The sequence below is a fragment of the Streptomyces sp. NPDC007205 genome, from assembly GCF_040634095.1.
Classification (GTDB): Bacteria; Actinomycetota; Actinomycetes; order Streptomycetales; family Streptomycetaceae; genus Streptomyces.
Genome location: NZ_JBEYEW010000001.1, coordinates 114,040 through 225,161, shown reverse-complemented (window position 1 = coordinate 225,161; position 111,122 = coordinate 114,040). Strand labels below are relative to the sequence as shown.

The 111,122-nt window shown below is 71.3% G+C and carries 108 protein-coding genes, 1 pseudogene and 1 riboswitch (2 of these 110 only partly in view); of the genes and pseudogenes, 57 read left to right on the top strand and 52 right to left on the bottom strand.

All coding sequences use genetic code 11. The features are described 5' to 3' along the window. On the top strand, window positions 1-139 hold the final stretch of the coding sequence (locus ABZ624_RS01025; protein ID WP_360081456.1) for a macro domain-containing protein. Its footprint begins 1,193 nt before the window's first position; the window shows 139 of its 1,332 coding nt (coding positions 1,194-1,332); the start codon falls outside the window, past its left edge; it ends in the stop codon at window positions 137-139. Window positions 140-326: 187 nt separating this feature from the next. Here the strand turns inward: ABZ624_RS01025 and ABZ624_RS01020 are convergent, their stop codons facing one another. Continuing rightward, a complete protein-coding gene (locus ABZ624_RS01020; protein ID WP_360081455.1) occupies window positions 327-1,373 on the bottom strand; it encodes an NAD(P)-dependent alcohol dehydrogenase in 1,047 nt (348 codons plus the stop codon). Between the two features lie 169 nt (window positions 1,374-1,542). Between ABZ624_RS01020 and ABZ624_RS01015 the strand changes: the two genes are divergently transcribed. Next, window positions 1,543-2,436, top strand: a complete 894-nt coding sequence (locus ABZ624_RS01015; RefSeq protein ID WP_360081454.1) for a helix-turn-helix transcriptional regulator — start codon at window positions 1,543-1,545, stop codon at window positions 2,434-2,436. A 20-nt stretch (window positions 2,437-2,456) separates the two neighbouring features. Here ABZ624_RS01015 and ABZ624_RS01010 read toward each other — a convergent pair whose 3' ends face one another. The 3 genes from ABZ624_RS01010 to ABZ624_RS01000 all read right to left on the bottom strand — a co-directional run bounded on the left by ABZ624_RS01010 (window position 2,457) and on the right by ABZ624_RS01000 (window position 7,770). After that, on the bottom strand, window positions 2,457-5,774 hold the full coding sequence (locus ABZ624_RS01010) for a S8 family serine peptidase (RefSeq protein WP_360081453.1): 3,318 nt from the start codon (window positions 5,772-5,774) through the stop codon (window positions 2,457-2,459). Between the two features lie 170 nt (window positions 5,775-5,944). Beyond that, window positions 5,945-7,192, bottom strand: a complete 1,248-nt coding sequence (locus tag ABZ624_RS01005) for an Ig-like domain-containing protein (RefSeq protein ID WP_360081452.1) — start codon at window positions 7,190-7,192, stop codon at window positions 5,945-5,947. Between the two features lie 230 nt (window positions 7,193-7,422). After that, a complete protein-coding gene (locus ABZ624_RS01000) occupies window positions 7,423-7,770 on the bottom strand; it encodes a hypothetical protein (RefSeq protein ID WP_360081451.1) in 348 nt (115 codons plus the stop codon). 110 nt (window positions 7,771-7,880) lie between these two features. Here ABZ624_RS01000 and ABZ624_RS00995 point away from each other — a divergent pair, with 110 nt between their 5' ends. Then, on the top strand, window positions 7,881-8,201 hold the full coding sequence (locus ABZ624_RS00995; protein WP_360081450.1) for a hypothetical protein: 321 nt from the start codon (window positions 7,881-7,883) through the stop codon (window positions 8,199-8,201). A 92-nt stretch (window positions 8,202-8,293) separates the two neighbouring features. Here the strand turns inward: ABZ624_RS00995 and hutH are convergent, their stop codons facing one another. The 3 genes from hutH to ABZ624_RS00980 all read right to left on the bottom strand — a co-directional run bounded on the left by hutH (window position 8,294) and on the right by ABZ624_RS00980 (window position 12,064). Continuing rightward, window positions 8,294-9,832, bottom strand: coding sequence for a histidine ammonia-lyase (gene hutH / locus ABZ624_RS00990; RefSeq protein ID WP_360082125.1), 1,539 nt, complete (start codon window positions 9,830-9,832; stop codon window positions 8,294-8,296). An 88-nt stretch (window positions 9,833-9,920) separates the two neighbouring features. Continuing rightward, window positions 9,921-11,063, bottom strand: a complete 1,143-nt coding sequence (locus ABZ624_RS00985) for a sensor domain-containing diguanylate cyclase (protein WP_360081449.1) — start codon at window positions 11,061-11,063, stop codon at window positions 9,921-9,923. Between the two features lie 206 nt (window positions 11,064-11,269). Continuing rightward, window positions 11,270-12,064: an enoyl-CoA hydratase-related protein gene (locus ABZ624_RS00980; protein WP_360081448.1), complete on the bottom strand. Its 795-nt coding sequence runs from the start codon at window positions 12,062-12,064 to the stop codon at window positions 11,270-11,272. 196 nt (window positions 12,065-12,260) lie between these two features. On the opposite strand from ABZ624_RS00980, the gene ABZ624_RS00975 reads away from it, so the two are divergent. Next, complete coding sequence (locus tag ABZ624_RS00975; RefSeq protein ID WP_360081447.1) at window positions 12,261-12,932, top strand: hypothetical protein; 672 nt, start codon at window positions 12,261-12,263, stop codon at window positions 12,930-12,932. Here the strand turns inward: ABZ624_RS00975 and ABZ624_RS00970 are convergent. Next, window positions 12,904-14,013, bottom strand: a complete 1,110-nt coding sequence (locus ABZ624_RS00970; protein WP_360081446.1) for an adenylate/guanylate cyclase domain-containing protein — start codon at window positions 14,011-14,013, stop codon at window positions 12,904-12,906. The genes ABZ624_RS00975 and ABZ624_RS00970 overlap by 29 nt on opposite strands. A gap of 391 nt (window positions 14,014-14,404) precedes the next feature. Further along, window positions 14,405-15,265: a biotin--[acetyl-CoA-carboxylase] ligase gene (locus tag ABZ624_RS00965; protein WP_360081445.1), complete on the bottom strand. Its 861-nt coding sequence runs from the start codon at window positions 15,263-15,265 to the stop codon at window positions 14,405-14,407. 111 nt (window positions 15,266-15,376) lie between these two features. Between ABZ624_RS00965 and ABZ624_RS00960 the strand changes: the two genes are divergently transcribed. From ABZ624_RS00960 to ABZ624_RS00945, 4 genes are all read left to right on the top strand, one after another. Further along, the gene (locus ABZ624_RS00960; protein WP_360081444.1) at window positions 15,377-16,969 is read left to right on the top strand and encodes an acyl-CoA carboxylase subunit beta; all 1,593 of its coding nucleotides are present in this window, start codon (window positions 15,377-15,379) and stop codon (window positions 16,967-16,969) included. A gap of 9 nt (window positions 16,970-16,978) precedes the next feature. Then, entirely contained in the window at window positions 16,979-17,188 is a 210-nt protein-coding gene (locus ABZ624_RS00955; RefSeq protein ID WP_360081443.1) for an acyl-CoA carboxylase epsilon subunit, read from the top strand. Between the two features lie 129 nt (window positions 17,189-17,317). After that, entirely contained in the window at window positions 17,318-17,446 is a 129-nt protein-coding gene (locus ABZ624_RS00950) for a hypothetical protein (protein WP_360081442.1), read from the top strand. 34 nt (window positions 17,447-17,480) lie between these two features. After that, window positions 17,481-18,098, top strand: coding sequence for a nucleoside triphosphate pyrophosphatase (locus ABZ624_RS00945; RefSeq protein ID WP_360081441.1), 618 nt, complete (start codon window positions 17,481-17,483; stop codon window positions 18,096-18,098). Here ABZ624_RS00945 and ABZ624_RS00940 read toward each other — a convergent pair. Continuing rightward, window positions 18,070-18,660: a hypothetical protein gene (locus ABZ624_RS00940; protein WP_360081440.1), complete on the bottom strand. Its 591-nt coding sequence runs from the start codon at window positions 18,658-18,660 to the stop codon at window positions 18,070-18,072. The two genes, ABZ624_RS00945 and ABZ624_RS00940, sit on opposite strands and share 29 nt — an antisense overlap. Before the next feature lie 364 nt (window positions 18,661-19,024). Between ABZ624_RS00940 and ABZ624_RS00935 the strand changes: the two genes are divergently transcribed. After that, window positions 19,025-20,797, top strand: coding sequence for a biotin carboxylase N-terminal domain-containing protein (locus ABZ624_RS00935; RefSeq protein ID WP_360081439.1), 1,773 nt, complete (start codon window positions 19,025-19,027; stop codon window positions 20,795-20,797). Between the two features lie 148 nt (window positions 20,798-20,945). Here ABZ624_RS00935 and ABZ624_RS00930 read toward each other — a convergent pair whose 3' ends face one another. Both ABZ624_RS00930 and ABZ624_RS00925 read right to left on the bottom strand, forming a co-directional pair. After that, window positions 20,946-21,881, bottom strand: a complete 936-nt coding sequence (locus tag ABZ624_RS00930; RefSeq protein WP_360081438.1) for a DeoR/GlpR family DNA-binding transcription regulator — start codon at window positions 21,879-21,881, stop codon at window positions 20,946-20,948. Between the two features lie 166 nt (window positions 21,882-22,047). After that, on the bottom strand, window positions 22,048-23,496 hold the full coding sequence (locus ABZ624_RS00925; protein WP_360081437.1) for an NAD(P)H-quinone dehydrogenase: 1,449 nt from the start codon (window positions 23,494-23,496) through the stop codon (window positions 22,048-22,050). Between the two features lie 96 nt (window positions 23,497-23,592). On the opposite strand from ABZ624_RS00925, the gene ABZ624_RS00920 reads away from it, so the two are divergent. The 3 genes from ABZ624_RS00920 to ABZ624_RS00910 all read left to right on the top strand — a co-directional run bounded on the left by ABZ624_RS00920 (window position 23,593) and on the right by ABZ624_RS00910 (window position 26,782). Then, a complete protein-coding gene (locus ABZ624_RS00920) occupies window positions 23,593-24,030 on the top strand; it encodes a gamma-glutamylcyclotransferase (RefSeq protein ID WP_360081436.1) in 438 nt (145 codons plus the stop codon). Window positions 24,031-24,206: 176 nt separating this feature from the next. Beyond that, window positions 24,207-25,031 carry a purine-nucleoside phosphorylase gene (locus ABZ624_RS00915; RefSeq protein WP_360081435.1) on the top strand — a complete coding sequence of 275 codons (825 nt, stop codon included), beginning with the start codon at window positions 24,207-24,209 and terminating at the stop codon, window positions 25,029-25,031. A gap of 119 nt (window positions 25,032-25,150) precedes the next feature. Beyond that, entirely contained in the window at window positions 25,151-26,782 is a 1,632-nt protein-coding gene (locus ABZ624_RS00910) for a phospho-sugar mutase (RefSeq protein WP_360081434.1), read from the top strand. A 92-nt stretch (window positions 26,783-26,874) separates the two neighbouring features. Here the strand turns inward: ABZ624_RS00910 and ABZ624_RS00905 are convergent, their stop codons facing one another. Beyond that, window positions 26,875-27,567 (bottom strand): PH domain-containing protein, encoded by a 693-nt coding sequence (locus ABZ624_RS00905; RefSeq protein ID WP_360081433.1) that lies wholly within the window; start codon window positions 27,565-27,567, stop codon window positions 26,875-26,877. A 147-nt stretch (window positions 27,568-27,714) separates the two neighbouring features. On the opposite strand from ABZ624_RS00905, the gene deoC reads away from it, so the two are divergent. From deoC to ABZ624_RS00890, 3 genes are read left to right on the top strand one after another with little or no spacing between them, the layout of a single operon-like run. Next, the gene (deoC, locus tag ABZ624_RS00900; protein ID WP_360082123.1) at window positions 27,715-28,674 is read left to right on the top strand and encodes a deoxyribose-phosphate aldolase; all 960 of its coding nucleotides are present in this window, start codon (window positions 27,715-27,717) and stop codon (window positions 28,672-28,674) included. A 5-nt stretch (window positions 28,675-28,679) separates the two neighbouring features. Then, window positions 28,680-30,116 (top strand): aldehyde dehydrogenase family protein, encoded by a 1,437-nt coding sequence (locus tag ABZ624_RS00895; RefSeq protein ID WP_360081432.1) that lies wholly within the window; start codon window positions 28,680-28,682, stop codon window positions 30,114-30,116. Then, window positions 30,109-30,993: an aldehyde dehydrogenase family protein gene (locus tag ABZ624_RS00890; protein ID WP_360081431.1), complete on the top strand. Its 885-nt coding sequence runs from the start codon at window positions 30,109-30,111 to the stop codon at window positions 30,991-30,993. The genes ABZ624_RS00895 and ABZ624_RS00890 overlap by 8 nt, the downstream gene beginning before the upstream one ends. 83 nt (window positions 30,994-31,076) lie before the next feature. Here ABZ624_RS00890 and ABZ624_RS00885 read toward each other — a convergent pair whose 3' ends face one another. Beyond that, the gene (locus ABZ624_RS00885; protein WP_360081430.1) at window positions 31,077-31,466 is read right to left on the bottom strand and encodes a hypothetical protein; all 390 of its coding nucleotides are present in this window, start codon (window positions 31,464-31,466) and stop codon (window positions 31,077-31,079) included. 126 nt (window positions 31,467-31,592) lie between these two features. Here ABZ624_RS00885 and ABZ624_RS00880 point away from each other — a divergent pair, with 126 nt between their 5' ends. Beyond that, window positions 31,593-32,228, top strand: coding sequence for a uridine kinase (locus ABZ624_RS00880; protein WP_360081429.1), 636 nt, complete (start codon window positions 31,593-31,595; stop codon window positions 32,226-32,228). A 184-nt stretch (window positions 32,229-32,412) separates the two neighbouring features. Here the strand turns inward: ABZ624_RS00880 and ABZ624_RS00875 are convergent, their stop codons facing one another. Further along, window positions 32,413-33,159 (bottom strand): SigE family RNA polymerase sigma factor, encoded by a 747-nt coding sequence (locus ABZ624_RS00875; protein WP_360081428.1) that lies wholly within the window; start codon window positions 33,157-33,159, stop codon window positions 32,413-32,415. A gap of 240 nt (window positions 33,160-33,399) precedes the next feature. Between ABZ624_RS00875 and afsQ1 the strand changes: the two genes are divergently transcribed. The 5 genes from afsQ1 (at window position 33,400) to ABZ624_RS00850 (ending at window position 37,326) form a co-directional block, all read left to right on the top strand. After that, on the top strand, window positions 33,400-34,077 hold the full coding sequence (gene afsQ1 / locus ABZ624_RS00870; RefSeq protein WP_360081427.1) for a two-component system response regulator AfsQ1: 678 nt from the start codon (window positions 33,400-33,402) through the stop codon (window positions 34,075-34,077). Continuing rightward, window positions 34,074-35,666, top strand: coding sequence for a HAMP domain-containing sensor histidine kinase (locus ABZ624_RS00865; RefSeq protein WP_360081426.1), 1,593 nt, complete (start codon window positions 34,074-34,076; stop codon window positions 35,664-35,666). The genes afsQ1 and ABZ624_RS00865 overlap by 4 nt, the downstream gene beginning before the upstream one ends. Before the next feature lie 104 nt (window positions 35,667-35,770). Further along, the gene (locus tag ABZ624_RS00860; protein WP_360082121.1) at window positions 35,771-36,331 is read left to right on the top strand and encodes a hypothetical protein; all 561 of its coding nucleotides are present in this window, start codon (window positions 35,771-35,773) and stop codon (window positions 36,329-36,331) included. A 145-nt stretch (window positions 36,332-36,476) separates the two neighbouring features. Beyond that, window positions 36,477-37,037, top strand: coding sequence for a VanZ family protein (locus ABZ624_RS00855; RefSeq protein WP_360081425.1), 561 nt, complete (start codon window positions 36,477-36,479; stop codon window positions 37,035-37,037). Window positions 37,038-37,125: 88 nt separating this feature from the next. After that, window positions 37,126-37,326, top strand: coding sequence for a PspC domain-containing protein (locus ABZ624_RS00850; protein ID WP_360081424.1), 201 nt, complete (start codon window positions 37,126-37,128; stop codon window positions 37,324-37,326). Between the two features lie 77 nt (window positions 37,327-37,403). Here ABZ624_RS00850 and ABZ624_RS00845 read toward each other — a convergent pair whose 3' ends face one another. Next, window positions 37,404-37,772, bottom strand: a complete 369-nt coding sequence (locus tag ABZ624_RS00845; protein WP_360081423.1) for an ATP-binding protein — start codon at window positions 37,770-37,772, stop codon at window positions 37,404-37,406. A gap of 146 nt (window positions 37,773-37,918) precedes the next feature. Continuing rightward, window positions 37,919-39,082, bottom strand: a complete 1,164-nt coding sequence (locus ABZ624_RS00840; protein ID WP_360081422.1) for an adenosine deaminase — start codon at window positions 39,080-39,082, stop codon at window positions 37,919-37,921. Window positions 39,083-39,227: 145 nt separating this feature from the next. Here ABZ624_RS00840 and ABZ624_RS00835 point away from each other — a divergent pair, with 145 nt between their 5' ends. Beyond that, entirely contained in the window at window positions 39,228-39,989 is a 762-nt protein-coding gene (locus tag ABZ624_RS00835) for a prolyl oligopeptidase family serine peptidase (protein WP_360081421.1), read from the top strand. 3 nt (window positions 39,990-39,992) lie between these two features. Here the strand turns inward: ABZ624_RS00835 and ABZ624_RS00830 are convergent, their stop codons facing one another. Continuing rightward, on the bottom strand, window positions 39,993-40,955 hold the full coding sequence (locus ABZ624_RS00830) for a LysR family transcriptional regulator (protein ID WP_360081420.1): 963 nt from the start codon (window positions 40,953-40,955) through the stop codon (window positions 39,993-39,995). Between the two features lie 62 nt (window positions 40,956-41,017). Between ABZ624_RS00830 and ABZ624_RS00825 the strand changes: the two genes are divergently transcribed. After that, window positions 41,018-42,313 (top strand): MFS transporter, encoded by a 1,296-nt coding sequence (locus tag ABZ624_RS00825; protein WP_360081419.1) that lies wholly within the window; start codon window positions 41,018-41,020, stop codon window positions 42,311-42,313. Window positions 42,314-42,426: 113 nt separating this feature from the next. Beyond that, a complete protein-coding gene (locus ABZ624_RS00820; RefSeq protein ID WP_360081418.1) occupies window positions 42,427-43,440 on the top strand; it encodes a sigma-70 family RNA polymerase sigma factor in 1,014 nt (337 codons plus the stop codon). Here the strand turns inward: ABZ624_RS00820 and ABZ624_RS00815 are convergent. Then, window positions 43,324-43,710 (bottom strand): STAS domain-containing protein, encoded by a 387-nt coding sequence (locus ABZ624_RS00815; protein ID WP_360081417.1) that lies wholly within the window; start codon window positions 43,708-43,710, stop codon window positions 43,324-43,326. The genes ABZ624_RS00820 and ABZ624_RS00815 overlap by 117 nt on opposite strands. Window positions 43,711-43,761: 51 nt before the next feature. On the opposite strand from ABZ624_RS00815, the gene ABZ624_RS00810 reads away from it, so the two are divergent. Further along, window positions 43,762-44,682, top strand: coding sequence for an AEC family transporter (locus tag ABZ624_RS00810; protein WP_360081416.1), 921 nt, complete (start codon window positions 43,762-43,764; stop codon window positions 44,680-44,682). A 7-nt stretch (window positions 44,683-44,689) separates the two neighbouring features. On the opposite strand, the gene ABZ624_RS00805 is transcribed toward ABZ624_RS00810, so the two are convergent. The 8 genes from ABZ624_RS00805 to ABZ624_RS00770 all read right to left on the bottom strand — a co-directional run bounded on the left by ABZ624_RS00805 (window position 44,690) and on the right by ABZ624_RS00770 (window position 53,875). Continuing rightward, window positions 44,690-45,274 carry a Uma2 family endonuclease gene (locus ABZ624_RS00805; RefSeq protein WP_360081415.1) on the bottom strand — a complete coding sequence of 195 codons (585 nt, stop codon included), beginning with the start codon at window positions 45,272-45,274 and terminating at the stop codon, window positions 44,690-44,692. A 95-nt stretch (window positions 45,275-45,369) separates the two neighbouring features. After that, a complete protein-coding gene (locus ABZ624_RS00800; protein WP_360082119.1) occupies window positions 45,370-46,647 on the bottom strand; it encodes a thymidine phosphorylase in 1,278 nt (425 codons plus the stop codon). Between the two features lie 82 nt (window positions 46,648-46,729). After that, window positions 46,730-47,134, bottom strand: coding sequence for a cytidine deaminase (locus ABZ624_RS00795; RefSeq protein ID WP_360081414.1), 405 nt, complete (start codon window positions 47,132-47,134; stop codon window positions 46,730-46,732). Then, complete coding sequence (locus ABZ624_RS00790) at window positions 47,131-48,417, bottom strand: ABC transporter permease (RefSeq protein WP_360081413.1); 1,287 nt, start codon at window positions 48,415-48,417, stop codon at window positions 47,131-47,133. The genes ABZ624_RS00795 and ABZ624_RS00790 overlap by 4 nt, the downstream gene beginning before the upstream one ends. After that, on the bottom strand, window positions 48,417-49,544 hold the full coding sequence (locus ABZ624_RS00785; RefSeq protein ID WP_360081412.1) for an ABC transporter permease: 1,128 nt from the start codon (window positions 49,542-49,544) through the stop codon (window positions 48,417-48,419). Before ABZ624_RS00785 ends, ABZ624_RS00790 begins: the two co-directional genes overlap by 1 nt. Continuing rightward, window positions 49,541-51,067, bottom strand: coding sequence for an ABC transporter ATP-binding protein (locus tag ABZ624_RS00780; RefSeq protein ID WP_360082117.1), 1,527 nt, complete (start codon window positions 51,065-51,067; stop codon window positions 49,541-49,543). The genes ABZ624_RS00785 and ABZ624_RS00780 overlap by 4 nt, the downstream gene beginning before the upstream one ends. 229 nt (window positions 51,068-51,296) lie before the next feature. Continuing rightward, window positions 51,297-52,361 carry a BMP family ABC transporter substrate-binding protein gene (locus tag ABZ624_RS00775; protein ID WP_360081411.1) on the bottom strand — a complete coding sequence of 355 codons (1,065 nt, stop codon included), beginning with the start codon at window positions 52,359-52,361 and terminating at the stop codon, window positions 51,297-51,299. 278 nt (window positions 52,362-52,639) lie between these two features. Continuing rightward, window positions 52,640-53,875, bottom strand: coding sequence for an amidohydrolase (locus ABZ624_RS00770; protein ID WP_360081410.1), 1,236 nt, complete (start codon window positions 53,873-53,875; stop codon window positions 52,640-52,642). 234 nt (window positions 53,876-54,109) lie between these two features. Here ABZ624_RS00770 and ABZ624_RS00765 point away from each other — a divergent pair, with 234 nt between their 5' ends. The 4 genes from ABZ624_RS00765 (at window position 54,110) to infA (ending at window position 56,693) form a co-directional block, all read left to right on the top strand. Further along, window positions 54,110-54,775: a class I SAM-dependent methyltransferase gene (locus ABZ624_RS00765; RefSeq protein ID WP_360081409.1), complete on the top strand. Its 666-nt coding sequence runs from the start codon at window positions 54,110-54,112 to the stop codon at window positions 54,773-54,775. Between the two features lie 128 nt (window positions 54,776-54,903). After that, window positions 54,904-55,398, top strand: a complete 495-nt coding sequence (locus ABZ624_RS00760; protein ID WP_360081408.1) for a DUF1801 domain-containing protein — start codon at window positions 54,904-54,906, stop codon at window positions 55,396-55,398. 224 nt (window positions 55,399-55,622) lie between these two features. Beyond that, entirely contained in the window at window positions 55,623-56,420 is a 798-nt protein-coding gene (locus ABZ624_RS00755; RefSeq protein WP_360081407.1) for a GNAT family N-acetyltransferase, read from the top strand. A gap of 48 nt (window positions 56,421-56,468) precedes the next feature. Next, a complete protein-coding gene (gene infA, locus ABZ624_RS00750; RefSeq protein ID WP_360081406.1) occupies window positions 56,469-56,693 on the top strand; it encodes a translation initiation factor IF-1 in 225 nt (74 codons plus the stop codon). Window positions 56,694-56,720: 27 nt separating this feature from the next. Here infA and ABZ624_RS00745 read toward each other — a convergent pair whose 3' ends face one another. The 4 genes from ABZ624_RS00745 to ABZ624_RS00730 are packed head-to-tail and all read right to left on the bottom strand — an operon-like array spanning window position 56,721 to window position 61,545. Beyond that, entirely contained in the window at window positions 56,721-57,872 is a 1,152-nt protein-coding gene (locus ABZ624_RS00745) for a hypothetical protein (RefSeq protein ID WP_360081405.1), read from the bottom strand. A 35-nt stretch (window positions 57,873-57,907) separates the two neighbouring features. Continuing rightward, window positions 57,908-58,846 carry an N-acetylneuraminate synthase family protein gene (locus tag ABZ624_RS00740; protein ID WP_360081404.1) on the bottom strand — a complete coding sequence of 313 codons (939 nt, stop codon included), beginning with the start codon at window positions 58,844-58,846 and terminating at the stop codon, window positions 57,908-57,910. Between the two features lie 13 nt (window positions 58,847-58,859). Further along, window positions 58,860-60,209: an N-acylneuraminate cytidylyltransferase gene (locus ABZ624_RS00735; protein WP_360081403.1), complete on the bottom strand. Its 1,350-nt coding sequence runs from the start codon at window positions 60,207-60,209 to the stop codon at window positions 58,860-58,862. 22 nt (window positions 60,210-60,231) lie between these two features. Next, window positions 60,232-61,545 (bottom strand): DUF6716 putative glycosyltransferase, encoded by a 1,314-nt coding sequence (locus ABZ624_RS00730; RefSeq protein WP_360081402.1) that lies wholly within the window; start codon window positions 61,543-61,545, stop codon window positions 60,232-60,234. 198 nt (window positions 61,546-61,743) lie between these two features. Here ABZ624_RS00730 and ABZ624_RS00725 point away from each other — a divergent pair, with 198 nt between their 5' ends. The 3 genes from ABZ624_RS00725 to ABZ624_RS00715 all read left to right on the top strand — a co-directional run bounded on the left by ABZ624_RS00725 (window position 61,744) and on the right by ABZ624_RS00715 (window position 65,283). Beyond that, window positions 61,744-62,721, top strand: coding sequence for a glycosyltransferase family 2 protein (locus ABZ624_RS00725; RefSeq protein ID WP_360081401.1), 978 nt, complete (start codon window positions 61,744-61,746; stop codon window positions 62,719-62,721). Then, on the top strand, window positions 62,718-64,052 hold the full coding sequence (locus ABZ624_RS00720) for an alpha-2,8-polysialyltransferase family protein (protein ID WP_360081400.1): 1,335 nt from the start codon (window positions 62,718-62,720) through the stop codon (window positions 64,050-64,052). Before ABZ624_RS00725 ends, ABZ624_RS00720 begins: the two co-directional genes overlap by 4 nt. An 82-nt stretch (window positions 64,053-64,134) precedes the next feature. Beyond that, window positions 64,135-65,283: an acyltransferase gene (locus tag ABZ624_RS00715; protein ID WP_360081399.1), complete on the top strand. Its 1,149-nt coding sequence runs from the start codon at window positions 64,135-64,137 to the stop codon at window positions 65,281-65,283. Between the two features lie 47 nt (window positions 65,284-65,330). Here ABZ624_RS00715 and ABZ624_RS00710 read toward each other — a convergent pair whose 3' ends face one another. After that, entirely contained in the window at window positions 65,331-65,981 is a 651-nt protein-coding gene (locus tag ABZ624_RS00710; RefSeq protein ID WP_360081398.1) for a TetR/AcrR family transcriptional regulator C-terminal domain-containing protein, read from the bottom strand. A gap of 65 nt (window positions 65,982-66,046) precedes the next feature. Between ABZ624_RS00710 and ABZ624_RS00705 the strand changes: the two genes are divergently transcribed. Further along, the gene (locus ABZ624_RS00705) at window positions 66,047-67,426 is read left to right on the top strand and encodes an FAD-dependent monooxygenase (protein WP_360082115.1); all 1,380 of its coding nucleotides are present in this window, start codon (window positions 66,047-66,049) and stop codon (window positions 67,424-67,426) included. An 18-nt stretch (window positions 67,427-67,444) separates the two neighbouring features. Here ABZ624_RS00705 and leuE read toward each other — a convergent pair whose 3' ends face one another. Both leuE and ABZ624_RS00695 read right to left on the bottom strand, forming a co-directional pair. After that, window positions 67,445-68,095 (bottom strand): leucine efflux protein LeuE, encoded by a 651-nt coding sequence (gene leuE / locus ABZ624_RS00700; protein WP_360081397.1) that lies wholly within the window; start codon window positions 68,093-68,095, stop codon window positions 67,445-67,447. Between the two features lie 125 nt (window positions 68,096-68,220). Continuing rightward, window positions 68,221-69,801: a methylmalonyl-CoA mutase family protein gene (locus tag ABZ624_RS00695; RefSeq protein ID WP_360081396.1), complete on the bottom strand. Its 1,581-nt coding sequence runs from the start codon at window positions 69,799-69,801 to the stop codon at window positions 68,221-68,223. Between the two features lie 80 nt (window positions 69,802-69,881). On the opposite strand from ABZ624_RS00695, the gene ABZ624_RS00690 reads away from it, so the two are divergent. After that, on the top strand, window positions 69,882-70,778 hold the full coding sequence (locus tag ABZ624_RS00690) for a L,D-transpeptidase family protein (RefSeq protein WP_360081395.1): 897 nt from the start codon (window positions 69,882-69,884) through the stop codon (window positions 70,776-70,778). 212 nt (window positions 70,779-70,990) lie between these two features. On the opposite strand, the gene ABZ624_RS00685 is transcribed toward ABZ624_RS00690, so the two are convergent. The 3 genes from ABZ624_RS00685 to ABZ624_RS00675 form a co-directional block, all read right to left on the bottom strand. Then, window positions 70,991-72,085, bottom strand: coding sequence for a hypothetical protein (locus tag ABZ624_RS00685; RefSeq protein ID WP_360081394.1), 1,095 nt, complete (start codon window positions 72,083-72,085; stop codon window positions 70,991-70,993). Next, entirely contained in the window at window positions 72,085-72,747 is a 663-nt protein-coding gene (locus ABZ624_RS00680) for an RNA polymerase sigma factor (protein WP_360081393.1), read from the bottom strand. Before ABZ624_RS00680 ends, ABZ624_RS00685 begins: the two co-directional genes overlap by 1 nt. A 303-nt stretch (window positions 72,748-73,050) precedes the next feature. Continuing rightward, window positions 73,051-74,274 (bottom strand): hypothetical protein, encoded by a 1,224-nt coding sequence (locus tag ABZ624_RS00675; protein WP_360081392.1) that lies wholly within the window; start codon window positions 74,272-74,274, stop codon window positions 73,051-73,053. Window positions 74,275-74,558: 284 nt separating this feature from the next. On the opposite strand from ABZ624_RS00675, the gene ABZ624_RS00670 reads away from it, so the two are divergent. From ABZ624_RS00670 to ABZ624_RS00645, 6 genes are all read left to right on the top strand, one after another. Continuing rightward, window positions 74,559-75,773: an MFS transporter gene (locus tag ABZ624_RS00670; RefSeq protein WP_360082113.1), complete on the top strand. Its 1,215-nt coding sequence runs from the start codon at window positions 74,559-74,561 to the stop codon at window positions 75,771-75,773. A 111-nt stretch (window positions 75,774-75,884) separates the two neighbouring features. Continuing rightward, the gene (locus tag ABZ624_RS00665) at window positions 75,885-76,208 is read left to right on the top strand and encodes a 2Fe-2S iron-sulfur cluster-binding protein (protein WP_360081391.1); all 324 of its coding nucleotides are present in this window, start codon (window positions 75,885-75,887) and stop codon (window positions 76,206-76,208) included. Between the two features lie 83 nt (window positions 76,209-76,291). Further along, the gene (locus ABZ624_RS00660; RefSeq protein WP_360081390.1) at window positions 76,292-77,068 is read left to right on the top strand and encodes a 2OG-Fe dioxygenase family protein; all 777 of its coding nucleotides are present in this window, start codon (window positions 76,292-76,294) and stop codon (window positions 77,066-77,068) included. A 10-nt stretch (window positions 77,069-77,078) separates the two neighbouring features. Then, complete coding sequence (locus tag ABZ624_RS00655; RefSeq protein WP_360081389.1) at window positions 77,079-77,951, top strand: sugar phosphate isomerase/epimerase family protein; 873 nt, start codon at window positions 77,079-77,081, stop codon at window positions 77,949-77,951. Further along, window positions 77,948-79,306: a hypothetical protein gene (locus tag ABZ624_RS00650; RefSeq protein WP_360081388.1), complete on the top strand. Its 1,359-nt coding sequence runs from the start codon at window positions 77,948-77,950 to the stop codon at window positions 79,304-79,306. The genes ABZ624_RS00655 and ABZ624_RS00650 overlap by 4 nt, the downstream gene beginning before the upstream one ends. Then, window positions 79,303-81,813 carry an ATP-grasp domain-containing protein gene (locus ABZ624_RS00645; RefSeq protein ID WP_360081387.1) on the top strand — a complete coding sequence of 837 codons (2,511 nt, stop codon included), beginning with the start codon at window positions 79,303-79,305 and terminating at the stop codon, window positions 81,811-81,813. The genes ABZ624_RS00650 and ABZ624_RS00645 overlap by 4 nt, the downstream gene beginning before the upstream one ends. 52 nt (window positions 81,814-81,865) lie before the next feature. Here ABZ624_RS00645 and ABZ624_RS00640 read toward each other — a convergent pair whose 3' ends face one another. The 4 genes from ABZ624_RS00640 to ABZ624_RS00625 all read right to left on the bottom strand — a co-directional run bounded on the left by ABZ624_RS00640 (window position 81,866) and on the right by ABZ624_RS00625 (window position 85,503). Then, the gene (locus ABZ624_RS00640) at window positions 81,866-82,489 is read right to left on the bottom strand and encodes an RNA polymerase sigma factor (RefSeq protein ID WP_360082111.1); all 624 of its coding nucleotides are present in this window, start codon (window positions 82,487-82,489) and stop codon (window positions 81,866-81,868) included. A gap of 167 nt (window positions 82,490-82,656) precedes the next feature. Next, window positions 82,657-83,043, bottom strand: coding sequence for a hypothetical protein (locus tag ABZ624_RS00635; RefSeq protein WP_360081386.1), 387 nt, complete (start codon window positions 83,041-83,043; stop codon window positions 82,657-82,659). 136 nt (window positions 83,044-83,179) lie between these two features. Then, window positions 83,180-83,743 carry a hypothetical protein gene (locus ABZ624_RS00630; RefSeq protein ID WP_360081385.1) on the bottom strand — a complete coding sequence of 188 codons (564 nt, stop codon included), beginning with the start codon at window positions 83,741-83,743 and terminating at the stop codon, window positions 83,180-83,182. Window positions 83,744-83,835: 92 nt separating this feature from the next. Further along, window positions 83,836-85,503 carry a glycoside hydrolase family 20 protein gene (locus ABZ624_RS00625; protein WP_360081384.1) on the bottom strand — a complete coding sequence of 556 codons (1,668 nt, stop codon included), beginning with the start codon at window positions 85,501-85,503 and terminating at the stop codon, window positions 83,836-83,838. Between the two features lie 154 nt (window positions 85,504-85,657). On the opposite strand from ABZ624_RS00625, the gene ABZ624_RS00620 reads away from it, so the two are divergent. From ABZ624_RS00620 to ABZ624_RS00575, 10 genes are all read left to right on the top strand, one after another. Next, the gene (locus ABZ624_RS00620) at window positions 85,658-86,206 is read left to right on the top strand and encodes a 2-oxo-4-hydroxy-4-carboxy-5-ureidoimidazoline decarboxylase (RefSeq protein WP_360081383.1); all 549 of its coding nucleotides are present in this window, start codon (window positions 85,658-85,660) and stop codon (window positions 86,204-86,206) included. Between the two features lie 192 nt (window positions 86,207-86,398). Continuing rightward, on the top strand, window positions 86,399-86,779 hold the full coding sequence (gene sdhC / locus ABZ624_RS00615; RefSeq protein ID WP_043195476.1) for a succinate dehydrogenase, cytochrome b556 subunit: 381 nt from the start codon (window positions 86,399-86,401) through the stop codon (window positions 86,777-86,779). Between the two features lie 5 nt (window positions 86,780-86,784). Next, window positions 86,785-87,264, top strand: a complete 480-nt coding sequence (locus ABZ624_RS00610; protein ID WP_360081382.1) for a succinate dehydrogenase hydrophobic membrane anchor subunit — start codon at window positions 86,785-86,787, stop codon at window positions 87,262-87,264. A gap of 19 nt (window positions 87,265-87,283) precedes the next feature. Beyond that, window positions 87,284-89,038 carry a succinate dehydrogenase flavoprotein subunit gene (gene sdhA / locus ABZ624_RS00605; protein WP_360081381.1) on the top strand — a complete coding sequence of 585 codons (1,755 nt, stop codon included), beginning with the start codon at window positions 87,284-87,286 and terminating at the stop codon, window positions 89,036-89,038. Continuing rightward, window positions 89,038-89,817 (top strand): succinate dehydrogenase iron-sulfur subunit, encoded by a 780-nt coding sequence (locus tag ABZ624_RS00600; protein WP_360081380.1) that lies wholly within the window; start codon window positions 89,038-89,040, stop codon window positions 89,815-89,817. Before sdhA ends, ABZ624_RS00600 begins: the two co-directional genes overlap by 1 nt. A gap of 111 nt (window positions 89,818-89,928) precedes the next feature. Beyond that, the gene (locus ABZ624_RS00595) at window positions 89,929-90,339 is read left to right on the top strand and encodes a VOC family protein (protein ID WP_360081379.1); all 411 of its coding nucleotides are present in this window, start codon (window positions 89,929-89,931) and stop codon (window positions 90,337-90,339) included. 96 nt (window positions 90,340-90,435) lie between these two features. Next, window positions 90,436-90,843, top strand: coding sequence for a hypothetical protein (locus ABZ624_RS00590; protein ID WP_360081378.1), 408 nt, complete (start codon window positions 90,436-90,438; stop codon window positions 90,841-90,843). A 14-nt stretch (window positions 90,844-90,857) separates the two neighbouring features. Further along, on the top strand, window positions 90,858-91,367 hold the full coding sequence (locus ABZ624_RS00585) for a DUF393 domain-containing protein (protein ID WP_360081377.1): 510 nt from the start codon (window positions 90,858-90,860) through the stop codon (window positions 91,365-91,367). A 33-nt stretch (window positions 91,368-91,400) separates the two neighbouring features. After that, window positions 91,401-92,141: a TetR family transcriptional regulator gene (locus tag ABZ624_RS00580; RefSeq protein WP_360081376.1), complete on the top strand. Its 741-nt coding sequence runs from the start codon at window positions 91,401-91,403 to the stop codon at window positions 92,139-92,141. Between the two features lie 90 nt (window positions 92,142-92,231). Further along, window positions 92,232-92,849 carry a Uma2 family endonuclease gene (locus tag ABZ624_RS00575; protein ID WP_360081375.1) on the top strand — a complete coding sequence of 206 codons (618 nt, stop codon included), beginning with the start codon at window positions 92,232-92,234 and terminating at the stop codon, window positions 92,847-92,849. Here ABZ624_RS00575 and ABZ624_RS00570 read toward each other — a convergent pair. Together ABZ624_RS00570 and ABZ624_RS00565 are read right to left on the bottom strand one after the other, a co-directional pair. Then, window positions 92,850-94,019: pseudogene (locus ABZ624_RS00570) on the bottom strand (ABC transporter substrate-binding protein); the annotation flags it as partial. It lies immediately after the preceding gene. Window positions 94,020-94,042: 23 nt separating this feature from the next. After that, a complete protein-coding gene (locus ABZ624_RS00565) occupies window positions 94,043-94,282 on the bottom strand; it encodes a hypothetical protein (protein WP_360081374.1) in 240 nt (79 codons plus the stop codon). A gap of 91 nt (window positions 94,283-94,373) precedes the next feature. Between ABZ624_RS00565 and ABZ624_RS00560 the strand changes: the two genes are divergently transcribed. Then, a complete protein-coding gene (locus tag ABZ624_RS00560; RefSeq protein ID WP_360081373.1) occupies window positions 94,374-95,621 on the top strand; it encodes a D-alanyl-D-alanine carboxypeptidase in 1,248 nt (415 codons plus the stop codon). Here the strand turns inward: ABZ624_RS00560 and ABZ624_RS00555 are convergent. Beyond that, window positions 95,569-96,489 (bottom strand): YihY/virulence factor BrkB family protein, encoded by a 921-nt coding sequence (locus ABZ624_RS00555; RefSeq protein WP_360081372.1) that lies wholly within the window; start codon window positions 96,487-96,489, stop codon window positions 95,569-95,571. The genes ABZ624_RS00560 and ABZ624_RS00555 overlap by 53 nt on opposite strands. Before the next feature lie 116 nt (window positions 96,490-96,605). On the opposite strand from ABZ624_RS00555, the gene ABZ624_RS00550 reads away from it, so the two are divergent. Beyond that, entirely contained in the window at window positions 96,606-98,021 is a 1,416-nt protein-coding gene (locus ABZ624_RS00550; protein ID WP_360081371.1) for an FAD-binding oxidoreductase, read from the top strand. 29 nt (window positions 98,022-98,050) lie between these two features. Here the strand turns inward: ABZ624_RS00550 and ABZ624_RS00545 are convergent, their stop codons facing one another. From ABZ624_RS00545 to ABZ624_RS00535, 3 genes are all read right to left on the bottom strand, one after another. Beyond that, window positions 98,051-98,632: a 2'-5' RNA ligase family protein gene (locus ABZ624_RS00545; protein WP_360081370.1), complete on the bottom strand. Its 582-nt coding sequence runs from the start codon at window positions 98,630-98,632 to the stop codon at window positions 98,051-98,053. Between the two features lie 136 nt (window positions 98,633-98,768). Next, a complete protein-coding gene (gene trpS / locus ABZ624_RS00540; protein WP_360081369.1) occupies window positions 98,769-99,782 on the bottom strand; it encodes a tryptophan--tRNA ligase in 1,014 nt (337 codons plus the stop codon). Window positions 99,783-99,877: 95 nt separating this feature from the next. Beyond that, a complete protein-coding gene (locus ABZ624_RS00535; protein WP_360081368.1) occupies window positions 99,878-101,329 on the bottom strand; it encodes a glycine hydroxymethyltransferase in 1,452 nt (483 codons plus the stop codon). A gap of 32 nt (window positions 101,330-101,361) precedes the next feature. After that, window positions 101,362-101,450, bottom strand: a riboswitch (ZMP/ZTP riboswitch). Window positions 101,451-101,541: 91 nt separating this feature from the next. Between ABZ624_RS00535 and rocD the strand changes: the two genes are divergently transcribed. Further along, window positions 101,542-102,747, top strand: coding sequence for an ornithine--oxo-acid transaminase (gene rocD, locus ABZ624_RS00530; protein WP_360081367.1), 1,206 nt, complete (start codon window positions 101,542-101,544; stop codon window positions 102,745-102,747). A 169-nt stretch (window positions 102,748-102,916) separates the two neighbouring features. Beyond that, window positions 102,917-103,744 carry a DMT family transporter gene (locus ABZ624_RS00525; RefSeq protein WP_360082109.1) on the top strand — a complete coding sequence of 276 codons (828 nt, stop codon included), beginning with the start codon at window positions 102,917-102,919 and terminating at the stop codon, window positions 103,742-103,744. 47 nt (window positions 103,745-103,791) lie between these two features. Here the strand turns inward: ABZ624_RS00525 and ABZ624_RS00520 are convergent, their stop codons facing one another. Further along, a complete protein-coding gene (locus ABZ624_RS00520) occupies window positions 103,792-105,186 on the bottom strand; it encodes a PLP-dependent aminotransferase family protein (RefSeq protein ID WP_360081366.1) in 1,395 nt (464 codons plus the stop codon). A gap of 47 nt (window positions 105,187-105,233) precedes the next feature. Here ABZ624_RS00520 and ABZ624_RS00515 point away from each other — a divergent pair, with 47 nt between their 5' ends. Genes ABZ624_RS00515 through ABZ624_RS00505 form a run of 3 tightly spaced genes read left to right on the top strand, consistent with a single transcriptional unit; the run spans window position 105,234 to window position 106,902 of the window. Continuing rightward, complete coding sequence (locus ABZ624_RS00515; RefSeq protein WP_360081365.1) at window positions 105,234-105,743, top strand: carboxymuconolactone decarboxylase family protein; 510 nt, start codon at window positions 105,234-105,236, stop codon at window positions 105,741-105,743. Further along, the gene (locus tag ABZ624_RS00510) at window positions 105,740-106,183 is read left to right on the top strand and encodes a carboxymuconolactone decarboxylase family protein (RefSeq protein ID WP_360081364.1); all 444 of its coding nucleotides are present in this window, start codon (window positions 105,740-105,742) and stop codon (window positions 106,181-106,183) included. Before ABZ624_RS00515 ends, ABZ624_RS00510 begins: the two co-directional genes overlap by 4 nt. Further along, window positions 106,180-106,902, top strand: coding sequence for an isocitrate lyase/phosphoenolpyruvate mutase family protein (locus ABZ624_RS00505; RefSeq protein WP_360081363.1), 723 nt, complete (start codon window positions 106,180-106,182; stop codon window positions 106,900-106,902). The genes ABZ624_RS00510 and ABZ624_RS00505 overlap by 4 nt, the downstream gene beginning before the upstream one ends. 5 nt (window positions 106,903-106,907) lie before the next feature. Here the strand turns inward: ABZ624_RS00505 and ABZ624_RS00500 are convergent, their stop codons facing one another. The 4 genes in view from ABZ624_RS00500 to ABZ624_RS00485 are tightly spaced (at most 1 nt apart) and all read right to left on the bottom strand, a layout consistent with a single transcriptional unit that may run on beyond the window. Continuing rightward, window positions 106,908-107,873 carry an ABC transporter substrate-binding protein gene (locus tag ABZ624_RS00500; protein ID WP_360081362.1) on the bottom strand — a complete coding sequence of 322 codons (966 nt, stop codon included), beginning with the start codon at window positions 107,871-107,873 and terminating at the stop codon, window positions 106,908-106,910. Between the two features lies 1 nt (window position 107,874). Then, window positions 107,875-109,833: an ABC transporter permease subunit gene (locus ABZ624_RS00495; protein ID WP_360081361.1), complete on the bottom strand. Its 1,959-nt coding sequence runs from the start codon at window positions 109,831-109,833 to the stop codon at window positions 107,875-107,877. Next, window positions 109,833-111,098, bottom strand: coding sequence for a glycine betaine/L-proline ABC transporter ATP-binding protein (locus ABZ624_RS00490; RefSeq protein ID WP_360081360.1), 1,266 nt, complete (start codon window positions 111,096-111,098; stop codon window positions 109,833-109,835). The genes ABZ624_RS00495 and ABZ624_RS00490 overlap by 1 nt, the downstream gene beginning before the upstream one ends. Then, window positions 111,098-111,122 carry the 3' end of a GMC oxidoreductase gene (locus ABZ624_RS00485; RefSeq protein ID WP_360081359.1) on the bottom strand. 1,505 nt of this gene lie beyond the right edge of the window, so only the last 25 of its 1,530 coding nucleotides appear in the window; its start codon lies beyond the right edge, outside the window; it ends in the stop codon at window positions 111,098-111,100. Before ABZ624_RS00485 ends, ABZ624_RS00490 begins: the two co-directional genes overlap by 1 nt.

The following is a 111,122-nucleotide window of genomic DNA, read 5'->3' as shown; positions in this document are numbered from 1 at the left end:
GGACCCGGCGGTCTCCCCGGAGTTGCGCATCATCATCCGCGCCGACGAGCTGGAGCGGACCGACCTGTCGGCGGTCGAGGCGTTCCTGCGCAGTGCGGACGGGCAGGGGCCGGCGCTCCCGCCGACCGCTGCCGGCTGACCTCTTCACCCCTCCAGCAAAGATCCGCCGCCGCTTCCGCCGACAGCCACCGCCCGCTTCCGGAACGCTTCGGGAGCGCTTCCGGGCAATTACGGCGACGGGAGCGGCCCCTGCGCTCCAGCCGGCCGCCGCCTCACCCGCCCCCGCACCCGCCCCCCTACCTGCCGCTGCCGCAGATACCGATGACTCAGATCGTGGCCGTGTCGATCACGAAGCGGTAGCGGACGTCGCTGTTCACGACCCGCTCGTAGGCCTCGTTGATCTGGTCGGCGCGGATCAGTTCGATCTCGGCGCCCAGCTGGTGCTCGGCGCAGAAGTCGAGCATCTCCTGGGTCTCCGGGATACCGCCGATGCCGGAGCTGCTGATGCTGCGGCGGTGGCCGAACACCGAGGAGAGCAGGATGTTCACCGGCTCCTCGGGGATGCCGACGTTGACCATCGCGCCGTCCGTGCGCAGCAGGGACAGATAGGCGGCGAAGTCGAGCGGCGCGGAGACCGTGTTGAGGATGATGTCGAAGGTGCCCTTGAGGTCCTCGAAGGTCTTCGGGTCGCTCGTGGCGTAGTAGTGGGTGGCGCCCAGCTTCAGACCGTCGTCCTTCTTGCGCAGGGACTGGGAGAGGACCGTGACCTCCGCGCCGAGGGCAGCGGCGATCTTCACTCCCATGTGCCCGAGGCCGCCCAGGCCGACGACCGCGACCCGCTTGCCGGGGCCGGCGTTCCAGTGCTTCAGGGGCGAGTAGGTGGTGATGCCGGCGCACAGCAGCGGGGCGGCCACGTCGAGGGAGAGGCCGTCGGGGATGCGGACGACGTAGTTCTCGTCGACGACGACCTTCTGCGCGTAGCCGCCGTAGGTGGGCTGCCCGTCCTTGCCGACGGAGTTGTACGTCCAGACGGGGCCGCCGCCGGTGCAGTACTGCTGCAGGCCGGCCTTGCAGTTGTCGCACTCCCGGCAGGAGTCGACCATGCAGCCGACGCCCACGCGGTCGCCGACGGCATACTTCGTGACACCCGGGCCGACCTCGGAGACGACGCCCGCGATCTCGTGACCGGGCACCATCGGGAAGATCGCGGTGCCCCAGCCCTCCCGGGCCTGGTGGATGTCGGAGTGGCAGATACCGGCGAACTCGATGTCGATCAGGACGTCGAACTCGCCGACCGCGCGCCGCTCGATCATGGTCCGCTCCAGCGGGGCCTTCGCGGCGGGCGCGGCGTAAGCAGCAACAGTGGTGGTCATGCCGGGGTTCTCCTAGCGATGTGATCGTGTCCGGTTGCCTTCCCACCGGGCACGCAACCAGCCTCTCTCACGCTACGACGACCGCCCAGACCACGCTTGTGCGTACGACTGCCGTGCGTACCACTGGCGGGGTCAGGTTCCTGTGCGTACGACCGTGAATACTGGACGTATGGACAACCAGCCCCTGCCCTCGTCCCCGCCCCTGGACCGGCGGGCCGAACTGAGCGAGTTCCTGCGCAGCCGGCGGGCCCGGCTGAAGCCGGAGGACGTGGGGCTGCCCGACTACGGCCGGCACCGGCGGGTGCCGGGGCTGCGCCGCGAGGAGCTGGCGCAGCTGGCCGGGGTGTCGGTGGCGTACTACACGCGCCTGGAACAGGGCAACGGGCGGAACGTCTCGGCGGAGGTCCTGGACGCGATCGCCCGCGCGCTGCGGCTGACGGACGCCGAGCACGCGCACCTGACGCATCTGGCCAAGCCGAAGTCGCACAAGAAGAAGCCGGCGGCGCGCCAGCAGCAGGTCCGCTCCTCGCTGCGGCAGCTGCTGGACACGATGGACGGCGTACCGGCGTACGTCGTCGGGCGCCGCTCGGAGATCCTCGCCTGGAACCGGATGGCGGCGGCGCTCTTCGGCGACTGGGCGGAACTGCCGCCTGCCGAGCGCAACTGGGCCCGCCTGGTGTTCCTGCGCCCCGACTACCGCGACCTGTTCGTCGACTGGGAGCAGAAGGCGATCGACATCGTGTGCGCCCTGCGCATGGACGCGGGCTGCTATCCGGACGACCCGCGGCTGTCGGCGCTCGTCGGTGAACTCTCCGTCAAGAGCGAGGAGTTCCGCAGGCTGTGGGCGACGCACGACGTCAAGGAGAAGAGCCACGGCGTCAAGCACCTGCACCATCCGCTGGTGGGCGACCTGTCCCTGAACTTCGAGTCCTTCCGCCTGACGGACGACTCGGACCAGTCGCTGCTGACCTACCACGCCGAGCCGGGCTCCCCGTCCGCCGACTCCCTCCGCCTCCTGGCCAGCTGGGGCACGGACGCGGCCCGCGCGGTGCGGTCGGCCTGAGCCATCCTGCTGCCGACCGACTACTTGCCGAAGTAGGCGTCGTAGATCGTGATCTCCGACGTGTTGCCCTTCTTGTCGGTGATCTCGGAGCGCAGGGAGAGGGACTTGCCCTTCGCCGGGTTCTTGAGGGTGACCCTGCCGCCTCGGACGTCGGCCTTCGTGAAGGTCTTGCCGTCGTAGGAGACGTACACGGCGAGGGACTTCAGGCTGCCGCCCGCCGCCGAGCCCTCCACGGTGACCGGGAAGGTGACCGTCCTGCCGGCCGCGACCCGGCTGTCCAGGCCGGTCGTGATCCCGTAGCGGAGGACGGAGGCGGGGAGCTGGACGGCGGTGCCGGAGATCTTCCTGGAGCGGAAGGTCCAGGTCGCGTCGATCCGGGAGGAGGCCCGGGCGACCTTCGCCGAGCGCTTGACCGAGGTGGTCAGCCGGTAGGCGGCGGCACCGGCCGGAACCTTGAAGGTCGTCTCCCCGAACAGCGGGTCGTCGGAAGAGCCGATCTTGGTGCCGTCGCGGTACAGGGTCGTGGTCACCGAGGTGAAGGCCGAGTATCCGGCGTGCCTGACGGAGTCGGCGAACAGCGGCAGTGAACCGTAGATCTCGTCGCCGGAGCGGTAGAGGCCGAGGTCCTTGTCGACGTGCGGGCCGAAGACCGCGGTGTTGACCGTCTTCGTGTAGCTCTTGCCGGCCTTGAACGAGGACGTGCCGAGCGCGTACGCGGCGTCCGGCAGCGGGAACCCGTCCTGGTCGGTGCCGCCGTACTGGGTGAAATGCAGGTCCCAGAGGACCCCGCCGCCGGCGGACAGGTGCAGGATGCGGGTGCCGGGCAGCCGCTGTGGCACGTCGATGGACGAGCCCGTGCTGCCGGGCAGCCAGCCGGTGGCGGCGACCGAGCCGGTCCTGCCGCTCGCGGAGGCACCCAGCCGGGCCCTGACGGTGGCCAGCTCACCCGCCTTGTAGTGCTTGGTGTAGCCGGTGGCGAGCCGGGTGACCGGGCCGCCGGAGATGACGTCGTACTGCTCGCCCGTCCCCTTGGTCCAGTGACCGTCCCACTGCTGGAACAGCTGTCCCGCGGGGAGCTTCGGGCCCAGGTGGGCGGTGCGGAAGCCCTTGTACGTGTCCAGGAACCAGCTGTAGCCGTACTCCTCGTCGCCGATCGTGAGCGTGTACCCCGGCGAGGCGAACCGCGGCCTCACGCCCGGGGCCGGGACGGTGATGTCGACCGGCCTGGTCCTGCGCGCGTCGATCGTGAGGGTCTGCTTCTTGCCGACGGTCAGCTTCGGCTGGGCGATCCAGTCGGTGCCGTGGGTGCCGTGGGTGCCGTTCCGGTCCCCGAAGACGGCGGAGTTGAGGACGTACGTGCCCTTGGGCACGCGCAGCTTCACCGTGCCGGACGGGTCGTACGGGGTCAGTTCCGTGCCGTTCGCCAGGCCGCCCGTGCCGCTGAGGTCGGCGTTGTAGTACCTGGCGGGCTTGCCGTCCCGGCCGATGAACTTCAGCGTGACGTCGTACGACTCCACCTCGCGCTGCACCACGGCGGCCGTGCGGACGCTCTGGCCGGCACCGGTCGCGGTCACGTACGCGGAGTAGGCGCCGTCGAGAGCGCCGCCCGGCCTGGTGTTCACGGTGAGGCCGACCGAGGCCTTGCCGTGCGCGGGGACCGTCAGCCGCGTCGCGCCCAGCGTGAAGAAGCCCGACGGTGCCGCGTGGCCCCTGGGGTCGGTGGCGGTGCTGCTCAGGGTGAGCGTGATGTCCTGGTCGCCGAGATTGCGGTACGTCACCTGCCTGGTGACCGGCTTGTCGTCGGTGTGCGGCCACTGCCGCACACCGAAGCTCACCGACACCGGGTCGGCGATCACGGTCTGCCGGTAGGCCTTGTCCACGGCGATACGGCCCGAACCCTGCTGGAACGGCGTGTACGCGCCGCCCTTGGCGGAGCCGGTCAGCGCGCCCTTCAGCTCGGCGTAGCCCCAGTCGGGGTGCTCCTGCTTCAGGATCGCGGCGGCGCCCGCGACATGCGGGGTGGCCATCGAGGTGCCGGAGAGGGTCAGATAGCCCGCGGGCTTCTCGCCGACCTCCTGGTCGATGACGCTGCCCTTGGCCGCGGCGGCGGTGATGTCGACGCCGGGCGCGGTGACGTCCGGCTTGATGGCGCCGTCGCCGATGCGCGGGCCGGTGGAGGAGAAGTCGGCGAGTCTGTCCTTCTTGTCGACGGCGCCGACGGTGAGCGCGGCGTCCGCGCTGCCCGGTGAACCGATCGAGTGGGGGCCGTCGTTGCCCGCGGCGATCACGAACAGGATGCCCTTGGTGGCGGAGAGCTTGTCGACCTCGGCCTCAAGAGGATCGATGCCGGGGCTGTCGTAGCCGCCGAGGCTGAGGTTGACGACGGAGGCGCCCCGGGAGGCCGCCCACTCCATGCCGGCGAGGATGCCGGAGTCGTCACCGGAGCCGGTGTCGTCCAGGACCTTGCCGTTGAGGATCTCGGCGTCCGGAGCGACACCCCTGTACGTGCCGCCGGACCCTGCGGGTGTTGCGGCACCGGTGCCCGCCACGATGGAGGCGACGTGCGTGCCGTGCCCGAAGTGGTCGGTGGTGTCGGCGGCGGAGGTGAAGTTCCTGGACTCGGTCACCTGGTGCTTGAGGTCCGGGTGGCGGGTGTCCACGCCGGTGTCGAGGACGGCGACCTTCACGCCCTTGCCGGTGTAGCCGGCCTGCCACGCGACCGGGGCGCCGATCTGCGGCACGGACGTGTCCAGCGAGGCCCTGCGGACGCCGTCGAGCCAGACGTGTGCGATGCCGGAGGCGGCCCGGTCGCCGTGGGTGACCGCGTGCCACAGCCCGGCGGTGTCCTTGACCGTCGTCTGCACGGCGTCGGCGTCGAGGGCGCCGAGGCTGCGGCGCAGGTGGGCCGCGTTTCGGACGTCCGCCCTGGCCGCGGCGGCGGAACCGCGGTAGCCGACGATGACCTTCAGGCCGTTCTTCTGGGCCCGGCGGGTGGCGGCCTTGTTCAGCTCGGTGACGTCGAACAGGCGCTGGTCCAGCGTGCCGGAGGACACCAGGCGGGCCGCGTCGACCGGGACGACCAGTGTGTGGCCCTTGGTCGTGCGGACCTGGAAGGGTATGTGCGCGCGGCCCTCGGCCCGCTGCACGCCGACGATCCGGCCCCTGGCGTCGAGGGCGACGCGGTCACCGGTGATCAGCGTGACGTGGGTCCTCGCGGTGAGCGCGGAGGCGGTGGTCGGGGTGCGCTCCACGGGCCTCGCCGACGCCGGGCTGGTCAAACCCGCTGCGAGGGCGACGGCTGCCGCGGTGGCGGCACCGGCCGCAGCAGCACTTTTCACTTGTCGGAGCAAGTTCTCCCCCTGGAGATGGAGTACCGGTCACGCAGTAAACCAGGGGCAGTTCGGACGGCTCAACGGTTGAGAGGAGGGTAAGAGAGAGCGACGGGAAACTGTTACGCCGTGGGCGGGACTCCGTTACAAGGCTGAGCGGTCCCGCCCATGAAGGAGCGTCAGGCGGCCGAACCGGCCTTCCACTGGGCCCAGCTCATGTTCCAGCCGTTGAGGCCGTTGTCCGGCGCGACCGTCTTGTCGCCGGTGTTCTGGACGACCACGACGTCACCGACCAGGGAGTTGCCGTAGAACCAGGCGGCCGGCATGTTCGCGTCGCCCGCGCCCTTGACGTCCTGCAGGCCGATGCAGCCGTGGCTGGTGTTGACGCTGCCGAAGACGGACGGCGCGCCCCAGTAGTTGCCGTGGATGAAGGTGCCGGAGTTGGTCAGGCGCATGGCGTGCGGCACGTCCTTGATGTCGTACTCGCCCTTGCCGTCGTCGTCGGTGAAGCCGACCGTGGCGCCGTTCATACGGGTCTGCTTGAACTTCTCCGAGATCACCATCTGTCCCTCGTAGGTGGTGTGCTCGGGGGCGCCGGCGGAGACCGGGATGGTCTTGACGACCCTGCCGTCCTGCGTGACCTTCATCTGCTTGGTCTTCGCGTCGACGTACGAGACCTGGTTGCGGCCGATGTGGAAGGTGACCGTCTTCTGCTGGACGCCGGTGATGCCGGGCGCGCCCTCGACGCCGTCGAGCGCGAGCTTCAGCGTGACGGTGGAGCCTTCCTTCCAGTACTGCTCCGGGCGGCAGTCCATGCGGTTGGCGTTGAACCAGTGGCAGGCGACCTCCTGGCCGCTGCTGGAGCTGACCGTGATGCCCTTCTGCACGGCCGCCTTGTTGGTGATCGCCTTGTCGAAGTTGATCGAGACGGGCATGCCGACACCGACCGTGGAGCCGTTGTCCGGGGTGTAGGTGCCGATGAAGCTGTTGGCCGGGGAGACCGTGGTGAAGGAGGCGTTCTCGTGGGCTATGCGGCCCTCGGAGTCCTTGGCCTCCGCGGCGATCTTGTAGGTGGTCGAGCGCTGCAGCTGGACGGTCGGCTTCCAGCTCGTCCTGTCGGCGGAGAGCTGCCCGGCGACGGCCTTGCCGTCCTGGGTGGTCATCGTGACACCGGTGAGCGTGCCCTTGGCGACCGTGACGCCGGCCGAGTTGTTGATGGAGGCGTTGTCGGAGCCGTCCTTGGGTGTGATGGTGATCTGGGCGTCGGACGACTTCTTGGCCGCCGCCTCGTCGGCCTTCGCCTGCGAGTTCTCGCCGCCGTCGGACGCCTTGCCGTTGCCGCCGCCGGAACAGCCCGTGACCGCCAGGACACCACCGAGCAGTGCGGACGCGACCATCAGGCCCTTGCGCCGCTTACTGTCCGTCATCACACGCTTCTCCATCGTTGCCGTAATTCGCGAAAACCCCGAATCCCCCGTTGCGAACCATCCACGCTACGGACGATCCGTCCCTTTCCACATGGTTCGCATGTGTTAGGCGCACCACGCCGGCCACGGTCTCCCGAGGCCGGCGATGCAAGAAGCCGTCCGTGCGCCCCCCGAGACGACGAAACCCCGGACGGCGGTTGCCGTCCGGGGTCATGGGTGCCCCGGGACGCTCAGCCGATGCCGTCCTCTTCTTCGTCGTCTTCCTGCCCATCATCCTCGTCGGGATCCCAGTCGGGCGAATCAGGGTCGTAGTCGATCCGCTCGCTCGACCAGGACGCCTGCTGGAGATCCACCCCGGGCACCTCGCTGACCAGGTCGAACGGGTCCACGAGATACGCGAGGGCCTCTGCGGTGTCGTCCGTCACAGCCCCCTCGGCCTGGGCCCGCTCCGACTCCGGAAGCTCCGCGTCCCGGGCGAGCCGGCGCAGCGCGGCCTTGGTCACCGCGTCCTCGTCCTGCACCTCGAGGACCAGGTCCACCCGAAGCCGTACAAAATGTGATGTCTCTTCAGCGCTCATGGCGCGAGCGTACGACCGAAACCTCCTGTGACTTTCCTGTGACCCGCGATTTTCACTAACATCGCTCCACACGGCCAATTCGCCAGCGTCACAAGGGGGATCGATATTCCGTGTCATCCGCTCGCCGTCCGCTGCTGACCGCCACCGCCGCGGGCACCCTCCTGTGCGCGCTGTGGTTCGTCCCGTCCGCGAAGGCCTCGCAGGCCCCGGCCGGAGCGCACACGGAATCCGCCACGACTCATGTGACACAGCAGGCCAGGGCGGTGTCGCAGGCGGCCGCGGACAGCGCACGGGATGCGGCGGACGACACCGAACTCGCCGACACGGGAAGCCTCGACACCACGCCGTACGTCGTCGGCGGCACACTTTTCCTCGGTGTCGGCGCCGGATTCGTGGTGTATTCGGTACGCCGCGAACGCATGGGCTTTTAGTTTCCTTGGTGATTCCTTGACAGCGCACACCAAGTGACGCAGTGCCACGGAAGGGGCCCATCCGCCGGGACGGGCCCCCTCACGGTGAAGCGTTACTGCAGCGGGCCGGTGACCGACTCCGCCGCGGTCACGAGGTGGCCGCCGCGTACGAACGCGTCGGCGGCGGCCAGGTCGGGCGCCAGGAACCGGTCCGGGCCCGGGCCCTGCACACCGGCGGCGCGCACGGCCTCGATGACGGCCCGTGAGGCCGGCGCCGGGGTGAGGCCCTCGCGCAGCTCGATGGCGCGGGTGGCCGCGTACAGCTCGACGGCGATGATCCGGGTGAGGTTGTCCACGGCGGTGCGCAGCTTGCGCGCGGCCGACCAGCCCATGGAGACGTGGTCCTCCTGCATGGCGGAGGACGGGATGGAGTCCGCGGAGGCCGGTACGGCGAGCCGCTTCATCTCACTCACCAGGGCGGCCTGCGTGTACTGGGCGATCATCAGCCCGGAGTCGACACCCGCGTCATCGGCGAGGAACGGCGGCAGCCCGTGGCTGCGGTTCTTGTCCAGCAGCCGGTCGGTGCGGCGCTCGGCGATGGAGCCGAGGTCGGCGGCGGCGACGGCGAGGAAGTCCAGGACGTAGGCGACCGGGGCGCCGTGGAAGTTGCCGTTGGACTCCACGCGTCCGTCGGGCAGCACCACCGGGTTGTCGACGGCGGAGGCCAGCTCCCGCTCGGCTACCAGACGCGCGTGCGCCATGGTGTCGCGTCCGGCACCGGCGACCTGCGGGGCGCAGCGCACCGAGTAGGCGTCCTGGACGCGCGGGGCGTCGTCCTGGTGGTGCCCGGTGAGCTGCGAACCCTTCAGCACCGCCAGCATGTTGGCGGCGGAGGCACCCTGGCCCGGGTGCGGGCGGATGGCGTGCAGCTCGGGCGCGAGCACCTTGTCCGTGCCGAGCAGCGCCTCCAGGCTGAGGGCGGCGGTGACGTCGGCGGACTTGTAGAGGGTGTCGAGGTCGGCGAGGGCCATGATCAGCATGCCGAGCATGCCGTCGGTGCCGTTGAGAAGGGCGAGGCCCTCCTTCTCGCGCAGCTCGACGGGCTGGATCCCGTGCTCGGCGAGCAGCTCACCGGCAGGGCGTACGGCCCCGTCGGGGCCCTCGGCGTCGCCCTCGCCCATGAGGGTCAGGGCGCAGTGGGACAGCGGGGCGAGGTCGCCGGAGCAGCCGAGGGAGCCGTACTCGTGCACCACCGGGGTGATCCCGGCGTTCAGCACGTCGGCCATGGTCTGCGCGACCTCGGGCCGGACGCCGGTGTGCCCGGAGCAGACGGTCTTGAGCCGCAGGAACATCAGGGCCCGTACGACTTCCCTCTCGACCCTCGGCCCCATGCCGGCGGCGTGCGAGCGGACGATGTTGCGCTGCAGCTGGGCGCGCAGTTCCTGGCTGATGTGCCGGGTCGCCAGGGCTCCGAAGCCGGTGGAGACGCCGTAGACCGGGTCCGGCTTGGCCGCCAGGGCGTCCACGATCTCGCGGGCCGCGGCCAGGGCCGCCACCGCCTCCGCCGACAGCTCGATGCGGGCACCGCCGCGCGCCACGGCGAGAACGTCGGACGCCGTGAGACCGGACGTCCCCACCACCACAGTGTGCATATCCATATTCAGGAGCGTACGCATTGAATGCGGGGATGTCACTAGTGGGGAACGGGAGCACCCCTTACCCATCCGTGTGGGCTTCGCCTCACGGCGGGCGCCCCCGGAACCGGCGCCGCTCGGCATGGGAGGGCGGCGGCTCGTCGGCCAGCCGTACGACCGGATCCGGTGGCCCCTCCCGGCCCGCGACCACCGGCCGGTCGACCCGCAGGGCCTTGGCCCGGTACTGGGCGGCGTCGGCGAGCCGGAACAGCCGCCGGGCGTCGCGCACCTCCCCGATCGGGTCCTCGGTCGAGGCCATCCCGCACGCCACGCCCTCCCCGAGCTCCAACTCCCCTGCCCTCCGGCACAGTTCGTCGGCGGCCTTGACCACGTCGTCGGCGGCCGGCCCGACCGCCAGCAGACAGAACTCGTCCCCGCCGAGCCGCGCCACGAGCGCACCCGGCACCATCGCCCCGCACAGCGACAGCACCGAGCCGAAGCGCTCCAGGAGCCGGTCGCCGACAGCGTGCCCGAGGGTGTCGTTGACCCGCTTCAGCCCGTTGAGATCACAGACGACGAGGCTGACGGCCGCACCCTCCGTGCGGTGCCGCTCGACGGCCTCCTCCAGGCGTACGTCCACGGCGCGGCGGTTGGCGAGTCCGGTGAGGGGATCGGTGTACGCGAGCCGGCGGGCCTCCTCCAGCCGCTCGGTCTGCGCGAGCCCGGCGGAGACGACGGCGGCCAGCACGGTGGCGAAGTCGGCGTCGGCCCGGTCGAACACGGGGGCGTCGGCGGGGCGGGCGACGTACAGCTCACCCCAGGCCCTGCCATGCAGCACGACCGGCGCGACGACACAGCAGCCGCGGCCTCTGCGGCGCAGGGCGGCGACGCGCTGATGGAAGTAACCGGGGGTGCCGGCGGCGGTCCCCTCGGCGGTCTCCACCCAGGCGTTGGGTCCGCCCCCGCCGGCCCACCGCTCGTGCAGGAACTCGGTGATCTCCGGGAACTGGTGCACCGGGTAGGCCTCGGACTCGGGGAACTCCTCCTCGTCCGGGCGCCGGTCCCCCACGTTCGCGAGGACGCGCAGGCGGCCCAGCTGCCGCTCCCACACCGACAGCGCGGCGAAGCGGCCGTCCAGCGCGCGGCATGCGCCGAGCGCTGCGGCCTGCCACGAGTCCCGCGGGGTGTGGGCCGCCGCCATGCCCTGCGCCAGCGCCACGACTGCGGCTAGCCGCCTGTCCTCACCCATTACTCCAGGTTAGGGAGTTTTGGGGGGATTCGGGATATGGGTGCGGCGATCAGGTGGACCGTTCGGCCATCAGCTCGGGGCGCGTCGAAATCGCCGAGTGCGGATGCGTGGCGGGCCGGTCGCGCCCACACGGCCGAGCCGCATGTCGACACAGCCCCGCGCCCTGCGGAGCTGCGGCACAGCGCGCCCGAAAAGCGCAGGCCCGCCTACTCCCCCGGCCACTGAGGCGCCCGCTTCTCGTTGAACGCCGCCACCCCCTCCGCGCGGTCCCCCGAGAACGCCACGGAACGCCATGCCGCGTCCTCGACCTCCAGCCCCGCCCGCAGCTCCAGCCCGTGCCCCAGCCGCAGCGCCCGCTTGGCGGCCCGCAGCCCGACCGGCGAGTTGCCGGCGATACGGGCGGCCAGCTCCAACGCCTCCTCGCGATCGCGGCCCTCGTCCACGACCCGGTCCACCAGCCCCAGCCCGGCCGCCTCCGCCGCCTCCACCCGCCGCGCCGAGAAGATCAGCTCGGCCGCGCGCGCCGCGCCGACCCGCCGCGGCAGCAGCTGGGTACCGCCACCGCCCGGGATCACACCGACGGACACCTCCGGCAGCCCCACCACCGCCGTACGGTCGGCCACGATCAGATCGCAGGACAGGGCCAGCTCGAAACCGCCGCCCAGCGCGAACCCGTGCACCGCCGCGATCGTCGGCATCGGCAGCTCCAGCACCCCGGTGTACGCCCCGCGCGCCACCGGCCGCTGCCGCAGCAGATCCGCGTCGCTGAAGGAGTTCCGCTCCTTCAGGTCCGCCCCGACGCAGAACGCCCGCTCATGGGACGAGGTCAGGACCACCACCCGGGCGTCCCGGTCGGCGCCCAGCGCGGCGCACGCGGCGGCGAGGGAGCGGGCCATCTCCGTCGAGACGGCGTTCATGGCCTTGGGCCGGTCCAGCACCAGCTCCGCGACGAACCCGTGCCGCCGCACCAGCACGAACTCCCCGAACCGCTCCTCACTCATGACACCCTCCGGCTCACGTGTTAACGCGGGTTAACCACTGTCGGCCCGATCATCGCAGCCGGACCCGGCCCCGGGAAAGCCCAGGGGGCTACGCCCGTTCGAGTGACATCCCGGCCGTCTCACCCCACATCGCCCACGGGAACGCATAGCGTGCGTCCGCCACGGCACGCCGGGGCGCGCGGCGGGGAGGGGAACCATGTCACCGATACGTGCACAGTCCCGTACGGAAGCGGAGGCGGAGCAGCGGCAGGAGCCACCGGGGCACGGCGAGCCGGCCGGAGCGTCCGCCGTACGACGCGGACGGCACCGCAAGCCGCGCCCCCGCAAGGTGCTGCTCGCCGCCGGCGGACTCGCCCTGGCCGCGGGCGTGCTCAGCCTGATCCGGGTCGCGCCGGACTCGGGCGTCGACGTCCCGGGCACGGCAGAGGCCGAGCCCCGCCCCGACGTGGCCGGCGCCGCGGACCCCGCGGCGAACACCGCCGCCGCGGCCGCCGCCGCCCCCACCGCGCTGCCCTCGGCGACCTCCGTCATGGGCGGCCGTAGCCTCCCGCCGACGGCCACCCGGCCGGCCGGGGCCCGCCCCGGCCCGGCCGCACCCACGGCGCCGCCCGGCAACACCGCCGCACCGAGCACCGCCCCCACCGGACCGGCCACCACCCACGGCACCCCGTCGCAGCCCCCGGCGGCGCCCTCCGCCCGGCCATCTGCCCCGACTGCCTCCCGGCCCGCACCTGCCGACCCGGCACCCACCCACAGCACGGCGGGCCCGGCCGCGGGCGGTCCGGGCGGGCTGTGTGTGCCGGTGCTCGGGCTGTGCGTGGACCGAGGGGGCGAAGGGCCTACGACGACTGGCCGTCGCGGCGGGTGAGCAGCCAGGGCTCGACCACGCCGAGCCCGCGGACCGGGCGCTGCCACATCGGCTGGAGCGCGAAGCGGTACACCGGCGGCTCCTCGCCCTCCTTCTCGGCAGCCGCGGCGGCCTCGGCCGCCTCCGCCTCGGAGGCGGGCGCCTCGCCGGTGCGGATCAGCTCCTCCGCGAAGGCGCTGTCCATCAGCACGGCGTCCCGCGGGGCTATCGAGGTCAGCCGGGAGGCCAGGTTCACCGTCGTACCGAACACATCACCCATACGAGTGGTGACCGTGCCGAACGCCATGCCGACCCGCAGCTCCGGCATCGTCTCGTCGTTCGCGAGCGTCTCGACCAGCCGCAGCGCGATGTCCGCGGCGACACCGGCGTCGTCCGCCGCGTACAGCACCTCGTCGCCGAGGGTCTTGATCAGCCGGCCGCCGCGCGCGGCCACCAGGTCGGCGGCGGTCGTCTCGAACGCCTCGACCAGCTCGCCCAGCTCCTCTTCCTCCATCCGGCGGGTCAGCCGCGTGAACCCCACCAGATCGGCGAAGCCGACGGCGAGCCGACGGTCGACCATCTCCTCGTCGTCCGCCGACTGCACGACCCGCCCGGCCGAGGCGGCGAGCTGGCGCCGCCAGACATAGACCAGGAACTCCTCCAGCTCGGGCAGGAGCAGCTCGACGATCGGGTACGTCACCTCGGTGCGGGTCATTCCGGGCTCGGGCGGCTCGGTCAGGCCCTCCAGGAAGGAATCCATCTGCCACTCGGCCAACCGGGCGGTGGTCTGCCCGGTGGACCGGGCCACCTGCACCGCCATGGCCTCGCTGAGCAGCCCCGCCTCGACCAGACCGGCGAGGCGGCGCAGGGCCAGTACGTCGGCCTCGGTGAGCGCCTTGGCCTGGCCGATGTCGGCGAAGCCCATGGCCCGCCAGAACCGTGACGCCAGCTCCATGGAGACACCGGCGCTACGGGCCGCCTGGAACGGGGTGTAGCGGCGCTCGGCGCCCAGGATGAGTTGTTCGAGGCGCAGGGCCAGCGGATCCTCGCCGGGGTCGGCGGCGTCCGCGCCCGCGCCGGAGCCCGTGTCGTCGACGGTCACGCCTGCTGCCCTTCCGATCTGCCGCGGTCACGTTTCGACCGGCCTCAACTCTACGGCAGGTGTGCGCCAGCTCACTCCGTTGGGTTCGGCCGGGGGTATGTGCTCGGTACCTGGTGCGTGCTGCATGCCTCGGTGGCTGTGCCGGGAGGTCCGGGGCGCCTGTCGCCGTTGCAGGGTGCGGGCCCGCCGTGGCTGCTCGCGCAGTTCCCCGCGCCCCTGGGGAGTTGCAGCCGGCCGCACCCGCATGCGCGCCGGCAAGCGGCCCCACCGCCGGCCGGGACCAGCACCGGGCACCCGCACAGCCCCGGGCACCCGCCACCGCCGTACCCCTACGCGGGACGCAGATGCACGATGTCCCCCGCCCCCACGAGCACCCGCCACCGCCGTACCCCTACGCGGGACGCAGATGCACGATGTCCCCCGCCCCCACGGGCTCCTGCACACCGGCCTCCGTGGCGATGACGAGGCGCCCGTCCCCGTCGACCGCCACCGCCTCGCCCACGAGCGCCCGGTCCCCCGGCAACTCGGCCCGCACCACCCGCCCCAACGTCGCGCACCCCGCCGCATACGTCTCCTGCAGCCCGCTCAGCGCAGGGTCACCGCCCGCGCGTCGCCACCGCCCGTACCAGTCCTCCAGCGACCGCAGCACCGCCCGCAGCAGCGGATCCCGGTCCGTGCCCGTCGCCCCGGCCAGCACCAGCGACCCCGCCTGCGGCACCGGCAGCTCGTCGGCCCGCAGTGTGACGTTGATGCCGACGCCGATGACCACACCGTCCGCGCCGGCCCGCTCGGCCAGAATCCCGCCCGCCTTGCGCTCCTCGCCGCCCACCGTCACGAGCAGGTCGTTCGGCCACTTCAGCGCCGTATCCACGCCCGCCGCCCGCGCCAGCCCCGCCGCCACGGCGACACCGGTGAGCAGCGGCAGCCAGCCCCACCGCGCCACCGGGACCTCGACGGGCCGCAGGAGCACGGAGAAGAACAGGCCCGAGCGCGGCGGTGCCGTCCAGCGGCGGTCCAGACGCCCCTTGCCCGCCGTCTGCTCCTCGGCGACCAGCACGGCTCCCTCACCGGCCTTCCCGGCGGCAGCCCGGGCGGCCAGGTCGGAGTTGGTGGAGCCGGTGCGCTGCACCACATCCACCTCGCGGTACAGGCCCCCCTCCCGGACCAGTGCGCGCCGCAGTGCCGCGGCGTTCAGGGGCGGACGGTCCAGATCGGACCAGCGGCTGTCATCTGATGCATTGTGCGGCGTCATGCAAGTCACCCTAGGTGTGGGAAACGCCGCACTGCCGACCCACTGGCCCACCACTACTCTACGGATGAGTAACCGTCCCCCCCTTTTGAGCAGGCAGGGAGCCGCATCCCGATGTCCGAGCCGGAAGAGATCGACATCCACACGACCGCTGGCAAGCTGGCGGATCTCCAGCGCCGCATCCACGAGGCGACGCACGCCGGCTCGGAACGCGCCGTCGAAAAGCAGCATGCCAAGGGCAAGCTGACGGCCCGTGAGCGGATCGAACTGCTGCTGGACGAGGGTTCCTTCGTCGAGCTCGACGAGTTCGCCCGGCACCGGTCCACGAACTTCGGGCTGGAGAAGAACCGGCCGTACGGCGACGGCGTCGTGACCGGGTACGGGACCGTCGACGGACGCCCCGTCGCCGTGTTCTCGCAGGACTTCACCGTCTTCGGCGGGGCGTTGGGCGAGGTCTACGGGCAGAAGATCGTCAAGGTCATGGACTTCGCCCTCAAGACCGGCTGCCCGGTCATCGGCATCAACGACTCCGGCGGCGCCCGCATCCAGGAAGGCGTCGCCTCCCTCGGCGCGTACGGCGAGATCTTCCGCCGCAACACCCACGCCTCCGGTGTGATTCCGCAGATCAGCCTGGTCGTCGGCCCGTGTGCCGGTGGCGCGGTGTACTCACCTGCCATCACCGACTTCACGGTGATGGTCGACCAGACCTCGCACATGTTCATCACCGGCCCGGACGTCATCAAGACCGTCACCGGCGAGGACGTCGGCTTCGAGGAGCTCGGCGGGGCCAGGACCCACAACACGGCCTCCGGCGTGGCCCATCACATGGCCGGCGACGAGAAGGACGCCATCGAGTACGTCAAGCAGCTGCTGTCGTACCTGCCGTCCAACAACCTCTCCGAGCCCCCGGTCTTCCCCGAGGAGGCCGACCTCGCCGTCAGCGACGAGGACCGCGAGCTGGACACCGTCGTGCCCGACAGCGCGAACCAGCCGTACGACATGCACACGGTGATCGAACACGTCCTGGACGACGGTGAGTTCTTCGAGACGCAGTCCCTGTTCGCGCCGAACATCCTCACCGGGTTCGGACGGGTCGAGGGCTTCCCGGTCGGCATCGTCGCCAACCAGCCCATGCAGTTCGCCGGCTGCCTGGACATCGACGCGTCCGAGAAGGCCGCCCGGTTCGTGCGCACCTGCGACGCCTTCAACATCCCGGTGCTGACCTTCGTGGACGTGCCGGGCTTCCTGCCGGGCGTCGACCAGGAGCACACCGGCATCATCCGGCGCGGCGCCAAGCTGATCTTCGCCTACGCGGAGGCGACGGTCCCGCTGATCACCGTCATCACCCGCAAGGCCTTCGGCGGGGCGTACGACGTCATGGGTTCCAAGCACCTGGGCGCCGACCTCAACCTGGCCTGGCCCACCGCCCAGATCGCCGTCATGGGCGCCCAGGGCGCGGTCAACATCCTGCACCGCCGCACCATCGCCGAGGCGGAGGACTCGGGAGAGGGCGAAGCCACCCGGGCCCGGCTGATCCAGGAGTACGAGGACGCCCTCCTCAACCCCTACGTGGCGGCCGAGCGCGGCTACATCGACGCGGTGATCATGCCGTCCGACACCCGCGCCCACATCGTCCGCGGCCTGCGTCAGCTGCGCACCAAGCGGGAATCCCTGCCTCCGAAGAAGCACGGCAACATCCCCCTCTAAGGAGCCGCTGTGACGATCAAAGTCGTACGGGGCAACCCGACCCCGGAGGAGCTGGCCGCCGCCCTGGCGGTGGTCCGCGCCCGCGCCGCGGCGGCAGCGGCGACGCCGCCCGGCGCGGAGGGCCCGAGGGACGCCTGGTCCGACCCGAACAGGATCGCCTCCGCTCGCCTTCCCCAGCCGGGCCCGGCATCCTGGACCCGCACGTACTGGCCGGGCTGAGCGTCCAAGGCGCGTGGGGCTGTACCGATCCGCGGCTCCGCCGCGTGGGCGCGCGGTGGAGCAACAGGGGCGCCGACTTGAGTACGTCTACTCAGGCGCCCTCCCCGGTCAAAGCCCCACGCTGGTGGCATGCTGTGGTCAGACCCGGAAGACGAGCCGCCCAAGGACCTGCGCGACGCGCAGGACATGATGCGGCGGCTCGGTCTCTTCATGGCCCTGGCCATGATCCTGGCCATGCTCGTCATCGGCCTGAGGTGAGCCGAACAGCACCACACCTGACTAACCTGGCCGCATGACTGCCACGCCACGCCGCCGACTGATCCTCGCCTCCGCCTCCCCCGCCCGGCTGGGCCTCCTGAGGCAGGCCGGTCTCTCACCGGAGGTGATCGTCAGCGGCGTCGACGAGGACGCCGTCACCGCGCCCACCCCGGCGGAGCTGGCCCTCGCCCTGGCCGAGGCGAAGGCCTCCGTCGTGGCGGCGAAGCCGGAGGTGCAGGGTGCCCTGGTGATCGGCTGCGACTCGGTGCTGGAGCTGGACGGACAGGCCCTGGGCAAGCCCGCCGACGCCGAGGAGGCGACCGCCCGCTGGAAGGCGATGCGCGGGCGGGCCGGCACCCTCCAGACGGGCCACTGCATCTGGGACACGGCGGCCAAGCGGTACGTGTCCGGGACCGCATCCACCGTCGTCCGTTTCGGTGAACCCAGCGACGAGGAGATCGCGGCGTACGTGGCGTCGGGCGAGCCCCTCTACGTCGCCGGGGCCTTCACCCTGGACGGCCGTTCGGCGCCGTTCATCGAGGGCATCGACGGCGACCACGGCAATGTGATCGGCATCAGCCTGCCCCTGGTGCGCAGGCTGCTGGCCGAACTGGGCGTCGGCATCACGGAGTTGTGGTCGCCGGACGAGTGATCTGGGCGGGCGCGGAGTCCTGCGGCTCCTCGTGCCCGTCGTCGCCGCCCGGCTGGTCCGTACGGGGTCCCGGTACGGCCGCCGGGCCCGCAGTCGTGGCCGGCTCGGCCTCGGCCCTGAGGTCGCCGTCCTGCCCCGCTCCACCGCCGGGGGCACCCGGCTGCGGGCCGCCGTCACGGTCGTACGTCATCAGGAGCAGCACGACGAGGCCGAGCACGGCCACCATGAACAGGAACGCCGTCCAGCCGACCAGGCCCCAGGCGAAGGCGCCCAGCAGGCCGTGGACGACCGCCACGCTGATCAGCAGGACGCGGCCGAAGCCCGCGGGGGCGCGGTCGCGTATCGCGACCAGGACGGCCACCAGCGCGCACAGCGCGAAGTAGAGCCCGAAGACGACGCCGCCGATCTTCGAGGACGTCGCCATCGTCGACGGGTCGAGGCCGGCCAGGGACATGTCCTGGCGGTCGACCACCACTCCGAGGAACCAGTTCAGCGCGGCGATGAAGACGCCCTCCGCCAGGAGGACGACCGCCACGACCCATGCCACCGGTCTGCGCACCACCGGTCCCCACCCACTCTCGAGCCAGCTGCTTGTTACCCCAGGTACGTTCGGGCCATCGCGAACGCTACTAACGGGTAAACCCCGGGACAAGGGTTCGGGCGCCAGCAAAGAATCATTGGGCCATTCGTAGGGACTCGACAAAGAAACTGAGTGGGCCGCAGCACGCTCTCACAGAGACCTTGACCACACGACGGGGCTAGGGTTTCCCGGAGGAGTCCTGCGTACGCGGGCGCGACAAGGGATTTCGCGGGTCGAGCGAGCCTCGAATCACGCTCCGTGTGGGCAAGCTCACCATTGGGGACGGGTCGAAGTGCCGTGTCGGCAGTCCCTAAACTCGGCTTGTTTCAAGGAGGGAGCCTCAATCGTGCGCAAGGTGCTCATCGCCAACCGTGGCGAAATCGCTGTCCGCGTGGCCCGGGCCTGCCGGGACGCCGGGATCGCGAGCGTGGCCGTCTACGCCGACCCGGACCGGGACGCTCTGCATGTCCGCGCCGCGGATGAGGCGTTCGCCCTGGGCGGTGACACCCCGGCCACCAGCTATCTGGTCATCGACAAGATCCTGAACGCGGCGCGGGAGTCCGGCGCGGACGCCGTCCATCCGGGGTACGGCTTCCTCTCGGAGAACGCCGACTTCGCGCAGGCCGTCCTGGACGCCGGTCTGATCTGGATCGGCCCGCCGCCGCAGGCCATCCGCGATCTGGGTGACAAGGTCGCCGCCCGCCACATCGCCCAGCGCGCCGGCGCCCCGCTGGTGGCCGGTACGCCGGATCCGGTGAGCGGTGCGGAGGAGGTCGTGGCCTTCGCCGAGGAGCACGGCCTGCCGATCGCGATCAAGGCCGCGTTCGGTGGCGGTGGCCGTGGTCTGAAGGTCGCCCGGAGCCTGGAAGAGGTCCCCGAGCTGTACGAGTCGGCGGTCCGTGAGGCGGTCGCCGCCTTCGGTCGCGGCGAGTGCTTCGTGGAGCGCTACCTGGACCGTCCGCGGCACGTGGAGACCCAGTGCCTGGCCGACAAGCACGGCAACGTGGTCGTCGTCTCCACGCGTGACTGCTCGCTGCAGCGCCGTCACCAGAAGCTGGTCGAGGAGGCCCCGGCGCCGTTCCTCTCGGACGAGCAGGTCGCCGAGCTGTACCGCGCCTCGAAGGCCATCCTGAAGGAGGCCGGCTACGAGGGCGCGGGCACCTGTGAGTTCCTGGTCGGCCAGGACGGCACCATCTCCTTCCTGGAGGTGAACACCCGGCTCCAGGTGGAGCACCCGGTGACCGAGGAGGTCGCCGGTATCGACCTGGTGCGCGAGATGTTCCGCATCGCCGACGGCGAGGCGCTCGGCTACGACGACCCGGTGCTGCGCGGTCACTCGTTCGAGTTCCGCATCAACGGCGAGGACCCGGGCCGCAACTTCCTCCCGGCTCCCGGCACGGTCACCCGGTTCGACGCGCCGTCCGGCCCGGGCGTCCGCCTGGACGCGGGCGTGGAGTCCGGCAGCGTGATCGGCCCGGCCTGGGACTCCCTGCTGGCCAAGCTGATCGTGACGGGCCGTACCCGCAAGGAGGCCCTGGAGCGGGCCGCGCGCGCCCTGGACGAGTTCCAGGTCGAGGGCATGGCCACCGCGATCCCCTTCCACCGCGCGGTGGTCAGGGACCCGGCGTTCGCCCCGGAGCTGACCGGCTCCACCGACCCGTTCACGGTCCACACCCGCTGGATCGAGACCGGGTTCGTCAACGAGATCAAGCCCTTCGCCGCCCCCGCCGACGTGGAGGCGGAGGAGGAGCTCGGCCGCGAGACCGTCGTCGTCGAGGTCGGCGGCAAGCGCCTCGAGGTCTCCCTGCCCTCGTCCCTCGGCATGTCCCTGGCCCGCACCGGCCTCGCGGCCGGCGCCAAGCCGAAGCGCCGCGCCGCCAAGAAGTCCGGCCCGGTCGCCTCCGGCGACACCCTCGCCTCCCCGATGCAGGGCACGATCGTCAAGGTCGCGGTCGAGGAGGGCCAGGAGGTCAAGGAGGGCGACCTGGTGGTCGTCCTGGAGGCCATGAAGATGGAGCAGCCCCTGAACGCCCACAAGGCGGGCACCATCAAGAGCCTGAACGCCGACGTCGGCGCCTCCATCACCTCCGGCGCCGCCATCTGCGAGATCAAGGACTGACGGCAGGCTTCACGGAGACGCCCGGTGGACCGACTGGTTCGGTCCACCGGGCGTCATCTTTTCCCGGGCTCGGAGGACGGCTCAAGTCCCTGAGGGGCAGCCGTCCCAAAGGGGCGCGGAGCTGTAAGCCCCACGTCGACCGGGCACCTCAACGCCGCCGCAAATCAGCGACACGCCCCCGCTCAGGCCCCGTAGGCTCCCCCAGCCCTGCTCCGGAGCGGAGCGTCATACCCCTGCGAGGCCCCGGCAGGGACGCGCGCCGCGCCGGGGCCTGCTCACCCCCCGAAGAGGCTCCGGCTCCATTCGCCCCGGCCACGGCGATCTGCACCCCCTGGTCGGCGAGAGCCTGCAACTCCATGCCGGCGCGGTCGTCGTTCGCCGGCGGCTCGTCGGTGACCAGGCGGGTGATGACATCGGTCGGCACGGTCTGGAACATCGTGTCCGTACCGAGCTTGGTGTGGTCGGCGAGGACCACGACCTCCGCGGCGGCCTGCACCAGCGCCCGGTCGACGGACGCCGAGAGCATGTTGGACGTGGACAGCCCGCGCTCGGCGGTGAGCCCGCTCCCGGACAGGAAGGCCTTCGACACGCGCAGCCCCTGCAGGGACTGCTCCGCGCCGGAGCCGACGAGGGCGTAGTTGGAGCCGCGCAGGGTGCCGCCGGTCATCACGACCTCCACCCGGTTGGCATGGGCCAACGCCTGGGCGACCAGGAGGGAGTTGGTGACGACCGTCAGGCCGGGCACCCTCGCGAGCCGGCGGGCCAGCTCCTGCGTGGTGGTACCCGCGCCGACCACGATGGCCTCGCCCTCTTCGACGAGGCCCGCCGCGAGGTCGGCGATGGCCGTCTTCTCGGCGGTCGCGAGATGGGACTTCTGCGGGAAGCCGGATTCTCGCGTGAACCCGCCCGGCAGTACCGCACCGCCGTGCCGGCGGTCGAGGAGTCCTTCGGCCTCCAGTGCCCGCACGTCCCGCCGTACGGTCACTTCGGAGGTCTGGACGACGCGGGCGAGCTCACGGAGCGACACGGCACCGTTCGCTCGCACCATTTCGAGGATCAATTGGCGACGTTCAGCAGCGAACACGAAACTGACAGTAACCCCAGCGACCGTCTGCTTTCAGCAGTTTGCGCCGAATAACAGAAGTTGTTCGTACAGCAGGGGCGGAAGTGGTATAGGACCCAGCCGCCCCGACTATGCCGTACGCACACGCCGCAACTCCCCGTGACCAGCGGGAAGTCGGATCCGGCCGTCAGACCTCCGCGCCCGCCTTGCGGGTGTGCAGCTGCCGGGCCACCTCGGCGATCGACCCCGAAAGGGAGGGGTACACCGTGAACGCGTTCGCGATCTGTTCGACCGTCAGATTGTTGTCGACGGCGATCGAGATGGGGTGGATCAGTTCCGAGGCGCGGGGCGCGACGACCACACCGCCGACGACGATGCCCGTGCCCGGCCGGCAGAAGATCTTCACGAAGCCGTCCCGGATGCCCTGCATCTTGGCGCGCGGGTTGCGCAGCAGGGGCAGCTTGACGGCCCGGGCGTCGATCTTGCCCGCGTCCACGTCCGCCTGCGTGTAGCCGACCGTGGCGATCTCGGGGTCGGTGAAGACGTTGGAGGAGACCGTCTTCAGGTTCAGCGGGGTCACCGCGTCGCCGAGGAAGTGGTACATGGCGATACGTCCCTGCATGGCGGCGACGGACGCGAGGGCGAAGATCCCGGTCACGTCACCGGCCGCGTAGACGCCGGGAGCGGTCGTACGCGACACCTTGTCGGTCCAGATGTGCCCCGACTCGCGCAGCTTCACGCCGGCCTCCTCCAGGCCGAGCCCCGCGCTGTTCGGGATGGCGCCGACGGCCATCAGACAGTGCGTGCCGCTGATGACGCGCCCGTCGGCCAGCGTCACCTCGACCCGGTCACCGACGCGCTTGGCGGACTGCGCGCGGGAACGGGCCATGACGTTCATGCCACGGCGCCGGAAGACGTCCTCCAGCACGGCGGCGGCGTCCGGGTCCTCGCCGGGCAGCACGCGGTCCCGGGACGACACGAGCGTGACCTTCGACCCCAGGGCCTGATAGGCGCCGGCGAACTCGGCACCGGTGACACCCGACCCGACCACGATCAGCTCTTCCGGCAGCTCGGTGAGGTCGTAGACCTGGGTCCAGTTGAGGATGCGCTCGCCGTCGGGCTGGGCGTCGGGCAGCTCGCGCGGGTGGCCGCCGGTGGCGATGAGGACGGCGTCGGCGGTGAGGGCCTCCTCGGTGCCGTCGGCGGCGGTGACGACGACCTTGCGGGACCCGTCGAGGGCCTGCATGCCGTCCAGCCGGCCGCGGCCGCGCATGACCCGGGCACCGGCCCGGGTGACGGAGGCGGTGATGTCGTGTGACTGGGCGAGAGCCAGCCGCTTCACACGGCGGTTGACCTTCCCCAGATCCACCCCGACCACCCGGGCGGCCTGCTCCAGCGGCGGCGTGTCGTCGGCGACGATGATCCCCAGCTCTTCGTACGACGAATCGAAGGTGGTCATCACCTCGGCCGTGGCGATGAGCGTCTTCGACGGCACGCAGTCGGTCAGCACCGACGCTCCGCCCAGACCGTCGCAGTCGACGACGGTCACCTCCGCACCGAGCTGGGCGGCCACCAGGGCCGCTTCGTATCCGCCGGGTCCGCCACCGATGATCACGATCCGAGTCACGTACCCCATTGTCCCGCACCCTTCAAGGTGCTACTGCCCGGGGGCGCACGGAAGCTTCGGCTGGGACACGAGTGACCCGAGTTCCCCCTGCCGTACCCTCTCTTCATGTCGCTCTATGCCGCGTACGCCGGCAACCTCGACGCGGGCCTGATGTCCTTCCGCGCCCCGCACTCCCCGCTGCGCGCCACGGGCTGGCTGAACGGGTGGCGGCTGACGTTCGGCGGCGAGCAGCTGGACTGGGAAGGCGCGCTGGCGACGATCGTCGAGGACCCGCTCGCACAGGTCTTCGTCGGCCTGTACGACATCGCACCCATGGACGAGGAGTCCCTCGACCGGTGGGAAGGCGTGGGAGACGACCTCTACCGCCGGGTGCGGGTGCGCGTGCACACCCTCGACGGCGAGGAGACGGCGTGGACGTACGTCCTCAACGGCTACGAGGGCGGTCTTCCCTCGGCGCGCTACCTGGGCGAGATCGCCGACGCGGCGGAGTCCGCGGGGGCACCCCACGACTATGTGATGGAACTCCGCAAGCGCCCCTGCTGAGCCCCCTCCGGCGTGCTCCCTGCGGGTTTGCGTCCTGCTCGTGGTCCTGTCGTGCTCCTGGTCCTGCTCGCGGTCCTGCCAGTGGTGCGGTTTGTGGGAAACGACAAGGCAACGATTCCTATCCCGTGAGCTCCGTCATCTACGCGCGTAGGCGAAGACGAGCTACCCTCGACGGCGTGAACGCATCTCTTCTTCCGGACGACATCCAGGGCGACCCCTACGCCGCCGCCGACGCCGCCGCCGCGCGCCTGCGCGCGCTCACCGGCGCCGAGACCCACGACGTCGCCCTCGTGATGGGCTCCGGCTGGGCTCCGGCCGTCGACGCCCTGGGCGCACCCGACGTCGAGTTCCCGGTCACCGAGCTGCCCGGCTTCCCGCCGCCGGCCGTCGAGGGGCACGGTGGCAAGATCCGCTCGTACTCCTTCGGCGACAAGCGCGCGCTGGTCTTCCTGGGCCGCACGCACTACTACGAGGGCCGTGGCGTGGCCGCCGTGGCCCACGGCGTCCGCACCGCCGTGGCGGCCGGCTGCAAGACCGTGGTCCTCACCAACGGCTGCGGCGGCCTGCGCGAGGGCATGCGCCCCGGCCAGCCGGTCCTCATCAGCGACCACATCAACCTGACGGCGACGTCCCCCATCGTCGGCGCGAACTTCGTCGACCTGACCGACCTGTACTCCCCCCGTCTGCGCACCCTGTGCAAGGAGATCGACCCCACCCTGGAGGAGGGCGTCTACGCGCAGTTCCCCGGCCCGCACTACGAGACCCCGGCCGAGATCCGCATGGCCCGTGTCATCGGCGCGGACCTGGTCGGCATGTCCACGGTCCTGGAGGCCATCGCCGCGCGCGAGGCGGGCGCCGAGGTGCTGGGCATCTCCCTGGTCACCAACCTGGCGGCCGGCATGACCGGCGAGCCCCTCAACCACGAGGAGGTTCTGCAGGCGGGCCGCGACTCGGCCGCACGGATGGGGCAGCTGCTGGGCCAGGTGCTGGGCAAGCTGTAAACGCCGCCGAGCCCATCCGCCCGCTCTCGGCCGACGGTTTCCGGTGGGCGGGTGGGAAACGGGGGCCTGGGGGCGGAGCCCCCAGTGGACCAGGCAAACACGGAGAGGTTGATCCCAAGGTGCACGACGATCTCATCAGCAGGGCCAAGGCCTGGCTCGCCGAGGACCCCGACCAGGAGACTCGCGACGAACTGGCCAAGCTGATCGACGCCGGTGACGTCACGGAACTGTCGGCCCGCTTCAGCGGCACGCTGCAGTTCGGCACCGCCGGCCTGCGCGGCGAGCTGGGCGCCGGCCCGATGCGCATGAACCGCTCGGTCGTCATCCGCGCCGCGGCCGGCCTCGCCGCGTACCTCAGGAACAAGGGCCAGACCGGCGGAGTCGTCGTCATCGGCTACGACGCCCGCCACAAGTCCGCCGACTTCGCCCGGGACACCGCCGCCGTCATGACCGGCGCCGGCCTGCGCGCGGCCGTACTCCCCCGCCCCCTCCCCACCCCCGTCCTGGCCTTCGCCATAAGGCACCTCGGCGCGGTCGCGGGCGTCGAGGTCACCGCCAGCCACAACCCGCCCCGGGACAACGGCTACAAGGTCTACCTCGGCGACGGCTCCCAGATCGTGCCGCCGGCCGACGCGGAGATCGCCGCCGAGATCGACGCGATCGCCTCCCTGAACGACGTACCCCGCCCGGACGCCGGCTGGGAGATCCTGGACGACACGGTCCTGGAGGCCTATCTGGCCCGCACGGACGCCGTGCTGTCCCCCGCCTCCCCCCGCACGGCCCGCACGGTCTACACGGCCATGCACGGCGTCGGCAAGGACGTCCTGCTCGCCGCGTTCGCCCGCGCCGGCTTCCCCGAGCCGGTGCTGGTCGCCGAGCAGGCCGAGCCGGACCCCGACTTCCCGACGGTGGCGTTCCCCAACCCGGAGGAGCCGGGCGCGATGGACCTCGCCTTCGCCCGAGCCCGCGCGACCGACCCGGACCTGATCATCGCCAACGACCCGGACGCCGACCGCTGCGCCGTGGCCGTCAAGGACGGCGACGACTGGCGCATGCTGCGCGGCGACGAGGTCGGGGCGCTCCTCGCCGCCCACCTGGTCCGGCGCGGAGCGCGCGGCACCTTCGCCGAGTCGATCGTCTCCTCCTCCCTCCTCGGCCGTATCGCCGAGAAGGCGAACCTCCCCTACGAGGAGACGCTGACCGGCTTCAAGTGGATCGCCCGCGTGGACGGCCTGCGCTACGGCTACGAGGAGGCCCTCGGCTACTGCGTGGACCCCGAGGGCGTACGTGACAAGGACGGCATCACCGCCGCCCTGCTGATCACCGAGCTGGCCTCGGTTCTGAAGGAAGAGGACCGCACCCTCCTCGACCTGCTGGACGACCTCGCCGTGGAGCACGGCCTGCACGCCACCGACCAGCTCTCGGTCCGCGTCCAGGACCTCTCGCTCATCGCCGACGCGATGCGCCGCCTGCGCGAGCAGCCGCCGACCGAGCTGGCGGGCCTGCCCATCACCCGCGCCGATGACCTCACCCAGGGCACCGACAGACTGCCGCCCACGGACGGCCTGCGCTACACCCTCGACGGCGCCCGCGTGATCGTCCGCCCGAGCGGCACCGAGCCGAAGCTGAAGTGCTACCTGGAGGTCGTCGTACCGGTCGCCACCCACACCGGCCTCCCGGCCGCCCGGGCCCGCGCGACGGAACTCCTGACCACGATCAAGCGGGACCTGTCGGCAGCCGCCGGCATCTGACCCGCACCACACAAATGGGGTGCCCCCGCCGGGGCACCCCATTTCGCCATAGGGAATCTTGGGGCGCGGGAGGGGCGCATCGGGCAGAAGCCTCAGCCCGTAGCCAGCAAAATCGCGAACAGAACCGCTCCCGCCACCGCCGGTGCGACCACCTCGTACGCCCACCGCACGGTGACCTCCCCCTGTGCGGACTCCAGCTCGCCCCGCCGGTCCAGCAGTTCCCGCAGTTCGTCCATGACCTGGTCGGTCTCCGCGCGGGTCGGTCCGGTCGCCGCACCGGTGCGGCCGGCGCCGCCGAGGGCGCCCAGGCCGCCGACGCCCCGGCCCGCCGATCCGGCGCCGCGCGCCCCCTCCGCCGCCGCCCGCGCCTTGCGCGCCTCCGCCTTCTTGCGGGCCCGCAGCGAGACGGGAACGGACCACAGCTGGTACTTGGTCCCGGACTTGGCGACGACCTCGTTGGAGTAGCCGGAGCGCAGCGAGGCGACCTCGCCCCAGGGCAGGCTGATCACCCGGAACGGGTTGCGGATCCGCAGCCGGTCCTCGCCCGCGAAGACCGCCGGGCGGAGCGTGAAGGCGATCACCAGCGGCACCGCCAGGATCATTCCGGCGAGCGCCAGCCACGGGGCGCGGCCATGGCCCTGGAACAGCGCGTCGAAGCCGAGCCAGCCGACGACGAGGAGCAGCAGCACGCCGCCCGCGAGCGCCATGGGCGAGCGGTAGATCCGGTCCTGGTGGGTGGGCACCGGAGGCTGTGACGCGGGTGACTGGTGGTCCGGGGTCGTCATGGTCCCGATTGTGCATGACATCGCCGCCGGTGCCTCCATGCGGCCCGGCACCGGCGCTCATCCGTGATCTTCAGGCGGAGGATGAGCGCCGATCACGCCCCGGGGCTATACATTCGCTACGCGCGTAGATATGCTCGTCTGGTGACCATGCCCACTACCGCACCCACAGCTCACGCTCTCTCGGACGTCACCGCGTCCGACAGCACGCTGCGCCGCTTTCTGCACGGGCTGCCCGGCGTCGACACGGTCGGCCTGGAGGCGCGCGCCGCATCTCTCGGCACCCGTTCCATCAAGACCACCGCGAAGGCGTACGCCATCGACCTCGCCATCTCGATGGTCGACCTGACGACGCTGGAAGGCGCGGACACCCCGGGCAAGGTCCGGGCGCTCGGCGCCAAGGCGGTCCACCCCGACCCGACGGACCGTACGGCCCCGACCACGGCCGCGGTCTGTGTCTACCCCGACATGGTGGCCGTGGCCAGGGAGGCCGTGGCCGGCTCCGGCGTGAAGGTCGCCTCGGTCGCCACCGCCTTCCCGGCCGGCCGCGCCGCCCTCGACGTCAAGCTGGCCGACGTCCGTGACGCCGTCGCCGCGGGCGCCGACGAGATCGACATGGTCATCGACCGGGGCGCGTTCCTGGCCGGCAAGTACCTGAAGGTGTACGACGAGATCGTCGCCGTGAAGGAAGCCTGCGGCGGCAGCGCCCGTCTGAAGGTCATCTTCGAGACCGGGGAGCTGTCGACGTACGACAACATCCGCCGGGCCTCCTGGCTGGGCATGCTCGCCGGTGCCGACTTCATCAAGACCTCCACCGGCAAGGTGGCCGTCAACGCCACCCCCGCGAACACGCTCCTCATGCTGGAGGCCGTACGGGACTTCCGCGCCCAGACCGGCGTCCAGGTGGGCGTGAAGCCCGCGGGCGGCATCCGTACCTCCAAGGACGCCATCAAGTTCCTGGTCCTCGTCAACGAGACGGCCGGCGCGGACTGGCTGGACAACCACTGGTTCCGCTTCGGCGCCTCCTCGCTCCTGAACGACCTGCTGATGCAGCGTCAGAAGCTGGCCACCGGCCGCTACTCCGGCCCCGACTACGTGACGGTGGACTGATCCCCATGGCATCCGCATTCGAGTACGCACCCGCGCCCGAGTCCCGCTCGGTCGTCGACATCGCCCCCTCCTACGGCCTGTTCATCGACGGCGAGTTCGTGGACGCGGCCGACGGCAAGGTTTTCAAGACCGTCTCCCCGTCGACCGAGGAGGTCCTCTCCGAGGTCGCCCAGGCCGGCGGGACGGACGTCGACCGTGCGGTGAAGGCCGCCCGCAAGGCCTTCGAGAAGTGGTCGGCGCTGCCCGGTTCCGAGCGCGCCAAGTACCTCTTCCGTATCGCCCGCATCATCCAGGAGCGCAGCCGCGAGCTGGCCGTCCTGGAGACGCTGGACAACGGCAAGCCGATCAAGGAGACCAGGGACGCCGACCTCCCCCTGGTGGCGGCCCACTTCTTCTACTACGCGGGCTGGGCCGACAAGCTCGACCACGCCGGCTTCGGCGCGAACCCGCGTCCGCTGGGCGTGGCCGGCCAGGTCATCCCCTGGAACTTCCCGCTCCTGATGCTGGCGTGGAAGATCGCCCCGGCCCTCGCGACCGGCAACACGGTCGTTCTGAAGCCCGCCGAGACGACCCCCCTCTCCGCCCTGTTCTTCGCCGACATCTGCCGCCAGGCCGGCCTGCCCAAGGGTGTCGTCAACATCCTCCCGGGCTACGGCGACGCGGGCGCCGCACTCGTCGCGCACCCGGACGTGAACAAGGTGGCCTTCACCGGCTCCACGGCCGTGGGCAAGGAGATCGCGCGGACCGTCGCGGGCACCCGCAAGAAGCTCACCCTCGAACTGGGCGGCAAGGGCGCCAACATCGTCTTCGACGACGCCCCGATCGACCAGGCGGTGGAAGGGATCGTCAACGGGATCTTCTTCAACCAGGGCCAGGTCTGCTGCGCGGGCAGCCGCCTGCTCGTCCAGGAGTCGATCCAGGACGAGCTGCTGGACTCCCTGAAGCGCAGGCTCTCCACCCTCCGCCTCGGCGACCCGCTGGACAAGAACACCGACATCGGCGCGATCAACTCCGCCGAGCAGCTGGCCCGGATCACCGCGCTGGCCGAGCAGGGCGAGGCGGAGGGCGCCGAGCGCTGGTCCCCGGCCTGCGAACTGCCGGCCTCCGGGTACTGGTTCGCCCCGACGCTGTTCACGAACGTCACCCAGGCGCACACCGTCGCCCGCGACGAGATCTTCGGCCCGGTGCTGTCGGTCCTGACCTTCCGTACGCCGGACGAGGCCGTCGCCAAGGCCAACAACACCCAGTACGGCCTCTCCGCCGGCATCTGGACCGAGAAGGGCTCCCGGATCCTGGCCGTCGCGAGCAAGCTGCGCGCCGGTGTCGTCTGGTCCAACACGTTCAACAAGTTCGACCCGACCTCGCCGTTCGGCGGCTACAAGGAGTCGGGCTTCGGCCGCGAGGGCGGCCGCCACGGCCTGGAGGCGTACCTCGATGTCTGACCGTTTGAGCGTCTTCAAGACCTACAAGCTGTACGTCGGCGGGAAGTTCCCGCGTTCCGAGAGCGGCCGGGTGTACGAGGTGAGCGACTCGAAGGGCAACTGGCTGGCGAACGCCCCCCTGTCCTCCCGCAAGGACGCCCGGGACGCGGTCGTGGCCGCGCGCAAGGCGTTCGGCGGCTGGTCCGGCGCGACCGCCTACAACCGCGGCCAGGTCCTCTACCGCGTCGCGGAGATGCTGGAGGGCCGCCGGGAGCAGTTCGTGCGCGAGGTCGCGGACGCGGAGGGCCTGTCGAAGTCGAAGGCGGCCGGGGTCGTGGACGCCACGATCGACCGCTGGGTCTGGTACGCGGGCTGGACCGACAAGATCACCCAGGTGACCGGCGGCGCCAACCCGGTCGCGGGCCCGTTCTTCAACCTCTCCTCGCCCGAGCCGACCGGCGTGGTCGCCGTCCTGGCCCCGCAGGAGTCGTCCTTCCTGGGCCTGGTGTCGGTCGTGGCCCCGGTGATCGCCACCGGCAACACGGCGGTCGTGGTGGCGAGCGAGAGGTCGCCGCTGCCCGCCCTCTCCCTCGGCGAGGTGCTGGCCACCTCCGACGTACCCGGCGGTGTGGTCAACGTCCTGTCCGGCCGCACGGCGGAGATCGCGGCGCCGCTGGCCGCGCACCAGGACGTCAACGCGATCGACCTCGCGGGCGCCGACGAGGAGCTGGCGAAGGAGCTGGAGATCGCGGCGGCGGACAACCTGAAGCGCGTACTGCGTCCACAGGCTGTGGATTACTTCGAGACGCCGGGCATCGACCGGATGACGGCGTTCCTGGAGACCAAGACGGTCTGGCACCCGACAGGTTCGCTGGGCGCTTCCGGCTCGTCGTACTGAGCCGCATCGGGGCCCCACGGCCGAGAGCCGCGCCTTCCCTCCGTCCGGGGAAGGCGCGGCTCTCTCGTGTGCCGCCGGGCGGCTCAGGACGCGCCGCTGCCCAGCAGTCCGCCGACCGTCCGCTCCAGCGCCGGTACGACACCGACCGTCCCGGTCTCGACGAGCGGGCCGGTGTACGTGGAGACGTCACCCTCGTCCGCCGGGCCGGCCGCGATGCTGCCGACAGGGGTGTACTGGAGGGCCTGGACGGGGACGGTGGCGTACTGCAGTCCGCTGGTGGCGCCCTGCACGGCGGCCTGTGGGGCCATCGTCCCGAAGGAGGCAGCGGGCCGCCAGGGCACCTCCGCGAGGCGAGCGGTGTCCGTGCCCGCGGACGCCGTCACCGCGCCAGCGCCGAGCGCCGCCGAGGCGGTCGCGAGGACGATCAGGGCCCGCTTCGCGGTGTGGTTGAGGGGGAACGCGTGTCGTGCCATCCAGGGGCCACCTTCGATTGCAGCAAGTAACAGATTCAACACGAAGAGTAGTTGAGGTGGGAGTCACGCTCAAAAGCCGACCCGCGGGGTCGGCAGGCGGCTCCCCATGCGTCAAACTGGTGTTCCGTGAGCCTTCATCTCCCGTCCCCCGCCCGTGTCGTCCTGCTGTGCGGCCCCTCGGGCTCGGGCAAGTCCCTCGTCGCCGCCCGGTCCGGGCTTCCCGTCCTGCGTCTGGACGACTTCTACAAGGAGGGCGACGACCCGACCCTGCCCTTGGTGGAGGGGAGTTCGGACATCGACTGGGACCACCCCGGCTCGTGGGACGCGGACGTCGCCGTCGAGGCCGTCACCCGGCTGTGTGCCACCGGGTCGACGCCGGTACCGGTGTACGACATCGCGCTGAGCGCCCGTACGGGCGAGGAGACGCTGCACATAGGCCGTACCCCCCTGTTCGTCGCGGAGGGCGTCTTCGCCGCGGAGATCGTCGAGCGCTGCCGTGAGCTGGGTGTGCTGGCGGACGCGCTGTGTCTGACCCGGGGCCCCGTCACCACCTTCCGCCGCCGCTTCCTGCGCGACCTGAAGGAGGGGCGCAAGTCGGTGCCGTTCCTGCTGCGCCGCGGCTGGCGGCTGATGCGCGCCGAGCGGTCGATCGTCACCCGCCAGGTGTCCCTGGGCGCGCATCCCTGCGACCGGGACGAGGCCCTCGGCCGGCTCGCGGCGGCGGCCGCGGGGCGGCAGGTACGCCGGCAGACGGTGGCGTGACCGGCGTACGAACGGCCTGTTCGGCGCGCAACGCAAAACGGGACTGGTCGGACCCCCCGGCCCACCAGTCCCGTTCCTCCTGCTCCCCCGTGCCCCTCCCCCAGGGGTTCCCCCGAGTCCCCCCTGTCTCCCCCGTGTTCCCCCGCATTCCCCCCTCAGGTCACCCCCCAGTGACCCCTGACCTTCAGGCGACGAGTTCGCCGAAGGCGTCCTCCTGGTCACGGCCGAAGCTGAGGACCTCGTCCTCGCGCAGCCGGCGGAGCGACCGCCAGATGCTGGACTTCACCGTGCCCACACTGATGTCGAGGATCTCCGCGATCTCCGGGTCCGTGCGGCCCTCGTAGTAGCGCAGGACCAGCATGGTGCGCTGGAGCTCGGGCAGCCGGGCCAGCGCCTGCCACAGGACCGCGCGCAGCTCGGTGCCGCGCATCGCGTCCGTGTCGGAGGGCGTCTCCGGCAGTTCCTCGGTCGGGTACTCGTTGAGCTTGCGGCGCCGCCAGGCGCTGATGTGCAGGTTGGTCATGGTGCGGCGGAGATAACCGCCGACCGCCGCCTTGTCACTGATCCGGTCCCACGCCTTGTACGTCGAGAACAGCGCGCTCTGCAGCAGGTCCTCGGCCTCGAAGCGGTCGCCGGTCAGGTGGTAGGCGGTGGCGTACAGGGAGGCGCGGCGTTCCTGGACGTAGGCGGTGAACTCCGCCTCCGTCAGCGAACGGCGCTGCTCCCCCGAGTCCTCCCTGTACGCGGTTCCCCCGTGCGTTTCCCCCGTGTGCGCGTCAACCACCGTCATGTACGCGGTGTGCTGACGCCCGGTGCCGCGAGCGCACCCCCGTCCGCTCACTGCACCGGACTTCTCGGAACCCCGGTGCACGTTCACGTCGTGCAGACGCGTGACCACTGCGCTGGTGCTGATGCTGTGCAGCGTGTTCATCTCGCGCTCCCCGTCGTGGACTTCCGGTGATTCTGTCTCGCCCGGGCCGGTTCGGCTCCCCCGTCGGCCCGTGCCCAAAAGACTGCCGGGGCGACTTCATCGCCGTGTCCGTCGACTGTCACAGACCTGTCACAGGGGCCCGGCCCGGCTCCGTCACAGGATGTGCACAGTGCGTGGCGCCAGGAAGGGCCTGGTGCGCGCAGGTCGTACGACACCCCGTCCATAGGCCAGAATGAGCCCGTGCCTTCCCTGTTGCTGATCGAGGACGACGACGCCATCCGTACGGCCCTGGAGCTCTCTCTGACGCGCCAGGGACACCGGGTGGCCACCGCTGCCAGCGGTGAGGACGGTCTGAAGCTGCTGCGCGAGCAGCGGCCCGACCTGATCGTGCTGGACGTGATGCTGCCCGGCATCGACGGCTTCGAGGTGTGCCGGCGCATCCGGCGCACCGACCAGCTGCCGATCATCCTGCTGACCGCGCGCAGCGACGACATCGACGTCGTGGTCGGGCTGGAGTCCGGTGCCGACGACTATGTCGTCAAGCCGGTCCAGGGCCGGGTGCTGGACGCCCGGATCCGGGCCGTGCTGCGGCGCGGGGAGCGCGAGTCCAGCGATTCGGCGGCCTTCGGCAGCCTGGTCATCGACCGCTCCGCGATGACCGTGACGAAGAACGGCGAGGATCTGCAGCTGACCCCGACCGAGCTCAGGCTGCTGCTGGAGCTGAGCCGGCGGCCCGGTCAGGCGCTGTCCCGGCAGCAGCTGCTGCGGCTGGTGTGGGAGCACGACTATCTCGGTGACTCGCGGCTCGTGGACGCCTGTGTGCAGCGGCTGCGCGCGAAGGTCGAGGACGTGCCGTCGTCCCCGACGCTGATCCGTACCGTCCGTGGTGTCGGCTACCGCCTGGACGTCCCTCAGTGACCGATACGCGAGGGGGGCTGCGCGGCTGGTCCGCGCGGCGCAAGGGAAGTCTGTCGCGGCTCAGGTTCACCAGCCTCAGGCTGCGTCTGGTCGTGGTCTTCGCACTGGTCGCGCTCACCGCGGCGGTGTCCGCCTCCGGCATCGCCTACTGGCTGAACCGGGAGGCGGTACTCACCCGCGCCCAGGACGCGGTGCTGCGCGACTTCCGGCAGGAGATGCAGAACCGCACGGGGGCGCTGCCGGAGCACCCCACGCAGGACCAGCTCCAGCGCGCGGCGGGCCAGATGGCGGCGAGCAGCCAGCACTTCAGCGTGCTGCTGGTGGCCCAGGACACCAACGGCAAGACGGTGTACGGCAACTCGGGCGGAATCAACGGCTTCGCGCTGGAGGACGTGCCGAAGTCGCTGCGCACGGCGGTGGCCAAGCGGCAGAAGGTGACCGACGCCAACAGGGAGCCGTACCACCTGTACTGGCAGCGGGTCGTGGACCACGGCACGCCCACTCTGGTGGCCGGCACGCGCGTCATAGGCGGCGGTCCGACCGGCTACATGGCGAAGTCCCTGGAGCCGGAGGCCAAGGACCTCGACTCGCTGGCCTGGTCGCTGGGCATCGCCACCGGGCTCGCACTGATCGGTGCGGCGCTGCTCGCGCAGGCCGCCGCCACGACCGTGCTGAAGCCGGTGCACCGGCTCGGCGTGGCCGCCCGGCGGCTCGGCGAGGGCAGGCTGGACACACGGCTGCGGGTGTCCGGCACGGACGAACTCGCGGATCTGTCCCGGACGTTCAACAACGCGGCCGAGGCCCTGGAGCAGCGGGTCGCGGAGATGGCCGCGCGGGACGAGGCCTCGCGGCGCTTCGTCGCCGACATGAGTCATGAGCTGCGGACGCCGCTGACCGCCATCACCGCCGTGACGGAGGTGCTGGAGGAGGAGCTGGAGTTCGAGTCGGGGAGCATCGACCCGATGATCGAGCCGGCGGTACGGCTGGTGGTCAGTGAGACCCGACGGCTGAACGACCTGGTCGAGAACCTGATGGAGGTCACCCGCTTCGACGCGGGCACCGCCCGGCTGGTGCTGGACGACGTCGACGTCGTCGACCAGATCACCGCCTGCATCGACGCCCGGGCCTGGCTGGACGCGGTCGAGCTGGACGCCGAACGCGGCATCCACGCCCGCCTCGATCCGCGCCGGCTGGACGTCATCCTCGCCAACCTGATCGGCAACGCGCTCAAGCACGGCGGTTCGCCGGTGCGGGTGTCGGTGCGGGTGTCGGACGACTCGATGGTGGTCCAGGTCCGCGACCACGGCCCCGGCATCCCCGAGGAGGTCCTGCCGCACGTCTTCGACCGCTTCTACAAGGCGAGCGCCTCCCGGCCCCGCTCCGAGGGCAGCGGTCTGGGCCTGTCCATCGCCATGGAGAACGCCCACATCCACGGCGGCGAGATCACCGCCGCCAACTCACCCGAGGGCGGCGCGGTGTTCACCCTCACGCTGCCACGGGACGCCTCCCGGCTGACGGAGGAGCCGGACGAGGGCACACAGAACGACAAGCAGGAAACGGACGACAGTTCAGGAAAGGAGGGGTCATGACCGCGCGGACCGTGAGAGAACGCCGGACCGTCAGAGGACGCCGGACCGTGAGTCGACGCCGGGCCGTCGGACCACGCCTGCTGGCGCTGCCCCTCCTGGGCCTGATGCTGACCGGCTGCGGCATCAGGGCCACCCAGGTGCCGACCGACTTCGGCGCGGCGCCCTCCCGGGTGCCGTGCTCGCTGGCCGGGCCGAACCCGGCCGCGCAGTCCTCACAGGGGGTGCCCGTACAGGTCTTCCTGCTGTGCGGGGCGTCCCTGGTGACCGTCGACCGGACGGTAGGTGTCCCCGAGGGCACTCCGGACGCGCGGCGCCGGGTGATCGTGGCGCAGGGGCTGCTGGACCTGCTCGCCGCCGCGCCCTCCGCCGCGGAGCGCTCCGCGGGCTATACGACGTACGTGCCGGGCGGCCTCAGCGTGAGCGGGCCCGGCCCGAGGGACCCCGAGGACACCCTCCGCCTGAGCACGGCGCCGTCACGTCTCACCTCCTACGCCCTGGCCCAGCTGGTGTGCACCCTGTCCGACTCGGCGGCGACGGAGGGCGACGGCTCGGTCATCCTGGGCGGCCCGGCCAACGGCACGCTGCGCCGCTACGAATGCACGGACGAGGTCCGCGACCGCCCCGGAAGCGTCCAGCCACCGTCCGGAGCGGTCGGGCACAAATAGCGGGCTCCCGCCGTCGGGCTGCGGGCCGTCGCCGGGTGCGGGTCCGTCGTGGCCGGCAAGCGAACCGCCCCCGTCGGCCGCAGCCGGGCGCAGCGGATGGTTGCGGGGCGGAACCGTTCGTACCCGGCGCTGCGTCTAGGGGGGCGTGCAGCGTCAAGGCTCCATCGGCGGCAGCGCCGCGATTCGCATCCGGGTGACAGGGGGTGTCCTCCTCGTCGCCCATCTCACCCTCGTCGCCTGGCTGATGCTGCGACCCCTGGACGTGCCCTGGGTGACACCCCCCAACCTGCACCCACTCGCCGGCATCCGGGCCGACCTGGCCCTGGGCTGGCCGCGGGCCGCGAGACCCCTCGGCGAGGGGCTGGCGCTGCTCGCCCCGCTCGGCGTGCTGTTGCCGATGGCCGACGGCAGGCTCGCCGTCTCCCCGCTCGCCTCCCTGATCCGTACGGCCGCCGCGGCCGCCCTGATCTCCCTCGGCATCGCCCTGCTCCAGACCGGCGTACCCGGCAGGGTGGTGGACGTCGACTCGCTGCTGCTCAACACCACCGGTGTGATCCTGGTCCACCTGCTCGTCGTGCCCGCGGGCCGCGCCCGGCTGCGCAGGCGGGAGTCGCACGAGCACCCCGGGACCGAGTCCGTCACCGTGCAGGAGGAGCTGTCTCAGGGGCGTACCCCGACGATTCCCAGGGTCGGCATAGCTCCCTAGAGTGACGCTTCGCCCGTTTCGTCTCCGTATCGTCGAAGTCAGCTGAAGACACCTGACGACAGCGAACCGACGACCAGGAGGAGTCGACATGAGCGCCCTTGTCCGTCCCACCCACGGCCGCATGCTCGGCGGAGTGTGCGCAGCGCTGGCACGGCGCTTCGGCACCTCCGCGACGACGATGCGTGTGATCTTCCTGCTGTCCTGTCTGCTGCCCGGCCCGCAGTTCCTGCTCTACATAGCGCTGTGGATCCTGCTCCCGGCGGAGGACAAGACGCGTACCGCCTGGTGACCGCCGTACGCGAAACGCCGTCGGGGCGCTCCCGGCCCTGACCGGGGCGCCCCGGCGGCGACATACGGCGGTCGGCGTCAGCCGAGCGAGACCCCGTCGACCGGCAGGTCGTGCGTGGGCAGGCTGCGCGTGGGCAGGTTCTGCACCGGCAGTCCGCCGAGGCGGCTGTGCACCGGCGCGGTCGCCCCCTGCCTCAGCGCGCTCTCGACGGCCGGCTGCGCGGCGGCCACACCGGCGCCCAGGGCGTCCTGTGCGCGGGGGAGGGCGTCGGCGGCACCCGGCTGCGCCGTGCCGACGTTCTCGGCCGGCAGCGTCCTGGTGACGCTGTCCAGCGCCGGGGCGGTGTCCGGCACCGCCGGGGCCGCGTGGGCCGCGCCCGCGCCGACAGCGGCGAAGGCGGCACCGAGAGCGGCGACACCGAGGGTCCTGACAGCAGAGTGCTTCATGGGAAATGCGTCCTTGCCATGAGGGGACGGAACAAAAACGATGAACGGTCCACGACCGTAAACACGCCTGATCGCCCGCCGCAAACACCGAAATGCGGACGGCTTGTGAACCCCCGTTCACAAGCCGCGTCCCCAGCGAGTCGCCCTTATCCCGCCGAACCGACAGAACCCCTGGTGGAAGCCGTCTGCTGAAACAGCCATTCGGATTTCAGTTCCGCATATCCCGGCTTGACGACGTCATTGATCATCGCAAGCCGTTCATCGAAAGGAATGAACGCCGATTTCATTGCATTGACCGAGAACCACTGCAGATCGTCGAGCGTGTAACCGAACACCTCGACGAGACGCTCGAATTCCTGGCTCATACTCGTGTGCGACATCAGCCGGTTGTCGGTGTTCACCGTGGCCCGGAAGTGCAGCCGGCGCAGCAGCCCGATCGGGTGCTCGGCGTAGGAAGGTGCGGCCCCGGTCTGCAGATTGGAGCTGGGGCACAGCTCCAGCGGGATCCGCTTGTCGCGGACGTACGACGCCAGCCGGCCGAGCCGTACCGAGCCGTCCTCGCCGACCTCGATGTCGTCGATGATCCGTACACCGTGCCCGAGCCGGTCGGCGCCGCACCACTGCAGCGCCTGCCAGATGGAGGGCAGCCCGAAGGCTTCGCCGGCGTGGATGGTGAAGTGGTTGTTCTCGCGCTTGAGGTACTCGAACGCGTCGAGGTGCCGGGTGGGCGGATAGCCGGCCTCGGCACCGGCGATGTCGAAGCCGACCACGCCCAGGTCCCGGTAGCGGTTGGCGAGTTCGGCGATCTCCAGGGAGCGGGCCGCGTGCCGCATCGCGGTCAGCAGGGCGCCGACCCGGATGCGCCGGCCGCTCCCGCGGGCGATCCGCTCGCCCTGCCGGAACCCCTCGTTGACGGCCTCGACCACTTCCTCCAGGGTCAGCCCGCCGTCCAGGTGCTGCTCGGGGGCGTACCGCACCTCGGCGTAGACGACCCCGTCCTCGGCGAGGTCCTCGGCACACTCGCGGGCGACCCGGACGAGCGCCTCCCGGGTCTGCATCACGCCCACGGTGTGCTTGAAGGTCTCCAGATACCGTTCCAGCGAGCCGGAGTCGGCGGCCTCCCGGAACCAGATGCCCAGCTTGTCCGGATCGGTCTCGGGAAGGGCGGAGTAACCGGTCTCGTGGGCGAGTTCGACGACGGTTCCGGGACGGAGCCCGCCGTCGAGATGATCGTGCAGCAGAACCTTGGGTGCCCGGCGGATCTGGTCCGGCGTCGGAACGGCCCCACTTGATGCAGTCTGGCTCGTCATTTCCGCACTCTAACGCCTACGCGCGTAGAGGTCCCGGTGAACGCGACGGCTCTTTCACAGCACTTTTCCGGCGCTTTCCCGTCGATACGCAACGGTGACCGCACGTACGGGTTTCGTACACCGCCCCTTCTGACACTGTTCTGTCATGGGACAGCAAGCGACACCGGTCCGAACGGCCGGGCTGGGAAAGGCGATCGGCCCCGTGCCGACGGGGGTGAGCGGAGCGGTGCTGCTGCTCCCCGGCGGCGAGGAGGTCTCCGCCCGCCGGCCGTCCCCCGTGCGGGCGACGATCGCGCTGCGCTCGCTGGGCCGGCGTATCGCGCGGGCGGGCCGGGCCGAGGGGCTGGCCGTGCACACCGTGCGGTACCGCTGCCGGGGCTGGAACGGGAGCGAAGCGCACCTGGCGGGGGACGCCGAGTGGGGCGCCGACGAGGTCGTACGGCGGTACGGGGACGTTCCCGTGTGCCTGATCGGGGTGGACATGGGTGGCCGGGCGGCGTTGCGGGCGGGCGGACACGAGGCCGTCAACTCCGTGGTGGCGCTGGCTCCCTGGCTGCCGGAGGAGGATGTGGCCGCACCCGCCGAGCCGGTGAAGCAGCTGGTGGGGCGGCGGGTGCTGATCGTGCACGGCACGAACGACGAACGGACCGATCCCGAGCTGTCGTTCCGGTTCGCCGCGCGGGCGAAGAAGGCGAACCGGGAGGTGTGCCGGTTCGAAGTGCATTCCGACGGGCACGGGTTGCACGGGCATCGGGACGAGGTTGCCTGTCTGGCCGTTGATTTCATGATGGGGGCGTTGTTCGGGCACCCGGTGTCCCGGCCTGTCGAGGATGCGCTTGCGGCTCCGCCGCCCATCGGTCTTCGGATGCCGTTGGCTGTGGGGTTCGGGCGGTCCTTGAGGCGCTAGCCCTCAGGTCGGCAGCAGGTTGCCCCTTCTGGAGAGCAGGAACTTCTTGAAGGCGGCCACCGGTGGGGTGTCCGGGCGGTCCGCCGGCCACGCGACACCGATCTCCCGTACCGCCCTCGGAGCCGTGACCGTCAGTTCCACCACTCCCGGACGCGGAACGGTCGGCGGGGGCAGCAGGGCGACCCCGAGCCCAGCCGCCACCAGACCCCTCAGGGTCTCCGCCTCCTCGCCCTCGAAGGCGACCTTCGGGCGGAAGCCGGCCTCGCGGCACAGCGTGTCGAAGATGCGGCGCAGGCCATAGCCGGGCTCCAGGGTGACGAAGGTTTCCTCGGCGGCCTCGGCGAGGCGGATGCGGCGGCGGGCGGCCAGGCGGTGGTCGGCGGGTACGACCAGGCGGAGTTTCTGCTCGTCCAGGCGGCGGGCCACCAGGTCAGGGGCGTCGGGGACGGGTGAGGTGAGGCAGAGGTCCAGCTCACCGGCGCGCAGGCGTTCCAGCATGGCCTCGCCGTAGTTCTGGACCAGACTGAAGCGGACGCGCGGGTGGTCGGCGCGGAAGGCGTGCAGGAGGCCGGGTACGGTCTCGGCGCCCATGGTGTGCAGGAAGCCGAAGGCGACCTTGCCGGTGGCGGGGTCGGCGTCGGCGCGCACCTCCTCGGCGGCTCGCTCGATCTCGGCGAGGGCGCGTTCGACGGAGGTGAGGAAGGTGCGGCCGGCCGGGGTCAGGGAGACCGTGCGGCCGTGGCGGGCGAACAGGTCGACGCCCAGGTCCTGCTCCAGGCGGGCCATCGCGCGCGAGAGGGTGGACTGCGGGACGTTCATTTCATGGGCGGCCCGGGTGACGTGCTCGGTGCGGGCCACGCCGGCGAAGTACGCGAGGCGCGGCGCGAGCACCCGCGACATCTCAGACATGTCTTCTGTGTCACCGGATGGTGACAGCCGGGCCTGTGAGCTCTGCTGATGCGCCATGGGAACGATTATGGCGGATTCATGCATTGGACGGATGAGACAGGCCCTCGTACGGTCGAGGCATGTCTCCCGCCAGTACCGGGGCGTCCACCATCGTGGGCGCCGCACCGCTCGTTCCCGCCGTCGACTCCACCGATTCCGACTCCCGTATGACCCCGGGCGGCCCCGGCTACCGCCGGATGAGTCTCGCCCTCTTCCTCGCCGGAGTCGCGACCTTCGCCCTCCTCTACTCCACGCAGGCCCTGCTGCCGCTGATCTCCGGCGAGTTCGGGGTCGCGGCGAGCGAGGCGAGCTGGACCGTGGCGGCCGCGACCGGCGGACTGGCACTGTTCGTCCTGCCCATGAGCGCCCTGTCGGAGCGCTTCGGGCGCCGTACGGTGATGACGGCCTCGCTCGCCGTCGCGGTCACGGTCGGCATGCTGGTGCCGTTCGCGCCGTCGATCGGCGCGCTGGTGGCGCTGCGGGCGGTGCAGGGCGCCGCCCTGGCCGGTCTGCCGGCCTCGGCGACGGCCTATCTGGCCGAGGAGGTCCGGCCGAAGGCGCTGGTCACGGCGATCGGCCTGTTCGTCGCGGGCAACAGCGTCGGCGGCATGAGCGGCCGGGTGATCACCGGCTGGGTGGCCCAGGAGTGGGGCTGGCGGGTCTCGGTCGGTGTGATCGGCGCGGTCGCGGTGGCGTGCGCGGTGGCGTTCCGGCTGCTGCTGCCGGCCCCGAGGCACTTCAGGGCGGGCTCGCTGCGGCCCCGCGTGCTGCTCGGCACGGTCCGCGACCACCTCGCCAACCCGCTGCTGCGGCGCCTGTACGCGATCGGCGCGCTGTTCATGACGGTGTTCGGCGGTGTCTACACGGTGATCGGCTACCGGCTGACGGCGGAGCCGTTCGGGCTGCCGCAGGGCATCGTCGGCTCGATCTTCCTGGTCTACCTGGTGGGCACGGTGTCGGCGTCCACGGCGGGCCGTCTGGTGGGCCGGCTCGGCCGCCGGGGCGCGCTGTACCTGTCGGGCGGTACCACGGCGGCGGGCCTGCTGCTCTCGGTGGCGCCCTCGCTGCCGCTCGTTCTGCTGGGTCTGGTGCTGATCACGGCGGGCTTCTTCGCGGGCCACGCGGTGGCCTCCTCGGCGGTCAGCAAGACGGCCGCCCACGGCCGCGCACAGGCCTCGGCCCTGTACCAGTCGATGTACTACGTCGGCTCCAGCGTCGGCAGCACGGTCGGCGCGACGGCGTTCCACGCGGAGGGCTGGGGCGGCACGGTGGCGGTCGGTCTGCTGGCGGTCGCCGGGGTCGTCACCATCACGGTGCTGGGCACCCGGGCGGCCCGGGTGGCGGCGCGACGCGAGCTGGTGGCCAACGCCCACTGAAGCGCCCGACCTGCACGTTTCCGCACTCCGGACGCGATTGTCAGTCCCCTGCGGTAGCTTCCCGAATGGCGCGAAGAAGCGCCGCAGGGAACGGCCACAGGGGTGGGTGGACGATGGGCGACAGCACAGCGACGGCGGATCTCGACGTCGCACTGGAGAAGCACCGGACCGAGCTGACCGGGTACTGCTACCGGATGCTCGGCTCCTCCTTCGAGGCCGAGGACGCGGTGCAGGACACCCTGGTCCGGGCCTGGCGGAGCTATGACAAGTTCGAGGGCCGCTCCTCGCTCCGCTCGTGGCTGTACCGGATCGCGACGAACGTGTGCCTGGACATGCTGACGGCGGGCAACAAGCGGGCGCGGCCGATGGACCTCACCGAGTCGACCCCGCTCGCCCAGGCGGCCCTGTCCCCCCGGCCGGACCACACATGGCTGGAGCCGGTGCCGGACGCGCGGGTGCTGCCGACGGCCGGGGACCCGGCGGAGGCCGCCGTCGCGAAGGAGTCGATCCGGCTGGCCTTCATGGCGGCCCTCCAGCAACTGCCGCCCAAGCAGCGGGCGGTGCTGATCCTGCGCGAGGTGCTGGCCTGGAAGGCGAGCGAGGTCGCCGAGCTGCTGGACACCACGGTCGCCTCGGTCAACAGCGCGCTGCAGCGGGCGCGGGCCACGCTCGCCGAGCGCGCGGACGCGGGCCCGGAGGGCGCGGTGTCCGACCCGCTCGACGAGGAGCAGCAGAAGCTCCTGGAGCGCTATGTGAAGGCCTTCGAGGGGTACGACATGACGGCGCTGACGGCGTTGCTCCACGAGGACGCCGTCATGACGATGCCGCCGTTCGACCTGTGGCTGCGCGGCCCGGCCGACATCACCGGCTTCATGACCACCCTCGGCGCCTCCTGCGCCGGGTCCCGTCTGCTGCCGGTCCAGGTGAACGGCCTGCCCGGGTTCGCGCACTACAAGCCGGACCCGGAGAACGGCGGGTTCAGCCCGTGGGCGGTGCAGGTGATGGAGCTGTCAGAGGGCCGGATCACCGGTTTCCACTGCTTCCTCGACACCGAGCGCTGGTTCCCGCTCTTCGGCCTGCCCCTCCGTCTGGAAGCGGAGACCGACGAGGTCGAGCAGGGCGGGTAGCGCGGGATCGGGGTCCCGCAGCCGGATCCGCCCGCCGGCCCGGTGGGCGGCCAGCTCCAGCCGCGCCAGCAGGTCCACGACGGCGAGCCCCGGCGGCCCGAGCCCGCCCACATCGCATACGACGACGCGGGCCCGGCTGCCCGCCAGCAACTCCTGCACCTGGGTACACAGCCCCGTCACCTGGTCAGGGCTGACGGGGCCGGGCAGCACGAGCACGGCGGGTTCCTTGGCTTCCACGTGCGGTAGACCGGCGGGCCGGGCGTAACTCATCGGCACGGATCACATTGACCAGTCCCCTCTTGTCCTCGGAGGGTTGGCCCTGTGACGGGGGTGCTGAGCGGGTTCGCGGTGATCGCGGTCGTCATCGCGGCGGGCTATGTGCTCGGGCGGCGCGGGACGCTCGGCGCACAGGGCGGTGAGGTGCTGACCCGGCTGGCCTTCACGGTGGCGGGCCCCGCGCTCCTGTTCACGACCCTCGCGCGCGCCGACCTCTCGGTCCTCTTCTCGGCCCGCCTGCTGGTGACGGCGATGAGCACAGCGGCGGTTGCCGGGGTCTTCGCGGCGGTCGGTGCCGTACGCCGCTGGGGTGTGGGCCGTACGACGATCGGCGCCCTGTGCTCCGGTTACGTCAACTCGGGCAACCTCGGCATCCCGATCGCCGCGTACGTCCTGGGCGACGCGTCCCTGGTGGCACCGGTGCTGCTCTTCCAGGTCGTCCTGGTGACCCCGGTCGCGCTGACCGTTCTCGACCTCTCCGGGACGGGCGAGAAGGGCACGGTGTGGCGGCGCCTGCTGACACCGCTGCGGAATCCGATAGCGGTGGGCTCGCTGTCGGGGGTCGTGGTGTCGGCGGTGGGCTGTACGGTCCCCGTCCCGCTGATGAACCCCCTCACGCTGATCGGCAACATGTCCGTCCCGGCGGCGTTGTTGGCCTTCGGCATGTCGTTGCACGGCAGTTCGGCCCCGGGCCGGGGGCGGGACCGTCAACTGGTCCTGCTGTCGGTCGCGTTGAAGTCACTGGGCCAGCCGCTCACGGCCTGGGCCGTGGCGACGACCGTCTTCGGCCTGCACGGCGCGCCCCTGCTGGACGTGGTGGTGACCTCGGCCCTCCCGGCCGCGCAGAACCTCTTCACCTACGCCAGCCGCTACCGCGTGGCCGAGGGCCTGGCCCGCGAGTCGATCCTGCTGTCGACGGTGGTGTCGGTGCCGGTGCTGGTGGGGGTGGCGGCGGTGCTGGGCTGACGTCCGGTCAGTCGACGGGGAACTCGCCGGTGTCGATCGTCAGGCCGAAGGGCGCCGGGAGCTTGATGGGATCGCCGAACTTCACTGCGCCGAGGACCCGGTAGACATCGCCCTTCGGCTCGCCGTAGAGGGTCGCGGTGGGGCCTCCGGGGGCCCAGCGGTCGATGAGGAGGTAGAGCGGGATCCCGGCGGTGGCGTACGCGGCGGCCTTGCTGACGCGGTCGTGGCGGGCGTTGGACCTGGAGGTCACCTCGACGACGAGTTCGGCCAGGGCGGCGGGAAGGTAGGAGTCCGACTCCGGGCGCTCCTGCACCGGGACCACCAGCAGGTCCGGGATGAGCATGCCCAGCCGGGACGGTACGGCGATCGACTGGGTCTGGAAGATCTCCCAGTCCTCGGGGATCACGGAGTAGAGGCGACGCTGGATGCGGGCCGCGATCACGTTGTGGCGGAACGCGGGAGAAGGTGACACGGTGATGATCCCCTCGATGATCTCCACCTTGCTGCCCTCGGGCCATTCCATCTCCTCCCAGTACCGGACGAGGTCGTCCCAGTTCTGGTCGGGGTCCTGGCTCACGGTGAGTGCGCTCATGGCGGTCTCCTATCGGTGCGTCACCGATCCCAGCATGCCGAAGGGGACCGGCGCGGGTCCACCGATCCCCTTCACCCGAACGAGAAACTACCTGGTCAGGCGATGCGTTCCAGCACCACCGGCGTGGCCGTGAAGTCCGTGCCCGCCGCCGCGATGTCGTAGGAGCCCTCCACCGCCTGCAGCGCGTACTCGAAGCGCTCGGGGGTGTCGGTGTGCAGGGTCAGCAGCGGCTGGCCCTCGGTCACCGTGTCGCCCGGCTTGGCGTGCATCTCGACGCCCGCGCCCGCCTGCACCGGGTCCTCCTTGCGCGCACGCCCCGCGCCCAGGCGCCAGGCGGCGACGCCGATGTCGTACGCGTCCAGGCGGGTCAGGACACCGGAGGACGGCGCCTTGATCACGTGCTGTTCCTTCGACGTGGGCAGAGCAGCGTCCGGGTCGCCGCCCTGCGCCGCGATCATCCGGCGCCAGACGTCCATCGCCGAGCCGTCGGCCAGGGCCTTCGCCGGGTCGGCGTCCTTGATTCCGGCCGCGTCGAGCATCTCGCGGGCCAGGGCGACGGTCAGCTCGACCACGTCCGCCGGGCCGCCGCCCGCCAGGACCTCGACCGACTCGCGGACCTCCAGGGCGTTGCCGGCGGTGAGGCCGAGCGGGGTCGACATGTCCGTCAGGAGGGCGACCGTCCTCACGCCGTGGTCGGTGCCGAGGCCGACCATCGTGGACGCCAGTTCCCGCGCGTCCTCGATCGTCTTCATGAAGGCGCCCGTGCCGACCTTCACGTCCAGCACCAGGGAGCCCGTGCCCTCGGCGATCTTCTTGGACATGATGGAGGACGCGATCAGCGGGATCGCCTCCACCGTGCCGGTCACGTCACGCAGGGCGTACAGCTTCTTGTCCGCGGGTGCCAGGCCGTCGCCCGCCGCGCAGATCACCGCGCCCGTGGTGTCCAGGACGTGCAGCATCTCCTCGTTGGAGAGCAGGGCGCGCCAGCCGGGGATCGACTCCAGCTTGTCCAGGGTGCCGCCGGTGTGGCCGAGGCCCCGGCCGGAGAGCTGCGGGACCGCCGCGCCGCAGGCCGCCACCAGGGGGGCGAGCGGCAGGGTGATCTTGTCGCCGACACCGCCGGTGGAGTGCTTGTCGGCCGTCGGGCGGGACAGGGCCGAGAAGTCCATGCGCTCGCCGGAGGCGATCATGGCCGCCGTCCAGCGGGCGATCTCGCGGCGGTCCATCCCGTTGAGCAGGATCGCCATGTTGAGCGCGGCCATCTGGTAGTCGGCGACCTCGCCGCGGGTGTACGCGTCGATGACCCAGTCGATCTGCTCGTCGGTCAGCTCACCGCGGTCCCGCTTGGTGCGGATGACGGAGATGGCGTCCATGGCCATGGCTGATGGCTTCCTTCCGGGAGGTGCGAAGGTGTACGGCCCCCTGCGCGGATGCGGGTCAGGGGGCCGTACGGCGTTACTTGGTGAGATGCTCCGGGCCGAAGGCCTGGGGCAGCATCGCGGACAGCGTCAGGACGCCCGCGGGGGTGTCCAGGAGGAGGTCCGGGCCGCCGAACTCGTACAGCAGCTGGCGGCAGCGGCCGCACGGGACCAGCAGGGCGCCCTCGCCGTCCACACAGGTGAAGTGGGTCAGGCGCCCGCCGCCGGTGCGCTGCAGGTCCGAGACCAGGCCGCACTCGGCGCACAGCCCGATGCCGTAGGAGGCGTTCTCGACGTTGCAGCCGGTGACCGTGCGGCCGTCGTCGACCCGGGCCGCCACGCCGACCGGGAAGCCGGAGTAGGGGGCGTACGCGTGGGTCATCGCCTCCCGCGCCACCTCGCGCAGCGCCTCCCAGTCGAAGCCGTCCGCTTGCCGCGTCACTTGCCCTGGCCCTTCCGGTAGCGCATGCCGTCCGCCTTCGGCATCCGCAGGCGCTGCGCCGACAGGGACAGCACCAGCAGGGTGACGACGTACGGGGTGGCGCCCACGAAGTCGCTCGGGACCTCGTCGGTGAGCAGGTACCAGACCAGCACCAGCGCGGCCATGACCAGGCTGATCACGCCCTGCAGCATCGCCTTGCGGTACAGCTTCCAGCCGCCCAGGGCCACGAGCAGGACGACCAGCAGGAGCAGCAGTGCGTGCACGGTCGTACCGCCGTTGCGCAGCTGGAGCGCGTCGGAGTAGCCGAACAGGCCGGCGCCCATCGCCAGGCCGCCCGGGCGCCAGTTGCCGAAGATCATCGCCGCGAGGCCGATGTAGCCGCGGCCTCCGGTCTGGCCCTCCAGGTAGGTGTGCGAGGTGACCAGCGCGAGGAAGGCGCCGCCGAGGCCGGCGAGGCCGCCGGAGATGGCGACGGCCGCGTACTTGTAGGTGTAGACGTTGACGCCGAGCGACTCCGCGGCGGTCGGGTTCTCGCCGCAGGAGCGCAGCCGCAGACCGAACGGGGTGCGCCACAGGATCCACCAGCTGGCGACGAAGAGCAGCGCGGCCAGGACCGTGACCACGGACAGGTGGGTGATCAGGCCGCCGAGGATGCCGGCGAGGTCGGAGACCAGGAACCAGTGGTGGTTCTCGATCGTGTGCAGGCCGTCGGAGAGGCCGGGCACGGTGACGTCGGGCAGCGAGGCCACCGGCGGGGACTGCTTGGGGTTGCCGCCCGCGGTGGCCGCCGCGCCGCCGGAGAAGAACAGCTTGGCGAGGTACTGGGTGGCGCCGAGCGCGAGCAGGTTGATCGCGACACCGGAGACGATGTGGTCGACACCGAAGGTGACGGTGGCGACGGCGTGCAGCAGGCCGCCGAGGACGCCGAAGCCGATGCCCATCAGCAGGCCGAACCAGGGGCTGGTCTGCCAGCCGACCCAGCCCGCGCCGAAGGTGCCGAGGATCATCATGCCCTCAAGGCCGATGTTGACCACGCCGGCGCGCTCGGACCACAGGCCGGCGAGACCGGCGAGACCGATCGGCACGGCGAGACCGAGGGCGGCGCTGACCTGTCCGGCGGAGTCGAGGTCCTGCGAGCCGGTGATCACGCGGACGGCGGCCAGGAGCAGCAGCGCACCCGCGACGATGACGAGGATCTGGCCGAGGGAGCGGCCCGAGCGCTGGGGCGCGCCCGGCGCTTTGGGCGCCGCGGGCGGCGGCGTGTCGGTCATCGTGGCAGTCATCACGCCACCTCCTGCTTCTTCGACGTGGCGGCGGCCTGGGCGGCGAGTTCGGCGCCGACCTTCTGCTGCTGGCGCTTGATGCCGTAGCGGCGTACGACCTCGTAGGCGATGACGACGCACAGCACGATGACGCCCTGGATGACGCCGAGGATTTCCTTGTCGTAGCCCTGGAATTCCAGGTGGTTGGTGGTGCGCTCCAGGAAGCCCCAGAGCAGGGCGCCGAGCGCTATGCCGACCGGGTTGTTGCGGCCGAGCAGCGCGATGGCGATGCCGGTGAAGCCGATGCCGGTCGGGAAGTCGCTGCTGAACTGGTAGCTGTCGTTGAGCAGGGTCGGCATGCCGATCAGGCCGGCCACCGCACCCGAGATGATCATGCTGGTGGCGACCATCTTCTTCACCGACACACCGCTCGCGGCGGCGGCGCTCTCGGACTGGCCGACGGTGCGCAGGTCGTAGCCGAACCGGGTGCGGCCGAGCACGAACCAGTAGGCGATGCCGACGATCACGGCGATGAAGATGAAGCCCCACAGGTCACCGGCCGGGCCGGTGTCGATGTTGAAGAAGTGCGAGGCCGAGGGCAGCGGCTTGGTGGCGACGACGGTGCCGCCCTGCTGGAGCTGGGCCAGCTTGCCGGGCTGCAGCAGGTAGGCGATGATCGCGGTGGCGATCGAGTTCAGCATGATCGTCGAGATGACCTCGCTGACGCCGCGGGTCACCTTGAGGATGCCGGCGATGGCCGCCCACACCGCGCCGGTCGCCATGGCGCACAGCAGGATCAGCAGGATGGAGAGCCAGCCGGGCAGGGTCAGCGCTCCGCCGAGGACGGCGGCGAAGAACGCGGCGAGCCGGTACTGGCCGTCGACGCCGATGTTGAACAGGTTCATCCGGAAGCCGATGGCCACCGAGACGCCCGCGAGGTAGTACGTGGTCGCCTTGTTGAGGATGTAGACCTGGCTGTCGCTGGCGAAGCCGTAGGTCACCATGTCGTTGAAGGCGGGACCGGGGTTCTTGCCGGTCGCGAGGATCACCAGGGCGGTGACGACGAGCGCGGCGACGACCGCCAGCACCGGCGCGGCGATGCCGAGGAACAGCCGCTCCTTGTCGATCCGTGAGGTCAGCTTGTTCATCGCTCGTCGTCCTCTGTGTGCTCCAGGTGGCCGGTGGCCGCACCCGTCATGGCGGAGCCCAGCTCTTCGGGGGTGATGGTGGCGGGGTCGGCGTCGGCGACCAGGCGGCCGCGGTACATCACCCGCAGGGTGTCGGAGAGGCCGATCAGCTCGTCCAGGTCGGCGGAGATCAGCAGTACGGCCAGGCCCTCGTGGCGGGCCTGGCGGATGTAGTCCCAGATGGCCGCCTGCGCGCCGACGTCCACACCGCGGGTGGGGTGGGCGGCGATGAGCAGCTTGGGGTTGTGGCTCATCTCGCGGCCGACGATCAGCTTCTGCTGGTTGCCGCCGGACAGCGAGGCCGCGGTCACGTCGATACCGGGCGTGCGGACGTCGTACGCCTGCACGATCCGCTCGGTGTCGGCGCGGGCCGCCTTGATGTCGAGGAGCGCGCCGCGCGAGTTGGGCTTCTCGGTGACGTGGCCGAGGATGCGGTTCTCCCACAGCGGGGCTTCGAGGAGCAGGCCGTGGCGGTGGCGGTCCTCGGGGATGTAGCCGATGCCGGCCTCGCGGCGGTCGCGGGTGGGGGCGTGGGAGATGTCGGTGTCGCCGAGCGTGATCACGCCGGTGTCGGGGTGGCGCATGCCCATGATCGCCTCGACCAGTTCCGACTGGCCGTTGCCCTCCACTCCGGCGATGCCGAGGACCTCGCCCTTGTGGATGGTGAAGGAGATCTGGTCGAGGATGATCCGTTCGATGCCCTCCAGGTCGGTCTGCGCGAGGTGCAGGCCTTCGACCTTCAGCATCGGGACGTCCGTGACGGTGGACTCCGCGGTCTCCGGGGTGGGCAGTTCGCTGCCGACCATCATCTCGGCGAGCTGCTTGGGGGTGGTATGGGCCGGCTCGGCCGTGCCGACGGTCGTACCGCGCCGGATGACGGTGATCTCGTCGGCGACGGAGAGCACCTCGCCCAGCTTGTGGGAGATGAAGATGACGGTGAGGCCCTCGGCCTTCAGCTCGCGCAGGTTGTCGAAGAGGGCGTCGACCTCCTGCGGTACGAGCACGGCCGTCGGCTCGTCGAGGATGAGGGTCTTGGCGCCGCGGTAGAGAACCTTGAGGATCTCCACGCGCTGGCGGTCGGCGACACCGAGTTCCTCGACGAGGACGTCGGGGCGGACGTTCAGGTGGTACGCGTCGGAGATCTCCTTGATCTTCGCGCGGGCCTTGCCGCCGATGCCGTACAGCTTCTCCGCGCCGAGGACGACGTTCTCCAGCACGGTGAGGTTGTCGGCGAGCATGAAGTGCTGGTGCACCATGCCGATGCCGCGGGCGATGGCGTCGCCGGGGTTGTGCAGGACGACCTGTTCCCCGTTGATCGTGATGGTGCCCTCGTCCGGCTGCTGCATGCCGTAGAGGATCTTCATCAGGGTGGACTTGCCGGCGCCGTTCTCACCGCACAGGGCGTGGACGGTGCCCGTGCGGACCGTGATGTCGATGTCGCGGTTGGCGACGACGCCGGGGAAACGCTTGGTGATGCCGCGCAGTTCGACGGCAGCGGGAGGGCTGGACGCGTTGATGGCGCACTCTCCTCGGGGAAAGGGGCTGCGTAGGGGAGGTGGCAGGCGTCGGCGACGCTAGCGCGGCAACTCCGCGCTACACGCGTAGAGTTGACACATTGTTATGGCTCGGCGAGGGCCGTTGGAACGGCGTTCCCTCGCCGAGCCGAGGTCCGACGGGCCGGTCAGATCCTTCAGACGGGACCGACGGGATCCGTCAGGACTGGGACGGGCTGGTCTTGACCTTGATCTGACCGTCGACGATCTTCTTCTTCGCGGCGTCCAGCTTGGGCTGGATGTCCTTGATGAAGCCGCCGCTCGTGGCGAGCGAGACACCGCCCTTGGCGAGCGAGTAGATGTTGTTGCCGGTCAGCGGCTTGCCGTCCTTGACGGACTGGACGAAGTCGTACACACCGACGTCGACGTTCTTGACCATCGAGGTCAGGAACGAGCTCTTGTACTGGGCCAGACCCGGGATGTTGTACTGGTCGGAGTCCACGCCGATGCCCCAGGCACCCTTGACGCCGTGCACGGCCTCGATCGCACCGTTGCCGGAGGAGCCGGCCGCCGTGTAGATGACGTCGGCGCCCTTGTCCAGCATGCCCTGCGCGGCCTGCTGGCCCTTGTCCGGGCTGGAGAAGCCGGAGGTGTCCTGACCGTGGGACAGGTACTGGACGTCGACGTTCACCTTCGGCTTGGTGTCGTGCACGCCCTGGACGTAACCCGCCTCGAACTTCTTGATCAGCGGGTTGTCGACACCGCCGATGAAGCCGACGTGGTCCTTCTTGGTCTTCAGCGCGGCGGCGACACCGGCCAGGTAGGAGCCCTGCTCCTCGGTGAACGTGATGCTGTTGACGTTCGCGCCCTTAACGACCGAGTCCACGATGCCGAAGCTGGTCTTCGGGTACTTCGCGGCGATCTTCTCAACGGCGGGGGCGTAGGTGTAACCGACGGCGACGATCGGGTTGTAGCCCGCGTCCGCCAGGTCCGACAGGCGCTGCTCGCGGTCGGCCTCGGTGTCGGAGGTCTTCGCGGTCAGCTCCTTGATGGAACCGCCGAAGTCCTTGACGGCCTTGTCGGCACCGCGCGCGGCGGAGTCGTTGAAGGAACGGTCACCACGGCCACCGACGTCGTAGGCGAGACCGATCTTGACGCCCTTGCCACCGCCGGAGGAGGAGGACGGGCTGGTGTTGTCGGAGGACGTGCTGCCACACGCGGTGGCAGTCAGTGCGAGAGCTGCGGTGGCGGCACACGCAGCGGAAAGCTTGGCTACCCGGCGCACGGGAAGGCTCCTTCACCTGACCTGAGCGCCGTGTCGGCGCTTGATGTGAGCACCATGCCAGTGCCCGGGCCGGAACGCCCCATCGGCGTCGGCTTCGCGGCATCGTAACGCGCGTAGATGTCGCAAAAAACCCCCTCTCGAAGCCGTTATCGATTCGAGGCAAACAGCATCTGAACTCGGGCTCTCAGCCCTCTCACGCCGTTGTCGCGCACTGTGTACGAATGGCTTGCGAGCGTGTTGCGCCGGTCAGGGGAACGGCCCCCGCGGGGGCCGCAGGCTCAGCCCTGTACCCCGTTCGGCTCCAGGAAGGCCGCCGCCGTGAACATCTCCACGCCGACCCTGATCGCGTCCTCGTCGGCGTCGAAGTCGCCCTGGTGGAGATCGCGCACCGTACGCTCGCCGGGCCGGCGCACCCCGAGACGGGCCATGGCGCCCGGCACCTGTTCCAGATACCAGGAGAAGTCCTCGCCGCCGAGGCTCTGCTCGGTGCTCTCGACGGCGTCCCGGCCGCGCCGCGCGGCCATCGCCCGGCGCAGCAGGTCGGTGGACTCGCGGTCGTTGACGACCGGCGGCACCCCGCGCACATAGGTGATCTCGGACTTGGCCCGGTGCAGGGTCGCGACCTCGTCGATGGCGGCGTGCACCATGTCCGGGGCCTGCCGCCAGGCATCCAGGTCCAGGCAGCGCACGGTCCCGGACAGCTCGGCGTGCTGCGGGATGACGTTCGGCGCGTGGCCGGACTCGATCCGTCCCCAGGTCAGTGCCAGCCCGGCCCGGGTGTCCACCCTGCGGGCGATCAGCGCGGGCACGTCGACGGCGACCCGCGCGGCAGCGGTGACCAGGTCCGTGGTGAGATGCGGCCGGGCGGTGTGCCCGCCGGGTCCGTCAAGGGCGATCTCCAGCCGGTCGCACGCACTGGTGATCGCCCCGTGCCGCAGTCCGATCTTCCCGGCGTCCACCCGGGGGTCGCAGTGCACGGCGAGGATCCGCTCGACCCCCTTCAGCACCCCGTCCTCGATGGCGTCCAGGGCGCCGCCGGGCATGACCTCCTCGGCGGACTGGAAGAGCAGCCGTACCGGCCGGGGCAGCAGCCCCTTGGCGTGCAGGTCGGCGAGGACCAGGCCGGTGCCGAGCACCACGGTCGTATGCACGTCATGACCGCACGCATGCGCCCGGTCGGGCACGGTCGACCGGTACGGGCAGTCGGTCTTGGTGTCCGGGATGGGCAGGGCGTCGATGTCCGCGCGCAGTGCGAGCAGCGGTATGGCCGACCGCTTACCCTCCGCGAGCCCGATGTCACACACGAGTCCGGTTCCCTTGGCGAGCACCCGGGGCCGCAGCCCCGCCTGCTCCAGCCGCTCCTTGATCGCGGCGGTCGTACGGAACTCCTGATTGCCCAGCTCAGGGTGCATGTGCAAGTCGCGACGGAAGGCGACGAGTTCGGCGTGCAGTGCTTCGCTCAGCGCGCCGGGGAGCACATCCCCCGCGAGGCCGGCCTCGGACTCTAGGGACATCAATTGCTTCACCCTCTGAAGGGTAGGACGCCCGGCTGGTCAACTACCCCTCGATCAACAAAACTTCAGCCCGTTAGGGGAAGAAAATCTGACCGGCGGACGCATGGCGGCGGACTCTGATGGGTAAAACCCTTGTTTCCTCCTTCCACGGATACCACGCCTCGGCACAGTCACGCTCGCCATGTCCACGAACCGGACCCCAGCGCGGCCCGCGTCCCGCTAGCGTGCGCACCCGTGACCGACACGTCCGAGACCTTCCTGCAGACGACCCGCACCTCCTACGACGCGATCGCCAAGGACTACGCGGCCCGGTTCCCGGCCGGTGGCCGGCATCCGCTGGACCACGCCCTGATCACCGTCTTCGCCGAACTGGTCACGCAGGCCGGCCCGGCCCCCGTGGCCGACCTGGGCAGCGGCCCCGGCCACGGCACCGCGCTCCTGGACGAGCTGGGCGTCCCGGCCTTCGGTGTCGACCTCTCCCCCGCGATGGTGACCCTGGCCCGCGGCACCTACCCGCAACTGCGCTTCCACATCGGCTCGATGACGTCCCTGGACCTGCCGGACGCCACCCTGGGCGGCATCCTCGCCCTGTACTCGACGATCCACGTCCCCGACACCCACCTGCCGGCGGCCTTCGCGGAATTCCACCGCACCCTGCTGCCCGGCGGCCACGCCCTCCTCGCCTTCCAGACCGGCGCGGACCCCGGCCACCTGCACCTGCCGGAACGCTTCGGCCACGAGATCGACCTCGACTACTACTGGCGCACCCCGGACCAGATCACCGGCCTGCTGACGGAGGCGGGCCTGGACCTGGTGGCGACGGTACGCCGGGAGCCGTCGGGGGAGGAGACACACGCCCGGGGCTTCGTGCTGGCCCGCAAGCCCGGCGGCGGGGCCTGAGCTCCCCGGCTAGCCGTTCGCCCTAGAAGTGCTCGACCTCTTCCTGGCAGTGAGCGCGCCGATGTCAGTGGCCCTCGCTAAAGTCCCGTGCCAAGATCCGTGCAGCGAGATCCAAGGGGGAATCTGCCATGTCCGGCACCGACCGCACTGCGTACGAAGGTTTCACCACCGAGGAGCGGGACGCGATGAAGGCGCATGCCCGGGAGCTGAAGACGGCGGCCCGGCGCGGCTCGCGTGCGCAGAAGGCGGCGCAGGCGGAGCAGGACGTGCTCGCGAAGATCGCCGAGATGCAGGACTCGGACCGGGTCATGGCGGAGCGTGTCCACGCCGTGATCACCGCCAACGCGCCGGTGCTCGCGCCCAAGCTCTGGTACGGGATGCCCGCCTACGCACGGGACGGCAAGGTCGTCTGCTTCTTCCAGAGCGCGGAGAAGTTCAAGTCGCGCTACGCGACCCTCGGCTTCAGCGACCAGGCGGAGCTTGACGAGGGCACCATGTGGGCGGCCGGCTTCGCCCTCACGGAGGTGACACCCGAGGTGGAGGAACGGATCGCGGCCTTGGTCAAGCGGGCGGTGGGCCAGCACTCGGCCCCGAGCGGTCACGTGACTTCATCCGCACGCTGACGAAGGAGCTGTGAAGCGCGCCGTGACCACCCTCGGCCGAGCCTAAACGGGTTGGGCCGACCGATCCCGGCTGGTACCGTCTGGGCAGCCGTGAGAGAACGCGAGGAGGTGAGACCCATGAAGGCTGTGTGCATGTGGGTGCTCCCCCTTTTCGTCACGGTGGGCGATTGACGTAGGTGTCGCCGGGAGCGCCTCGGACAAGGCACTCCTGAGAGGCAACACCTATGAACTCTGTGCACTTCACTTCAGGTGCGCGTGGCCACGCGGTCGTGGTCACGCGGATTTCGGACACGCTGTGGCACGCCGTGGAGGACGACCGGGAGGTCGGCCGCGGCGACGTTTCGCGTCGACCCGACGGGCGGCTCTTCATCAGCATCGACGCGTGGCACGGCGCGGTCTTCGACCGCATCGCCGGCTCGATGCTGGCGGACCTGCAAACTCCGCTGTACACCGTGGTCGACGAGGGCGACCAGGACTCGACATCCGCATGGGAGCGGGCCGGGTTCACCGCAGCACGCCGCGAGTGGGGCTATCTCGTGCCCACCGACCCGCGGGTCACCGGACTCGGCTCGGTGCGGCCCCCGTCGGGCGTGACGATCGTGCCCGCCGGCGAGGCGGTGGAGGACCGGCTGCGCGCCCTGGACAGCATCATCCGCGACGAGGTCGAGACGGCCGCCGGCTGGCAGACGATGCCGGCCGAGGTGCTGCCCCGCCCGGCGGGGACCACCGTGGTCGACCCGTCGAAGTACGCGGTGGCGCGGCACTTGGACGAGTACGTGGGACTGGTGCGGGTGGCACCGCTGACCCGGCAGCCGCGGATCGGGCTGATCGCTGTCCGGGCCGACTGGCACCGCCGCGGCATCGCCCGTGCGCTGCTGGGGCACACGCTGGGTTCGCTGCACCGCTCCGGGACCGCTGCGGCATGGGCCGAGGTGGACGAGTCCAACGCGGCGGCCACGGCCCTGTTCGAGGGCGTCGGCGCCCGGCGCACGGCCGGCACCCTGGAGCTCGTCCGGCACTGACGCTCCGACGCCGCATAAGACATCACAAAAAGAGAGAAGTGAGAGACCATGACAAAAACATCAGGGGGCGTGGAAGTCGAAGGCACCGTCACCGAGTGCCTTCGCAATGCCACCTTCAAAGTCGAGCTCGAAAACGGGCACACGGTGCTGGCCCACATCAGCGGGAAGATCCGCAAGAACTACATCAAGATCCTCCCGTACGACCGGGTGCTCGTGGAACTCAGCCCCTACGACCTCACCCGCGGCCGGATCCGCTACCGCTACCGGGCCTAGCGGAAGGCGTCGGCCGGGCAGCTCGGCCTAGGCCAGGCTCGTGACCGCCGCCAGCCGGTGTACGCCCCGGGCCGTGTCCGTCACTCCGGACAGGAAGCCCTGTGCTCGCGGGGACGCGTTCTCCGTGAGCCAGGTCGGGTCGATGTCGCAGACGGCGACGCGCACGCCCGTGCCGGCCAGTGCCAGCGGCAGGGTGTGGACGACCGTCGACGGGAAGCTGAGGATCGTACGGCCGATCGGGCCCCGGCGGGCGATCAGCTCCAGGGGGAGGTCCGGGCGGACTATCTGCAGGCCCGTCTCGGCGGCCAGACGGTGGAGTTTGTCCACGCTCTCGCGGCGGTGTGCGAAGTACCGGATCGCGCCGTGGGCCTTGGCCAGGTTGCGGACGGCGTCCAGGTAGCGGTCGCCGTCCACGACCCCCGTCTCGACCAGGGACGTGCCGACCATGTCCGCGCCCTTGCTGATGCGCGGCGGCCCGAAGCGGGCGCGGGTCCACGAGAAGTCGTTGGCGGTGACCCGCACTCCCTCCGGGGTCTCCGTCACCGGCATGGAGGAGAAGACCTCGACCCGGCGGTGGGCGCTCGGCGTCAGACGGCGGCGGGCCGAGGAGGACACCGGGGCGAAGAGCAGGTCGCGCGCCCCGGGGCGGCCGCCCTTGCGGTGCCAGCGGACGAGCCGTTCACCCCGGGCCAGCTGGGCGACGAACTCCATCGTCGCCGTGCCGTCGTCGACCACCACGAGATCCTTCGCCCGGGTGATCGTCAGGAGCAGCTGTACATAGCGGGAGAAGGGGTCTCCCATGACGATGCGGTCCGCCCGCCGCAGGGCCCCCGCGAGGCCGCCGATCGTCTGGAACGGGGCCGCCGGGCCGCCCCGTGCCTCCTCCCAGCGCACCCGGTACCCCTCGTCCCGGGCCAGGTCCGCCATGCGGCGCAGCTGCCCCCGGGTCATGGGGTCGGTCGGGGACAGGACGACGACCGTGAGATCCGCGCCGGTCTGTGGCGGGTCGCCGGCCACTGTCCGCCGCACCTGCGCCGGCACGGACGGCAGCGGGTCCGGCTCCGTGCCGCGCAGGCCCTGCAGATGCGCCCACTCCAGCACGTTCAGCAGCTGGACGGGGCTCTCCACGAAGGCGAGCGTGCGGGGAGGGTGGCCGGTGTGACCGGCGCGGGGGCTCATCGGCGTACGACCGTCCCGTGGTAAGTGACCTGGATTCACACCGAGACCGGCTCGCCCGCCGCCGCCGCGATCTCCGCCTCGGCGACGACCCCGGAGACGCGGCGCAGCTTCTTCATCGGGCCCAGCTCGGAGTCGTAGACCTTCTTGACGCCGTCACCGAGGGAGGCCTCGATGGTGCGGATGTCGCGGACGAGGCGGGTGAGGCCCTGCGGCTCGACGGAGGCGGCCTGGTCGGAGCCCCACATGGCGCGGTCGAGGGTGATGTGGCGCTCGACGAACACCGCGCCCAGGGCGACCGCGGCCAGCGTCGTCTGCAGGCCCGTCTCGTGGCCGGAGTAGCCGATCGGGACGTTCGGGTACTCCTTCTCCAGCGTGTTGATCACGCGCAGGTTCAGCTCCTGGGCCTTCGCGGGGTACGTCGAAGTCGCGTGGCACATGAGGATGTTGTCGGAGCCGAGGACCTCCACCGCGTGGCGGATCTGGCGGGGGGTGGACATGCCGGTGGAGAGGATGACCGAGCGGCCCGTCGCGCGCAGGGCGCGGAGCAGTTCGTCGTCCGTCAGGGAGGCGCTCGCCACCTTGTGGGCGGGCACGTCGAACTTCTCCAGGAAGGCGACGGCCTCGGTGTCCCACGGGGAGGCGAACCAGTCGATCCCCTTCTCCTTGCAGTACTCGTCGATCTGGCGGTACTCGTCCTCACCGAACTCCACGCGGTGGCGGTAGTCGATGTAGGTCATCCGGCCCCAGGGGGTGTCGCGCTCGATGTCCCACTGGTCGCGCGGGGTGCAGATCTCCGGGGTGCGCTTCTGGAACTTGACCGCGTCGCAGCCGGCCTCGGCGGCCACGTCGATCAGCTTGAAGGCGTTCTCCAGCTCACCGTTGTGGTTGATGCCGATCTCGCCGCAGATGTAGACGGGACGGCCGGGGCCGACCTCGCGCGAACCGAACGTGCGGATGCGGGAGTTGCTGCTCATGGGGGAGATGTCCTTACTTGGGGAGGGAATCGAGAGAGGGGCCGAGGATCCAGCTGGCGATCTCTCGGATCGCGCCGTCACCGCCGGGGACGGTGGTGACCGCGCGTGCGGCGCCGCGTACGACGTCGTGGGCGCTCGCGACCGCCACGGGCCAGCCGACGAGGGCGAAGCACGGCAGGTCGTTGACGTCGTTGCCGACGTAGAGCACGCGCTCCGGCGCGATGCCCTGCTCCTCGCACCACTGCTTCAGGGCGAGGTCCTTGCGGTCGACGCCGTGCAGCACCGGGAGCTTCAGCTTCCGGGCGCGGGCGGCGACCACAGGGTTCTGCTCCGTGGACAGGATCAGCATCTTCAGGCCGCTCCTGCGCAGGGCCGCGATGCCCAGTCCGTCGCCGCGGTGCACGGAGACGAACTCCCGTCCTTCGGAGTCGATCAGCACCCGGTCGTCGGTCTGGGTGCCGTCGAAGTCCAGTACGACCGCGTCGATGTCGTCGGCGGTCGGCAGCGAACCGGGGCGGTCCGCGTCGAAGAGGGGCGCCAGGGCCCGAGCACGCGCCAGGTCGTGCGGGTCGTCGATCTCCAGGACCCGGGCGGGGTCGGTGCGGACGAGTTCCGTACGGCCGAAGAAGCGGTGCTGGTGCTTGCGGAAGCCGGCCGCGTCCATCGCGTAGGCGGCGCCGGTCTCCAGGAAGTCCTGGGGGCGGTCCTGGCGGCGCGGGCGGTAGGACTTGTCGTGGTTGACGCCGTGGCCCGAGGCGGTCGGCGCGGGAACGGCATGGCCGCCGCCCGCCGCCGCGGCCACCGGGGCCGTGCCCGGCCCGGGTGCCGGACCCGCCGTGCCGGTGGCGCCCTCCGTTGCCGCCCGGCCGTGCGCGGTGAGTTCGTCGACCGCGTCCCGCCAGACGAATCCATGGAACGGCGCGACCGTCAGCGCGGTGTCCGCACCGCCTTCGATCACCGCCGACGCGACGCCGTCGATGTCCTCGCGGACGAGGAACGGGCTGGTGCACTGCACGAGCAGGACGACGTCGACCGCCGCGCCGTGCAGGGCCTCGTGGGCGTCCATGGCGTGCAGGACCGCGGCCTCGGAGGTCGCCGTGTCCCCGGCGATGGCGGCCGGGCGCAGCACGATCTCGGCGCCGGCCTCGCGGGCGGCGGCGGCGACGGCCTGGTCGTCGGTGGAGACGACGACGTCGGTCACCAGCCGGGTCGCCCGGCACTCGCGCACCGCGCGCGCCACCAGCGGGATGCCGCCGACGGGCGCGAGGTTCTTCGCGGGCACGCCCTTGGAGCCGCCGCGCGCGGGGATCACCGCGAGCACCCGGCGCATCGTCGCGCCTCGGCCCGCTTCCGGGTTGGACATGGGATCTACTCCTTGCATGAGGTCACAGCTCCCCCATCCGGCGGATCACCGGGGCGACCCGCTGCACGCCGTGGCGGTAGGCGCCACGCGCGGCGCGGCGGACGATCTGGCGGACCGGTCCGGGCTCCTTGTCGGCGGCGGGCGCGCCGGGCAGCGGGACGCCGTCGGGGCCGAGGTGGTGCCGGGCGAGGATGCCGGGCAGATAGCCGGGCGCGGTCTCGGGGGTGTAGTAGGGGGTCAGGGGCGGCAGGCCGCCGGGGCGGTCCAGCAGCTCGGCGATGCGTTCGCGGGCACTGTCGAAGGCCGTGCCGTACGTGCCGTCGGCCGCCACCCCCTGCCGGGCGACCCACTCCGCGTCGGCCACCGGCCGGTGTCCGGCGTCGAGCTGGTCCCAGGAGGCGAGGCAGCCGGAGCCGGTGAAGTGGTGGTTGCCGAGCACCTCGCGCACGCCCAGGTCGGTCAGGATCACCGTGGGGATACGGCGGTGCAGGGCCTCCAGGGCGGCCGTGGAGCTGACCGTGACCAGCAGGTCGGTGCGGTCCAAGACCTCGCCCATGTGGCCGTACACCAGCCGGAAGTTGGCGGGCAGGTCCTTGCCCTGGGCCAGCTTCTGGTACGGCAACTCCTCGATGTGGGTGGTGTGTTCGCCCGGCTTGGAGCGCAGCTTCAGCAGTACTTCGCGCTCGGGGTGCCTGCGGGCGTGCCCGATGAGCCGGTCCAGCAGGTACGTCCGGTCCTTGCGGCTGTCGGGGACGGACGGCTGGGCGGCGAACACCACGGTGCAGGGCTCGTGTTCACCGGTGTACGGCGCCCCGCCGAGGAAGGGCAGCGCGACCTCGGTGACCGAGGAGGAGTCGGCGCCCACCCCCTCGTACACGGCCCGGAACCGGTCCGCGTCGTGCCGGGAGTTGGCGAGGACGAGGTCCGCGCCGTGCCGCAGCAGCAGCCCGTCGGCGAGCTTCTCGTAGACGACACCGACGTACCCGGTGACGACGACAGGACGCGTGCCGTTGCCCGCCCAGGTGGCGCGCAGCCCGTGCAGCATCGCCTGGACGCCGCCGCCGACCAGGGCCAGGACGAGGATGTCGTACGACGATTCGCCCATGGCGCGCAGGAACTCGGCGCCGGTGACCTCGCGGAGTGAGTCCGCCCTGACGCCGATCTCCTTCAGCTGGCGGGCTGTCGGGGTGGCGCGTCCCCGCAGGAGGTAGCCGTCGAGCCGGATCCCGGCATCGGCGGGGGCGAGGCGCTGCGCGGTGAGCGCGCCCCACTTCCACCGGGTGTCGGAATCGGCGAGGACCGCGATCCGCAGGGACTTCGTAGCACTTGCTGGCACGCCGAAGACGCTAGGAAGCCATTCCGAGGTCCCGCCCAACCGGAACGCAACAAACGGTTAACAGCACATCGCCGAATGGCGAATCGGGCCGTGAAGGCGCGCGGAAAAAGCCCGGTTCACAGCTTCGCCATGTGTCGTTCACCCAGCATCAAGCGGACGGTCAAGACGAATGACGGGCTTCGCCCTAACGTCCCTGACGTGGTCAAGCTCTCCGTCATCGTGCCGTTCTACAACGTGCAGCAATACGCGCCCGACACGCTCAGGAGCCTCAAGGCGAACGCGCGTGAGGACTTCGAATTCATTCTCGTCGACGACTGTTCCCGCGACGGGACACCAGAGATTCTCGCGCGCGCGGAGCGCGAGCTGCCCGGGGCCGTGTACGTCCGGCACGAGCGGAACGGGGGGCTGGCGACCGCCCGCAACACCGGTATCGACCGGGCGCGCGGCGCGTACCTCACCTTCCTGGACGGCGACGACTGGCTCGCCCCCGGCTACTTCCCGCAAGCCGTTTCTGCCATGGAGGAGTTGGGTTGCGACTTCATCCGCACCGACCATGTGCAGTGCACCGCACGGTCGCGTACGGTCAACCGGGTGCCCGTCGGCCGGCGGAACGTGGTGCTGGACCCGCGGGAGGCGATCCTGCCCGCCGACCGGTCGACGTCCGTGGACTACGCGTACGCGTGGGCGGGTTTCTACCACCGCCGGCTCGTGGACAAGGGGCTGCTGCACTTCACCGACGGGCTGCGCACGGCCGAGGACCGGCCCTGGATCTGGAAGTTGCACCGGGAGGCGGAATCCTTCGCCGCGGTGAGTCTGCTCGGTGTGTTCTACCGGCGCGGAGTCGCCTCCTCGCTCACCCAGATCGGTGACGTCCGGCAGCTCGATTTCATTCGCGCGTTCGATCAGGTCATCGCGGAAACCGCGCAGGACCGGGATGCCGACCAGTTGCTCCCGAAGGCCGTCCGTACCTATTGCGCCATCATTTCCCATCATCTGGGATCCATCGAAAGGTTCGAGCCCGCGGTGGCGAAGAAACTGAAATCCATGAGTGCCGCCGCCCTGCGGCGCATGCCGCAGGACGTGCTGGACGAGGCGCTGGACTCCATGGACCTCCAGCGCGCCACCAAGCTGCGCCGGCTGCGCCGCCGTCCCGCCCCCGCGGGGGCCGCCGCGTGACCACCCAGATCTTCCAGGCGTCGACGCTGTACGGCACGGCCACGCTCGCCGCCGCCCTGGACTCCGGCTGTTTCCGCCCGGCCGACCGGCGGATCCTGCTGGTCTGCAACAACGCGGCCACGCCCGAGACCACCCCCGCGCTGGACGCGGCGCCCGGCTTCGAGAAGCTGCGCGACCGCTTCGACGACGTGATCTCGTACAACGAGACCCTCTTCCCGTTCCACCCGGGCGGCTGGGCACCCCGCGGGGACGATCTGCCGCTCTGGGAGCGGTTCCTGCGCCACGAGTGGCAACTCGGCTCCGATGGGGTGGAGTTGGCCGTCGAGTCGATCCAGGTCAACCCGTCGCTGGCGCTCGCGCAGATCTTCACCGGAGCCCCGGTGACGGTGTACGCCGACGGCCTGATGAGCTACGGCCCCACCCGCAACAAGATCGACCCGCTGGTGGGCACCCGCGTGGACCGGGTGCTGCACCTGGACCTGGTGCCGGGCCTGAAGCCGATGCTGCTCACCGAGTTCGGCGTGCCGGGTGAGATCGTGCCGACGGCCGCCTTCCTCAAGGTGCTCACCGAACTGGCGCCGTCCGGAGGCGAGTTGCCGGAGGCCGGGGAGCCCGCGCTGCTGCTCGGCCAGTACCTCTCGGCGCTGGACATCCTCACCGCCGAGCAGGAGGAGAACCTGCATGTGCGCATGCTGAAGGGCGCGGTGGCGCTCGGCCACACCACGGTGGTGTTCAAGCCGCACCCGTCCGCCCCGGCCCACTTCACCCGCTCGCTGGCGCAGGAGGCGGAGAAACTGCAGGTCGAGCTGATCGTGCTCGACACGCCGGTCCTCGCCGAGGTGCTGTACCAGCGGATGCGTCCCGCGCTGGTCGTAGGCTGCTTCTCCACCGCCCTGCTCACGGCACAGGCGCTGTACGGCCTCCCCGTCGCCCGGATCGGCACCGAGGTGCTGCTGGAGCGGCTGGCGCCGTACGAGAACAGCAACCGGGTCCCGGTGACCATCGTGGACGCGCTGCTGCCCGACCTCCGCGACCGTGGCGCCGTCACCGAGCAGCGCTCCGGCATGGACGTCGAGGCGCTCGGCGCGCTGGTCCGCGCGGTGGGCTTCGCGATGCAGCCGAAGATCTACCCGGGGCTGCGCCCGCAGGTCGAGACCTGGCTCGCGCGGCACCTGAACCCGCACACCCTGCGCTACTTCAAGCGCCGGCGCCTGTCCTCGCTGGCCCTGCCCGGCGGGGTGCCCGCCCAGCTGGCGTTCATCCCGCGCAACGCGACGGTCCGCCGGGTGGCACGGAAGGCGCGCAGTCTGCGCCGGTCGGCGCGCCGTTGACCGCCGGGGGCGGGGCCGCACGCGCGGCCGGGGAGCCATCAGCAGCTGGACCTCGTGACCGAACCAGGAAGGAACACCCCACATGGCTGCTTCACGCCCCGGCCTTACCGCCGAACCCGGCCCCCTCATATCCCGGGTCATACCCCGGGCGGCCCCCGTCCCGCCGGGCTCCGGCGGGCCCCAGGGCCGCCTGCTCGCCCTGGACGGTCTGCGGCTCGTCGCCGCGCTGATGGTCTGTCTCTACCACTACGCCGGCCGCGGCGGCCCGGTCTCCGCGTCCTGGCACGGGAGCCCGGCCCAGCTCTTCCCGGCCCTGTCCCGGGCGGCCGTCTACGGCAATTTCGGCGTGCAGTTCTTCTTCGTGATCAGCGGTTTCGTGATCTGCATGAGCAGTTGGGGCCGCACCCTCGGCGACTTCTTCCGCTCCCGCATCGCGCGCCTGTACCCCGCGTACTGGGTCGCACTGGTCCTGATCACGGGGGCGTCCCTCGCGCTGCCCGTCGTGGTCCACCCGGTCCGGCTGGACGAGTTCCTCGTCAACCTCACCATGCTGCAGCAGCCGATGGGCGCGACCCGCGTCCTCGGCGTGTGCTGGACGCTCTGGGTGGAGGTGCGCTTCTACGCCCTCTTCGCCCTGCTCGTCGTCCTGCGCGGGGTCACCTACCGCCGGGTCGTGCTGTTCGCCTGCGTCTGGACACTGGCGGCCGTCCTGTGCCACTCGTCCGGCAACGAGCTGCTGAACCAGGTGGTCATGCCCGAGTACGCCCCCTTCTTCATCGGCGGCCTGGCGCTGTACCTGATCCACCGCTTCGGCAGCGACCTGCTGGCGTGGGGCATCGTCGCGATGTCCTGGCTGCTCGCCCAGAGCGAGGCCACCGGCGGGTTGTGGGGCCCGCACCCGCACCGTGACCCCTACGTCGTCATCCTGATCGTCACCGTCGCCTTCGCGGCCGTCGCCGCGGTGGCGGTGGGCTGGACACGGTGGGCCTCCTGGCGCTGGCTGGTCACGGCCGGCGCGCTGACGTACCCGTTCTACCTGGTCCATGAACACCTGGGCTGGTTCGTCATCCGGGTGCTGCACCGGGGCCTCGGCCTGCCCGCGTGGCCGACGCTGATCGTGACCGTCCTGGGCATGCTGCTGCTGGCGTGGCTGATCCACCGGTTCGTGGAGAAGCCGTTCGGGCCGCGTCTGAAGCGGGCGCTGAAGGGGCGGGGGCAGCTCGGGGCCTAGGCCGACCGCTCGATGTCTGGGCCGACCGCTCGGGCCCGGCCGCCCGCTCAGCTGATCCCGTACCGCGCCCCGATGCCCGCGATCACCAGTGCGAGACCTTCCTCGAACTGTTCGTCGTAGCCGTCGAAGAGCAGCTGTCCGACCTCCGCGGCGAGCGGGTACCCGGCCATCCGCCGGGCGCGTTCCCCGACGTCGTACCCCTCCCGGCGCTCGCCCGGGAGGGGTACGACGCCCTGCTCCTCGGTGACGAAACCGATGGTGTACGCGCTCGCCGTACGGCCCGCCTGGACCGCCTGGGCAAGGGTGAAGCCGGCGTCCGTGAGCAGGCGCAGGTTCGCCTCCAGCTCGGCGGCGTGGTCCGTGCCCGTGAAGCGTGAGCCGCTGTACACCTTCGCCCCGTCGCGGTAGCCGAGCAGCGCGGCCCGCAGTCCGCGGTTCATCTTCAGCAGTCGCTCCTGCCAGGTGTCGGCGGCGTCGAGCGCGACGCCGGCGACCGTCCGCCGGTACATCTCCGTCGCCATCTCGTCCAGCAGCGCCTGCTTGTCCTTGAAGTGCCAGTACAGCGCGGGCGCCTTGACGTCCAGTTCCCTGGCGATGGCGCGCAGGGTCAGGCCGTCCAGACCGACCTCGTTCAGCAGGCGCAGCGCGGTGTCGGCGACGCGTCGGCGATCCAGGGGGGCGCGTTTCTCGGGGCTCACACTTGACAGCTTAACAGCGTTAAGGGCACGCTCATGGGCGACGGCACTTAACAGCGTTAAGGAGAATCGTGATGGATGTCCTGATCGTGGGCGCGGGCCCGACCGGTCTGGCCCTCGGCATCGACCTCGCGCGGCGCGGGGTGGCGGCGCTGGTGGTGGAGCGGGCCGAGGGCCTGTTCCCCGGCTCGCGTGGCAAGGGGCTCCAGCCGCGCACCCTGGAGGTCTTCGACGACCTGGGCGTGCTGGAGGCGATCCGGGCGGCAGGCGGTCCGTACCCGGCCCGGATGATCTGGAGGGACGGTGAACGCGTCGGCGAACAGTCGATGTTCGAGCCGGTGGAGACGGACGAGGGCGCGCCGGACACCGAGCCGCTGATGGTCGCGCAGTGGCGGACCCAGGAGGTGCTGTACGGGCGGCTGACCGAGCTGGGCGGGAAGGTCTCCTTCGGGCGCGAGGTGACCGGCGTCGCGCAGGACGCGGACGGCGTGACCGTGCGGTTCGCCGACGGTACGACCGCCCGTGCGCGGTACGTCGTCGCCGCCGACGGCGGCCGGTCGGTCGTCCGGCGCGCGCTGGGCGTCGGCATGACCGGGGAGACGGTCGACCCGGCGCGGTTCCTGGTGGCGGACATACGGCTGACGGGCCTGGACCGCGACCACTGGCACACCTTCCCGGGCGCCGACGACACCGGCGTCGCCCTGTGCCCGCTCGCCGGCACGGACGACTTCCAGCTGCAGGCGCGCCTCGCGCAGGGCACGGAGCCCGACCTGTCCCTGGACGGCGTCCGCAAGCTGGTGGCGGCGTACACCCACCTGGACGCCGAGGACGTCGGCCAACTGCGCTGGGCCTCGGACTTCCGGCCGCGCACCGGCCTCGCGGACCGGTTCCGGGTGGGCCGGGTGTTCCTCGCGGGCGACGCGGCGCACCTCCACTCCCCGGCCGGCGGGCAGGGCCTGAACACCAGCGTCCAGGACGCCTACAACCTGGGCTGGAAGCTGGGCGCGGTGCTGCGCGGCGGGGCGCCGGACTCTCTGCTGGACAGCTACGAGGAGGAGCGCCGGTCGAACGCGGCGGCCATGCTGGACCTGTCGACGGGCGTGCACCGCGGCGAGGTACGGCGCGGAAAGGCGACGGTGCAACTGGGGCTCGGCTACCGGGAGTCGTCGCTGAGCGTGGAGACCCGTGTGGACCCCACCGGTGTCCGCGCGGGCGACCGCGCCCCGGACGGCACGGTGTCCGGCGTCCGCCTCTTCGACGCGTTCCGTGGGCCGCACTGGACGCTGCTGGGCGCGGAGACCTCCGGCGTCGCCGGCGTGCGGGCGCTGCCGGCGGCGTCGGAGTCGTACGGCCCGGGTGTCTTCCTGGTCCGCCCGGACGGGTATGTGGGCTGGGCGGGCGACGCGGCGGACGGGTTCGAGGCCTACCTGGCCGAGGTGGGCCTCTGACGCCGCCTCCGGGCTGCCCTACGCGCTGGCCAGCGTCAGCTTCACGGCGAAGCCCAGGAACAGCGCACCGGCCGCCGAAGTGGCCGTCGCGGACAGCCGCTTGCGCCGCCGGAAGGCCGCAGCGAGCTGCGTCCCGCTGAATATCAGCGCGCTGAGATAGAGGAAGCTGGCCAGCTGGGCGAAGGCGCCGAGGACGACGAAGGACAGGGCCGGGTAGGCGTAGTGCGGGTCGACGAACTGCACGAAGAAGGCGACGAAGAACAGGATCGCCTTGGGATTGAAGAGGCTCACGACGAACGCGCGCCGGAAGGGCCGCTCGTCAGGGGCGGAGGCGGGCGCGGTGTCCTCGGCGGCCTTCTCTCTCCGTGTCCGCCACATCTGCCAGGCGGCCCGCAGCATGCCGATCGCGAGCCAGGTCAGATATCCGGCACCGGCGTACTTCACGATCCCGAACAGCACGGCGTTGGCCTTGAGCAGCGAGGCGACCCCGGCGGCGGACAGCGTCATCAGCACGGTGTCCCCGCACCAGACCCCGGCGGCGGCTGTGTATCCGGCCCGGACTCCGCGGCGGGCGGCGACGGAGAGGACGTAGAGGGAGTTGGGGCCGGGCAGCAGGACGATGAGGACCAGGCCTGCGAGGTAGGTGGGGAGGTCGATGACACCGAACATGGGAAGGAGTGTCGCACGGGGGTACGACAGTCAGCCGTCGGGTCGGGGTACTCGCCGAGCGACCTCGGTCAGCGTCGGCTGTCTCCCTCCGGTGCACCCCTGGGCAGCGTCCGAAGGGGGGACGCTCAGAACGCATCGCTGGGCACGTAACTCCCCCACACCTCGCGCAGCGCCCCGCACACCTCCCCCACGGTCGCCCGCCCCCGCAGCGCCTCCCTCATCGGATACAGCACGTTGTCCTCCCCCTCCGCCGCCTTCCGCAACGCGTCCAGCGCCGCGTCCACCGCCCCCTGGTCCCGCTCGGTCCGCAGCTTCTCCAGCCGCTCCGCCTGCCGGGCCTCGATGGCGGGGTCCACCCGCAGGGGCTCGTACGGCTCCTCCTCGTCCAGCTGGAAGCGGTTCACGCCGACGACCACCCGCTCACCGGAGTCCGTCTCCTGGGCGATCCGGTAGGCGTTCTGCTCGATCTCGGCCTTCTGGAAGCCCCGCTCGATCGCAGCGACCGCCCCGCCGAGGTCCTCGACCCGCCGCATCAGATCGACGGCCGCCTCCTCGACGTCGTCCGTCATCCGCTCGACCGCGTAGGAGCCCGCGAAGGGGTCCACCGTCGCCGTCACGTCGGTCTCATGGGCCAGGACCTGCTGGGTACGGAGAGCCAGCCGCGCGCTCTTGTCCGTCGGCAGCGCGATCGCCTCGTCGAAGGAGTTGGTGTGCAGGGACTGGGTGCCGCCGAGGACCGCCGCCAGGGCCTGGACGGCGACCCGGACCAGGTTCACCTCCGGCTGCTGGGCCGTCAGCTGGACCCCGGCCGTCTGGGTGTGGAAGCGGAGCATCAGGGACTTCGGGTTCCGGGCGCCGAACTCATCCCGCATGACCCGCGCCCAGATCCTGCGCGCGGCGCGGAACTTGGCGACCTCCTCCAGCAACGTCGTACGGGCCACGAAGAAGAAGGACAGGCGGGGCGCGAAGTCGTCCACGGACATCCCCGCCGCCACCGCCGTACGGACGTACTCGATGCCGTCCGCCAGGGTGAACGCGATCTCCTGGACGGGTGACGCGCCCGCCTCGGCCATGTGGTAGCCGGAGATCGAGATCGTGTTCCACTTCGGGATCTCGGCGGTGCAGTACTTGAAGATGTCCGCGGTCAGGCGCAGGGAGGGCTTCGGCGGGAAGATGTACGTCCCGCGCGCGATGTACTCCTTCAGCACGTCGTTCTGGATCGTGCCCGTCAGCTGGTCGGCCCGTACGCCCTGCTCCTCCGCCACCAGTTGGTAGAGCAGGAGCAGCAGAGCCGCCGGCGCGTTGATCGTCATCGACGTCGAGACCTGGCCGAGCGGGATGCCGTCGAACAGCACCCGCATGTCCTCGATCGAGTCGACGGCCACGCCCACCTTGCCGACCTCGCCGTGTGCGAGGGGCGCGTCGGAGTCGTGGCCCATCTGGGTGGGCAGGTCGAAGGCGACCGAGAGGCCCGTGGTGCCGTGGGCGATCAGCTGCCGGTAGCGGGCGTTGGACTCGGCGGCCGTCCCGAACCCGGCGTACTGGCGCATGGTCCAGGGGCGGCCGGTGTACATGGTCGGGTAGACCCCGCGGGTGAACGGGTACGTGCCCGGTTCGCCCAGTTTTCCGGCTGGGTCCCAGCCCTGGAGGGCCCCCGGTCCGTAGACCGGCTCGACCGGCAGCCCCGACTCCGACTCACGCGCCATGGATGCCTCCGCAGTACGTCCTGTCACCCCTCACCATGCCCCGTCGTTCGGCGGCGGTCACGCGGGGAAGCATCCCCGGCATGAGGATCTCGCGAAGACCGGCCGCCGTACTCACCTCGGCCGCCACCCTTACCGCGTTCACCGCCCTGTGCGGCTGCACCGTGCAGCCCCCGGACACCGATGGCAAACCCAGGGCACCGGTGCATGTCCAGCCCCCGGAACAGACCACCGCGCACACCTTCGGGCAGACACCGGGGCAGACACCCGGACAGCCCCCTGTGAGTGGGCCGGCGAATCCCACCCGGACGGCCCAGCAGTCACCGGCCGTACCGGCCGCGCCCCCGCCCCGGGTGCTGTGGTCGCGCGGCGACAGCGGGCCGGGCGTGCGGGAGCTGCAGGCGCGGCTGCGCCAGGCGGAGTGGCTGTTCGACGGGCCGACGGGGTCGTACGACGATCTGACCGAGCAGGCCGTCAGGGGCTTCCAGGGCAAGCGCGGGCTGCCGCAGACCGGGCGGACCGACTCCGTCACCTGGGAGCGGCTGGTGCGGATGACCCGTGCGCCCGGCACCTGGGAGCTGTACCGGATGGGCGGCCAGCCGGCCGGTGCGCCCGACCCGCGCTGTATGACCGGGCGTGTCCTGTGCATCGACAAGACGACGCGGACACTGCGCTGGCTGGTCGACGGCCGGACGCTGTCGACGACGGCGGTGCGGTTCGGGTCGCAGTACACGCCGACCCGGGAGGGTGTCTTCCACGTCTACTGGAAGGCACGGCACTGGGTGTCCACGCTCTACCACTCGCCGATGCCGTACGCGATGTTCTTCAGCGGCGGCCAGGCCGTGCACTACTCGTACGACTTCGCGGCACGCGGGTACGCGGGCGGCTCGCACGGGTGCGTGAACGTCCGGGACGAGACGGCGATCGCCCAGTTGTTCGCTCAGGTGCGGGTGGGCGACAAGGTCGTCGTCCACTGGTGAAACCGGTGACGACCGAGGTGCGGGACTGCGGGGCGCGGGCGGGACCGGGGGAACGTGCCCCGCCCGCGCCAGGTGCACGAGCCGTGGGTACGGGGGGAACCCCGGCTCAGTGCGACGGCCGATGACCAGTCGGCTCACTCAGTACTGCGTCCGGGGCTCCGAAAACGTCACACCTTGCGCGAAGAAATTTCCGCGAAGTACGAAACTGCAGGTCAGGGGTGGTGAGACGGGGTCGGCTTCGGGGCGGGAAGGGACCCGGCGCCGTCGCCGAGCCGGGCCGTGGCGCCGGCCCCGCGCTTGCCGGGGTGACCGCCGCCGCCCTGGCCGGGGTGACCGGGGCGACCTCGGCCGGGGTCGTCGTCGCCCCCGCCCTTGTCCTTGCCGCCGCCCTTGCCCGCGCCCTTGGTCTTTCCGTCGCCCCCGCCGTTGCCCTTGGCCTTGCCGCTGTCACCGCTCCCGTCGCCCTTGCCGCCGCTCTTCGTGCCGTCGGCCAGGTCGGCGGCGGACAAGACGAGTTTGCAGTACTGGCTGACGCGTGCGCTGCCGCCCGCCAGGTTCTCCAGCGTGCGCCGGCGGCCGGCCTCCAGTCCCCTGCCGTCCCGGAGGTCCCGGCAGGCCGCGGCCGCGTCCTTCCACCGGCGGCCGGGGGTACCGGAGAGTTCACCGGCGCCCGGGGCGTGGCTGCTTCCGGTGCGGTCGTCCGGTCCGGTGGCCTCGCCGGAGGCGCCGCCGCGGTGCGCTCCCGGACCCTGCGTCGTGCCCGGGGTGCCCTCGGGCGGTACCGAGGCGAACGGCGCCGCGGAGGTCGCGTCGGCGGAGACGGAGGCGGCGGGGCCGTGCTCCTCGGGCCCGAACGGCGTGCGCAGCATCCCGCTCCCGGCGGCCATGGCGACGCCGCCGAGCGTGCCCGCGGTCACCACGGCGGCGAGCGCCAGGCGCACCGGGCGGCCCCAGCGGGGGCCGCGGGCCGGGGTTCCGGTACGGCCCCGGGCACCGATGCGGATCAGGCCCGCGTCGGCACCGGGCACGGCCCGGCGGGAGGTGCCGGCCGCGCGGCCAGGGGCGGGGACGGGGACGGCCCGTTCGGCCGCGGTGGCCTCGCGGGCCTTGCGGAACGCGGCCAGGGCGGCCTGCTCACCGGGGAGTTCGCCGGTGGCCGGGGCCGCCTCCGCGGCGAGCGCGCCGAGCGCCCGGGAGAGGCGTTCGGCCTGGTCACGGGCGGAGGCGTCGACGGCTTCCAGCGACTCACCGCGCAGCAGACGTTCCGCCGTCCCACGGTTCAGCCACTTGTCCTGCTCGTCGGCCATCACATGTCCTTCTGCGTCCGCGCACGCGTATGCGTCACAGTTGCGGACGACACCGCGCGACCGCGCGGTTCTCGCTGGGGTGGGAGCGCGTCGAGCACGCCCACCGATTCCGGATCCTCGCCGAGCAGCTCCGCGAGCCGCTTCAGACCGCGGTGCGCCGCGGTGCGCACGGCACCGGCGCGTTTGCCGAGGGTCTCGGCGGCGCTCTTGGCGTCGAGGCCGACGACGACCCGCAGGACGACCGCCTCGGCCTGGTCCTGCGGGAGCCGTGCGATGAGGGAGAGGGTGCTGTCGGTGGCCAGGGCCTCCATGGCCTCGCCGGCCGTGTCGGACTCGGCGGCCCGGCCGGTCAGCTCCGTCTCGTCGCCGCCTATGGCGGGGCGGCGGCCGCGCATGCGTATGTGGTCCAGAGCACGGTTGCGGGCGATCCGCGCGGCCCAGCCGCGGAACCGGTCGGCGTCTCCGCTGAACCGGTCCAGGTCGCGGGCGATCTGCAGCCAGGCCTCGGACGCGACGTCCTCGGCGTCCGGATCCCCGACCAGTGTCCGCACGTATCCGAGCAGCCGTGGCTGCACGGAGCGGTACACCGTACGGAACGCGGTCTCGTCTCCGTCCTGTGCCGCACGCACCGCGGCGGTCAGCTCCGCGTCGTCCCCCAGCACCGCACTCCCTTTACGCCCGTTTGCCGGTCGGCGCGAAAGGCACGTTACGGCGTCAAACCGCTCCTCGTCCATGTCCGTAGAAGATGCAACTAACTCGTGACCGGGTGCGGATGTGCGCAGGGTGAGGGCCGGCGGGGCCGGGGTGTGACAGAAAACGCACTCCTGGCGCTGTATCAAGTACGGGCCGCGCGCGGCCCGTCCGCGCGACGGCCGGGGCCTCTCCTGTGGGGGGTGGCGGCCCCGGCCGTTCGCTCAGCACGGGGTGCACCGGGTGACGAGGATTACTTCTCCCCCAGCGGCGGGTCACGCGGCGACCGTCACGCTGGAGCGGAACCACTCCGCACAGTCCGCCAGCCGGGCCCTGACCTCGGCGGCGTCCGGGCCGACCACGACGATGTCGCCGGCCCGGTCGAAGGACTTGACCACGGGCCCGACCAGGTCGCCCGGGCCCTTGGTGACGGCGGCGGCCACGACGCCCCGCCGCCGCAGCAACTGTTCTCCGCCGGGTATCGACACCACCCGGCCCGCCGGAGCAGTGAGGAAGGCCCAGCCCAGGGACGCGTCACTCGGTGTTCCGGCCTCCGGCGGCGTGCTGCCGAGCACCGCGGCGGCCCAGTGCCGGTGGAGGTCGGCCCCGGTGGCGCGGCGCGTCACCTCGTCGATACGTCCGCCGCCGACCCTGCCGCCGCACTCGCCGAACACCAGGGACCCGTCGGACTGTTCGAAGACCTCCAGGTGGAACACCCCGTCCGAGTGCCCCAGGGCGGCCAGTGCGCGGCCGGTCAGAGCGCCCGCCCGGGAGTAGAGCCCGGGCTCCTCCTCGGGGGTGACCCGGACGGATCCCACCAGGGCCCCGGAATGTACGTCGATCACGTTGCGGAGGTACCGCGAGGCGCTCAGCACCAGGGTGCGGCCGTCCCGGACGACACCGTCCAGGTGCAGCTCGGCGCCGGGGACGAACTCCTCGACCAGCCAGGGGCCCTGGCCCGCCGAGGCGGCCCAACGATCCGCCTCCGCCTCCGAGTCGAGGCGGACGGTGTTCCGCGCCCCGGCGCCGGCCTGCGGCTTGACCACCACCGGAAACCCTCCCGCGTGCCGCGCCGCCGAAGCGACGTCCCGGGGAGTCCCCGCGATCCCGCAGCGGGCGGTCGCGATCCCGGCCGCACTGATCCGCCGCTTCTGCACGTACTTGTCGCGCAGGGCGACGGCCACATCGAGCGGCAGCGCCCGGACGCCACCGAGCGCGCCGACGGCCGCGGCGGTCGTCAGGGAGTACTCCTGGCCGCTCGTCACCAGGTCGAAGCCGCCGGGGGAAAGCCCGGCCCGCGCCAGCGCGAACAGGACGTCCTCGGTACTTCCGGCCTCGCCGGCGACGAGGACCTCCGCGCCGGCCGCGCCCCGGGCCCGGTCCGCGTCGCTCGCACTCACCACGCACGTGACCGAGCAGTCCTCCGCCCGGAGAGCATCGATCGCCAGCGGCTTCCAGCCGACCAGAAGGGCGTGGGGCGGGGGCGCGGTGCGGGACAAGGGAATCTCCGGGGCAGCAGTGTTCTGGACGTGCCGAATTCTCTGGCCTGAAACCCCGGCGGTCAATGGTGGCAAGCCTCACCAGACAGCCGTTCCAAGCGGCTATAGGGCTTAACGGACAGGTTCACGATGTTGTTTCAGATCACTCTTGTCAGTGACCGGGACGTCCGTTACGGTGAAGGTGATCATGATGAATAAGGCGCGGTTCGGGGGAATTCGTGCACGTGAGAAGTCTTGCGCGGGTCGTGACTTCGGTCACACCCACGAAGCGTGGCAGCCGCATCATGGTGGGCGGAGCGCTGGTCGACTCGTTCGGCAACGGGCTCTTCATGGCCGCTTCGACGCTGTATTTCGTGGGCGTCGTGAAATTCCCTGCAGCCCATGTCGCGGCTGTGCTATCAATAGCCGCCGTATTCGGTCTCGCCAGCCCGCTGCCGCTGGGTCATGTCGCTGATCGTTATGGTGCGGTACGTATTTATCTCGTACTCATGTGCATTCGCTCGGCGGGGTACGCGGCATACGCTTTCGTTCATGAATTCTCCGGTTATGCCGTGCTCACCTGCCTGCTGTGCGCGGCCGACCGGGCCTGTTCCCCGCTGCTCCAGGTGATCGTCTCGAACGTGGCCGGTGACGAGGAGCGGACCCGCGCCCTGGCGTCCATCCGCGCGGTACGCAACGCCGGCCTCACGGCCGGCCTGCTCGCCGCGGGTGTGGCACTCGGCCTCGACGTGCCGTTCGCCTTCCAGGCCGTGTTCCTGGTGAACGCGGCGTCGTTCCTGGTGATCGCCGGGATGGCCCGGTGGGCGGTACGGGTCGCCCGCGTGGCCGCGGGGCCGGCCCCCGTAGCCGACAGGGCCGCGGTCCAGGCGCCGTACCGCAACGTACGGTTCCTGGTGTTCACCGCGGCCAACAGTGTCCTTTCGCTGTACGACTCGCTGCTCCTGGTCCTGCTGCCGGTCTGGATCGTGCAGCGGACCGGCCTACCGCACGCCTGGCTGTCCGTCCTGCTCGCCGTCAACACGGTTCTCACGATCCTGTTGCAGGCGTACGTGCACCGCTTCGCCACCACGGTCCGAGGCTCCCTGCGGCTGCTGAGGGTGACGGCGGTGGCGCTCTGCCTCAGCTGCGGGCTGTTCGCCCTGGCCGAGGAAGTGCCACGGTGGGTGGCGCTCGGGCCGGCCGCTGCCGCGGTCGTCGCCCTCACCCTGGGGGAGAACCTCCACTCGGTGGCGAGCTGGGAACTGTCCTTCGCCCTGGCGCCGGAGGCCGCCCGGGCCCGCTATCTGGCGACCTTCAGCATGGGTATGACGGGCCAGCGCATCATCGGCCCGGCGCTGCTGGTCGGTGTGTTGTTGCCGCTGCACCTGTGGGCGTGGGGGGTGGTGGCGGCCCTCTTCGCCGCCGCGACCGCCGTCGCCGTGTGGTCGGGCCGCCCCCCGGCGCTGCCTGCGCCCAGAAGCACCACCGGCACCGCTGACGCGGCGGCACGCCAGGAGTGATCCGGGCCGCACGCCCGGTCCGTACCCCACCCCGCTTTCCCTCCTACCAGCAGCATCCGACTCTCCGGAAAACATCCGATCCTTCGAACAGAGAGCACACACCCTCACGCCATGCCTCAGATCACCTTCGTCCATCCCGATGGCCTGCGCTCCGTCGTGGACGCACCCGCCGGCACGACCGTCATGGACGTGGCGGTGGACGACGCGATCGACGGAATCGTCGGTCAGTGCGGCGGCCGCCTGGTCTGCGCGACCTGCCACGTCTTTGTCGAGGAGGTCGACGGGGCACCCCTGCCGGAACTCGGCGCCGACGAGGACGACCTGCTCGACTACACCGCCGAGGCACGCCGCCCGAACAGCCGTCTGGGCTGCCGGCTGACCATCGGCGAAGACCTCGCGGGCCTCGTCGTACGCGTCCCGGAGAGCCAGACCTGAACCCGCGCGCGGTTCTTACCCGGCGACCGCCGTGAGGACGGCGTCTGCCGCGATCACCGCCCGTCCGCGAGAGCTAAGGAACCATGACCACGACACCTGTGAGAGCACTCACCGCGCCGGCCCGGACCGACAGCCCGGACCGCGGGGCCGGGTTCCCGGAAGCCCCGTTCCTGCACCTCCCGCCGGCCTTCATCGAGGAAGCCCTCGACGCCGTGCCGCGCGAGGCCGCGCACCGGTTCACGGACTCCTGGAACGACCTGCCGGCGGACGCGTACCTCGGCACCGACAGCCCCTACCGGTACCGGCGCTACGACGCGTTCCGCTTCGTCGGCACCGATCTGGAACGACTGCCCCGACGCCCCTTCGTCCAGGACCGCGCGGTGAACGGGCTCGTCGGCGGAGTACCCCGGACGTTCGCCCCGCTCCACCCGGCCGTGGCCGAGGGCCCCGCCCTCCGAGCCGTCGTACGGGCCTTCAGGGGCCTCCTCCCGGCCGGTGACCGGGACGCCTCCGACACCTGCGGCGTCCACCAGATCCGCGTGGTCGCCCGCACCGACGCGGCCGGCGACCCCGCCCCGGAGGGCGTCCACCAGGACGGCCACCACTACGTCGGACAGGTACTCATCCGCCGCGAGGGCGTGCACGGTGCCGAGTCCCGCCTGTACGACCTCGACCGCCGGCAGATCCACCAGGCCCGGCTCACCGAACCCTTCGAGTCGATCCTGCTGGACGACCGCCGGGTGTTCCACGACGTCTCACCGGTCACCACCTCTCCCGGAGCCGGCACCGGCGTCCGCGACATGCTCCTCATCGACTTCTTCTCCCGTACCGAACCGACGAAAGAGACCTCCCGTGACTGATACCGCCCCCGTGACCGCTCCCACCCGCCCGCGCATCGGTTTCTCCACCAACATCTGGGACAACCCCGCCGAGATCGTGGAGCACCTCGAATTCCTCGCCGGGCATTTCACCGACATCGAGTTCGAGATCGCCGAGGAGGCGCAGGAGGTCCTCTTCGGAGCCGACGGACCCGAGTACGAGCGGATCGTCGACGGGATGCGCCACGTCATCGACAAGCACGGACTGGACGTGTCGGTGCACGCCGCGTGGTACGGCCCGCACACCGACCTGGTCTCCCCCGACGAGCGGGAGCGCGCGGAGTCCATCAGCTACCTGCGCCGGGCCGTCCACCTCGCGGCGGACCTGAATGTGCAGCGCGTGACATACCACCCCGGCTACATGTCCCGCCGGCCCAACGACGTGCTCCTCGACGTGCTGCGCTCCTCGCTGGACCGCGTCCAGCCGCTGCTCTCCCGCACCGGTGTGCAGCTCTGCATCGAGAACATGGGCGCCAACCGCCCCCGCTACGTGGTGTTCTCCCCGGAGGAGCACGTCGAGCTGTGCCGGAGCACCGGCACCTGGATGACCCTGGACGTACCCCACCTCGCCACCGTCCACCTTCCGCGCGGCGACTACGACGAGGCGCTGGCCATGGTCGCCCCGTACGTCCGCACGGCCCACATCGCGGACATCAAGGGCGCCGACCACACCCACATCCCCATCGGCGAGGGCGACTTCGACCTGTGGGGGTCGCTGGAGACGCTCGGCACCTACGGCTTCGACGGCGCCGCCGTCGTCGAGGAGTTCGCCAAGGGTTACCAGCCGGAGCAGTACCTGGAGGCCGCCCTTGACTTCCGCCGCCGCTGGGACGCCGAGGGCGCCCGCCTGCGGGGCGAGGGATGACCACATCGCCGGCCGTCGCTGATCCGGTCCCCCGCCCGCCGCGGACCCGTCCCCGCGAGCACGTGGCCGAACTGCTGGGAGGCATACGGGCGGACGAGGACCGGATCGCGGCCACGGTCAACCTGGCCGCCTTCGAGAACGTGCTCTCCCGTACGGCCACGGCGGCCCTGCACGGACCGCTGGCCAACCGGTACCTCATCGGGTACGAACGGGAGCGCCGCGGACTGGACCCGCTGCTGCGCTCCGGGCTGCTCACGGCCGCGTATCCCGGGGTCGACCGGCTGGAGCGGGAAGCGGTCAGAACCGCCCGCGCCCTGCTGGGCGCCGATTGGGTGGACTTCCGGCCGCTGTCGGGACTGCACGCCACGATGTCGGTGTTCGCGCTCCTGACCGCTCCGGGCGCCCTGGTGTACTCCATCGCGCCCGAGAACGGCGGCCACTTCGCCACCCGGCCCCTGCTGGAGTCGATGGGCCGCCGCTCCGCGTACCTGCCGTGGTCCGTGGAAGCCGGAACCGTCGACATGGCCGGCTTCTCCGCCCTCTGGCGGCGGGACCCGGGCGCGATGGTCTTCCTCGACCACGGCGTGCCGCTCGTACCGCTGCCGGTCCAAGACCTCCGCGCGGCCGTCGGCACCCGCGCGCTGCTGGTCTACGACGCCTCGCACACACTGGGCCTGGTCGCGGGCGGAGCGTTCCAGGACCCGCTCGGCGAGGGCTGCGACATCGTCCAGGGCAACACGCACAAGAGTTTCCCCGGCGCGCACAAGGGCCTTGTCGCATTCGCCGACGCCGGCACCGGCCAGGACTTCTCCGACCGCATGGGCCAGGCGCTGATCTCCTCCCAGCAGACCGGCCCGACCCTCGCCAACTACATCACCACTCTGGAGATGGGCGTCCACGCCGCCGCGTACGCCCGGCAGATGCTGTCGAACCGGGAGGCGCTCGCCACGGCACTGCGGGAGGAAGGCTTCAGCCTGTTCCGCCCGCCGGATGCCGCCCGGGAGAGTCAGAGCCACGTACTGCTGCTCGAAGCCCCGGACCGGCCGGGCCGCACCGGCGGCTACGCACTCGCCGGCCGGCTCGTGCGGGCCGGACTGGCCCTGAACGCACGTCCCGTCGAAGGACGGGTGATGCTTCGGCTGGGTGTCCAGGAGGTCACCCGCCGCGGCATGCGGGAAGCGGAGATGGCCCACCTGGCCGAGCTCATGGCGCGGGCCGCGCACGCCGGCCCGGCGGACGGGACGGCCGACGGCCCGCCCGGCGGGGTCGCTGCGCGGGTGGCCGCGCTCGCCGGATCGTTCTCCTCCGTGGCCTACGGATTCGACGACACGGACACGACGGAGATGACGAGATGACCACACCCGACACGGTGTTCTTCCTCGGCAACGCCCGGTACGGCGAGTTCGAGCCGCTGCGCGCGTCCGGCCTGCGGGTCGGTCTGATCCGCGATGTCCGCGCCCGGGGCTGGTGCGCCGACGACGAAGCCTTCGACACGGTCTTGCCATGGGACCCCGAAGAGGGTGCCGAGGGCCTGGCAGCCCTCGCCGGACGGCTCCGTGAGGAGCCCGCGGCCTGCGTGCTCAACCTCCGGGAGGCGTACGTCGAGCCGTACGCGAGGCTCCTCGCCGTACTCGGCCTGCCCGCGCTGCCGGTGGACGAGGTCGCCGCGCTGCGCTCGAAGGAACTGATGCGGCGGCTCTTCACCGAGCGGATCGGGGAGGACAGCACCGGCCGCTTCGGCCGGGCCGGATCGGCGGCCGACGTCGTGGACTTCGGCGAGCGGAACGGCTGGCCCGTGGTGGTGAAACCGGCGGCGCTCTACTCCAGCCTGTTCGTGCTCACCGTACCGGGACCCGAGGCCGCGGCCGAGGTCTTCGAACAGGTCCGGCAGGGCGTCGCCGAGCACGTCCGGGCCAAGGGCATGCCGGAGCGGTTCACCGCCCTCCAGGTCGAGGAGTTCCTGTCGGGGAGTAACCACTCGGTGGACCTGGTCGTCGACCGCGACGGCACACCGTGGCCGAGCCCCGTCGTCGACGTCCTGACCGGCGCCGACCTCGGCGGTGATGACTTTCACCACTTCGCCCGGTTCGCACCGAGCCGCGCCGACGGGGAGAACCAGCAGCGGATGACCGGGCTCGCGGTCGATGCCGTCCGGGCCATGGGCCTGCGGCTGTGCGCCGCGCATGTCGAGTTCATCCTCACCCCGCAGGGCCCCCGGCTGCTGGAGGTGGGCATCCGGCCGGGCGGCCACCGCGCCCGGGTCCTCCACCAGGCCCACGGCATCTCGTTCATGGACGCCTACGCCGCGGTGCTGCGCGGCGAGGAGCCGGACCTGACGCCCCGGTACGACCGGCCCTTCGGCATCGTCACACCGTTCGCCCGGGACACCGGCGTCTTCACCGGCCTGCGTGGCTTCGACCGCGTGACCTCCCTGCCCACCTACGCCGGGCACAGCCTCTACCACGCACCGGGTGCGACCGCCGGGACCGCGGCACACGGGCACTGGCAGATCCTGTCGGCCGAGCTGTCGGCCGAAAGACCCGCCGACCTCCTGCGCGACATCACGGCGGTGTGGCAGCTGTCCGACCTGGTGCAGACCCGCCCGTCCGAGGGGCGGAAGGTGCCGTCGGCGGGCCGACCGCACCTCCTGATCGTCGGCGGCAAGGACTCCGGGTTCCGTTCGATCGCCGACCTGGACGTGCGGATCACACTCCTCCAGGAACGCGCCAACCTCAGCGAGCTCCAGGAGCGGCGCGCCGACGGCCTGTTCGTCGTCGAGCAGCTGGACCCCGCGTGGGCACGGACCATGGCCGGGTCCCTGCACCGCGGGGAGGCCCCCTTCGACGCCGTGCTGTCCTTCGCCGAGCAGCACCTGCTCACCGCATCGCTGATCGGTGAGGACCTCGGCATCGCGCACAACCCGGTCCGGGCCGTACGGCACAGCCGGGACAAGGGCCTGATGCGCGACCTGCTGGCCGCACACGGACTGCCGACGGTACGCCACCGGGTGTGCGCGGACGCCGGTGAAGCGGCCGCCTTCCAGCGCGAGCTCGGCACCCCTGTGGTGCTCAAACCGGCCGACGGCTCCGGCAGCCGCGGTGTGACCCTCGCCCGTACCCCGGCGGAGGCCGCCGAAGGCTGGCACCGGGCCGGGAACACGGCGGCCACGGTGATCGCGGAGGAGTACGTCACCGGGCAGGAACTGAGCGTCGAGACACTCACCCTGGACGGCACCCACCACGTGGTCGCGGTCACTGAGAAACTGACCTCGGGCGCCCCCTCGTTCGTGGAGACCGGGCACCAGATGCCGGCCGCCCTCGAACCGGCCGTGGCACAGTCGGTCGCGGACACGGCCGGCGCGCTGCTCACCGCCCTGGGACACCGCTGGGGGCCGGCCCACACCGAGGTCATGCTCCGGGCCGACGGCTCACTCGCCGTCATCGAGACCCAGACGCGCTTCGGCGGGGACCAGATATGGGAGATGGTCGAACTCGTCACCGGCGTACGGCTGGCCGCCGCCACCGCGGCCGGGCTCCTCGGCATCGAGACCCCCGCCCTCCCCGCCTCGGCCGGTGGCGCCGCCATCCGGTTCTTCGCGCACGAGGACGTCGTACTGAGAGGCGTCGAAGGGGTCGAGGAGGCCCGGAAGCTGCCCGGCGTGGTCGAGGTGAGGGCCACCGTGCGGCCCGGCCTGCGGCTCGGCCCGCTCACCGGTTCCGGCAGCCGCCAGGGCTATGTGCTGGCGGTCGGCGAGACCCGGCAGGAGGCGGTCACCCGGGCCGAAGCGGCCCACGCGGCCGTCCGCTTCGATGTGCGGGACGGAGGCGACGAGGCGGTCCGCGACGCCCCCCGCCCCGCATGACGTAGTCCTCTTCCCAGAGGTCTCACGTGCCGAATCGCCGCCGCGACGCCGTTCACGCATGCCCGTTCCGGTGCTCGTCCGCCGCGCCCTCGTCCAGCCCGACCCCGGCGCCCAGACTCCGGGCGAGGCGCTTCAGCCCGCGGTGCGCGGCGCTGCGGACGGCGCCGGGGCGCTTGCCGAGGACGCGCGCGGCGGCCGGGCCGTCGAGGCCGACGACCACCCGCAGCAGCACCGCCTCGGCCTGGTCGCGCGGCAGCCCGCACACCAGCTCCAGCGCCCGCTGCGTGGACAGCGACTCCAGGGCCTCGTCATGGGTGCTGTGCCGGCCGGGCAGCTCCAGCACGTCCTGTTCCAGCGGCGCGGCCCGGGGCCGTACCCGCCGGCGGCGCAACTGGTCGAGGGCGCGGTGCCGGGCGATGGTCGCGGTCCAGCCGCGGAAGCCGGCGCCGTCGCCCTGGAACCGGCCGAGGTCGCGGGCGATCTGCAGCCAGGCGTCGGCGGCCACGTCCTCCGCGTCCTCGCCGACGAGACCATGGAGATAGCCCAGCAGAGCGGGCTGCACGATCCGGTAGGCCACCGCGAAGGCGGTCTCGTCGCCCTGCTGGGCGCGCGCGACGGCCTCGCCCAGCTCCCGGTCCCGCGGCTGCGGGCGTCGGGGTTCCCCTCCCTGGCCCAAGACGTCCTCGTTCGTGCCGAGTTCATGGCCACTGCGTGGCTCGTCCCTCACGGTCCGACACGCTCCGGCCGTGTCCCCGCCCTCCACGATGATCTGCGCCGTGCCGCACAGAAGTGTCACAGCCGGGCGGTTCCTCCCGGCTGCCGGTGCCGTGCGGCCCCGGCCGGTCAGCGGGAGCCCGTCGCGTCCCGGCACAGCAGGCGCAGCGAGCCGTGGCCGCCGTAGACGCGCCGGGCCTCGTCGATGGGGTCCCAGAGCTTGCCGTCGGGGGTGCGCACCCAGTGGTCGCCGCCGGTCGCCCACCACTCGGCGCCGGTCTGGCGGACGATCACCTCACCGGCGTAGGCACCGAAGCCGCGCAGCACGCTCTCGACGGCGGCGTACGGCGGCCCCTCACGGCTTATCTCCTCGATCATCCGGTCGACCCGCCACAGGCTCTGCGCCGAGTAGTCGAGCCGTACCCGGGCGCCCTCGCGCATCGTCGCCACGGTGTCCGCGGCCCACCGCACGGGCTTCGCGGCGGCGGGCGGCCTGGTGTCCTGCTGTGCTGTCACGTACGAGGCTGTCACATACGGAAAAGCGATCCGCTCCGCTTCGGCGTCACCGGGTTCCGGGGCGTTTCACCAACCGTCGCGGAACCGGCTCAGGCCCACCGCAGGATGCTCACAGGACTCGCGCAGCCAGGGCGTTTCAGCCGCTGGACTCGCTGCGCGCCCGCCGTGACACCACCGCCCGCAGCACCCGCCGCCCCTCGATCGACAGGTCCAGCGCGCGGCGAAGGCCGTGCGGGCCGTGTTCGGCCAGAAGTTCCAGCACCGCGGTCTGCCGGCGCAGCTCCGCCGCGACCAGCGGAGGCAGGTCAGCCGTGTCTCCCGCGCGCCCGGCATCCAGGCCGTCCGCCACCGGCGTACCGTCCGCCGCAGGATCCAGCAGCCGATGTATGCGCAGCGAGGCGACCGAGCAGGCGTCGGCCCAGGGCCGCACCGCGTCGGCGGTGCACTCGGCCGGGGCCGCCTGCAGCATGCGGCGGACCAGCCGCGCGGCCTCGTCGTCGGCGGGCTCCTCCGCGCCGTGCGCCCCGCGGGCCTTCTCCAGGCCCGCGGCCCAGCCGGAACCGTCGGCCAGGCTCGCCCACAGGGGCCGCAGCAACTCGTCGTCGGCGCCGAGCAGAGGCAGGCACCGGTCCAGACAAGCCAACCCGCTGGCGGCCAGTCCACGTTCGTCGGCCTGTGCGATCAGTTCCACCAGGCTCATGAAATGTCTCCCTCACCAGGGCGCCGCCCCATACGGAGCCCGCACTTCCCCTTACTGCGTGCAACGGCGCGGGAGTGTCACAGCGGATGTTCTCAGCCGAGCCGGTCCGCGAGATTCCGGAAGTCGGCCCAGGACAGCGCGGGCCTGCCCGGGTCCCACAGCTTCTGCACGGTGGCCCGCAGCGGCATCCGGATCCCGGCCGCGACCTGCGCCTCCGTCTGCGCGTTCGGGAAGTCGCTCCACACCGCGAACGAGCCGCCGAGGATCTGCCCGTCGTAGCTCGCCGGTACGGCGCTCGTGCCGCGCAGCACCCGCGGGTTCCACTGCTCGTAGATCCGCTGCCCGGTCGGGTACACGAAGGTCTGCGGCTGGCCGAGGACGTAGTAGAGGAACTCGTCGTTGTAGTTGAGCACCTTCCGCCCCGCGCTCAGGTACTCCACGGGCTGCCGGGCACCGATCTCCTTGCCGGTCCAGTAGGCGACCTGGAGGTCCTTGGCCGCCTGTACGGAGGTGCCGCGGAAGAAGCCGTCGTTCCAGACGCGGACGGTCCTGTCGTGGGCGCGGACGGTGTCGGCGCGGTCGTTCAGCCAGCCGGTGGTGAGGTCGGCGACGGTGCCGCCGGCGCCGTAGGCCTGCCGGGCCGCGGTCGCGAGCTGCGGGTACGAGGTCTGCGGGTCCTTCACCGTCAGCGCCTGGTACTCGTCGCCGCCGAGGTGCCACTGGTTGCCGGTGAACAGCCCCGCGTACTCGTTCAGCAGATCGTCGACGATCTTCGCGGAGGCGGGCTTGGAGATGTCGATCGCGCCCTTGGTCGCGACCCCGCTCGCGTTGCGCAGCTGGAGGTCGGGGTGGGCGGCGAGGACGGCGCCCAGGTGCCCGGGCGAGTCGATCTCGGGTACGACGGTGATGTGCCGGCTGTTCGCCAGGTCCACGATCTGCCTGACCTGCGCCTTGGTCAGATGGTCCGGGGAGACGATCTCGGGGTGGGTACCGGACTCGATCCGGAAGGCCTGGTCGTCGGAGAAGTGCAGCCCCAGCTCGTTGAACTTCAGGTCCCCCAGCTCCCGTATGCGGTCCTCTATCCAGGACTCGGAGTACGGTTTGCGCGCGATGTCCAGCATGAACCCTCGCACCGGCTTGGCGGGCTCGTCCCGCACGACCCCCTCCGGCGCCGTACCACCGCCGTGGACCTCCTGCTTCAGCGTGCGGGTGCCGTAGAAGACACCGGCCTCGCCGGGGCCGCTGATGTCCACCCGCCCGTCGCGGACGGTCATCGTGTACGACTCCTGGTTCCCGCCCCCGCCGCCGAGCGCCAGCCGGACGTCCCCCGCCCGCACGTCGTCCTTCTGGCCCGCGTAGCCGATCCCCAGCTCCCCGGCTATCAGCCGGCCCTCGTCGGCCAGCTCCCCGTCGCTGATCACCACCCGGTCCGCCTTCTGCGGCTTCCAGCCGGGTCCGCGCGCCGGAGTGTGGGAGCGCACCGCGGGTATCGTGCGCGGCGCCTGCGACAGCGGATAGGACCCGCTGGGCCGCGGACTCGCCGAGGGCGTGGCCGCCCCGTCGGAGGACGTGCCGGCCACCCGGCCCGACGAGGACGACTGCTGCCGCGCACCGCCTTCCGGCTGCCCGCCGCCCCCGTCCGCCGAGGCCCACACGCCGACGCCCGTACCGAGCGCGACGGTCCCGACGAACGCGGCGGCCACCACGGCCCGCTTCCGTATCACCTGCTGCGCCAGAGCACGGCGCTTGTGCTGGGTCACCCTGCCAACGTACGACCGATCGGGGTCTACTCCGTCATCGAGGCGCTCTGAAACTCTTCCGTCCGAGTGAATTTCAGGCATCACACCGACACACAGTGACCACTCTCGATAACCTGACGACACACCTTTCACAGCATCCCCTGCCACGCCACATGTGACGCGAGGACCCACGCTGCCCGCCCACCGTCTCCCGTATCTCCCCAAGCCCCTCGACGCCTTCAACAACGCCCCCGGCGACGAGGCCCGCACCCTCCTGCTGCACTGCCTGGGCAGTCTGCGCTGGTCCCACCGCATCGCGGACCACCGCCCCTACCCCGACCTGGACTCCCTCCTGGCCGCGGCGGACGAGGCGGCGTACGACCTGTCGCCGGGCGACCTGGCGGAGGCCCTGGCCGGAGAGTCGCTGCTTGAGCTGCCCGAGGACACCTACTCCGCCGCCTCCATGGCCCTGAGCGCCGCTCACGCCGCCTACGAGGCCCGATTCGGGCACGCATTCGTCATCTATCTGGGCGATATCCCCCCGGACGAGGCCCTCGATCACACCCTTGAAGCCATCCGATCACGATTGACGAACGATCCGGAGGAGGAACGGGTCACAGCGGCGGAGGAGCTGAGGCGCCTTGCCCGAGGGCGGCTACTGGCCCGACTCAGGGGCGCGGGGAACCGCGCGACCACCCCCAGGGCACCGGCAGTCGGCACATAACAGGACAGACCACCCCCGTAGCCGCAGGCCCCCTAACCCATCCGGTGCCACTTTGATCACACCGGTAGGCCCCCCGTAAGGCACAGCGCAGCGTCTCGCTACGATGCTGGGGGCCGGTGGACCGTACCCGGCCGGGCCCGACCGACAGTGAAGCCGGCGCGGCCCTAGTCCCCGCTCCCGGAGGGTTCTTCCGTGCCGGCTGGAACGCTGTACCGCGGACGGGAAGGAATGTGGTCCTGGGTGGCTCACCGAGTCACCGGCGTCCTCATCTTCTTCTTCCTGTTCGTACACGTGCTGGACACCGCTCTCGTGCGTGTTTCCCCCGAGGACTACGACAAGGTCGTAGCCACGTACAAGACGCCGATCGTCGCGCTGCTGGAGTACGGCCTCGTCGCCGCCATCCTCTTCCACGCGCTCAACGGCCTGCGTGTCATCGCCGTCGACTTCTGGTCGAAGGGCCCGCGCTACCAGAAGCAGATGTTCTGGACCGTGATGGGTGTCTGGATCGTGCTGATGCTCGGGGCGATCTACCCGGTCCTCGGTCACGCTTACCGTGTTCTCTTTGGGAGCTGACGCCGATGTCGACCACTGAAACCACCGCGTCCGGCGTCGGCCCCGTCGAGGGTGCCGCCTACGACGTCGACAACCCGGCCCCGCTGATCGAGGCGCCGCGCAAGCGCACCAAGAAGACCCCGAAGTCGACCCGGGGCAACTTCGAGCTGGCGGCCTGGCTCTTCATGCGCCTGTCCGGCATCGTGCTGGTCGTGCTGGTCCTCGGCCACCTGCTGATCCAGCTCGTGCTGGACGGCGGTGTCTCCAAGATCGGCTTCGCCTTCGTGGCCGGTCGCTGGGCCTCCCCCTGGTGGCAGGTCTGGGACCTGCTGATGCTGTGGCTCGCGATGCTGCACGGTGCCAACGGCCTGCGCACGGTCATCAACGACTACGCCGAGCGCGCGAGCTCCCGCATGTGGCTGAAGGCCCTGCTGTACACCGCCACGGTGTGGACCATCCTGCTGGGCACGCTGGTGATCTTCACCTTCGACCCGAACATCCGCTAGGCACGGGGCTGCGAGAATCATGAAGATCCACAAGTACGACACCGTCATCGTCGGCGCCGGTGGCGCGGGCATGCGCGCCGCCATCGAGGCGACGAAGCGCAGCCGCACCGCCGTGCTGACCAAGCTCTACCCCACCCGCTCCCACACGGGCGCCGCGCAGGGCGGCATGGCCGCCGCGCTCGCCAACGTGGAGGAGGACAACTGGGAGTGGCACACCTTCGACACGGTCAAGGGCGGTGACTACCTGGTCGACCAGGACGCCGCCGAGATCCTGGCGAAGGAGGCCATCGACGCCGTCCTCGACCTGGAGAAGATGGGCCTGCCGTTCAACCGCACCAAGGACGGCACCATCGACCAGCGCCGCTTCGGCGGTCACTCCCGCAACCACGGCGAGGCACCGGTCCGCCGGTCCTGCTACGCCGCGGACCGCACCGGCCACATGATCCTCCAGACGCTGTACCAGAACTGCGTCAAGGAGGGCGTGGAGTTCTTCAACGAGTTCTACGTACTGGACCAGCTGATCACCGAGGTCGACGGCGTCAAGCGCTCGGCCGGTGTCGTCGCCTACGAGCTGGCGACCGGCGAGATCCACATCTTCCAGGCGAAGGCCGTGATCTACGCCTCCGGCGGCTGCGGCAAGTTCTTCAAGGTGACCTCCAACGCGCACACCCTCACCGGTGACGGCCAGGCCGCCGTCTACCGCCGGGGTCTGCCACTGGAGGACATGGAGTTCTTCCAGTTCCACCCGACCGGCATCTGGCGCATGGGCATCCTGCTCACCGAGGGCGCCCGCGGTGAGGGCGGCATCCTGCGCAACAAGGACGGCGAGCGCTTCATGGAGAAGTACGCTCCCGTCATGAAGGACCTGGCGTCCCGTGACGTCGTGTCCCGCTCCATCTACACGGAGATCCGTGAGGGCCGCGGCTGTGGTCCCGAGGGCGACCACGTCTACCTGGACCTCACCCACCTGCCGCCGGAGCAGCTGGACGCCAAGCTCCCGGACATCACCGAGTTCGCGCGGACGTACCTGGGCATCGAGCCGTACACGGACCCGATCCCGATCCAGCCGACCGCGCACTACGCCATGGGCGGCATCCCGACGAACGTCGAGGGTGAGGTCCTGTCGGACAACACCACCGTCGTCCCGGGTCTGTACGCGGCCGGCGAGGTCGCCTGTGTCTCCGTGCACGGCGCCAACCGCCTCGGCACCAACTCGCTGCTGGACATCAACGTCTTCGGCCGCCGCGCGGGCATCGCCGCCGCCGAGTACTCGGCGAAGGCGGACTTCGTCGAGCTGCCGGAGGACCCGGAGACCCTGGTCGTCGAGCAGATCGAGCGGCTGCGCAACTCCACCGGCAACGAGCGGGTGGCGGTCCTGCGTCGTGAGCTGCAGGAGACCATGGACGCCAACGTCATGGTGTTCCGCACCGAGCAGACGATCAAGACGGCCGTCGAGAAGATCGCCGAGCTGCGCGAGCGCTACAAGAACGTGGCGATCCAGGACAAGGGCAAGCGGTTCAACACCGACCTGCTGGAGGCCATCGAGCTGGGCAACCTGCTGGACCTGGCCGAGGTCATGGCCGTCTCGGCGCTGGCCCGCAAGGAGTCCCGCGGCGGTCACTACCGCGAGGACTACCCGAACCGCGACGACGTCAACTTCATGCGCCACACCATGGCGTACCGCGAGGTCGGCGCCGACGGCTCGGAAACCGTCCGTCTCGACTACAAGCCGGTCGTCCAGACCCGCTACCAGCCGATGGAGCGTAAGTACTGATGGGTACCCCTGTTCTGGACAAGGCGGACGCGGCCGGCCAGCCCGAGCCCGGCTTCGCCGACTCCCCCTACATCACGGTCACCTTCCGGGTCCGCCGGTTCAACCCGGAGGTCTCGGCGGAGGCGGCCTGGGAAGACTTCCAGCTGGAGATCGACCCCAAGGAGCGTGTCCTCGACGGCCTCCACAAGATCAAGTGGGACGTCGACGGCACCCTCACCTTCCGCCGCTCGTGCGCGCACGGCATCTGCGGCTCGGACGCGATGCGGATCAACGGCAAGAACCGCCTTGCCTGCAAGACGCTGATCAAGGACATCAACCCTGAGAAGCCGATCACGATCGAGCCCATCAAGGGCCTGACGGTCCTGAAGGACCTGGTCGTGGACATGGAGCCGTTCTTCCAGGCGTACCGGGACGTCATGCCGTTCCTGGTCACCAAGGACACGAACGAGCCGACGCGTGAGCGGCTGCAGTCGGCCGAGGACCGCGAGCGCTTCGACGACACGACGAAGTGCATCCTCTGCGCGGCCTGCACCTCCTCCTGCCCGGTGTTCTGGAACGACGGCCAGTACTTCGGTCCGGCCGCGATCGTGAACGCCCACCGCTTCATCTTCGACAGCCGTGACGAGGCGGGCGAGCAGCGCCTGGAGATCCTCAACGACCGTGACGGCGTGTGGCGTTGCCGTACGACCTTCAACTGCACGGACGCCTGCCCGCGCGGCATCGAGGTCACCAAGGCGATCCAGGAAGTGAAGCGCGCGCTCATCACGCGCCGCTACTGATCTTCCCGGTCATCCGCATCAGGCCCGAGGGCCCCGCTTCCGATCCTCCGGAAGCGGGGCCCTCGGGCGTTTTTGTCGGGTTTCGACGACCCACGGTTCTAATCTGACGACATGTCAGACAAAGAGTCGTACGAACTGCTCGGTTTCGACAACGTGCTGCTGCCCGTCGGTGACCTCGGCGAGGCCGTCGACTTCTACGAGCGGGCCGGGTTCACGGTGGGGTTCCGGTTCGACGAGGCCGGGATCGCGCTGCTGAGGGTCGGCGCGGAAACCCCCGGGATCCTGCTGCGCGCCGAGGAGGCGCTGGTGCGCCGGACGCCTCCCTGGCCCTCGCCCCGCATCTGGCTGGAGGTGCCGGACGCACGGGCGGCGGCACGGGAGCTGACCGCGGCCGGCATCGGGCCGCTGGACGAGGTGTTCCGGGTGGCCACCGGCTGGACCGTGGAGATCGCCGACCCCTGGGGCAACGTCCTCGGCTTCACGGACTACACCAAGCGCCCGGAACTGGGCCGCCGTTGCTGAGCCGCGCTCGCTCCTCCCATTGACTTGAACACGTTCAAAAACAGGTCTAGAGTCACCCCTGTCAGCGTTTTGAACGCGTTCAAGAAGGGGTGGGGCATGGACCGCACCGTCATCGCCTACGTCATCTACCTGGCCGTCAGCATCGCGCTGACCATCTGGGTGGCCCGCACGCTCAGCCGCAACGGCCGGATCTTCCTCGCCGACGTGCTGCACGGCAACGAGAAGCTCGCGGAGGCCGTCAACCACCTCCTGGTCGTCGGCTTCTACCTGGTCAACCTCGGCTTCGTGGCGCTGTACCTGAGCGGGGACAGGACGATCGAGGACACCCGCGGCATCTTCGAGGCGCTGTCGACCAAGCTGGGTGTGGTCCTGCTGGTGCTCGGTGTGATGCACCTGGGCAACGTGTACGTGCTCAACCGCATCCGCAGGCGCGGGGTCATGGAGCGCGAGCAGCTGCCCCCGGTCACCCCGCAGGAGTGGATCGCCCCGACGGCCGGGGCGTGACCGCCGTGACCGGCATGACCACCGCACAGGACCGGGGCGTCACGGGGGGCGTCCCGGTCCGCGGGCTGACCGTCCTGTACGACGCCGAGTGCGGTCTGTGCACACACCTGCGGGACTGGCTCGTGCGGCAGCCGCAGCTCGTGCCGCTGGAGCTGCTGCCGGCCGGTTCGGACCGGGCCCGGGCCCGCTTCCCCGGGCTCGACCACTCCGCCACCCTCGACGAGGTCACCGTCGTCGGCGACTCCGGGCAGGTCTACCGGGGCGCCGGCGCCTGGATCGTCGTCCTGTGGGCCCTGCGTGAGCACCGGCCCCTCGCCCACCGGCTGAGCACCCCGTCCGGCGCCCGGCTCGCCCGCGGGGCGGTGCTGGCGGCGGCGAAGTGGCGGGGAGCGCAGCGGCGCAACGACACGGGGAACCGGGGAGGGACGGTCTACCGACGGCGGGACGGGTGGACGTACCGCCCGGACACCGGCTGGAGCTACGAGCCGCCCTCCTGCTCCGGCGGAGCCTGCTCCACCGGTTAGGCCCTTCCACCGCACTCGTTAGGCTCTTCTACCGTGCCCGCGAAGAACGACGGTCCCGAGACGGCCGGCTCCCCCAGCAGCAAGTCCGAGCAGACCCGCGCGCTGATCCTGGAGACCGCGATGCGGTTGTTCCAGGAGCACGGGTACGACAAGACCACCATGCGGGCCATCGCCAAGGAGGCCGGGGTCTCCGTCGGCAACGCCTACTACTACTTCGAGGGCAAGGAGCACCTGATCCAGGGCTTCTACGACCGGATCGCCGCCGAGCACCAGTCGGCGGTCCGCGAGATCCTGGACCGGGAGACCGACCTGGAGGCGCGGCTCGCCGGTGTGCTGACCCGCTGGCTCGACATCGCCCGGCCGTACCACGAGTTCGCCGTGCAGTTCTTCAAGAACGCCGCCGACCCCGACAGCCCGCTCAGCCCCTTCTCACCGGAGAGCGAGCACGCCCGCGAGCAGGCCATCGCGGTCCACCGGGAGGTGCTGGCCGGCTCGAAGTCCAAGGTTGCCCCCGAACTGCGGGAGGTGCTGCCGGAGTTGATGTGGCTCTCCCAGATGGGGCTGGTGCTGTACTGGGTCTTCGACCGCACGGAGGACCGCGAGCGCAGCTACCGGCTGGCGCGGCGCGGGGCGCGGCTGACCGCGCGCGGCGTGTCCCTGGCCCGCTTCCGCGTACTGCGCCCGCTGGTCCTGGAGGTCCACGAGCTGTTCACGGACTTCCTGCCGGGAATGACGAAGATGCTGCCGGATCCGGAGCGCAAACGGGCCGAGTGATCACTTCCGGGTGAACGCGCCGGAACGGGACACCCGGCGCGTCGTCTGCCTACGATGATGCTCTCGACACCAGCCCCTAGGAGGCACGCGATGTCCGCTGCATCCGTCGAGCAGCCCTTCGACGCCGACGAGCCGTTCTCCCTGACGGCCATCGCCGACGAGATCATGGAGCGCCATCCGGGCTACCGCGTCGAGATCATCGGAGGCCATCTCCTCGTGACCCCTTCACCGGATGCCCCCCACGCCATCGTCCTGACGGACCTCATGATCCCCTTCCTCGCCGCCGGACTGCATGGCGCGGAAAGCAAGGTCGTCCAGGGTGTTGCGATCAAGCTTCCCACCGGCGCCGAGGACTACTGCATCCCCGATCTCGCGGTGGTGGATGGCGACATCAACGACCACTTCATCGAGAACAACGCCTACGCCCCCATCTGCTTCCGTCTCGTCCTGGAAGTCACCTCCAGCAACTGGCGGGACGACCTGAAGACCAAGGTCGGCGCCTACGCCGAGGCCAAGGTCCCCGTCTACCTCGTGGTCGACCGCAAGCACCAGCGCCTTCATGTGCTGACCGACCCCGACGGGAGCGAGTACACGTCTCACCGCGTCCACGCTCCCGGTGAGACGGTCACGCTGCCCGACTCGGTCGGTGCCGAGGTCACCCTCGACGTCGAGCAGATCATCAAGGCCGGCCAGAAGAAAGCCGACTGATCAGATCCAGTTCAGGCGCCACAGACGGAACACGCCCGTGCCGTCGTCCAGGTACTGGCTGCCGCCCACGTCCTCGGTGCTGACCACGTATTCCTTGCGCTGCCACAGCGGGATCAGCGGGACGTCCTGGGCGACGTCCGCCTGGATGTCCTTGAAGTCGCTCGCGGCCCGGCTGCGGTCGGGGTACTGCTGGCTGTCCAGGACGAGATGGTCGACCAGATTGTTGCTGTACCCGGTGCTCATCGTGGAGCCGGTGCCGACGAGTGCCGCGCCGAAGGTGTCCGGGTCGGGATAGTCGGCCACCCAGCCGACCGCCCATGCGTCCATCTTCCCGGCGGCCCAGCGCTTCTGGAAGTCGGTCCACTCGTACCCCTGGACGTCGACCTTGAACAGGCCGCCCGCCTCCAGCTGCTTCTTCAGCGCCGCCGCCTCCTCCTCACCGGCGCCCCGCTTCCTGCCGTAGCCGTAGGTGAAGCGCACCGGCAGGCTCACTCCGGCCTGGGTGAGCAGCTCACGCGCCTTCTGCACGCTCTGCTTCGGGTAGTCGTCGAAGAAGGAGGTGGTGTGGCCGGTGATGCCGGCCGGGATCAGCGAGTACAGCGGGTCGACCGTGCCCTCGTACACCGTCGCGGCCAGCTTCTCGCGGTCGACCAGCCAGGCCATCGCGCGGCGCACCCGTACATCGTGCAGCGGGGAGGCCGCGCGGGTGTTGAGGTACAGGTTGCGGGTCTCGGCGCTGTCGGACACGGTGATGCGCTCCCTGGGGTCGCTCGGGTTGAGCTGGGAGAGCACGTGCGGCGGCAGGTCCCGGGCGGCGACGTCCACCTGGCCCGCCTTCCAGGCGCTGTCGAGCGTCGCCGAGTCGGCGTAGTAGCGCAGCTCGACCGGGCGGCCGGTGCCGCTGAGGTAGCCCCGGTACTGCCCGTTCGGCCTCAGTTCGGCCCGCCGGCCCTTGGTGTACGAGGCCAGGGTGTAGGGGCCCGTGCCGTCGACCGCGGTACCGGTGCGCAGGGAGTCGGCCGGGTAGGCGTCCTTGTCCACGATCGGCCCGGCGCCCGTAGCGACCTTCAGCGGGAAGGTGGCGTCGGGGGACGACAGGTGGAAGGTGACGGTCGTCGCGTTGTCGGCGGTCACCGAGGCGAGCGTGGAGAACAGCGATGCCGGACCGACAGAACGGTGCGCCGGGGCCCGCGCTATGACGTCCGGCGCAGTGCGCGCAGGCCGCGCAACCCGATGCCTCCGATGACCGTCCCCCATACGAAGGACACGACCGCCAGCAGCAGGTGCACCCAGAAGTACGCGGTCGGGTGGCCGTGGTCGAAGGCGAGTCCGCTGCTGTCCTTGACCAGGTTCTTGACGAAAGTGACCCAGATGACCCAGGACCACACCCCGAAAGCGAGCAGGAACCAGGAGACCGGGCGGCTGAGCTTCATGGCACCAGTATCACCGCCGGCTGTCCGGTTCCCTGTCGGGAGTGACCTGGGTCATGGGACTTCACGGCCGACAAAAGGTACGTTCTCGACCGTGCCCGCACCGAAGAAGACCGGCCGGCGCTCCCTGCTGGTCACCTCCGCCGCTCTGCTGTCCCTGTCCGTCACCGCGCCCGCCGCCCTGGCCGCCCCGACCCCACCGGCGAGTCCGTCGGCGAGTCCGTCGGCGACGCCCCCGGCCCGCATGTCCACCGTGGGCGGGGAGCGGCTCGGGCAGCCCGGCACGCAGGTGAACCTGGCCCCGGGTGTCCCCGTGCTGCCGAAGGACCTCACCGCCCGCTCCTGGATCGTGTCCGACGCGGAGTCGGGGGAGGTGCTCGCCGCGCACAACGCGCACTGGCGGCTGCCTCCGGCCAGCACGCTGAAGATGCTGTTCGCGGACACCCTGCTGCCCAGGTTCCCCCGGACCATGGAGCACAAGGTGGCGCCGGCCGACCTCGCGGGCATGGGCGTCGGCTCCAGCGTGGTCGGGATAAAGGAGGGCCACACCTACACCGTCCGCGACCTGTGGCTCGGCGTCTTCCTGCGCTCGGGCAACGACGCCGTGCACGTGCTGTCCGCGATGAACGACGGCGTGGCGCAGACCGTGAGGGACATGCAGAACCACGCCGACGAGCTGCAGGCCCTGGACACCCACGTCGTCTCCCCGGACGGCTACGACGAGCCGGGACAGCTGTCGTCGGCGTACGACCTGACGCTGTTCGCCCGGTCCGGGCTGCAGAAGAAGGACTTCCGCGACTACTGCTCGACCGTCAGCGCGAAGTTCGAGTCCCGTGAGATCCGCAACACCAACCGGCTGCTGAGCGGCGACACCGACGTGCCCGTCTACCAGGGCATCGCCGGAGTGAAGAACGGCAACACCACCAACGCGGGCGCCACGTTCACCGGCGTCGCCGAGCGGAACGGCAAGGTGCTGCTGGTCACGGTGATGAATCCGCAGAAGCACGAGCACAACGAGGTCTACAAGGAGAGCGCGAAGCTGTTCGACTGGGGCTTCCAGGCGGCCGGCAAGGTCAACGCGGTGGGCGAGCTGGTGCCGCCGAAGAGCGCCGCGCCGAGCCCCGCGCAGTCCGGGGCCGGTGCCTCCGCCGGACCGTCCGCGGGGACCGGCGGCTCCGGCTCCAGGCCGGTGGCCGGTGCCACCACCGGCTCGGGCTCGCGCGGCGTCGGCATCGCCGCGGCCATCACGGGCGGGGTGCTGGTGCTGCTCGCGGGCGCGGCATTCCTGATCAACCGCCGGTGGCCGCTGCCGGACCTGGTGCGCCGCCGGTCGCGTCCCTGACCCCGACGGGTTCGTCCTCCGCGCTCGGCGTCGCCGTCCAGGAGGCGCAGAACAGGACGAGTTTCGTGGTGAAGTTGATCCACAGCAGCAGCGCCACGGGCACGCCGAACGCGCCGTACATGCTCTTCGCGGCCACCCCTTGGATATAGCCGCTGAGCAGCAGCTTCAGCAGTTCGAAGCCGACCGCGCCGAGCAGCGCGGCCACCAGCAGGCGGCGGCGCGGCGGCTCGACCCCGGGCAGCAGGGTCAGGACGTAGAGCAGGACCAGGAAGTCGGCGAGCACGGCGACGGTGAACGCCGCGATCCGCAGCAGCACGCTCCCCCAGCCCCGCTCGGCGAGGCCCAGCTCACGCGAGACCAGGCCGACGGCGGCCGAGGCGAGCGTGGACGCGGCGAGGGTGACGAGCAGGGCGCCGCCGAGGCCGAGCAGGATGCCGGCGTCCTTGGCCTTGGCCACCAGCGGGTTCTGCTGCTGGTCCGGCAGCTCCCACACCGCCCGCAGACAGTCCCGCACCTGTCCGACCCAGCCGATGCCGGTGAGCAGCAGCACGGCGCCCGCGATGACACCGACGGTGCCGGCGTTGTGGACGAGCGAGGTGAGGTCCAGCTGATCGGAGACGACGCCGGGGAACTGCTCGGCGATCTTGGTCTGGACGGTCTTCTGCCGTTCCGGGCTGAGCGTGGCGGCACTGATCGCGGCGCCCACGGTCAGCAGCGGGAACAGCGCGACGAAGCTGACGAACGTCACGGCGGCGGCCAGCCGTGTCCACTTCACCCGGTCCAGCCGTTCGTAGCAGCGCCACGCGTGCGTGGCCGTCAGGCGGGTGACGATCGGCCCGATGCCGGGGAGTCTCTTCAGCCAGTCCATGATCCGTCCCTGCCCCTGCCGGCGCCCTGGTATGACATCCCACTAATCCCCCATTGTGCGGAGCGGGCGAATGTTCCGTAACTAACCACCTATATCGGGGCGATACGGTCACCGACATGCCTGGAGACACGGTTTCCGTCATCCGCCCGCGGACGTACGAGGAGGCCGCGGCAGCCGTCCGCGCCTGCGGGGCGGGCGGCGTCGTCGCCCGGGGCGGCCCTGGACGGGCGTACGGGGACGCGGCCCGGAACGCCGGCGGCACCGTCCTCGACATGACCGGCCTCGACCGCGTCCACGTCGTCGACGCCGACGAGGGCATCGTCCTGTGCGGCGCCGGCGTCCCACTGCACCGGCTGACCGAACTCCTGCTCCCCCTGGGCTGGTTCGTGCCGGTCGCCCCCGCCACCGGCCCCGTGACCGTGGGCGGGGCCATCGGCGCCGACATCCACGGCGGCAGCCACCATGTCTCCGGGTCCTTCTCCCGCCATGTGCTGTCGCTGGAGCTGCTCACCGCCGACGGCGAGGTCCACGCGGTCAAGCCGGGCACGGAGCTGTTCGAGGCGACCGCCGGGGGCATGGGCCTGACCGGGGTGGTCCTCACGGCCACGATCCGGCTGCTGCCGGTGCAGACGGCGTATCTGACCATCGGCACCGAACGCGCCACCGACCTCGACGACCTGATGGCCCGGCTGACCGCCGGCGGCCACCGCGCGCGCTACTGCGCCGCCCGGATCGACCTCATGGCCCGGGGCGCGGCCACCGGACGCGCCGTCCTCACCCGCGCCGACCACACCCCGCTCGACGGCCTCCGCACGGGCACGCGCGCGTGGCGGCACCCGCTGTCCCACCGCCCCCGCCTCCTCCCGACCGTCCCCGCCCTCGTCCACTCCCTCATTCCCGGCCTCATTCCCGGCCTCATTCCCGGCTTCATTCCCGACCTCATCCCCGGCCTTCTTCCCGCCCTCGTCCCCGGCGGCCTCCTCGGCCGCACCGCCGCCGGCCTGCTGGGCGGGATCCGGTACCACACGGCGGCGCCACGCGCGCGTACCGGCCAACTCCGGCCGCTGGCCGCCGTCTTCAGTCCCGTGGACACTCTCCCGTACGTCCCGCTCGGGAATCGCCCGCACGGCCGCGCCGGCTGTGTGCGCTACGAGTTCGCCGTCGGCCACGGCCAGGAGGAAACCCTGCACCGGATCCTGCGGCGCCTCGCCGCACGCCGCTGCCCGTCCCTCCACGCCGTCCTGCGGCCCCTCGGGGACACGGACGCCGGCTGGCTCTCCTTCCCCCTGCCCGGCTGGAGCCTCGCCCTGGACGTCCCGGCCGCGCTGCCCGGACTCGCCGCCTTCCTCGCCGGCCTCGACGAGGAGATCGCCGCGGCCGGGGGCCGCATCCGCCTCGCCGGGGACGCGCGGCTCCGCCCCGGCCTGCTCACCACCATGTACCCGCGCGTGACCGACTTCCGCGCCCTGCGCGCCCGGCTGGACCCGCGCGGGGTCTTCGTCTCCGACCTCGCCCGCCGGCTCGGCCTCTAGCCGCCGTCCCGGAGGGCCCCCTGACGACGCTACGACACGGCGCTACGGCCGGCCCCGCGCAACGCACCGGCCTGCGGCGGCACCACGGCCCCGCCGAACGTGAACTCCCGCAGCTTGCGCCAGACCCCGTCCCCGCCCTGCTCGTACAGGGCGAAACCCGTGCACGGCCACTGCGCGTCGAAGCCGGCCAGCTCCTGGAACGCCCGGTCCATCGCCGACTCGTCGATCCCGTGCGCGACGGTGACATGCGGGTGGTACGGGAACTGCAGCTCGCGCGCGAGCGGCCCGGACGCGTCCCGCACCCGCTGCTGCAGCAGGGTGCAGTCCTCGGCGCCCTGGAGGACCCGGACGTAGACCACCGGGGACAGCGGACGGAACGTGCCGGTGCCGGACAGCCGCATCGGGAACGGCCGGCCCACCGCGGCCACTTCGGTGAGGTGCGCCTCGACGGCCGGCAGCTCCGCCTCGTCGACCTCCGTCGGCGGCAGCAGCGTGACGTGCGTGGGGATGCCGTGAGCCGCGGCGTCGCCGAAGCCCGCGCGCCGCTCCTGGAGCAGGCTGCCGTAGGGCTCCGGGACCGCGATCGACACGCCGATCGTTACGGTCCCCACGTCGTCTCCTGTCGTCGCGTCTGTTGCGTTCTCAGTCGTCCGGCTATCGACTGTACGGCCACGGCTGTCCTGTGGGCAGGCGCAGCGGAAGTGATGTGCAGCGCTCCGTCCACGGACGTGTGTGCGGTCGTACGCCTCAGTGCTTCGCCGGCAGGAAACCCACGCGGTCGTAGGCCTGCGCGAGCGTCTCCGCGGCGACCGCGCGCGCCTTCTCCGCGCCCTTGGCCAGGATCGAGTCGAGGGTCTCGGAGTCGTCCAGGTACTGCTGGGTGCGCTCGCGGAACGGTGTCACGAACTCGACCATGATCTCGGCGAGGTCGGTCTTGAGGGCGCCGTACATCTTGCCCTCGTAGTCGCGCTCCAGCTCGGCGATCGACGTGCCGGTGAGGGTCGAGTAGATGGTGAGCAGGTTGCTGACACCCGGCTTGCCCACCGCGTCGTAGCGGATCACGGTGTCGGTGTCGGTGACGGCGCTCTTGACCTTCTTGGCCGTGGCCTTGGGCTCGTCGAGCAGGTTGATCAGGCCCTTCGGCGTGGACGCCGACTTGCTCATCTTGATCGACGGGTCCTGCAGGTCGTAGATCTTCGCCGTCTCCTTGAGGATGTACGGCGACGGGATCACGAAGGTGTCACCGAAGCGGCCGTTGAAGCGCTCGGCCAGGTCACGGGTCAGCTCGATGTGCTGGCGCTGGTCCTCACCGACCGGCACCTCGTTCGCCTGGTACAGCAGGATGTCGGCCACCTGCAGGACCGGGTACGTGAACAGGCCGACGGAGGCGCGGTCGGCGCCCTGCTTGGCGGACTTGTCCTTGAACTGGGTCATGCGGCTGGCCTCGCCGAAGCCGGTGAGGCAGTTCATGATCCAGGCGAGCTGGGCGTGCTCGGGGACGTGGCTCTGGACGAAGAGGGTGCAGCGGTCGGGGTCGAGCCCCGCGGCCAGCAGCTGGGCCGCGGCGAGCCGGGTGTTGGCGCGCAGTTCCTTCGGGTCCTGCGGGACCGTGATCGCGTGCAGGTCGACGACCATGTAGAACGCGTCGTGGGACTCCTGCAGGGCCACCCACTGGCGGACGGCGCCGAGGTAGTTGCCGAGGTGGAACGAGCCGGCGGTGGGCTGGATACCGGAGAGCACGCGGGGTCGGTCAGTCGCCATGCTTTTTATTGTCTCAGAGAGCTCGGGGGGTTCTGTGCGAGGGGAACTGCGGACCGTGGTGGGCTGATCACGCAGTTCCCCGCGCCCCTGGGGATTCAGCCGAGGTCGATTTCGGGGTACAGGGGGAAGCCCGCCACCAGGTCCGTCGCCCTCTGGGCGATCTCCTGCGACACCTTCTCGTCCAGGACGTGGGCCGCCTTGGACGGGGCGCCGGACTTCGTGGTGCCCGGCTCCGTCGTCGTCAGGACCCGGTCGATCAGGCCCGCCACCTCGTCCATCTCCGCCGTCCCCAGGCCACGCGTCGTGAGCGCGGGGGTGCCGATGCGGATGCCCGAGGTGTACCAGGCGCCATTGGGGTCGGCCGGGATGGCATTGCGGTTGGTGACGATGCCGGAGTCCAGGAGGGCCGCTTCGGCCTGGCGGCCGGTGAGGCCGTAGGAGGTGGCGACGTCGATCAGGTTGAGGTGGTTGTCCGTGCCGCCGGTCACCAGGGTGGCGCCGCGCCGCATCAGGCCCTCGGCCAGGGCGCGGGAGTTGTCGACGATGCGCTGGGCGTAGTCCTGGAAGGCGGGCCGGCGCGCCTCGGCGAGGGCGACGGCCTTGGCGGCCATGACGTGCGGGAGCGGGCCGCCGAGGACCATCGGGCAGCCGCGGTCGACCTGGTCCTTGAGGGAGTCGTCGCACAGCACCATGCCGCCGCGCGGGCCGCGCAGCGACTTGTGGGTGGTGGTGGTGACGATCTGGGCGTGCGGGACCGGGTCGAAGTCGCCGGTGAGGACCTTGCCGGCGACGAGGCCCGCGAAGTGGGCCATGTCGACCATCAGGGTCGCGCCGACCTCGTCGGCGATCTCGCGCATGATCCGGAAGTTCACCAGACGGGGGTAGGCGGAGTAGCCGGCCACGATGATCAGCGGCTTGAACTCGCGGGCCTGGGCGCGCAGGGCCTCGTAGTCGATGAGGCCGGTGGCCGGGTCGGTGCCGTAGGAACGCTGGTCGAACATCTTGCCGGAGATGTTCGGGCGGAAGCCGTGGGTGAGGTGGCCGCCGGCGTCCAGGGACATGCCGAGCATCCGCTGGTTGCCGAAGGCCTGGCGCAGCTCGGCCCAGTCGGCCTCGGTCAGGTCGTTGACCTGGCGGACGCCGGTCTTCTCCAGGAAGGGGGCCTCGACCCGGTCGGCGAGGACGGCCCAGAAGGCGACGAGGTTGGCGTCGATGCCGGAGTGCGGCTGGACGTAGGCGTGGCGGGCGCCGAAGAGCTCGCGGGCGTGCTCGGCGGCCAGGGCCTCCACGGTGTCGACGTTGCGGCAGCCGGCGTAGAAGCGGCGGCCGACGGTGCCCTCGGCGTACTTGTCGCTGAACCAGTTGCCCATCGCCAGGAGGGTGGCCGGGGAGGCGTAGTTCTCGGAGGCGATCAGCTTGAGCATCTCGCGCTGGTCGTGCACCTCCTGGCCGATGGCGTCGGCGACGCGCGGTTCGACGGCGCGGATGACGTCGAGGGCGGCACGGAAGGCGGTGGACTCGGTGGAGAGGGGCTGCTGCTCTGGCATGAGGACCTCCGGACGGCGTGCGTACAGCGTTCACGTTCGGCCCAGGCGCACGGCACTGTTTCCCGTCGGGCCGCTCCCCGATGGTCCGTCCCATCCCAGCGCGCCAGTCACGGCCCGCTGATCAGCCTACCGGGCGGGGCACCCGGCCAGGTTCCGGCGTCCACCATGCGAGCGAGGGTAGGAAGGAAGTCCCCTCGTCGTCGGGAGCCGCCGTGACCGCTGCTGAAGACCTCATCGCCGCCGCCGAAGCGCACTGTGCGCCCACCTACGATCCGCTGCCCGTCGTCGTGGCCACGGCGGACGGCGCCTGGATGACGGATGTGGAGGGGCGGCGGTATCTGGATCTGCTGGCCGGTTACTCGGCGCTGAACTTCGGGCACGGCAACCGGCGGCTGATCGAGGCGGCGAAGGCGCAGCTGGAGCGGGTGACGCTGACGTCCCGCGCCTTCCTGCACGACCGGTTCGCGGCGTTCTGCACGGAGCTGGCCGAGCTGTGCGGGATGGAGATGGTGCTGCCCGTGAACACCGGCGCGGAGGCGGTGGAGAGCGCGGTGAAGACGGCCCGGAAGTGGGGGTACCGGGTGAAGGGGGTGCCCGCGGAGATGGCGAAGATCGTGGTCGCGGGCGGCAACTTCCACGGGCGTACGACGACGATCATCAGCTTCTCCACCGACCCGGAGGCACGGGCGGACTTCGGGCCGTACACGCCGGGGTTCCAGATCGTGCCGTACGGCGATCTGACGGCGATGCGGCAGGCTTTGACGGAGAACACCGTGGCGGTGCTGCTGGAGCCGGTCCAGGGCGAGAACGGGGTGATCGTGCCGCCGGCCGGCTATCTCCCCGCTGTCCGGGAGCTGACCCGTGAGCGGAACGTGCTCTTCGTCGCCGACGAGGTCCAGTCGGGCCTGGGCCGCACCGGGCGGACCTTCGCGTGCGAGCACGAGGGGGTGGTCCCGGACATGTATGTGCTGGGCAAGGCGCTGGGCGGCGGGATCGTGCCGGTGTCGGCGGTGGTGTCGAGCGCGCAGGTGCTCGGGGTGTTCCGGCCGGGCGAGCACGGGTCGACGTTCGGCGGCAATCCGCTGGCCTGCGCCGTGGCACTGGAGGTGATCGCGATGCTGCGCACGGGCGAGTTCCAGGCGCGGGCGGCCGAGCTGGGCGCGCGGCTGCACGGCGAGCTGACGACGCTGCTCGGCACGGGCGCGGTGACGGCGGTGCGGACACGCGGGCTGTGGGCCGGGCTGGACATCGCCCGGGCGGTCGGCACCGGGCGCGAGGTGTCGGAGCGGCTGATGGACCGAGGTGTGCTGGTGAAGGACACCCACGGCGCCACCATCCGGATCGCACCGCCGCTGGTCATCTCCGAGGAGGACCTGGACTGGGGCCTCGCCCAGCTGCGGGCGGTCCTGGGGGTATAGGCCCTGTCGTCCCATTCCCGTCGTCCGCCCGCGGGGTGGGCCCGGCGGCGTGTGCTCGTCGGACTGCCGGTCCGGACTGGAGAACGGTAAGACTAGAGAACGGTAAGAGCGCAGACCCCGGTGGGTGTCCGGGCCGGCCCTCTCCTAGAGTCCCTTTGTGCTCTTTGGAATGGTGTGCGCCCTTGGCGCGGCGGTCTGCTTCGGCACCGCGACGGTGTTGCAGGCGGTGGCGGCGCGAGAGGCCGGTACGGGCGGGGGCGGCGAGGCGGCACTGCTCCTGCGGGCGCTGCGGCAGTGGCGGTACATCGCCGGACTGGCACTGGACGGGCTCGGCTTCCTGTTCCAGATCGCCGCGCTGCGGTCCCTTCCGATCTACGCGGTCAGCGCGGCCCTGGCGGCGAGTCTGGCGGTGACCGCGGTGGTGGCGGCGCGCCTGCTGCGGGTGCGGCTGAGCGGCACCGAGTGGAGCGCGGTGGCCGTGGTCTGTGCCGGGCTCGCGATGCTGGGGCTGGCGTCCGGACCGGAGGGCAGGGAGAGCGGCTCGGACGCGTTGCGGTACGTGATGCTCGCCATGGGGGTCGGGATGCTGCTGCTCTCCTTCGCGGCCGGGCGGCTGTCCGGACCGGCGCGGGCGCTGGTGCTCGGGTTGGGGGCCGGTTTCGGCTTCGGCGTGGTGGAGGTGTCGGTCCGGCTGATCGACAGTCTGGCACCGACGGGTCTGCTGACCAACCCGGCGGCCTACGCGCTGGTGATGGGGGGTGGCGCCGCGTTCATGTTGCTGACGTCGGCTCTGCAGCGGGGGTCCGTGACGACCGCCACCGCCGGCATGGTGATCGGCGAGACCATCGGTCCGGCGGCGGTGGGGGTGGTGTGGCTGGGGGACCGTACGAGGGAGGGGCTGACCTGGCTGGCGGTGCTGGGGTTCCTGGTGGCCGTGGCGGGGGCGTTGGCGCTGGCGCGGTTCGGTGAGGCGCCGGTGGTGGCCGAGGAGGGCTGAGGTCGCCTCCCTGGATGCCGTCGGACACCTGAGCACCCCTCGGTGTCCTACGGCAACACCCTGCACAACGCGTCCAACGCCGCGGCCCAGGCGCTGTCCGGCGGTGTCGCATAGCCCACGACCAGTGCGTCCAGCGGCTCGGCGACGGCCCGCGGGTGGAGGTAGAGGGACAGGCCGTGCAGGGCGAGACCCTGCCAGGCCGCGCCCTGGACCACCGACTGCTCCATGCCGGTGGGCAGCCGCAGCAGCGCGTGGAGGCCGGCGGCGATGCCGGTGACCGTCACCTCGGGCGCGCGGGCGGCCACGGACGCGGCGAGGGCGTCGCGGCGGCGCCGGTAGCGCAGCCGGGAGGAGCGGACGTGACGGTCGTACGCGCCGGAGGTGATGAACTCGGCGAGGGTGAGCTGTTCGAGCGCGCCCACGGTGTCGATGCGGCCCTTGGCGGAGGCCGCCTCCTCCGCGAGGTCCGGGGGCAGCACCATCCAGCCCAGCCGCAGTCCCGGGGCCAGGGACTTGCTGGCGGTGCCGAAGTAGACCACGCGGTCGGGGTCGAGGCCCTGGAGGGCACCGACGGGCTGGCGGTCGTAGCGGAACTCACCGTCGTAGTCGTCCTCCAGGATCACGGCGGCGGTGCGCCGCGCCCAGTCGATCACGGCGGCCCGCCGTTCGGGGTGCAGGGGCGTGCCCATGGGGAACTGGTGGGCGGGGGTCAGCAGCACCGCGCCGGCGTCGCCCGGCACCCGGGTGTCCGTGCCGAGTTCGTCGTGGGGGAGGGCGGGTGTGGCGAGGCCGGACTGCTGCAGCAGGCCCCGGTAGGCGTCGAGGCCGTACGACTCGACCGCCACCGTGCGCACCCCGCGGGCCGCGAGGACCGTGCCGACGATACGCAGGGCGTGTGTGAAGCCGGAGGTGATCAGCATGGTCTCCGGGTCGGCGCGGACGCCGCGCACGCGCGCGAGGTATCCGGCGAGAGCGGTGCGCAGTTCGGGCCGGCCGCGCGGGTCGCCGTAGCCGAGGGCGTGGTACGGGGCGGTGGTGAGGGCGCGGCGGGCAGCCTTGAGCCACTCGGTGCGCGGGAAGGCGGCGAGGTCCGGGGCGCCGGGGAGGAGGCTGTACGTCGGACGGCCGGGTGCCGGGTGACGGGGTCCCGCGCCCCTGCCGGCGGGCGGGGCCGCCGCCAGCTCCGCGACCCGGGTGCCGGAGCCCTGCCGGGCGGTGAGCCAGCCCTCCGCCACCAGGTCCGCGTAGGCCTCGGCGACGGTGTTGCGGGCGATGCCGAGGTCGGCGGCGAGGGAGCGCGAGGAGGGCAGCCGGGTGCCGGCTGCGAGGCGGCCGGTGCGCACGGCGTCCCGCAGGGCGTCGGTAAGGCCACGGCGCAGACCGCCCGCCCCGGTCGGTTCGAGATGCAGGTCGACGCCCAGAGTGGCCCAGGATTCCGCCATGGAAATGGACCATACTCCTGGGCTGCCTCGCTCCTAGGGTCGAGGGCATGAGCACAGACATCAGCACCGGCGAGACCGTTCGGTACGCGCCCGAACACACCCCCCGCATGCGCTGGGCCCAGCACGCCCCCGAGGTCTACAGGGCGATGATCCGGCTCGACGCGGCGGCCAGGCAGGGCCTGGACCCCAAGCTGTACGAACTGGTGAAGATCCGCGCCTCGCAGATCAACCACTGCGCGCTCTGCCTGGACATGCACACCAAGGACGCGCTGGCGGCCGGCGAGAGCGTCCAGCGGATCGTGCAGCTCAGCGCCTGGGAGGAGTCGAAGCACTTCTACACCGAGAAGGAACTGGCGGCGATCGAGCTGACCGAGGCGATCACCGTACTCACGGACGGCTTCGTCCCGGACGAGGTGTACGAGAACGCCGCCAAGCACTTCGAGGAGGCCGAGCTGGCACAGCTGATCGCCGGGATCACGGTGATCAACGCCTGGAACCGGTTCGGTGTGACCACCCGCGCGGTGCCCGGCCACTACCAGGCGGGGCAGCACCAGTGAGCCGTACCCAGCTGCTGGACCGCGAGGTCGGCCAGGCGATGGCCGCGCTCAGCGCGGCCGCGAAGAAGGGGCTCGGTGACCCGGTACTCGCCGAGCTGGTCATGATCCGCGCCTCGCAGATCAACCACTGCGCCTTCTGCCTCGACATGCACCTGAAGGCGGCCCGCGGGAACGGGGAGTCGGAGGACCGTGTCCAGCTCCTCAACGCCTGGGAGGAGACCGAGGACCTCTACAGCGAGCGGGAGCGGGCCGCGCTGGCGCTGACCGAGGCGGTCACCGCGCTGACGGAGGGCTTTGTGCCGGACGAGGTGTACGAGCGGGCGGCCAAGCACTTCGACGAGGCCGAACTCGCCCATCTCATCGGCCTGATCAGCGTCATCAACGGCTGGAACCGACTGATGGTCAGCCGCCGCACCGCACCGGGGGGTTACCGGCCATGAGCAAGGTGGACGTGTTCCGCGCGCTGCATCTGCGGCGTGCCCAGGGTGACCCGTTGGTCCTGCCCGGACCCTGGGACGCGGCGAGTGCGCGCGTCTTCGCGCAGGCCGGGTTCCCGGCGCTGGCCACGCCGAGCGCGGGGGTGGCCGCCTCGCTCGGGTACGCGGACGGGGCCACTCCGGCCGACGAGATGTTCGCCGCGGTCGCCCGGATCACGCGGGCGGTGGACGTGCCGGTGTCGGCGGACGTCGAGGGAGGGTACGGGCTCGGGCCGGAGGAGCTGGTGGAGCGGTTGCTGGAGGCAGGCGCCGTCGGCTGCAACCTCGAGGACTCCGTGGACGGTGTCCTCAGGGATCCGCGCGAGCAGGCCGAGTTCCTCGCCGAGGTGCGTGCGGCCGCCGGGGACCGGCTGTTCCTCAACGCCCGCGTCGACACCTTCGTCCACGGGGACAAGGATCCCGAACGGGTCATCGAGCGGGCCGCCTTGTACGTGGCGGCGGGCGCCGACTGCGTCTACCCGATCCTCGCCCCGGCGGACGTACTGCCGCTGCTGCGGGCCGGGATCCAGGGCCCGCTGAACGCGCTCGCCCGCCTGGACGCGGACGGCCCCTCGCCCGCCGAGCTCGGCGGACTCGGGGCCACCCGTATCACGTTCGGACCGGGACTGCAGCGCAGGGCGGCCGCCGCGCTCACGGATGTCGCCAACGCCCTTGTCGTGTAAGGACGTCAGGACAGCCACCGCTTCCACACGTCAGGGTGGCTGTCCACCCACTTCTTCGCCGCGTCCTGGGGCGACAGCTTCTGGTCGGCGATCATCAGGGACACCTCGTTCTGGTACTCGGTCGTCCAGCTGAACTTCCTCAGGAAGGCCGCCGCCTTGCCGCCGGACTTCGCGAAGTCCGCGTTGAGGTACTTCTGCAGCGGGGTGTGCGGGTAGGCACAGGCGACCTTCGCCGCGTCCGCGTCGCAGCCGTCCTTGTACGGCGGCAGCTTCACCTCCGTCATGGGGACCTTCTTGAACAGCCACTGGGGTGCGTACCAGTAGGTCAGGAAGGGCTTCTTCTCCTTGGCGAACTGTTTCATCTGGGTGATCTGCGCCGCCTCGGAGCCGGCGAAGACGACCTGGTAGTCCAGCTTCAGGTTCTCGACCAGGGCCTTGTCGTTGGTGACGTACGACGGGGAGCCGTCCATCAGCTGGCCCTTGCCGCCGCTCTCCGCGGTGCGGAAGAGCGAGGCGTACTTGTTGAGGTTCTTCCAGTTCGTGATGTCCGGGTGCTGTCTGGCGAGGTACGTCGGCACGAACCAGCCGATGTGGCCGGTCACCCCGAGGTCCCCTCCGCGCACGATGGTCTTCTTGTCCTGGACGTACCGCTTCTCCTGGTCCGGGTGGCCCCAGTCCTCCAGGATCGCGTCGACCCGGCCCTGGCTCAGCGCGTCCCAGGCGGGCACCTCGTCGACCTGGACGGTGTCGACGCGGTAGCCCAGTTTGTGTTCCAGGATGTACTGGGCGACGGCCACATTGGACTGGGCGCCCACCCAGGACTGCACGGAGAGCGTGACCGTCTTCGAGCCCCGGGCGTTGGCGAACGGGCTGGCCTGCTTGGTCATGTCGGCGGCGCCGCAGCCGGTGAGCAGCGACACGGTGGCCGCTCCGGCGGCGACCAGCGCCGTCCTGCGCTTCAGCTTCCTCATGTCACGCTCCCTTCCTCGCGCTGCGTTCCGTCGGCTGGGTCACCCGGTCGAGCATCAGCCCCAGGCAGACGATGGCGGCACCGGCCACCAGACCGGTCGCCAGGTCGCCCTGGGCCAGCCCGAACACCACGTTGTAGCCGAGCGCACCGCCGCCGACGAGGCCGCCGACGACGACCACGGCGAGGACGAGCACCACGCACTGGTTGACGGCGAGCAGCACGGCGCGCCGGGCCAGCGGCAACTGGACCTGCCGCAGCTGCTGGGCCCCGGTGGCTCCCAGCGAGCGTGCCGACTCCAGGGCGCCCGGGTCGACCTGGCGCAGCCCCTGGCTGATGATGCGCACGACGGCGGGCAGGGCGTAGATCACGGCGGCGGCGGCAGCGGGGGCACGGCCCACCCCGAACAGCGCCACGACCGGGATGAGGTAGACGAACTGCGGCATGGTCTGGCAGACGTCCAGCACCGGGCGCAGCAGCCGCTCGAACCGGGTGCTGCGGGCGGCGGCGACAGCCATGGCGAAGCCGATGACCAGGGTGACGGCCACCGCGGCCAGCACCTGCGAGAGGGTGTCCAGGGACGGCGTCCACACCCCGAGCACGCCGATCGCCGCCATCGCCAGCACCGCGGTGAGGGCCGTGCGCCAGGTGCCGATCAGCCAGGCCACCACGGCGACGACCAGGAGCAGTCCCCACCAGGGCAGCACCTGCAGTCCGGCCCGGATCGGGTCCAGCACCCAGGTGGTGAAGCGGGCGGCCCAGTCGGCGGTGCCGCCGACGACGGGGACGCCGCTGTAGAGGTGATCGACCATCCAGTCCTTGGCGGTGTTCACCGGCCCGGCGATGTCGGCGACCCAGGTGTCCGGCCATGTGAGCCGGTCCGCGAGCCGGCCGGCGAGCACCACCGCGGCCGTCACCGCGGCCGCCGCGGACCAGCCGGCCACGGGGCGCCCCGTGGCGCTCGTGGAGCCGGAGCCCAGCCGTTCACCCACGGCCGCGGTCACCCGGTCGAGCACGATCGCGAGCAGCACGATGGGGATGCCGGCCGCCAGCGCGGCCCCGACGTCGACGGATGCCAGCGCCTGGTAGACGCGGTCGCCCAGCCCCCCGGCACCGATCATGGAGGCGATCACGACCATGGACAGCGCCATCATGATCGCCTGGTTGACGCCCAGCATGATCTCCTTGCGGGCGAGGGGCAGCCGGGCGGTCAGCAGCCGCTGCCGGAAGGTGGCGCCGAACGACTCCACCGCCTCCATCACGCCGGCGTCCGCGGCCCGCACCCCGAGCGCCGTCAGCCGCGCCATGGGCGGGGCGGCATAGATGACGGTGGCGAGCGCCGCGGCGGGTACGCCGATGCCGAAGACCAGGACGACGGGGAGCAGGTACGCGAACGCGGGCAGCACCTGCATGGTGTCCAGGACCGGGCGCAGGGCGCGGTCGAGGCGGCCGGAGAGGCCGGCGGCGAGACCGAGGACCGCTCCCACGGCCACCGAGGCGAGGACGGCCACCACCATCAGCGCGAGGGTCTGCATGGTCGGCACCCACATGCCGAGGGCGCCGCAGGCCAGCAGGGCGGCTACGGTGCCCGCGGCCAGGCGGACGCCGGCGACGCGCCAGGCGAGCAGGCCGCCGAAGGCGGTGACACCGGCCCAGCCCGCGGCGAGCAGGGTGAGGTAGACGGCGCGGACGGAGAGGACGACCGCGTCGCTGATGTAGCCGAAGAAGTAGAGGAACAGCGGGTGACTGTCGCGGTTGTCGATGATCCAGTTACTGGCGTCGGCGAGGGGCTTGGAGAGGTCGACGGTCAGCTCGTGGGGCCAGCTCGCGCCGGGCCAGCGGGTGGCGGCCCATGGGGCGAGGACCGCGGCGAAGAGGGCGAGCAGGAGGAGTTTGCCCGCGGCCCGGCTCTTGAGGATGCGGGGTTTGCCGGTAGTGGAGGTCGGGAGACCGATCGTTGCCATCAGACGGCCTCCGGGCTGGTGCGATCGCCCTCCGGGCTGATGCCGGCGCTCTCCGGGCTGGTGCGGGGGGCGGGTGGGGTCGCTTGCCCGCGCTCGCGGGGTGCCGCTGCGCCCACCCGTGCCGCCCCAGCGGCACGACTGCCCGCAGCGACGGCCTCACCGTCGGCGCTCGCCGCTGGGACGGCGGCGGTCGGCGGAGTCGAGGTGGTGACGCCGGCCACCACGTCCAGCAGTTGTTCGTGGCCCACGACGCCCAGGCACCTGCCCTCGTCCATCACCCGGGCCGGCTCCCCGGCCCGCGCCACCGCCTCGATGGCCTCGGCCACCGTGGCCTCCGGGCGGACCGCCGGGCCGGTTCCCGCCTCCGCCGTGAACGCGGGGCGCATGGCCGTGCGGCAGGTCATCACCTGCTCGCGCGGCACGTCCCGGACGAACTCGCGGACGTAGTCGTCGGCCGGGGAGCCGACGATCTCCTCCGGGGTGCCGAGCTGGACCACCCGGCCGTCGCGCATCAGGGCGATACGGTCGCCGAGTTTCAGGGCCTCGGTGAGGTCGTGGGTGATGAAGACCATCGTGCGGCCCTCCTCACGGTGCAGGCGGGCCACCTCGTCCTGCATGTCGCGCCGGATGAGCGGGTCCAGGGCGCTGAACGGCTCGTCGAAGAGGAGGACCTCGGGGTCGACGGCCAGCGCGCGGGCCAGGCCCACGCGCTGGGCCTGGCCGCCCGAGAGCTGGCCGGGGCGGCGGTGCTCCATGCCCTCCAGACCGACCTTGGCGACGACCTCGGCGGCCCGTTCGCGCCGCTCGGCCTTGCCGACGCCCTGGATCTCCAGGCCGTAGGCCACGTTGTCGAGGACTGTGCGGTGCGGGAGCAGACCGAAGTGCTGGAAGACCATGGCGGCCCGGTGGCGGCGCAGTTCGCGCAGGCGGCCCTTGTCCATCGCGCGGACGTCCTCGCCGTCGATGGCGATGGTGCCGGCGGTGGGTTCGATGAGGCGGGTGAGACAGCGGACCAGGGTGGACTTGCCGGAGCCGGACAGGCCCATGACCACGAAGACCTCGCCCTTGCGGACGTCGAAGGAGACGTCCCGCACGGCCGCCGTACAGCCCGTGCGGGCGCGCAGCCCGGCGGGGTCCAGCGTGCTGAGCTCCGGGTCGGCGGGGATCCGCTCCGGCTTGGGGCCGAAGACCTTCCACAGGCCGGACACCGAGAAGACGGGCTCGGTCGTGGTGGGCGGCTTGCGGGTGGGAACTGTGAGCGCCATCAGGCGTCACCTCCGATGAGTTCT

Excerpts from the sequence above, each read along its gene's own strand:
- ABZ624_RS00490 (WP_360081360.1), bottom strand. The coding sequence starts at position 111,098 with ATGGCGCTCACAGTTCCCACCCGCAAGCCGCCCACCACGACCGAGCCC.
- ABZ624_RS00875 (WP_360081428.1), bottom strand. The coding sequence starts at position 33,159 with ATGAACACGCTGCACAGCATCAGCACCAGCGCAGTGGTCACGCGTCTG.
- ABZ624_RS00695 (WP_360081396.1), bottom strand. The coding sequence starts at position 69,801 with ATGGCGCGTGAGTCGGAGTCGGGGCTGCCGGTCGAGCCGGTCTACGGA.
- ABZ624_RS00690 (WP_360081395.1), top strand. The coding sequence starts at position 69,882 with ATGAGGATCTCGCGAAGACCGGCCGCCGTACTCACCTCGGCCGCCACC.
- ABZ624_RS00945 (WP_360081441.1), top strand. The coding sequence starts at position 17,481 with ATGACTGCCACGCCACGCCGCCGACTGATCCTCGCCTCCGCCTCCCCC.
- ABZ624_RS00630 (WP_360081385.1), bottom strand. The coding sequence starts at position 83,743 with ATGAGCCTGGTGGAACTGATCGCACAGGCCGACGAACGTGGACTGGCC.
- ABZ624_RS00505 (WP_360081363.1), top strand. The coding sequence starts at position 106,180 with ATGAGCAAGGTGGACGTGTTCCGCGCGCTGCATCTGCGGCGTGCCCAG.
- ABZ624_RS00660 (WP_360081390.1), top strand. The coding sequence starts at position 76,292 with ATGACCACGACACCTGTGAGAGCACTCACCGCGCCGGCCCGGACCGAC.
- ABZ624_RS00895 (WP_360081432.1), top strand. The coding sequence starts at position 28,680 with ATGGCATCCGCATTCGAGTACGCACCCGCGCCCGAGTCCCGCTCGGTC.
- ABZ624_RS00885 (WP_360081430.1), bottom strand. The coding sequence starts at position 31,466 with ATGGCACGACACGCGTTCCCCCTCAACCACACCGCGAAGCGGGCCCTG.
- ABZ624_RS00670 (WP_360082113.1), top strand. The coding sequence starts at position 74,559 with ATGGTGGGCGGAGCGCTGGTCGACTCGTTCGGCAACGGGCTCTTCATG.
- trpS (WP_360081369.1), bottom strand. The coding sequence starts at position 99,782 with ATGGCGACTGACCGACCCCGCGTGCTCTCCGGTATCCAGCCCACCGCC.
- ABZ624_RS00850 (WP_360081424.1), top strand. The coding sequence starts at position 37,126 with ATGAGCGCCCTTGTCCGTCCCACCCACGGCCGCATGCTCGGCGGAGTG.
- ABZ624_RS00555 (WP_360081372.1), bottom strand. The coding sequence starts at position 96,489 with ATGGACTGGCTGAAGAGACTCCCCGGCATCGGGCCGATCGTCACCCGC.
- ABZ624_RS00805 (WP_360081415.1), bottom strand. The coding sequence starts at position 45,274 with ATGAGCGCACTCACCGTGAGCCAGGACCCCGACCAGAACTGGGACGAC.
- ABZ624_RS00495 (WP_360081361.1), bottom strand. The coding sequence starts at position 109,833 with ATGGCAACGATCGGTCTCCCGACCTCCACTACCGGCAAACCCCGCATC.
- ABZ624_RS01020 (WP_360081455.1), bottom strand. The coding sequence starts at position 1,373 with ATGACCACCACTGTTGCTGCTTACGCCGCGCCCGCCGCGAAGGCCCCG.
- ABZ624_RS00830 (WP_360081420.1), bottom strand. The coding sequence starts at position 40,955 with ATGGCGCATCAGCAGAGCTCACAGGCCCGGCTGTCACCATCCGGTGAC.
- ABZ624_RS00515 (WP_360081365.1), top strand. The coding sequence starts at position 105,234 with ATGAGCACAGACATCAGCACCGGCGAGACCGTTCGGTACGCGCCCGAA.
- ABZ624_RS00520 (WP_360081366.1), bottom strand. The coding sequence starts at position 105,186 with ATGGCGGAATCCTGGGCCACTCTGGGCGTCGACCTGCATCTCGAACCG.
- ABZ624_RS00525 (WP_360082109.1), top strand. The coding sequence starts at position 102,917 with ATGGTGTGCGCCCTTGGCGCGGCGGTCTGCTTCGGCACCGCGACGGTG.
- ABZ624_RS01005 (WP_360081452.1), bottom strand. The coding sequence starts at position 7,192 with ATGACGGACAGTAAGCGGCGCAAGGGCCTGATGGTCGCGTCCGCACTG.
- ABZ624_RS00585 (WP_360081377.1), top strand. The coding sequence starts at position 90,858 with ATGACCACCGCACAGGACCGGGGCGTCACGGGGGGCGTCCCGGTCCGC.
- ABZ624_RS00965 (WP_360081445.1), bottom strand. The coding sequence starts at position 15,265 with ATGACGCCGCACAATGCATCAGATGACAGCCGCTGGTCCGATCTGGAC.
- ABZ624_RS00890 (WP_360081431.1), top strand. The coding sequence starts at position 30,109 with ATGTCTGACCGTTTGAGCGTCTTCAAGACCTACAAGCTGTACGTCGGC.
- ABZ624_RS01015 (WP_360081454.1), top strand. The coding sequence starts at position 1,543 with ATGGACAACCAGCCCCTGCCCTCGTCCCCGCCCCTGGACCGGCGGGCC.
- ABZ624_RS00740 (WP_360081404.1), bottom strand. The coding sequence starts at position 58,846 with ATGAGCAGCAACTCCCGCATCCGCACGTTCGGTTCGCGCGAGGTCGGC.
- leuE (WP_360081397.1), bottom strand. The coding sequence starts at position 68,095 with ATGTTCGGTGTCATCGACCTCCCCACCTACCTCGCAGGCCTGGTCCTC.
- ABZ624_RS00770 (WP_360081410.1), bottom strand. The coding sequence starts at position 53,875 with ATGTCCCTAGAGTCCGAGGCCGGCCTCGCGGGGGATGTGCTCCCCGGC.
- ABZ624_RS00650 (WP_360081388.1), top strand. The coding sequence starts at position 77,948 with ATGACCACATCGCCGGCCGTCGCTGATCCGGTCCCCCGCCCGCCGCGG.
- ABZ624_RS00975 (WP_360081447.1), top strand. The coding sequence starts at position 12,261 with ATGTCACCGATACGTGCACAGTCCCGTACGGAAGCGGAGGCGGAGCAG.
- ABZ624_RS00575 (WP_360081375.1), top strand. The coding sequence starts at position 92,232 with ATGTCCGCTGCATCCGTCGAGCAGCCCTTCGACGCCGACGAGCCGTTC.
- ABZ624_RS00790 (WP_360081413.1), bottom strand. The coding sequence starts at position 48,417 with ATGACTGCCACGATGACCGACACGCCGCCGCCCGCGGCGCCCAAAGCG.
- ABZ624_RS00920 (WP_360081436.1), top strand. The coding sequence starts at position 23,593 with ATGTCGCTCTATGCCGCGTACGCCGGCAACCTCGACGCGGGCCTGATG.
- ABZ624_RS00840 (WP_360081422.1), bottom strand. The coding sequence starts at position 39,082 with ATGACGAGCCAGACTGCATCAAGTGGGGCCGTTCCGACGCCGGACCAG.
- deoC (WP_360082123.1), top strand. The coding sequence starts at position 27,715 with ATGCCCACTACCGCACCCACAGCTCACGCTCTCTCGGACGTCACCGCG.
- ABZ624_RS00565 (WP_360081374.1), bottom strand. The coding sequence starts at position 94,282 with ATGAAGCTCAGCCGCCCGGTCTCCTGGTTCCTGCTCGCTTTCGGGGTG.
- ABZ624_RS00980 (WP_360081448.1), bottom strand. The coding sequence starts at position 12,064 with ATGAGTGAGGAGCGGTTCGGGGAGTTCGTGCTGGTGCGGCGGCACGGG.
- ABZ624_RS00960 (WP_360081444.1), top strand. The coding sequence starts at position 15,377 with ATGTCCGAGCCGGAAGAGATCGACATCCACACGACCGCTGGCAAGCTG.
- ABZ624_RS00735 (WP_360081403.1), bottom strand. The coding sequence starts at position 60,209 with ATGTCCAACCCGGAAGCGGGCCGAGGCGCGACGATGCGCCGGGTGCTC.
- ABZ624_RS00820 (WP_360081418.1), top strand. The coding sequence starts at position 42,427 with ATGGGCGACAGCACAGCGACGGCGGATCTCGACGTCGCACTGGAGAAG.
- ABZ624_RS00925 (WP_360081437.1), bottom strand. The coding sequence starts at position 23,496 with ATGGGGTACGTGACTCGGATCGTGATCATCGGTGGCGGACCCGGCGGA.
- ABZ624_RS00845 (WP_360081423.1), bottom strand. The coding sequence starts at position 37,772 with ATGAAGCACTCTGCTGTCAGGACCCTCGGTGTCGCCGCTCTCGGTGCC.
- ABZ624_RS00550 (WP_360081371.1), top strand. The coding sequence starts at position 96,606 with ATGCCTGGAGACACGGTTTCCGTCATCCGCCCGCGGACGTACGAGGAG.
- ABZ624_RS00760 (WP_360081408.1), top strand. The coding sequence starts at position 54,904 with ATGTCCGGCACCGACCGCACTGCGTACGAAGGTTTCACCACCGAGGAG.
- ABZ624_RS00595 (WP_360081379.1), top strand. The coding sequence starts at position 89,929 with ATGTCAGACAAAGAGTCGTACGAACTGCTCGGTTTCGACAACGTGCTG.
- ABZ624_RS00600 (WP_360081380.1), top strand. The coding sequence starts at position 89,038 with ATGGGTACCCCTGTTCTGGACAAGGCGGACGCGGCCGGCCAGCCCGAG.
- ABZ624_RS00500 (WP_360081362.1), bottom strand. The coding sequence starts at position 107,873 with ATGAGGAAGCTGAAGCGCAGGACGGCGCTGGTCGCCGCCGGAGCGGCC.
- ABZ624_RS00815 (WP_360081417.1), bottom strand. The coding sequence starts at position 43,710 with ATGAGTTACGCCCGGCCCGCCGGTCTACCGCACGTGGAAGCCAAGGAA.
- sdhA (WP_360081381.1), top strand. The coding sequence starts at position 87,284 with ATGAAGATCCACAAGTACGACACCGTCATCGTCGGCGCCGGTGGCGCG.
- ABZ624_RS00825 (WP_360081419.1), top strand. The coding sequence starts at position 41,018 with ATGTCTCCCGCCAGTACCGGGGCGTCCACCATCGTGGGCGCCGCACCG.
- ABZ624_RS00950 (WP_360081442.1), top strand. The coding sequence starts at position 17,318 with ATGCTGTGGTCAGACCCGGAAGACGAGCCGCCCAAGGACCTGCGCGAC.
- ABZ624_RS00685 (WP_360081394.1), bottom strand. The coding sequence starts at position 72,085 with ATGGCCGACGAGCAGGACAAGTGGCTGAACCGTGGGACGGCGGAACGT.
- ABZ624_RS00645 (WP_360081387.1), top strand. The coding sequence starts at position 79,303 with ATGACCACACCCGACACGGTGTTCTTCCTCGGCAACGCCCGGTACGGC.
- ABZ624_RS00610 (WP_360081382.1), top strand. The coding sequence starts at position 86,785 with ATGTCGACCACTGAAACCACCGCGTCCGGCGTCGGCCCCGTCGAGGGT.
- ABZ624_RS00745 (WP_360081405.1), bottom strand. The coding sequence starts at position 57,872 with ATGAGCCCCCGCGCCGGTCACACCGGCCACCCTCCCCGCACGCTCGCC.
- ABZ624_RS00985 (WP_360081449.1), bottom strand. The coding sequence starts at position 11,063 with ATGGGTGAGGACAGGCGGCTAGCCGCAGTCGTGGCGCTGGCGCAGGGC.
- ABZ624_RS00785 (WP_360081412.1), bottom strand. The coding sequence starts at position 49,544 with ATGAACAAGCTGACCTCACGGATCGACAAGGAGCGGCTGTTCCTCGGC.
- hutH (WP_360082125.1), bottom strand. The coding sequence starts at position 9,832 with ATGCACACTGTGGTGGTGGGGACGTCCGGTCTCACGGCGTCCGACGTT.
- ABZ624_RS00590 (WP_360081378.1), top strand. The coding sequence starts at position 90,436 with ATGGACCGCACCGTCATCGCCTACGTCATCTACCTGGCCGTCAGCATC.
- infA (WP_360081406.1), top strand. The coding sequence starts at position 56,469 with ATGACAAAAACATCAGGGGGCGTGGAAGTCGAAGGCACCGTCACCGAG.
- ABZ624_RS01000 (WP_360081451.1), bottom strand. The coding sequence starts at position 7,770 with ATGAGCGCTGAAGAGACATCACATTTTGTACGGCTTCGGGTGGACCTG.
- ABZ624_RS00665 (WP_360081391.1), top strand. The coding sequence starts at position 75,885 with ATGCCTCAGATCACCTTCGTCCATCCCGATGGCCTGCGCTCCGTCGTG.
- ABZ624_RS00860 (WP_360082121.1), top strand. The coding sequence starts at position 35,771 with ATGCTGACCGGCTGCGGCATCAGGGCCACCCAGGTGCCGACCGACTTC.
- ABZ624_RS00535 (WP_360081368.1), bottom strand. The coding sequence starts at position 101,329 with ATGCCAGAGCAGCAGCCCCTCTCCACCGAGTCCACCGCCTTCCGTGCC.
- ABZ624_RS00800 (WP_360082119.1), bottom strand. The coding sequence starts at position 46,647 with ATGGACGCCATCTCCGTCATCCGCACCAAGCGGGACCGCGGTGAGCTG.
- ABZ624_RS00755 (WP_360081407.1), top strand. The coding sequence starts at position 55,623 with ATGAACTCTGTGCACTTCACTTCAGGTGCGCGTGGCCACGCGGTCGTG.
- ABZ624_RS00835 (WP_360081421.1), top strand. The coding sequence starts at position 39,228 with ATGGGACAGCAAGCGACACCGGTCCGAACGGCCGGGCTGGGAAAGGCG.
- ABZ624_RS00905 (WP_360081433.1), bottom strand. The coding sequence starts at position 27,567 with ATGACGACCCCGGACCACCAGTCACCCGCGTCACAGCCTCCGGTGCCC.
- ABZ624_RS00715 (WP_360081399.1), top strand. The coding sequence starts at position 64,135 with ATGGCTGCTTCACGCCCCGGCCTTACCGCCGAACCCGGCCCCCTCATA.